102 protein-coding genes, 3 tRNA genes and 1 riboswitch (1 of these 106 cut by a window edge) are annotated in these 113,569 nt (G+C 60.0%); of the genes, 59 read left to right on the forward strand and 46 right to left on the reverse strand.

The features are described from left to right. Together fliP and KUA11_RS09620 are read right to left on the reverse strand one after the other, a co-directional pair. Window positions 1-645, reverse strand: partial view of a flagellar type III secretion system pore protein FliP gene (gene fliP / locus KUA11_RS09615; RefSeq protein ID WP_217410076.1) — the 5' portion only. 126 nt of this gene lie to the left of the window's left edge; 645 of the gene's 771 nt are visible here — the first part of the coding sequence; its start codon is at window positions 643-645; its stop codon lies off the left edge, out of view. Further along, window positions 642-926, reverse strand: coding sequence for a flagellar biosynthetic protein FliO (locus KUA11_RS09620; RefSeq protein ID WP_217410077.1), 285 nt, complete (start codon window positions 924-926; stop codon window positions 642-644). Before KUA11_RS09620 ends, fliP begins: the two co-directional genes overlap by 4 nt. A 211-nt stretch (window positions 927-1,137) precedes the next feature. Between KUA11_RS09620 and KUA11_RS09625 the strand changes: the two genes are divergently transcribed. The 11 genes from KUA11_RS09625 (at window position 1,138) to KUA11_RS09675 (ending at window position 10,960) form a co-directional block, all read left to right on the forward strand. Beyond that, a complete protein-coding gene (locus KUA11_RS09625; RefSeq protein ID WP_217410078.1) occupies window positions 1,138-1,533 on the forward strand; it encodes a flagellar basal body rod protein FlgB in 396 nt (131 codons plus the stop codon). A gap of 15 nt (window positions 1,534-1,548) precedes the next feature. After that, window positions 1,549-1,956: a flagellar basal body rod protein FlgC gene (gene flgC, locus KUA11_RS09630; protein ID WP_217410079.1), complete on the forward strand. Its 408-nt coding sequence runs from the start codon at window positions 1,549-1,551 to the stop codon at window positions 1,954-1,956. Beyond that, entirely contained in the window at window positions 1,953-2,270 is a 318-nt protein-coding gene (gene fliE / locus KUA11_RS09635; RefSeq protein WP_217410080.1) for a flagellar hook-basal body complex protein FliE, read from the forward strand. The genes flgC and fliE overlap by 4 nt, the downstream gene beginning before the upstream one ends. Before the next feature lie 40 nt (window positions 2,271-2,310). Then, a complete protein-coding gene (locus tag KUA11_RS09640; protein WP_217410081.1) occupies window positions 2,311-2,583 on the forward strand; it encodes a flagellar biosynthetic protein FliQ in 273 nt (90 codons plus the stop codon). After that, window positions 2,580-3,377 carry a flagellar biosynthetic protein FliR gene (locus tag KUA11_RS09645; RefSeq protein ID WP_254454827.1) on the forward strand — a complete coding sequence of 266 codons (798 nt, stop codon included), beginning with the start codon at window positions 2,580-2,582 and terminating at the stop codon, window positions 3,375-3,377. The genes KUA11_RS09640 and KUA11_RS09645 overlap by 4 nt, the downstream gene beginning before the upstream one ends. A 55-nt stretch (window positions 3,378-3,432) precedes the next feature. Then, complete coding sequence (locus KUA11_RS09650) at window positions 3,433-4,518, forward strand: EscU/YscU/HrcU family type III secretion system export apparatus switch protein (protein WP_217410082.1); 1,086 nt, start codon at window positions 3,433-3,435, stop codon at window positions 4,516-4,518. Window positions 4,519-4,581: 63 nt separating this feature from the next. Beyond that, window positions 4,582-5,817 (forward strand): TIGR03862 family flavoprotein, encoded by a 1,236-nt coding sequence (locus KUA11_RS09655; RefSeq protein ID WP_217410197.1) that lies wholly within the window; start codon window positions 4,582-4,584, stop codon window positions 5,815-5,817. Window positions 5,818-5,845: 28 nt separating this feature from the next. Then, the gene (locus tag KUA11_RS09660; RefSeq protein WP_217410083.1) at window positions 5,846-7,312 is read left to right on the forward strand and encodes a helicase HerA domain-containing protein; all 1,467 of its coding nucleotides are present in this window, start codon (window positions 5,846-5,848) and stop codon (window positions 7,310-7,312) included. A gap of 122 nt (window positions 7,313-7,434) precedes the next feature. After that, window positions 7,435-8,613 carry an HlyD family secretion protein gene (locus KUA11_RS09665; protein WP_217410084.1) on the forward strand — a complete coding sequence of 393 codons (1,179 nt, stop codon included), beginning with the start codon at window positions 7,435-7,437 and terminating at the stop codon, window positions 8,611-8,613. Beyond that, entirely contained in the window at window positions 8,610-10,196 is a 1,587-nt protein-coding gene (locus KUA11_RS09670; protein ID WP_217410085.1) for a DHA2 family efflux MFS transporter permease subunit, read from the forward strand. The genes KUA11_RS09665 and KUA11_RS09670 overlap by 4 nt, the downstream gene beginning before the upstream one ends. A 17-nt stretch (window positions 10,197-10,213) precedes the next feature. After that, entirely contained in the window at window positions 10,214-10,960 is a 747-nt protein-coding gene (locus KUA11_RS09675) for a JAB domain-containing protein (RefSeq protein WP_217410086.1), read from the forward strand. Window positions 10,961-10,967: 7 nt separating this feature from the next. On the opposite strand, the gene bluB is transcribed toward KUA11_RS09675, so the two are convergent. The 3 genes from bluB to KUA11_RS09690 are packed head-to-tail and all read right to left on the reverse strand — an operon-like array spanning window position 10,968 to window position 14,811. After that, complete coding sequence (bluB, locus tag KUA11_RS09680; protein WP_217410087.1) at window positions 10,968-11,576, reverse strand: 5,6-dimethylbenzimidazole synthase; 609 nt, start codon at window positions 11,574-11,576, stop codon at window positions 10,968-10,970. Window positions 11,577-11,584: 8 nt separating this feature from the next. Next, on the reverse strand, window positions 11,585-12,544 hold the full coding sequence (locus KUA11_RS09685) for a glycosyltransferase family 2 protein (protein ID WP_217410088.1): 960 nt from the start codon (window positions 12,542-12,544) through the stop codon (window positions 11,585-11,587). After that, window positions 12,541-14,811 (reverse strand): GumK N-terminal domain-containing glycosyltransferase, encoded by a 2,271-nt coding sequence (locus tag KUA11_RS09690; protein ID WP_217410089.1) that lies wholly within the window; start codon window positions 14,809-14,811, stop codon window positions 12,541-12,543. Before KUA11_RS09690 ends, KUA11_RS09685 begins: the two co-directional genes overlap by 4 nt. 190 nt (window positions 14,812-15,001) lie before the next feature. Between KUA11_RS09690 and KUA11_RS09695 the strand changes: the two genes are divergently transcribed. Next, window positions 15,002-16,036, forward strand: coding sequence for a glycoside hydrolase family 5 protein (locus KUA11_RS09695; RefSeq protein WP_217410090.1), 1,035 nt, complete (start codon window positions 15,002-15,004; stop codon window positions 16,034-16,036). A 107-nt stretch (window positions 16,037-16,143) separates the two neighbouring features. Next, the gene (locus tag KUA11_RS09700; RefSeq protein WP_254454828.1) at window positions 16,144-16,653 is read left to right on the forward strand and encodes an Hsp20 family protein; all 510 of its coding nucleotides are present in this window, start codon (window positions 16,144-16,146) and stop codon (window positions 16,651-16,653) included. Between the two features lie 57 nt (window positions 16,654-16,710). Here KUA11_RS09700 and KUA11_RS09705 read toward each other — a convergent pair whose 3' ends face one another. From KUA11_RS09705 to KUA11_RS09745, 9 genes are all read right to left on the reverse strand, one after another. Continuing rightward, window positions 16,711-17,430 carry a class I SAM-dependent methyltransferase gene (locus tag KUA11_RS09705; RefSeq protein WP_217410091.1) on the reverse strand — a complete coding sequence of 240 codons (720 nt, stop codon included), beginning with the start codon at window positions 17,428-17,430 and terminating at the stop codon, window positions 16,711-16,713. 167 nt (window positions 17,431-17,597) lie between these two features. Continuing rightward, the gene (gene hpf, locus KUA11_RS09710) at window positions 17,598-18,200 is read right to left on the reverse strand and encodes a ribosome hibernation-promoting factor, HPF/YfiA family (protein ID WP_217410092.1); all 603 of its coding nucleotides are present in this window, start codon (window positions 18,198-18,200) and stop codon (window positions 17,598-17,600) included. 65 nt (window positions 18,201-18,265) lie between these two features. Continuing rightward, the gene (gene rpoN, locus KUA11_RS09715; protein WP_217410093.1) at window positions 18,266-19,762 is read right to left on the reverse strand and encodes an RNA polymerase factor sigma-54; all 1,497 of its coding nucleotides are present in this window, start codon (window positions 19,760-19,762) and stop codon (window positions 18,266-18,268) included. Window positions 19,763-19,773: 11 nt separating this feature from the next. After that, window positions 19,774-20,547: an LPS export ABC transporter ATP-binding protein gene (gene lptB / locus KUA11_RS09720; protein WP_217410199.1), complete on the reverse strand. Its 774-nt coding sequence runs from the start codon at window positions 20,545-20,547 to the stop codon at window positions 19,774-19,776. A gap of 32 nt (window positions 20,548-20,579) precedes the next feature. Continuing rightward, window positions 20,580-21,620, reverse strand: a complete 1,041-nt coding sequence (locus KUA11_RS09725) for an LptA/OstA family protein (RefSeq protein WP_217410094.1) — start codon at window positions 21,618-21,620, stop codon at window positions 20,580-20,582. Beyond that, a complete protein-coding gene (lptC, locus tag KUA11_RS09730; protein ID WP_217410095.1) occupies window positions 21,621-22,370 on the reverse strand; it encodes an LPS export ABC transporter periplasmic protein LptC in 750 nt (249 codons plus the stop codon). Beyond that, window positions 22,370-23,386 (reverse strand): KpsF/GutQ family sugar-phosphate isomerase, encoded by a 1,017-nt coding sequence (locus tag KUA11_RS09735; protein ID WP_217410096.1) that lies wholly within the window; start codon window positions 23,384-23,386, stop codon window positions 22,370-22,372. Before KUA11_RS09735 ends, lptC begins: the two co-directional genes overlap by 1 nt. A gap of 63 nt (window positions 23,387-23,449) precedes the next feature. Further along, window positions 23,450-24,109 carry a ribonuclease D gene (locus KUA11_RS09740; RefSeq protein ID WP_217410097.1) on the reverse strand — a complete coding sequence of 220 codons (660 nt, stop codon included), beginning with the start codon at window positions 24,107-24,109 and terminating at the stop codon, window positions 23,450-23,452. A gap of 25 nt (window positions 24,110-24,134) precedes the next feature. Continuing rightward, a tRNA-Leu gene (locus KUA11_RS09745) sits at window positions 24,135-24,221 on the reverse strand. 227 nt (window positions 24,222-24,448) lie between these two features. Here KUA11_RS09745 and KUA11_RS09750 point away from each other — a divergent pair. The 4 genes from KUA11_RS09750 to KUA11_RS09765 all read left to right on the forward strand — a co-directional run bounded on the left by KUA11_RS09750 (window position 24,449) and on the right by KUA11_RS09765 (window position 33,041). Next, on the forward strand, window positions 24,449-25,414 hold the full coding sequence (locus tag KUA11_RS09750; RefSeq protein ID WP_217410200.1) for a complex I NDUFA9 subunit family protein: 966 nt from the start codon (window positions 24,449-24,451) through the stop codon (window positions 25,412-25,414). A 206-nt stretch (window positions 25,415-25,620) separates the two neighbouring features. Continuing rightward, complete coding sequence (locus KUA11_RS09755) at window positions 25,621-27,063, forward strand: NAD(P)-dependent oxidoreductase (RefSeq protein ID WP_217410098.1); 1,443 nt, start codon at window positions 25,621-25,623, stop codon at window positions 27,061-27,063. Then, window positions 27,063-31,619: a glutamate synthase large subunit gene (gene gltB, locus KUA11_RS09760; RefSeq protein WP_217410099.1), complete on the forward strand. Its 4,557-nt coding sequence runs from the start codon at window positions 27,063-27,065 to the stop codon at window positions 31,617-31,619. The genes KUA11_RS09755 and gltB overlap by 1 nt, the downstream gene beginning before the upstream one ends. Window positions 31,620-31,832: 213 nt before the next feature. Further along, complete coding sequence (locus KUA11_RS09765) at window positions 31,833-33,041, forward strand: cation:proton antiporter (protein WP_217410100.1); 1,209 nt, start codon at window positions 31,833-31,835, stop codon at window positions 33,039-33,041. 43 nt (window positions 33,042-33,084) lie between these two features. On the opposite strand, the gene KUA11_RS09770 is transcribed toward KUA11_RS09765, so the two are convergent. From KUA11_RS09770 to KUA11_RS09790, 5 genes are all read right to left on the reverse strand, one after another. Further along, entirely contained in the window at window positions 33,085-34,131 is a 1,047-nt protein-coding gene (locus tag KUA11_RS09770; RefSeq protein ID WP_217410101.1) for an aldo/keto reductase, read from the reverse strand. Between the two features lie 237 nt (window positions 34,132-34,368). After that, window positions 34,369-35,529: a pyridoxal phosphate-dependent aminotransferase gene (locus KUA11_RS09775; RefSeq protein WP_217410102.1), complete on the reverse strand. Its 1,161-nt coding sequence runs from the start codon at window positions 35,527-35,529 to the stop codon at window positions 34,369-34,371. A 111-nt stretch (window positions 35,530-35,640) separates the two neighbouring features. Further along, window positions 35,641-37,086, reverse strand: a complete 1,446-nt coding sequence (gene fumC / locus KUA11_RS09780) for a class II fumarate hydratase (protein WP_217410103.1) — start codon at window positions 37,084-37,086, stop codon at window positions 35,641-35,643. 114 nt (window positions 37,087-37,200) lie between these two features. Next, a complete protein-coding gene (locus KUA11_RS09785) occupies window positions 37,201-37,755 on the reverse strand; it encodes an HdeD family acid-resistance protein (RefSeq protein WP_217410104.1) in 555 nt (184 codons plus the stop codon). Between the two features lie 164 nt (window positions 37,756-37,919). Further along, complete coding sequence (locus tag KUA11_RS09790) at window positions 37,920-38,189, reverse strand: putative hemolysin (RefSeq protein WP_217410105.1); 270 nt, start codon at window positions 38,187-38,189, stop codon at window positions 37,920-37,922. 363 nt (window positions 38,190-38,552) lie between these two features. On the opposite strand from KUA11_RS09790, the gene KUA11_RS09795 reads away from it, so the two are divergent. After that, complete coding sequence (locus tag KUA11_RS09795) at window positions 38,553-38,861, forward strand: hypothetical protein (protein WP_217410106.1); 309 nt, start codon at window positions 38,553-38,555, stop codon at window positions 38,859-38,861. A gap of 92 nt (window positions 38,862-38,953) precedes the next feature. Here the strand turns inward: KUA11_RS09795 and KUA11_RS09800 are convergent, their stop codons facing one another. Beyond that, entirely contained in the window at window positions 38,954-39,505 is a 552-nt protein-coding gene (locus KUA11_RS09800; RefSeq protein ID WP_217410107.1) for a phosphate-starvation-inducible PsiE family protein, read from the reverse strand. A 124-nt stretch (window positions 39,506-39,629) separates the two neighbouring features. Between KUA11_RS09800 and KUA11_RS09805 the strand changes: the two genes are divergently transcribed. Beyond that, window positions 39,630-39,842: a hypothetical protein gene (locus KUA11_RS09805; protein WP_217410108.1), complete on the forward strand. Its 213-nt coding sequence runs from the start codon at window positions 39,630-39,632 to the stop codon at window positions 39,840-39,842. Between the two features lie 74 nt (window positions 39,843-39,916). Here KUA11_RS09805 and KUA11_RS09810 read toward each other — a convergent pair whose 3' ends face one another. Next, a complete protein-coding gene (locus KUA11_RS09810) occupies window positions 39,917-40,078 on the reverse strand; it encodes a hypothetical protein (RefSeq protein WP_166312999.1) in 162 nt (53 codons plus the stop codon). Between the two features lie 70 nt (window positions 40,079-40,148). Next, a complete protein-coding gene (locus KUA11_RS09815; protein ID WP_217410109.1) occupies window positions 40,149-40,466 on the reverse strand; it encodes a hypothetical protein in 318 nt (105 codons plus the stop codon). 505 nt (window positions 40,467-40,971) lie between these two features. Here KUA11_RS09815 and KUA11_RS09820 point away from each other — a divergent pair. Next, window positions 40,972-41,331, forward strand: coding sequence for a hypothetical protein (locus KUA11_RS09820; RefSeq protein ID WP_217410110.1), 360 nt, complete (start codon window positions 40,972-40,974; stop codon window positions 41,329-41,331). 165 nt (window positions 41,332-41,496) lie between these two features. On the opposite strand, the gene KUA11_RS09825 is transcribed toward KUA11_RS09820, so the two are convergent. Beyond that, window positions 41,497-41,572 (reverse strand) — tRNA-Asn (locus KUA11_RS09825). 176 nt (window positions 41,573-41,748) lie between these two features. Here KUA11_RS09825 and KUA11_RS09830 point away from each other — a divergent pair. Further along, a complete protein-coding gene (locus KUA11_RS09830; RefSeq protein ID WP_217410111.1) occupies window positions 41,749-42,792 on the forward strand; it encodes an ABC transporter substrate-binding protein in 1,044 nt (347 codons plus the stop codon). A gap of 3 nt (window positions 42,793-42,795) precedes the next feature. Here the strand turns inward: KUA11_RS09830 and KUA11_RS09835 are convergent, their stop codons facing one another. Further along, window positions 42,796-44,013 (reverse strand): DUF2075 domain-containing protein, encoded by a 1,218-nt coding sequence (locus tag KUA11_RS09835; RefSeq protein WP_217410112.1) that lies wholly within the window; start codon window positions 44,011-44,013, stop codon window positions 42,796-42,798. Then, complete coding sequence (locus tag KUA11_RS09840; RefSeq protein WP_217410113.1) at window positions 44,010-44,807, reverse strand: YdcF family protein; 798 nt, start codon at window positions 44,805-44,807, stop codon at window positions 44,010-44,012. Before KUA11_RS09840 ends, KUA11_RS09835 begins: the two co-directional genes overlap by 4 nt. A gap of 70 nt (window positions 44,808-44,877) precedes the next feature. On the opposite strand from KUA11_RS09840, the gene KUA11_RS09845 reads away from it, so the two are divergent. The 5 genes from KUA11_RS09845 to KUA11_RS09865 are packed head-to-tail and all read left to right on the forward strand — an operon-like array spanning window position 44,878 to window position 50,197. After that, a complete protein-coding gene (locus KUA11_RS09845) occupies window positions 44,878-45,513 on the forward strand; it encodes a nicotinamidase (RefSeq protein WP_368040991.1) in 636 nt (211 codons plus the stop codon). Then, window positions 45,510-46,616, forward strand: a complete 1,107-nt coding sequence (locus tag KUA11_RS09850) for a BMP family ABC transporter substrate-binding protein (protein WP_217410114.1) — start codon at window positions 45,510-45,512, stop codon at window positions 46,614-46,616. The genes KUA11_RS09845 and KUA11_RS09850 overlap by 4 nt, the downstream gene beginning before the upstream one ends. 34 nt (window positions 46,617-46,650) lie before the next feature. Further along, the gene (locus KUA11_RS09855; RefSeq protein WP_217410202.1) at window positions 46,651-48,195 is read left to right on the forward strand and encodes an ABC transporter ATP-binding protein; all 1,545 of its coding nucleotides are present in this window, start codon (window positions 46,651-46,653) and stop codon (window positions 48,193-48,195) included. Further along, window positions 48,192-49,262: an ABC transporter permease gene (locus KUA11_RS09860; RefSeq protein WP_217410115.1), complete on the forward strand. Its 1,071-nt coding sequence runs from the start codon at window positions 48,192-48,194 to the stop codon at window positions 49,260-49,262. The genes KUA11_RS09855 and KUA11_RS09860 overlap by 4 nt, the downstream gene beginning before the upstream one ends. Further along, window positions 49,259-50,197, forward strand: coding sequence for an ABC transporter permease (locus KUA11_RS09865; RefSeq protein WP_217410116.1), 939 nt, complete (start codon window positions 49,259-49,261; stop codon window positions 50,195-50,197). Before KUA11_RS09860 ends, KUA11_RS09865 begins: the two co-directional genes overlap by 4 nt. A 13-nt stretch (window positions 50,198-50,210) precedes the next feature. Here the strand turns inward: KUA11_RS09865 and KUA11_RS09870 are convergent, their stop codons facing one another. The 5 genes from KUA11_RS09870 to KUA11_RS09890 all read right to left on the reverse strand — a co-directional run bounded on the left by KUA11_RS09870 (window position 50,211) and on the right by KUA11_RS09890 (window position 53,101). Further along, window positions 50,211-50,819, reverse strand: a complete 609-nt coding sequence (locus KUA11_RS09870) for an IMPACT family protein (protein ID WP_217410203.1) — start codon at window positions 50,817-50,819, stop codon at window positions 50,211-50,213. Beyond that, a complete protein-coding gene (rsmD, locus tag KUA11_RS09875; protein ID WP_217410117.1) occupies window positions 50,819-51,373 on the reverse strand; it encodes a 16S rRNA (guanine(966)-N(2))-methyltransferase RsmD in 555 nt (184 codons plus the stop codon). Before rsmD ends, KUA11_RS09870 begins: the two co-directional genes overlap by 1 nt. Beyond that, on the reverse strand, window positions 51,373-52,140 hold the full coding sequence (locus KUA11_RS09880) for a pseudouridine synthase (RefSeq protein ID WP_217410118.1): 768 nt from the start codon (window positions 52,138-52,140) through the stop codon (window positions 51,373-51,375). The genes rsmD and KUA11_RS09880 overlap by 1 nt, the downstream gene beginning before the upstream one ends. Continuing rightward, a complete protein-coding gene (locus KUA11_RS09885) occupies window positions 52,137-52,895 on the reverse strand; it encodes a gamma-glutamyl-gamma-aminobutyrate hydrolase family protein (protein ID WP_254454830.1) in 759 nt (252 codons plus the stop codon). The genes KUA11_RS09880 and KUA11_RS09885 overlap by 4 nt, the downstream gene beginning before the upstream one ends. A 62-nt stretch (window positions 52,896-52,957) precedes the next feature. Beyond that, on the reverse strand, window positions 52,958-53,101 hold the full coding sequence (locus KUA11_RS09890; protein ID WP_217410120.1) for a hypothetical protein: 144 nt from the start codon (window positions 53,099-53,101) through the stop codon (window positions 52,958-52,960). 288 nt (window positions 53,102-53,389) lie between these two features. Here KUA11_RS09890 and KUA11_RS09895 point away from each other — a divergent pair, with 288 nt between their 5' ends. The 5 genes from KUA11_RS09895 to KUA11_RS09915 all read left to right on the forward strand — a co-directional run bounded on the left by KUA11_RS09895 (window position 53,390) and on the right by KUA11_RS09915 (window position 59,032). Continuing rightward, complete coding sequence (locus KUA11_RS09895) at window positions 53,390-53,839, forward strand: nucleoside deaminase (RefSeq protein WP_217410204.1); 450 nt, start codon at window positions 53,390-53,392, stop codon at window positions 53,837-53,839. Between the two features lie 180 nt (window positions 53,840-54,019). Next, entirely contained in the window at window positions 54,020-55,570 is a 1,551-nt protein-coding gene (locus KUA11_RS09900) for a trypsin-like peptidase domain-containing protein (RefSeq protein WP_217410121.1), read from the forward strand. A 146-nt stretch (window positions 55,571-55,716) separates the two neighbouring features. Then, the gene (locus tag KUA11_RS09905) at window positions 55,717-56,310 is read left to right on the forward strand and encodes a TetR/AcrR family transcriptional regulator (RefSeq protein ID WP_217410122.1); all 594 of its coding nucleotides are present in this window, start codon (window positions 55,717-55,719) and stop codon (window positions 56,308-56,310) included. A gap of 96 nt (window positions 56,311-56,406) precedes the next feature. Further along, entirely contained in the window at window positions 56,407-57,564 is a 1,158-nt protein-coding gene (locus KUA11_RS09910; protein ID WP_217410123.1) for an iron-containing alcohol dehydrogenase, read from the forward strand. A 76-nt stretch (window positions 57,565-57,640) separates the two neighbouring features. Next, the gene (locus tag KUA11_RS09915; protein ID WP_217410124.1) at window positions 57,641-59,032 is read left to right on the forward strand and encodes an NAD-dependent succinate-semialdehyde dehydrogenase; all 1,392 of its coding nucleotides are present in this window, start codon (window positions 57,641-57,643) and stop codon (window positions 59,030-59,032) included. A 103-nt stretch (window positions 59,033-59,135) separates the two neighbouring features. Here KUA11_RS09915 and KUA11_RS09920 read toward each other — a convergent pair whose 3' ends face one another. Together KUA11_RS09920 and KUA11_RS09925 are read right to left on the reverse strand one after the other, a co-directional pair. Next, window positions 59,136-59,594, reverse strand: a complete 459-nt coding sequence (locus KUA11_RS09920; protein WP_217410125.1) for a hypothetical protein — start codon at window positions 59,592-59,594, stop codon at window positions 59,136-59,138. A 177-nt stretch (window positions 59,595-59,771) separates the two neighbouring features. Then, window positions 59,772-60,647, reverse strand: a complete 876-nt coding sequence (locus tag KUA11_RS09925) for a 4-(cytidine 5'-diphospho)-2-C-methyl-D-erythritol kinase (protein WP_368040993.1) — start codon at window positions 60,645-60,647, stop codon at window positions 59,772-59,774. Window positions 60,648-60,816: 169 nt separating this feature from the next. Between KUA11_RS09925 and KUA11_RS09930 the strand changes: the two genes are divergently transcribed. Beyond that, on the forward strand, window positions 60,817-62,160 hold the full coding sequence (locus KUA11_RS09930) for an NAD(P)/FAD-dependent oxidoreductase (protein ID WP_368040994.1): 1,344 nt from the start codon (window positions 60,817-60,819) through the stop codon (window positions 62,158-62,160). A 102-nt stretch (window positions 62,161-62,262) separates the two neighbouring features. On the opposite strand, the gene KUA11_RS09935 is transcribed toward KUA11_RS09930, so the two are convergent. The 7 genes from KUA11_RS09935 to KUA11_RS09965 form a co-directional block, all read right to left on the reverse strand. After that, on the reverse strand, window positions 62,263-63,567 hold the full coding sequence (locus KUA11_RS09935) for an ammonium transporter (protein ID WP_217410127.1): 1,305 nt from the start codon (window positions 63,565-63,567) through the stop codon (window positions 62,263-62,265). Window positions 63,568-63,850: 283 nt separating this feature from the next. After that, entirely contained in the window at window positions 63,851-65,170 is a 1,320-nt protein-coding gene (gene glnT / locus KUA11_RS09940; protein ID WP_217410128.1) for a type III glutamate--ammonia ligase, read from the reverse strand. A 65-nt stretch (window positions 65,171-65,235) separates the two neighbouring features. After that, the gene (locus KUA11_RS09945) at window positions 65,236-66,573 is read right to left on the reverse strand and encodes an FMN-binding glutamate synthase family protein (protein ID WP_217410129.1); all 1,338 of its coding nucleotides are present in this window, start codon (window positions 66,571-66,573) and stop codon (window positions 65,236-65,238) included. 7 nt (window positions 66,574-66,580) lie between these two features. Beyond that, entirely contained in the window at window positions 66,581-67,276 is a 696-nt protein-coding gene (locus KUA11_RS09950; protein WP_217410130.1) for a GltB/FmdC/FwdC-like GXGXG domain-containing protein, read from the reverse strand. Further along, window positions 67,273-68,172, reverse strand: coding sequence for a class II glutamine amidotransferase (locus KUA11_RS09955; protein ID WP_217410131.1), 900 nt, complete (start codon window positions 68,170-68,172; stop codon window positions 67,273-67,275). Before KUA11_RS09955 ends, KUA11_RS09950 begins: the two co-directional genes overlap by 4 nt. A gap of 107 nt (window positions 68,173-68,279) precedes the next feature. After that, on the reverse strand, window positions 68,280-68,945 hold the full coding sequence (locus KUA11_RS09960) for a helix-turn-helix domain-containing protein (protein WP_217410132.1): 666 nt from the start codon (window positions 68,943-68,945) through the stop codon (window positions 68,280-68,282). Window positions 68,946-68,982: 37 nt separating this feature from the next. Then, the gene (locus tag KUA11_RS09965) at window positions 68,983-69,951 is read right to left on the reverse strand and encodes a LysR family transcriptional regulator (RefSeq protein ID WP_217410133.1); all 969 of its coding nucleotides are present in this window, start codon (window positions 69,949-69,951) and stop codon (window positions 68,983-68,985) included. A gap of 79 nt (window positions 69,952-70,030) precedes the next feature. On the opposite strand from KUA11_RS09965, the gene KUA11_RS09970 reads away from it, so the two are divergent. The 7 genes from KUA11_RS09970 to KUA11_RS10000 all read left to right on the forward strand — a co-directional run bounded on the left by KUA11_RS09970 (window position 70,031) and on the right by KUA11_RS10000 (window position 80,337). Beyond that, the gene (locus KUA11_RS09970) at window positions 70,031-71,290 is read left to right on the forward strand and encodes a sarcosine oxidase subunit beta family protein (protein ID WP_217410134.1); all 1,260 of its coding nucleotides are present in this window, start codon (window positions 70,031-70,033) and stop codon (window positions 71,288-71,290) included. A 7-nt stretch (window positions 71,291-71,297) separates the two neighbouring features. Continuing rightward, the gene (locus KUA11_RS09975) at window positions 71,298-71,597 is read left to right on the forward strand and encodes a sarcosine oxidase subunit delta (RefSeq protein WP_217410135.1); all 300 of its coding nucleotides are present in this window, start codon (window positions 71,298-71,300) and stop codon (window positions 71,595-71,597) included. Further along, complete coding sequence (locus tag KUA11_RS09980) at window positions 71,594-74,599, forward strand: sarcosine oxidase subunit alpha family protein (protein WP_217410136.1); 3,006 nt, start codon at window positions 71,594-71,596, stop codon at window positions 74,597-74,599. Before KUA11_RS09975 ends, KUA11_RS09980 begins: the two co-directional genes overlap by 4 nt. Further along, window positions 74,592-75,185: a sarcosine oxidase subunit gamma gene (locus tag KUA11_RS09985; RefSeq protein WP_217410137.1), complete on the forward strand. Its 594-nt coding sequence runs from the start codon at window positions 74,592-74,594 to the stop codon at window positions 75,183-75,185. Before KUA11_RS09980 ends, KUA11_RS09985 begins: the two co-directional genes overlap by 8 nt. Beyond that, window positions 75,182-76,060, forward strand: a complete 879-nt coding sequence (gene purU, locus KUA11_RS09990) for a formyltetrahydrofolate deformylase (protein WP_217410138.1) — start codon at window positions 75,182-75,184, stop codon at window positions 76,058-76,060. The genes KUA11_RS09985 and purU overlap by 4 nt, the downstream gene beginning before the upstream one ends. A gap of 1,318 nt (window positions 76,061-77,378) precedes the next feature. After that, window positions 77,379-78,908: an alginate export family protein gene (locus KUA11_RS09995; protein WP_217410139.1), complete on the forward strand. Its 1,530-nt coding sequence runs from the start codon at window positions 77,379-77,381 to the stop codon at window positions 78,906-78,908. Window positions 78,909-78,969: 61 nt separating this feature from the next. Further along, window positions 78,970-80,337, forward strand: coding sequence for an amino acid permease (locus KUA11_RS10000; protein WP_217410140.1), 1,368 nt, complete (start codon window positions 78,970-78,972; stop codon window positions 80,335-80,337). A gap of 55 nt (window positions 80,338-80,392) precedes the next feature. Here KUA11_RS10000 and KUA11_RS10005 read toward each other — a convergent pair whose 3' ends face one another. From KUA11_RS10005 to KUA11_RS10015, 3 genes are read right to left on the reverse strand one after another with little or no spacing between them, the layout of a single operon-like run. Beyond that, window positions 80,393-81,175: a class I SAM-dependent methyltransferase gene (locus KUA11_RS10005; protein ID WP_217410141.1), complete on the reverse strand. Its 783-nt coding sequence runs from the start codon at window positions 81,173-81,175 to the stop codon at window positions 80,393-80,395. Then, window positions 81,165-82,523, reverse strand: a complete 1,359-nt coding sequence (locus tag KUA11_RS10010) for an FAD-dependent oxidoreductase (protein WP_217410142.1) — start codon at window positions 82,521-82,523, stop codon at window positions 81,165-81,167. Before KUA11_RS10010 ends, KUA11_RS10005 begins: the two co-directional genes overlap by 11 nt. 14 nt (window positions 82,524-82,537) lie before the next feature. Further along, entirely contained in the window at window positions 82,538-83,695 is a 1,158-nt protein-coding gene (locus KUA11_RS10015; RefSeq protein ID WP_217410143.1) for a DegT/DnrJ/EryC1/StrS family aminotransferase, read from the reverse strand. A gap of 291 nt (window positions 83,696-83,986) precedes the next feature. Between KUA11_RS10015 and KUA11_RS10020 the strand changes: the two genes are divergently transcribed. From KUA11_RS10020 to KUA11_RS10040, 5 genes are all read left to right on the forward strand, one after another. Then, window positions 83,987-85,402 carry a hypothetical protein gene (locus KUA11_RS10020; RefSeq protein WP_217410144.1) on the forward strand — a complete coding sequence of 472 codons (1,416 nt, stop codon included), beginning with the start codon at window positions 83,987-83,989 and terminating at the stop codon, window positions 85,400-85,402. Window positions 85,403-85,445: 43 nt separating this feature from the next. After that, window positions 85,446-86,246 carry an MOSC domain-containing protein gene (locus KUA11_RS10025; RefSeq protein WP_217410145.1) on the forward strand — a complete coding sequence of 267 codons (801 nt, stop codon included), beginning with the start codon at window positions 85,446-85,448 and terminating at the stop codon, window positions 86,244-86,246. Between the two features lie 152 nt (window positions 86,247-86,398). Further along, window positions 86,399-86,941, forward strand: a complete 543-nt coding sequence (locus tag KUA11_RS10030; protein WP_217410146.1) for an RrF2 family transcriptional regulator — start codon at window positions 86,399-86,401, stop codon at window positions 86,939-86,941. A gap of 37 nt (window positions 86,942-86,978) precedes the next feature. Further along, entirely contained in the window at window positions 86,979-87,368 is a 390-nt protein-coding gene (locus KUA11_RS10035; protein ID WP_217410147.1) for a cupin domain-containing protein, read from the forward strand. Window positions 87,369-87,384: 16 nt separating this feature from the next. Continuing rightward, on the forward strand, window positions 87,385-88,299 hold the full coding sequence (locus tag KUA11_RS10040; RefSeq protein ID WP_217410148.1) for an NAD-dependent epimerase/dehydratase family protein: 915 nt from the start codon (window positions 87,385-87,387) through the stop codon (window positions 88,297-88,299). Between the two features lie 185 nt (window positions 88,300-88,484). On the opposite strand, the gene putA is transcribed toward KUA11_RS10040, so the two are convergent. Then, window positions 88,485-92,120, reverse strand: coding sequence for a bifunctional proline dehydrogenase/L-glutamate gamma-semialdehyde dehydrogenase PutA (putA, locus tag KUA11_RS10045; RefSeq protein WP_217410149.1), 3,636 nt, complete (start codon window positions 92,118-92,120; stop codon window positions 88,485-88,487). Window positions 92,121-92,423: 303 nt separating this feature from the next. On the opposite strand from putA, the gene KUA11_RS10050 reads away from it, so the two are divergent. Next, window positions 92,424-93,143, forward strand: coding sequence for a GntR family transcriptional regulator (locus KUA11_RS10050; protein ID WP_217410150.1), 720 nt, complete (start codon window positions 92,424-92,426; stop codon window positions 93,141-93,143). Here KUA11_RS10050 and KUA11_RS10055 read toward each other — a convergent pair. Further along, on the reverse strand, window positions 93,133-94,920 hold the full coding sequence (locus tag KUA11_RS10055; protein ID WP_217410151.1) for a tetratricopeptide repeat protein: 1,788 nt from the start codon (window positions 94,918-94,920) through the stop codon (window positions 93,133-93,135). The genes KUA11_RS10050 and KUA11_RS10055 overlap by 11 nt on opposite strands. A gap of 174 nt (window positions 94,921-95,094) precedes the next feature. Between KUA11_RS10055 and KUA11_RS10060 the strand changes: the two genes are divergently transcribed. From KUA11_RS10060 to KUA11_RS10075, 4 genes are all read left to right on the forward strand, one after another. Then, entirely contained in the window at window positions 95,095-95,946 is an 852-nt protein-coding gene (locus KUA11_RS10060; RefSeq protein WP_217410152.1) for a uracil-DNA glycosylase, read from the forward strand. Between the two features lie 163 nt (window positions 95,947-96,109). After that, on the forward strand, window positions 96,110-98,101 hold the full coding sequence (locus tag KUA11_RS10065) for a transglycosylase SLT domain-containing protein (RefSeq protein ID WP_217410153.1): 1,992 nt from the start codon (window positions 96,110-96,112) through the stop codon (window positions 98,099-98,101). Window positions 98,102-98,239: 138 nt separating this feature from the next. Further along, window positions 98,240-99,568: a cytochrome P450 gene (locus tag KUA11_RS10070; protein ID WP_217410154.1), complete on the forward strand. Its 1,329-nt coding sequence runs from the start codon at window positions 98,240-98,242 to the stop codon at window positions 99,566-99,568. A gap of 112 nt (window positions 99,569-99,680) precedes the next feature. Beyond that, window positions 99,681-100,541 (forward strand): glucose 1-dehydrogenase, encoded by an 861-nt coding sequence (locus tag KUA11_RS10075; protein ID WP_217410155.1) that lies wholly within the window; start codon window positions 99,681-99,683, stop codon window positions 100,539-100,541. Window positions 100,542-100,590: 49 nt separating this feature from the next. Here KUA11_RS10075 and KUA11_RS10080 read toward each other — a convergent pair whose 3' ends face one another. Next, window positions 100,591-101,958, reverse strand: a complete 1,368-nt coding sequence (locus KUA11_RS10080; protein WP_217410156.1) for an NAD-dependent succinate-semialdehyde dehydrogenase — start codon at window positions 101,956-101,958, stop codon at window positions 100,591-100,593. A gap of 304 nt (window positions 101,959-102,262) precedes the next feature. Between KUA11_RS10080 and KUA11_RS10085 the strand changes: the two genes are divergently transcribed. The 3 genes from KUA11_RS10085 to KUA11_RS10095 all read left to right on the forward strand — a co-directional run bounded on the left by KUA11_RS10085 (window position 102,263) and on the right by KUA11_RS10095 (window position 107,055). Next, entirely contained in the window at window positions 102,263-103,036 is a 774-nt protein-coding gene (locus KUA11_RS10085; RefSeq protein ID WP_217410157.1) for a glycosyltransferase family 25 protein, read from the forward strand. Between the two features lie 164 nt (window positions 103,037-103,200). Further along, window positions 103,201-105,351 carry a catalase gene (locus KUA11_RS10090; protein ID WP_217410158.1) on the forward strand — a complete coding sequence of 717 codons (2,151 nt, stop codon included), beginning with the start codon at window positions 103,201-103,203 and terminating at the stop codon, window positions 105,349-105,351. 186 nt (window positions 105,352-105,537) lie between these two features. Continuing rightward, the gene (locus tag KUA11_RS10095; protein WP_217410159.1) at window positions 105,538-107,055 is read left to right on the forward strand and encodes a CYTH and CHAD domain-containing protein; all 1,518 of its coding nucleotides are present in this window, start codon (window positions 105,538-105,540) and stop codon (window positions 107,053-107,055) included. A gap of 35 nt (window positions 107,056-107,090) precedes the next feature. On the opposite strand, the gene KUA11_RS10100 is transcribed toward KUA11_RS10095, so the two are convergent. Then, a complete protein-coding gene (locus KUA11_RS10100) occupies window positions 107,091-108,029 on the reverse strand; it encodes an alpha/beta fold hydrolase (protein WP_217410160.1) in 939 nt (312 codons plus the stop codon). A 181-nt stretch (window positions 108,030-108,210) separates the two neighbouring features. Between KUA11_RS10100 and KUA11_RS10105 the strand changes: the two genes are divergently transcribed. The 7 genes from KUA11_RS10105 (at window position 108,211) to KUA11_RS10135 (ending at window position 113,539) form a co-directional block, all read left to right on the forward strand. Continuing rightward, window positions 108,211-108,837, forward strand: coding sequence for a PadR family transcriptional regulator (locus KUA11_RS10105; protein ID WP_217410161.1), 627 nt, complete (start codon window positions 108,211-108,213; stop codon window positions 108,835-108,837). Between the two features lie 36 nt (window positions 108,838-108,873). Beyond that, entirely contained in the window at window positions 108,874-109,491 is a 618-nt protein-coding gene (locus tag KUA11_RS10110) for an O-methyltransferase (RefSeq protein WP_217410206.1), read from the forward strand. A 149-nt stretch (window positions 109,492-109,640) separates the two neighbouring features. After that, a riboswitch (FMN riboswitch) is annotated at window positions 109,641-109,802 on the forward strand. Between the two features lie 93 nt (window positions 109,803-109,895). Continuing rightward, a complete protein-coding gene (gene ribD, locus KUA11_RS10115) occupies window positions 109,896-110,942 on the forward strand; it encodes a bifunctional diaminohydroxyphosphoribosylaminopyrimidine deaminase/5-amino-6-(5-phosphoribosylamino)uracil reductase RibD (RefSeq protein WP_217410162.1) in 1,047 nt (348 codons plus the stop codon). A gap of 7 nt (window positions 110,943-110,949) precedes the next feature. Then, window positions 110,950-111,552, forward strand: coding sequence for a riboflavin synthase (locus KUA11_RS10120; RefSeq protein WP_217410163.1), 603 nt, complete (start codon window positions 110,950-110,952; stop codon window positions 111,550-111,552). A gap of 8 nt (window positions 111,553-111,560) precedes the next feature. Next, entirely contained in the window at window positions 111,561-112,865 is a 1,305-nt protein-coding gene (gene ribB, locus KUA11_RS10125; protein WP_217410207.1) for a 3,4-dihydroxy-2-butanone-4-phosphate synthase, read from the forward strand. After that, entirely contained in the window at window positions 112,862-113,344 is a 483-nt protein-coding gene (gene ribH, locus KUA11_RS10130) for a 6,7-dimethyl-8-ribityllumazine synthase (RefSeq protein WP_217410164.1), read from the forward strand. The genes ribB and ribH overlap by 4 nt, the downstream gene beginning before the upstream one ends. 103 nt (window positions 113,345-113,447) lie before the next feature. Then, a tRNA-Ser gene (locus KUA11_RS10135) sits at window positions 113,448-113,539 on the forward strand. Window positions 113,540-113,569 lie beyond the last annotated feature (30 nt).

Raw genomic sequence — 113,569 nt, forward strand, 5'->3', positions numbered from 1 at the left:
CATGAGCACAGTGGATACGACAATGTCGATCACGAGAAAGGGCAGATAGAGCAGGAAGCCCATCTCGAATCCGCGGCGCAGTTCACCGATCATGAAGGCGGGCATCAGGACGCGCCACGGCGTGTCGGCGGCATTGGTCGGGGGCGGCACGTTGGCCAGATGCGTGAAGGTCGAGAGATCGGCAGGTCGAGCATTGGCGAGCATGAAGTGATGAAAGGGTTCGGCGGCTGCGCGCAAACCGTCCATTTCGCTGATATGTCCCTCCATCAGCGGCTGGATTCCTGCCTGCCATGACTGCTCGAATGTAGGCTGCATGACGAAGAGCGTCAGGAACAGCGCCAGACCGATCAGCACGGTGTTCGGTGGCGTGCCCTGTGCGCCGATGGCGCTGCGCAGCAGCGAGAGCACGATGATGATTCGCGTGAAGGCCGTGACCATCACCAGCAGGCTGGGCGCCAGAGAAAGAACTGTAATGAGCGCGGAAAGTTGGATCAGGCGGCTGGTCGTGCCCGGTCCGCCGTTCTGCCCAAGATCGACGCTGAGCGACTGAGCATGAGCCGCAAAAGGAAAGAATAGAGCGGTAAGCAGAAGCGCTGAGCCGGCTGTTGCCAGAATCAGACGACGCGCCGAGGAAAGACGCTTCATGGCGCGTCTCCCGGGTGCGTTTGTTCGGGCAACCACCCCACCACGACATCGGAGGCACCGCCGGTCAGCAGGAGAAGGCGTCGTCCTTCACAGGACACCAGAGAGAGCCGACGGCGCGAATCGAGAGCCAGCGTCTCTTCCAGACCGAGTGCGCCCTTGCGACGGCGCGGCATGCCGATGCCCAGTCGAGCCGCCACCTGCCATCCGTAGCGGCTGAGCAGGATCATCGCGAGGACGGCGATGAGGGCGAGGGCGGCGGACATTACGTCGTGGGAAGCCATAAGCGGGCGCATTCCATGATGCGTTGCGGACGGCCTCACATTTGCGGCGGAAAAGTAAACAACGTCTTTATGAGATGTCTTTTCGACCTCGCCGTAAACGAATGTGCTGTTTCGGCGGTCGTCTTAACCATATTGCAGTCTTTGGGCGTTCATTTCTGCGGGAGCGCACTGGCATTGTCGTCGGTGCCGTTGGATGGTTCAGGACTGAGACATGATGGATCCCTCACGTCCCGCTACGGGCGGCGTCGATATCTTCGGGTTGTCGCAGCGGCGAATGCAGTGGCTGGAGCAGCGCGAGCAGGCGCTGGCATCCAACATCGCCAATGCGGATACGCCGGATTATGTGGCCTCCGACATGACACCTTTTGAAAGCGCGCTGGCGGAGTTCGATGTCGGACTGACCACAACGTCTTCGCGTCATATCCCCATGGCGGCAAAACGTCGTGCCCGTACCGAGAGTTCGGATGGTGAGCATTCTCCCGACGGCAATGGCGTTTCGCTGGAAACGCAGATGCAACTGGTGGCCGAGACCAGCGATCAGCAGCGTCTGGCAACGAGTGTCTATTCCACCTACCGCACCATGGTGAACAACGTGCTCGGGAAATAACGTCAGGACATCAGGATGGATATCAACTCAACCCTGTCCGTTTCCGCAGCCGGCATGCAGGCGCAATCCGATCGGCTGCGTGTTGTTGCGGAAAATCTGGCCAATCAGGACACGACGGGCTCGACACCCGGCGCCGATCCCTATCGCCGCAAGACCATCACGTTCGAGAATGTCATCGATCACGAAACGGGTGTTTCCAAAGTGCGCGTGAAAAAAATCGGCAAGGACATGTCGGATTTCGAACAGCGCTACGATCCGGCAAACCCGGCGGCGGACAAGCGTGGCTATGTGAAAACCCCGAACGTGAACACGATGGTGGAGGTTGTGGATTCCCATGAGGCACAGCGTTCCTATGAAGCCAATCTCAACACGTTCCAGACGACCCGTTCCATGATTACTCGGACGATTGATCTCCTGAAATGATGATTTCTTCTTCGAAAGCTGCCGCAGCCTATTCGCGGACCCAGTCGGCCCTCTCCACCTCCGGAGCCGATGCTTCCGTATCCGGAAGTACGGAGACGACCGGTTTTGGGGATGCTCTGCAAAGTGCCATCGATGGCGTCGTCAATACGGGCGAACAGGCGGAAGCAAAGGCCGCAGCCGGTCTGCACGGGCAGGGCAATCTGACGGACATCGTCACGTCGGTCTCGCAGGCCCAGATCGTCATGCAGACGGCATCTACCGTTCGTGATCGTGTCATTCAGTCGTATCAGGACATCATGCGCATGACGATCTGAGGAGTTTTTTTCTTCCTGCATTACAGGAAAAGGCATTTTTATGAATTCAATTGATGTGGCGCACATTCTGCGCGAAACGCTTTTCGTGGCTGTAAAGGTGGGCGCACCAAGCCTGATTGCAGCCATGGGAGCGGGTCTGCTGATCTCGATCCTGCAGGCTGTGACGCAGATCAATGAATCCACACTGGCGTTTCTGCCGAAATTTCTGGCGTCCATGGCCGCCCTCTTGTTCGGCGGCTCGTTTATGTATTCGACTCTTCTGGCCTACACACGCTACATTTTCGATCAGGTCATCGTGGCCGGGGCGTCTTGAACGCTGAAACCGCCACTCTGATTGCGCATCTTCCCACATGGATGGTGGTGTTCATGGTCATTTTGTGCCGGGTCGCGGCGCTGGTGATCACCATGCCGGGGCTGAATTCGCAGTCGGCGCCGACACGAGTGCGGGCGGCGTTTGCTATTGGCGTGAGTTTTCTGCTTTTCCCACTTCTGTTGCCCCGGTTTGAAGGAGCATCGTCGGACGATGTGCTCAATCCGGCGCGTCTTATCGTGTTCATCGCTTCGGAAGTTGTCTGTGGAGGACTGATCGGCTGGCTTGCGCAGTTAATGTTGCAGTCGTTTCCAGTGGCAGCCCAAATCATTTCAACTTTCATAGGTCTTTCAAACGTCCTCCAACCCGATCCGGAACTGGGGGCGCAGAGTACGCCGCTGAGTCATGTGGCCGAACTTCTAATGACGGTCACGGTGTTCGTGGCAGATCTCTATGTGTTGCCTTTGCATGCGTTGGTGGGAAGCTACGACGTGTTCCCTCCGGGGCATTTTCCGTTGATGGGAGATGCGGCCCATAGTGTGACGCAGGCAACGGGGGGCATGTTTCTTCTGGCGTTCCAGCTTGCGATGCCATTCGTGCTGATCGGTACCATCTGGCCGATCATGCTCGGTTTGCTGAGCCGTTTTACGCCCGGCTTGCAGGTGTACATGCTCGCCATGCCGGCTCAGATTCTGGGAGGGATTCTGCTTTTCGCGCTCCTGCTTAGCACAATGCTGGGAACCTGGAGCAATGGGGTGGACGCAGCTCTGCAAGGGTTGCCGGGTGGAGGAGGGTAAATGCCGAGCGTTTTCCCAACTCTGCACCGGGTGAAGCTGGGCTGGATGATCATCCGTGGCTGATTCCGATACCGGCGATACGACGGAAGCCCCGACCGGGCGGCGGCTGGAACGCGCCCGGGAACAGGGAAATATTGCGCAGTCACGGGAGTTGCATCTTTTCTCGGGGCTTGGACTGGCCACTCTCGTTCTGACCATGGCGATGCCGGCGGGTGTGCGTGAGTTCATTCATGAAATGAGCGCCCTGCTCGACAATGCGGGCGAAGTGCGTCTCGATCCGCCCACGGTCGGGCTTGTCCTTACGCACTGTCTTCATCTTCTCGTGGTGCTGGCCTTCCCTGTTGTCGCTGCGACGGCCGCCGGTGGTGTGGCGACCGCGCTTCTTCAATCGGGCTTTCTGGTGCGCATGGAAGCGTTGGTTCCCGATATTGGTCGTCTCAATCCATTGAAGGGCCTCAAGAAGCTATTCGGCGTCACGAATCTCGTGGAGGCCACGAAATCCATAGCCAAGATCATCATCTTCTCTGCCATTCTCTACGGGATCGTGCGCGATACGCTGGCTCTCGCGCCCGGAGCCATGGGATGGTCACCTGAGCGTCTGGCCCGTGAACTCTCGGCCCTGGTGGTGCGCACGCTCGGCGCGGTGCTGATCGTGCAGGTCATCATCGTGGTGCTCGATGAAGCCTGGACGCGGTACAAGCGGCTTCAGGATCTCAAGATGAGCCGCCATGACATCAAGGAGGAAATGAAGGAGAGCGAGGGCGATCCCCATATACGCGCCAAACTTAAGCAGATGCGCATGCAGCGGACACGCAAGCGCGTGCGCGAGGCTGTCCGTTCCGCGACGGTGGTGGTGACCAACCCAACCCATTACGCCGTGGCTCTGGCCTACGAACCCGGCTCAGCGGGCGCGCCGCGTATCGTGGCGAAAGGTGCGGATGAACTGGCCGCACGCATCAGGGAGTTTGCGTGGGAGGAAAAGGTGCCGATTGTCTCCAACCCACCGCTGGCCCGTTCGCTCTATCAACTGCCCGAAGACACCGAAATTCCGTATGATTATTTCCAGGCCGTAGCCGCCGTTATTGCGTATGTATGGCGCCTTAAAAAACCGGCCGGGGGCGGAAGCCCACCTGTCATGTAAGGCCCGCCCGCCTTGTCGGATGCGGCGTTCCGGGGTCATGAGCAGGGCGAGGCGATTACAGGAATGGGCGGATTGATGAATGTTGTGGTGATCGGCGGCGGTCCGTCTGGTCTGGCGGCGGCGGAAGTCCTGTCGAACGCAGGGTGCGACGTGACCGTGATCGATCGCATGCCCACCATGGGGCGCAAGCTACTGATGGCGGGCCGCAGCGGTCTCAATCTGACCAATGTGGAAACGGGTCCGTCTTTGCTCGGACGGTATGGCGCGGCGGCGGAATGGCTTGCGCCAACACTCGATGCATTCTCACCATCCGATATGGTGCGTTGGGCTGAAGGGTTGGGGCAGCGGTGTTTCACAGGCAGTTCCGGTCGGGTGTTTCCGGACGTCATGAAGGCATCCCCACTCTTGCGGGCATGGTTGAGGCGTCTGGCGGAGCAGGGCGTGCGGTTTCGTACTGGTTTGCGCTGGACAGGATGGAGTGTGCAGGGCGCGCTTCGGTTTGACGGGCCGACGGGAGAGGAGTGCGTGACACCGGATGTGACGGTGTTGGCGCTTGGAGGTGGAAGTTGGGCGCGCCTTGGGTCTGACGGACACTGGACACAGGTCCTCTTGGCGCGGGGTGTGAGTGTGGCGCCTCTGCGTCCGGCCAATTGTGGTTTCCGGGTGGAGTGGTCGTCTGCGTTTCGTGAGCGGTTTGCGGGGGCACCTCTCAAGCGCGTCACGCTGTCATTCGGTGGCGAAAAGAGCCGGGCGGAGGCCGTCATCACGGAACGCGGGCTGGAGGGCGGCGGCCTGTACGCGCTGGCGGCACCGTTGCGGGAGGCTATTGAGCGGGATGGAGAGGCCGTTCTGCGGATTGATCTGCGGCCCGACATGGATGTGGCGACAGTGGCGGAACGGCTTTCGCGTGTCCGTGCGCGTGAGAGTCTGAGCAATCGTCTTCGCAAGGCTTTGCGTCTGCCGCCGGTGGCTGTGGGACTTTTGCGGGAAGATGGAGATGTGCCGTCGGACACAGGCGCTCTTGCACACCGAATCAAGGCGTTGCCTGTGCGTCTTGTGGGCACCGATACACTGGATCGCGCCATTTCCACGGCTGGCGGTGTGAGACAGGAGGCGGTCGATCAGCAGTTCATGCTGCGGGCGTTGCCGGGTGTGTTTGTCTGTGGGGAAATGCTGGATTGGGAGGCTCCGACCGGGGGATATCTCCTGCAGACTGTGATGGCGACAGGACGTGCAGCGGGAAAAGGCGCTCTGGCTTGGGGAAGAGAGAAAAACAGGCGGCCCGAGCCTGTTGCCTGATCGGGAGTCGGGACTGTATCTCCCGCCCATGACCAGCAGAATCGAAATGGGAGAGATCGTCGGCGGTGGACCGGCGACCTTGAATCTTGCCGAATTGTTGGCGACGCGCCTGCTGGTGCAGGGCAATTCTGGTTCAGGCAAGTCCCACCTTCTGCGACGTTTGCTGGAGCAGACCGGCAATATGGTGCAGCAGGCCATCATCGACCCGGAGGGCGATTTCGTTAGTCTGGCGGATGCGTTCAGCCATCTGGTGATCGACGCCGCCGAGCATACGGAAGCGGCGCTTCAGGCAGCGGGAGAGCGGATGCGGGTGCATCGCGCTTCGGTCGTGCTCAATCTGGAAGGGCTGGACGCAGACCAGCAGATGAAGCGTGCGGCCGCCTTTCTTGGGGGCATGTTCGATGTGCCGCGCGCGCACTGGTATCCGGTGCTGGTCGTGGTGGACGAGGCGCAGCTCTTTGCCCCTGCCGCAGCCGGTGAGGTTTCCGATGAAGCGCGACGCGCGTCTCTGGGGGCCATGACGAATTTGATGTGCCGTGGCCGCAAACGCGGACTGGCGGGGGTGATCGCCACCCAGCGTCTGGCGAAACTGGCCAAGAACGTGGCGGCGGAAGCCTCTAATTTCCTCATGGGACGCACTTTTCTCGACATCGACATGGCCCGGGCGTCCGATCTTCTGGGCATGGAGCGGCGGCAGGCGGAGGCGTTCCGGGATCTGGAGCGTGGTACGTTCGTGGCTCTCGGTCCGGCTCTGTATCGTCGCCCCACGACCATTCGCATTGGTGAGGTGACGACGGAAAGCCGCTCGGCCGGGCCGGTACTGGCGCCGTTCTCGCCACCATCCGAACCGGTGGCGGAATTGATTCTGGCACCGTTGCCCGAGCCGGAGGTCATGGTGCGACCGCGCAGGCCCGTGGCTCCTCCTGCGCCCGATCTTATCACCCAGCTTGCCACCCATGGGGCGGCTCTGGCGGAATCGGAAGAGGTGGAGGAGTCTGTCGATCCGGCTGAGCGCAGACGGCAACTGGCCGACGTCCTGCGGCAGGTTCTGGTGGAAGATGATGGCGGATTTCGACCGCCCGCTTCGCTTTATCAGGATTTCCTCGTGCGCTGTCGGATTGCCGGCCTTGGGCGTGAGGCGATGGATATGCGCGCGTTCCGACGTGCGCTGGCCACGGCCCGCAGCGGGGTCAACACGGAAGACGCCGAATCGCCCGAATGGCAGGAGGCGGAAGCCATCGCCTCGGAACTGCCGGAAGATACGCAGGGCGTGTTTCTCTATCTCGCCCGCACAGCCCGCGATGGACTGGCCTGTCCATCGGATGCCGAAATTGCACGGATCTATGGCACGCATTCGACGGGACGGGCGCGGCGTATCCTTGGCTGGCTGGAGGAGCGCAATGCGGTCGTGCTCCGCATGGACGGCGCCGGGCGTCGCCGCGTGGCCATTATCGGGTTGGGCTGGGAGACGCAGCCGGGCGATCCGGGAGCCTGATTTCGAACAAAGCGGCATGGGTTGGGTCTCGCGGGTTGATCGAGGTCATGAACCCATGCGAGAAAAATGACCGAACCGGTCGGTCAGTGAGCGCAGGACCGGGTGAAGGCAGCGGAGAAGGCATGGCCGACGAACAGGATACGCAGGCGGGTGGCAGTGACGCCGGCAAGGGCGATACGGACACGCAGAAGAAAAAGCGCAATCCGCTAGTGCGGATCATCCTCATCGTTGGGCTGCTGCTCGTGGTGGTGGGAGCAGGCATCTACTGGTTTCTGCACCGCTTTGAGGTCGAGACGGACGACGCTTTCACGCAGGGACGCGCTGTGACCATCGCGCCGCATGTCGGTGGTTATGTGACGGAACTACTGGTGGACGACAATCAGTTCGTCCATGCGGGTCAGCTTCTGGCGCGTATCGATCCGCGCGACTGGACGGCGGAGCGTGATCGCGCCCGCGCCGCAGTAGAGGAGGCCGAAGCCACGATGGCGGCGCACCAGATGCTGCTGGCCGTGGCCGAGAAGAACTTCCCCGGTCGTCTGGAAGCGGCTCAGGCCGACCTTCTCGTAGCGAAGGCGCAGGAGTTCCGCGCCCGCACGGACTATAACCGCCAGCATTCGGTCATGCGGGCGGCGACGTCCCAGCAGGACATCGATTATTCCAAGGCCGGTCTGGATGAAGCGCGCGCCCGTGTCGCGCAGGCACAGGCGCAGGTGATGATCGCCATGCCGGTCAAACCCAACATCGCCAATGCGCAAGCGGCGGTGCAGGGCGATGCCGCAACGCTGGCGAGCGCCAAGGCGGCTCTTGTGCGCGCGGAACTGAATCTGGAATGGACCGAGATTCGTGCGCCGCAGGATGGCTGGATTTCACAGCGTAATGTCGAACGCGGTCGCTACGTCACCACCGGACAGTCCCTGTTCTCCATCGTGACGCCGGAAGTGTGGGTGATCGCGAACTACAAGGAGACGCAGATCACCAACATGCGGCCGGGCCAAAAGGTGGACATCAGTGTGGATGCCTATCCCTCGCATGAACTGCATGGACACATCGATTCGTTGCAGAAAGGTACAGGGGCGACGTTCAGCGCTTTCCCGCCTGAAAACGCCACGGGCAATTACGTGAAGATCGTCCAGCGCGTGCCGGTCAAGATCCGCATCGACAGCGGTCTCGACCCCGAGGTGCCGCTGGCGCTTGGGCTGTCGGTGGTGCCGGTGGTGCATACGGACACGGCGGCCACCAAAGGGCCGGACGGTCGTATCGTGGATCGCGCGCCGGGTGAAGAAACGGTGTCGCGTCCATGAGCGCGGCGGCCGGCGACGCCACGCAACACCACGAAAGCTGGAAGCCACGCCATAATCCGTGGCTCATCGCCTTCGTGGTGACGATGGCGGCCTTCATGGAGATTCTCGACACGACCATCGTGAATGTGTCGCTTCCCCATATCGCCGGCAGTCTTTCGAGCACCTATGACGACGCGACATGGACGCTCACGTCCTATCTCGTGGCCAATGGAATCGTGCTGACCATTTCGGGCTGGCTGGGCAAACTGTTCGGGCGCAAGCTCTATTTCATGGTGTGCATCGCGATGTTCACCGTGACGTCTTTTTTGTGCGGCATCTCCACCAGTCTGGGCGAACTGATCCTTTTCCGGCTGTTGCAGGGTTTCTTCGGTGGCGGCCTTCAGCCGAACCAGCAGTCCATCATTCTCGACGTCTTTCCGCCCGAGAAGCGGGCGGCGGCCTTCGGTCTGACGGCCATTGCCGCCGTGGTGGGGCCGGTGCTCGGCCCGACGCTCGGCGGGTGGATCACTGACAATTACTCGTGGCGTTGGATTTTTTTCATCAACGTGCCGTTCGGCATTCTCACCACACTGGCCGTGGGCTTTCTGGTGGACGATCCGCCATGGGCCAAGCGGCGCAGGGAGCCGATCGATGTAATCGGCATCAGCCTCATCACACTGGGTTTCGGCTGTCTGGAAGTCATGGTGGATCGTGGCGAGGACGATGACTGGTTCGGCTCCACCTTCATCTGCGTGATGGGCGTACTGGCGGCGATCGGAATCATCGGGGCGGTTTTCTGGCTCATCAAGGCCAAATCGCCAGCCGTGGATCTGCGGGTTTTCAAGGATCGCAATTTTGCTGTGGCCACATTCCTGATGGGGGCCATGGGCGCGCTGCTGTATTCCTCCGCCATCATCGTCCCGCAGTTCGCGCAGCAGGTCATCGGTTATACCGCAACATTGTCCGGTCTGGTGCTCTCACCGGGAGGTATCGCGGTCATTTTCCTGATTCCCATTGTGGGGCGGATGATGACGTTCATGAGCATTCGCTCCGTGATCGCGCTGGGGTTCGGACTGATGGGGATCGCCCTGTTCTGGTCGGCGCATCTGGTGCCGACGCTGGATTTCCGTCACCTTGTTTTCTTCCGCATGAGCCAGACGGCGTGCCTTGCGTTCCTGTTCGTGCCGCTCTCGACCATTGCCTATGCTACCCTGCCGCGTGAGATGAATGCGGATGGTTCGGCGCTGTTTGCCATGGTGCGCAACTTTTTCGGTTCCCTGAGCATTTCCGGGGCGACGGCGCTTATCATCGAGCGGCGTCAGGCGCATCAGTCGGACATGGTGCAGTGGATGACGCCGTATCATCAGCCCTACAACGATTACCTCGCACAGGGACGTCAGGCTGCTGTGGACCATGGGCTGGGACCGGCCACCGATGCGGTGGCCCAGCATCGGCTGTTTCTGGATTTCTCGCAGCAGGTGGCAATGCTGGCCTATAACGAAGCCTTCATGATCTTTGGTATTGCGGCTTTCTGTGTCGTACCGTTCTGCTTCCTGCTTTCGCCCATTCGTAGCGGAGGCGGGCCTGCCAAGGGCGCACATTGAGCGCGGGAGAAGACGACATGACGGTATCCGGACCAACGCCTTCCATCGGGAATGACACCTCTCCGGCGCTGCCGTTTTTCAGCACAGGGCCGACAGGGCACCGCAAGCGGATGCGCGAGCGTGTCGTGGCAAAAGGTGCGGGAGGACTGGCGGATTACGAGTTGCTGGAAATGCTGCTCTATTTCGGTTTTCCACGTGGAGACACAAAGCCGCGGGCCAAGGCGCTGATCAACCGGTTCACGACATTCGCCGGTGTGCTGGAGGCTTCGGATTCGGCATTGCGTGAAGAGGGACTGGAGACGGACGCTCTCGCGGCCTTGCGGCTGGTGACGCATGCGGCGCGCCGGATGGGGGAAGCGGACCGGCTGGAGCGCCCTTCTCTGGGAAACTGGGAAGAGCTTCTGGCTTATTTCGATACGGCGCTGGCTGGTGCCGTGCCCGGGCAGTTGCGGGCGCTGTTTCTCGACAATCGCAACCGTCTTTTGGGTGATGAGGCGATTGAGAGCGTGTCGGAGGTGCGCGATGCCGTGGCCGAGACGCGGCTGATTTTTACCCGTGCTTTGGAATTGCACGCCACGGCATTGATCCTGATCCGGCCCTGCCCGGACGGACAAAAGCCGGAAGCTGTGATCCATGGGGATGAGGCTCTGGCGAACGAATTGCAGCGAGCGGGGAAGCTTCTGGCCATCACCGTGCATGACGTGTTCGCTCTGCGTGGTGGCCAGTGGGCCAGTCTGAAACAGATGGGACGGCTGAAGGGGTAGGGAGAGTTTACCGCCAGATCCAGCGCCGCCGCGCCGGGTTGCGATGCTCCCACCCCAGACGTTCAAGTTCCGGCGTATCGGAAGGCTGTTTGGGATAACCCACGCAGAGATAGGCGATAAATTGCCAGTCCGGATCGACGCACAGGGTGCGCCGCACGTCCGTCGGGTCCAGAATGGACACCCAGCCCACGCCGATGCCACGTTCGGCTGCGGCCAGCCAGAAGGTGTGGACCGCCATGACAGCGGACCATGTCGTGGTCTCGGGCATGGTGGCGCGCCCCAGACCACGCCCCTGAGATGGGTCGGTTTCACAGAAAACAGCGATATGGTGTGGCGCTTCGTCCAGTCCCGCCAGTTTGAGAGTGGCGTAATGCCGCGCGTCCTCGCCTTCTCGACCGGCAAGATCCTGTGCATTGCTGGTGAGGAAATTGGCGCGGATGGCATTGCGGCGCGCCGGGGTGTCCACACGCACAAAACGCCACGGTTCACTCAGACCCACGGAAGGCGCGCGGTTGGCGGTTTCCAGAAGACGGTCCAGTTCCCACGCCGCGACGGGATCGGGGCGGAAATGCCGTACGTCCCGTCGCCATGCGAACAGACGCTCGGCCGGGGTCATGGTGCTGCTCAATGGCGTGCCAGCCTGCGCTTTACGGCACGGCTAACCTGACTGGCCACTTGCGGCAGAAAGGAGGGGCGCTTGAGCGCGCGACGTCCCAGCCCGATGACGTCGCCCTTGCGCACGGCGACTGAGAAGAAATGCGCGTCATCCAGCCGCATCAGCCCTTCGGCCCGGTGTTGCAGAAGCCGCACGAGTTCGGGTTGGCTGGCGATTTTGGGTTGTTGAGCCAGTTCAAGAGCGGAACGTGCCAGAGCGCCATAGGCAATGGAGGTGCGTGAGAGGGCGGACAGGCGACCGCTCACCGCGCCTGAGCGTTGGGTGTAGAGGTAGAGCGCTTCGTCGAGCAGCACGAACATGGCGCCTGCCAGCAGCAGGCTGACAACGAGAGCGAAGTCTTCGCCGTGACGCATGTCGGCGCGGTAGCGCAGGCCGGTCTTTTCCAGAAACGCGCGACGGAAGCAGGGTTTGAGCAATCCCCAATCCATACCGCTGCCATCCACCTGATTATGGCGCAGGAAGTCATCCAGCGTCACGACATGCCCGGAAAGCCCTGCGGTTGCATTGGCGCGTCCGCTGACGCAGTTGGCATCGGCATCGAAATACAGAAGATCATCGGCCAGCATGTCGATGTCGCCGCGTCGGCTGGCGATGGCGCCCAGCTTTTCCAGCCGCGTGGGGGCAAAGGCGTCATCGGCGTCGAGAATGGCGATCCACTCGCCCGTGGCGTTGGCGATCCCAAGATTGCGTGCCGCCGATGGGCCGCCGTTTTGGGGTGTCTGGAGCAGTCTGATACGGGGATCTTCGGCTGCGAGGCGTTTCACAACTTCGCGCGTGTTATCCGTGGAGCAGTCATCCACCATCAGGATTTCGAGGGGCGGCTGTGTCTGGGTCTGCACGGAGCGCACGGCGCGTTCCAGAAAAGCCTCGGCATTATAGACGGGGATGATGACGGAGAAGGTGCTCATGATGCCAGCGCCTGATCGTACACAGCTTCCAGACGTTGTGTGCAGGTGTGAATGTCGTGGTTCTGTTCGATATACACGCGGGCGTTTGCTCCGAAACGGGTGGCGAGTTCGTCATCCGTCAGCAGCGTGATGAGATGGCGGGTCAGGGCATCGATGTCATGCTCCGCAAAGGCGAATCCTGTTTCGCCATCGATCATGCCCTCCGTTGTGCCGCCACTGGCGGAAGTCACCACCGGCACGCCACTGGCCTGAGCTTCGAGCAACACCAGAGGCAGTCCCTCCATATCGCCGTTTTCGGCGGTAATGCTCGGTAGGCAGAACACGCGGGCTTCTTTCATGAACGCTTGTACCGCGTCGCGGCTGACGGCACCTGCGAAGGTTACGTCTGCCACATGGGCGGCTTTTCGTTCGAGTGCCGCTCGCTGCGGTCCATCGCCCGCAATGATGAGCCGCGCATCCGGAACGGCGTTGCGCACACGTGCGAACGCGTCCAGCAGGATGGACGCCCCTTTCTTTTCCACCAGACGGCCTACGAACAGGATCGTGCGGCTGCGTTTGCCCGGTGCGGGTTCGGAGGGCTGAAAACGACGGACGTCGATCCCGATATGGCAGATGGAAATCCGGTTGGCGGGCAGGCCGCAGCGGACGGCGGCGTCACGGATCGGTCCTGAAACGGCGACGAAGCTGACATGCTTCTGCCGTGCCAGTCGGGCAAGCCGGCGTGGATAGCTCTTCCACCGACGTCCCCCGTGTCCGGCCGCGAACCAGTCCATGTGGGTGGAAATATCCGATCCATGCAGAGTCACGACCAGCGGCACGCCAAGCCGTTTCGCGACAGGCCAGGCCTCTACGCCATCAAAGCCGAAATGGGCATGGATGAGTTGCGGGGCGAGCGAGCGGGCAATAGGCATCATGCTCGGATAGGGGCGTTCCAATGTGCGCGCTACGACGCCTTGCACGCGCTGGAGGAAGGTGGCTGGTCCTTGATGTACGGCCAAGGCAGGGAGACCTTCGAGCGGCAGTTTGCCGATTTCACGCTCACCGATCAGCACGGCTTTCCAGCGTTTGAGCATCTTTGCCTGATCGCGCACGAATGTTTCGGAAAGCGGCAGGATCTCCGTGCGGTAAATGGCGACGGTTTTGCCTTCGGTGCGTGCGGCGAGGCGATATTGCGGGAAGCGCTCCGGCATGAGCAGGCGGTCCACCACCTCTTTCCACGAAGGAATGTCGATGGTGATGGGTTCGTGGAAAGCCAGAGCGTCCCGAATGGCGGTGGTGATCGAGGCCTTGTCGCCCGGTACGTAGCCGAAGCGTCCCTTCACGGTGCCCACGGCAAATTCTGGGCAGACCGCGGGTTTGCCGAAGAAAGCGAACTGCTTGAGCTTGAGAGACGTATCGAGAAGATAACGCGGTGTGTCGGCATCGCGGTAGGGCGCGACGCCGAAGGCGGCGTGCTGCACGTAACCCAGCGTCTGTTCGAACGGCATTTCGTCATGAACGACGATGTTGGGATGCTTTTCCAGCGCTTCGGCTGCGCGTCCGGCGCCGATGACATGAAACTCCACGTCCGGGAAGGCTGGGGCGGCAAGGTTGAAAAACGACGCATCGAAAAGCATCGAGCCGACCGAGACGCAGGCGGTCTTGCCGTTATAGGGCGATGGGCGCGGGCGCTCCATCATGTCACGATCGATGCCATGCGGTGCGAAAATGGCGCTTTGCCCGTGGGGCATGCCTTCAAGCAGGAGGGGAGAGGGCAGGCGCACGAGGTCGATCTTGTCGAAATTGTGCGCAAAGTCGCGACGGATCGTCTCGGCGGATCCAATGACGGAGAGGTCATCGGAGGCAAGATAGACGATGCGAGCCGCGGGATTCAGTCGCTTCACATCCGCGATGTAGATCGGGGACATACCGGATTCGACGAACACCACGTCCGCTTCTTTTATCCATTCCTTGAGAATGGACGGCATTGTCAGTCTGTAAAACTTGAACATGGCGGCTTCAAGCGGCCACAGTTTGGAGTTTTTCAGACGGAAAGGGTGCCACAAACCGCGTTGGAGGTAACATTCCACGCCGTCCACCACTTCCATATGGTTGGCGTGTGCGGCCAGATCGGCGCGGGTATCGCCACGATGTTCGGACAGACGGCTCAGCCCGGTGGAATAGAAGCGTGTCGTGCCACGACGGGCCAGTTCGGCAGTGATGAAATGGACGCTTGCCTTGCGACGCGACCGGAAATCATGCACCGACAGAACAAGAAAGTTGGTCATCAGGGTGCGCGCCTCCGTGCTGCGTCAGGTTTGCGATCGGTGCGGGATGATCGCGTTTAACGGCTTGTTTATCAACGGGGCAATCTCACGGAAACGCGCAGGGCTGCTGTGGGGTTGAATAATGCATCCAAGCCGATGGAGGCAGCGGGTGAAGGACATGACCATGAAAAGTGGCAGAAGGATGCTGAACATGCGCCTCCATGACATTCTCGCGCTTGTGGCTCTGGGCGGTCTGACGTTGGGGACGACTGCCGCGGAGGCGGCGACACCTCGGGGCGGCGTTAATCTGGCCGGAGCGGGCTTCGCGTCGGGGAAAATTCCCGGTCGATTGAACTGGGACTACATGTTCCCCAAACAAGGAGAGATTGATTACTACACGCAGCAGGGCATGAGCCTGTTCCGCCTGCCCATCCTGTGGGAACGCATCCAGCCGCAGCTTTCGGGAAAGCTGGATGTCGCCTATCTCCGGGAGGTGAAGGATTTCATCGAAGCTTCACGCAAAGCGGGTGCTGAGGTCATTCTCGACGTCCACAATTACGGCAAGTTCCACGGGAAATTTATTGGCACCTCGGACGTGCCGACGGCGGCCTTTGTCGATCTTTGGGTGCGGCTGGGGCGTGAGTTCGGGCGCGACCGGCACGTTCTGTTCGATCTGATGAATGAGCCGCAGCAGAGCTCGGCGGACGAATGGGTGGACATCCAGCAGGCTGTCATTGATGGGCTGCGCAAGGCGGGAGTGAAAAACCGCATCATTGTCTCCGGCGTGAAATGGGATGGCGCCCATAATTTCGAGAAGGACAATGGCGCGGCGCTCGCGCGTTTGCATGATCCGGTGCAACCGTTGCTCTATCAGGCCCACCAGTATTTCGATGCGGATTCTTCGGGGCGTTCACCCAACTGCATTCCGCAGGATCAGGTGGTGGGCAAACTCTCGCCGTTTGTCGATTGGCTGAAGGCGCATCACGCGCAGGGGATTCTGGGTGAGTTCGGTGTCAGCCAGACGCCGGAATGTCTGGCTGACCTGAAGGCGGCCATGACGTATCTCTATGCTCAGCCGGACGTGATCTACGGTTGGACCTATTGGGCGGGAGGACCGCTGTGGGGGGCTTACATGTATTCCATCGAGCCTACCAAAGACGGTACGGAGAAGCCACAGATGGATGTGCTGCGGCCATTTCTTGCGACGAAAAGACATGCGGGTTCACGCCGCCATTCGGCTCCCTGACATGACGCTGCCTCTTGCAACCGGCTGATCGCGCGCCATATCCAGCACAATGGGCGGTTGCCGTTACGGGGCCGTCCCCACTGTCTCGCTCACAGGGAGGAGGCTGCATGTCAGGCAGAGTGTTTGGATCACCCATGTTTCTCGGGTTCGATCATCTTGAGACCATGCTCGAACGGGCGTCCAAAACGTCCGGGGATGGATATCCGCCCTACAACATCGAACAGATCGGGCCATCCACACTGCGGATCACGCTAGCGGTGGCGGGCTTTACGATGGACGATCTTCAGATCACTCAGGAAGACAATCAGCTTGTCATCCGTGGGCGTCAGACCGAGGATTTTCAGGGACGTGTGTTCCTGCATCGTGGCATCGCCTCGCGCCAGTTTCAGAAATCCTTTGTGCTGGCGGAAGGGATCGATATCGGTGGCGCGTGGCTGGATAACGGGCTTCTGAATATCGATCTTTACCGTCCGCAGCCGGAAGTGCGCGTGAGACGGATTGATATTCGCGCGGGAAGTGCGAACGGTCCGGCTGCGCGCGCCAGTGGGGCGAATGGCAGCGGGATCGCACCTGCGACGGCTGTTCCCAAGACGGTGCGGAGCATTGGAGACGAGTGAAAAGAATTCACGCTCATCTTTGTTGGGAAATAAAAGATGAGCGTGATTTTTTAAGGGTTACTCAAGGATTGCAATCCCAAGGCCCAAGAACTTCTTTCCTGTGCGTGTAATGACTTCATCATATTGTTCTGTGAAAGCCTCTGTTTTGCGGTCCGGCAATATAGAGGTTATTAAATTCCAGATATTTTTTACGCCGACGCAGGCATCGCTGATAACGTCGTGTAAAGCAAGATACTTTGCATGATTTTTGGTGGCGATATAATCGTGAAGACAGCCTTCTGTGCTATGGTCACCATCAATGAGGACAAGATCCCATTGACGGGATTGTAGTTCAGAAATGCTTTCCTCTGAACGACTCGACGAGATTAAGTATTTTGTATTTTTGTGAGAGTTGCAATAATTCTGCATGATATCGCTTCGTGCGATATCGATAGCGAGAGCGCTTTCAATAGGATTAAATCGTTTTAGGTATTCGAGTGTTATAATAAACGTCCCGCCATGACGACAGCCGACTTCCGCGTAAGATTTTATGTTTTTCTTTGATAGGGATACAAGGTATTTCGAGAATTGCTTGGGGTATTGCCATGATTTAATGCCATGTCCACACCATGGAAGAAGACTGACAGGAAATTCTTCCAAAATTTCGTTGTTGAAGCCAAGAGTGGGAAGCATAACATGTTCAATATAAGCGGCATCTTGTAATTTTTCGAAAGGAACTTCTTGAATAAAGCGAATTGCGCCTTCAATATCACCAGCAGGTAAAGGTGTAATATCCATTTGTATGCACCGTTCGTAGTAGATAAAGAAAATCGAAGAATGTTCGACGCTTTTTAAGGTATTTTGAATTGTATAATAATTATTTAAATATATTGAGATTCGCGTATAATTTGAAAGGAAACGAAAGGTATCCCGGATATTGTGGGGACTATATCCGGGAGAATCTCTTATTTTGAGCCCGGTTCCACCCAACCGATATTCCCGTCATCACGTCGGTAAACGATGTTGATCGCGCCACTGGCGCTATTGCGAAAGACCAGCAAATGGCGGTCCGCCAAATCTAACCGCATGACGGCTTCGCTCACCGTAAGATAGGCGATTTCCGTGGGTTGTTCTGCAATGACGGTTGCAAAGGCGGTTTCTGTTTCCTTGTCAGCCAGAAGTTCTGTGCCAGTGTTGGCGGCTGGAGACTCGCTTTGCTGTTGCAGTACGTAGGTCCGCCCTATTTCAGGCGTGTGACGCGGCGCAGATCCGCGTGCGTGGGAGGTGACCCGCTTCCGATAGCGGCGCAGACGTTTGGCGATGTGTTCGGCGGCATCATCGAAAGCGCTGTGGGCATCGGCCGCTTCGCCCTCTCCGCGCAGCGTGAGGCCGCGTCCGGCATGAACATTGATGTCACAGGTGAAAAAGGCGCGAGCCTTGCTGAATGTCACGCTGGCGTCGAATGCGTCATCGAAATACCGGTTCGCGATATTTCCAAGGTGGGACGTAACGCGCTCTTTAAGTGCAGCTGAGAGATCGATCTGTTTACCGGAAACGTGAATCTGCATTCTGACGGGCTCCTTGTCCTTGAGGAAACCGGTCGCCTGAAGCCTGTGACGACGCCCGTGCGCCGTCAGGCGGAGGCGGCTTTCTTCCGTTTGCGCTGCACGGAACTTTCGATGTGCAACGCTTCCCGGTATTTGGCCACGGTTCGACGGGCGATGTCCACGCCTTCCTTGCGAAGGTTTCGCACGATGTCGTCATCCGACAGGACCGCCTCCCTGTCCTCCGCATCGATCAGACGGCGTATACGGAAACGTATTGCTTCTGCACTGTGATTTTCTTTTCCACGCTGTCCTTTCAAAGCTGTCGTGAAAAAGTATTTCATCTCCAGAAGGCCGCGTGGAGTTGCAACATATTTGCCAGCCGTAGCGCGGCTTACAGTACTTTCATGCAATCCTGTCTCTTCCGCAATCTCGCGCATAGTGAGAGGTGTGAGAGCGATTGCGCCGTGTTCCAGAAAAGCAACCTGCCGTCTCATTATTTCTCTAGCCACCTTGAGCAGTGTGCGCTCTTTTTGCTCAAGTGCTTTAAGCAGCCACGAAGCGTGCGAAATCTTCTCCTTGAGAAAGCCCTTGTCGTTCGCACGTAAGCTGCGGAAAGCACGCCGCTGAAGGCCCGTATCGATCCGCAGGCGGGGAAGGGCCTCATCGTTCAGATCGACGCGCCACAAACCATCGGGCTGTTGACGCACAATGACGTCCGGTATGCGCACGATCATGCCCAGCCTGTCCGGCTCGAAGCCGGGCTTGGGGTCGAGATGCCGCAGTTCCATGAGCATGTCCGCCAGATCGGCTTCATCCACTCCGCACAGGGCGGGCAACTGAGTGGTTTTGTGGTGAGCGATCAGATCGAGATGATCGAGCAGAGTCTCCGTTGCGGGATCGAGGCGATTGCGGGCCGCCAGTTGTGCGGCAAGACACTCACGCAGGGAGGTGGCGAACAGCCCCGGCGGGTCGAATTGCGTCATCATCAAGTGACGCACGGCTTCCAGATCCTCGTGAGATACACCCAGCATACGAGCCAGTTCCGTAGGGGCGGTGCAAAGGCGTCCGGCGGGATCGAGATCGGCCAGAAGTGCCGCGCCGATCAACCTTTGTACAGGGGAGAAGGATGCGGTCAGGCGCAGTTGTTCCGCCAGACGGTCATGCAGGGAAAGCGCGGCGGGAGGATCGGGTAATGTGTCGCCGGAGAGAGAGGTAGTCGTACGCCAGTCACGTGGGGCGCTCTCGGTGGTCCATGTGTCGTCGAAGCCTGCTCCCTCTGCAACGGTAGCAGGCTCCATATCCAGCGCTGCTTCTCCGATGAGTGTATCGGCGGCGCAGGTGGTGCTGTCCGGCAGAACGGAGGTTTCCGGCGGAGAAAGTGTCTGGTCCGGGGCTGGACGCTCGGCCGGAAAAGGCGCGTCTTCCACGCGTATGAGCAAGGGATTGTCCAGAAGTTCCTGCTCGACCAGTTCGTTCACTTCCGCGCTGGTCATTTGCAGGATGCGGATCGCCAGACGCAACTGGGGCGTCATGACGAGGTTGTGCGTTTGCTGGAGCTGAAGTCCCGGTCGTGCTGCGGCCATAAGGCCAGAGATTAGAGGGTGAAACTTTCTCCAAGGTACACGCGGCGCACATCCTCGTGGGCCACGATCTCTTCGGGCAGGCCCTGCATCAGTACCTGACCACCGTGCATGATATAGGCGCGGTCGATCACTTCCAGCGTTTCGCGCACGTTGTGGTCGGTGATCAGCACGCCGATGCCACGATCCTTCAGATGTGAGACCAGATCGCGGATTTCGCCCACGGCAATGGGGTCGATGCCCGCCAGCGGTTCGTCCAGAAGGATGTAGTTCGGTTGGCTGGCCAGTGCGCGCGCAATTTCCAGTCGGCGGCGCTCACCGCCCGAAAGAGCGAGGGAAGGCGAGCGGCGCAGATGCGAGATGCCGAATTCCCCCAACAGACCGTCCAGCATGGCGTCGCGCTTGTCGGGGTCCGACTCGACCACCTCCAGCGCGGCCATGATGTTCTGCTCGACATTGAGGCCACGGAAGATGCTGGCTTCCTGCGGCAGATAGCCAATGCCCAGACGGGCGCGGCGATACATGGGCAGGCGCGTGATGTCTGCGCCATCGAGTGTGATGGAGCCGGTGTCGGGCTGAACAAGCCCCACGATCATGTAGAAGCTGGTGGTCTTGCCCGCACCGTTCGGTCCGAGCAGTCCTACCGCCTCGCCGCGATGGACCTCAATCGAGACGTTCCGGACAACCTCGCGTTTCTTGTAGGATTTGCCGATCCCGTCCGCGAACAGGCCGTGGGCGCGGTCCCGCAGGATGGGCGTGTCCACACCGGGACGGAGGGCGGTCTGCATGAAATCGGGGGCGAAGTCCTGCTCGTTCATCCTCAGTTCCCCTTTCCGCCCTTGTCGCCGCCACTGTTGGGCACGACCAGCCCGCTCACGCGGCTGCCGGGCCGTTCCGTCATGGTGGCCACGCCGGTCTTCATGTTGATGATGGCGGCCGAGCCCTGAAGCTGGTTCTGCCCGCGCGTGATGTGAACATTGTCCACGATGCGAGCGATGCCGGTGTCGGGCACATAGACGCCGCGCGCGCCAGTGATGATTTCGTTATTGATCGTGCGTACCCAGACATGTCCGAAGGCGTTGACCTTTTCCAGCTTGCCCGAACCGTTGCTGAGCGGATCGCCGCCTTCTTTCTTCGGTTCGCTCCCACCCGGATTGACGGCGGACGGCTCTTCTTTTTTGTCAGGTGGCGCGCTGTAGCCCACCAACACGTCCGCCCGGATCTGCTTGCCGTCATTGGTGGTGACGGTGGCGTTGCCACGTCCGATGGAAATGCGGGGCTGGGAATAATACTCCATTGAGTCGCGGGCGGTCAGCACATCCTGAGGGGTGGTCAGTTTGAGCGCGTGACCGGTCATGACCAGCGTGGCCTGATCGATGTCATAGACGGCCCGATCCCCCCACGCCTGATCGGTGTGGGTGAAAATATGGACATGGCCTTCCGCTTCAAGGCGGTAGATCTCATTGGAGCCGGAACTGTCCGCGCCTCCCGGCTGTGTGTCGCCGCCTTCCTGCGGGGGAGGGGACGCAGGAGCTGGGGCTGGCTGGTCCTTGGGAGTCGCGGTCGCCGGAGCCGCAGGTTTGTCACCGGCAGCGGTCGGCGCTGCGGCCTTCTTGCGGTAATAGGCAATCAGCGTATCGGCGGTGACGGTGACATCGCCACGGACCGCCTGTGCCTGATCGCGGGCGATGACCTTCTGCGCGTTCTGATCCCAGTCGAAACCGCCCACCGCTGTAACGGTGATCTGTCCGCCATGCGAGAGGTCGATGGCCTGCGCGTGGGCCTGCCCGCTTCCGCTCACCCACAGGGCGAGCAGGGCTGTGGCCATGACAGCGGGAGAAGTGGGACGAAACGATACCATTCAGTTGGCCTTGTCGTGCGATCCGTGGTGGTCATCATTGAGGATCAGGCGTCCTGGACCACGGAACTGGGCAATGCCCTCATGCTCGGACAGCCAATACCCCGCCGCGTCGAGGACGCCAAACGGTCCTTCCGCGTGGATCCACGAATCAGCGGTGACGATACCGTCATGCAGGGCCACGCCGGTGATCGGGCTGCGCATCATCAGACCGTCATCACGATAGAGCATGACTTCCCCGGTCAGGTCGAGAAGCTGCTCATGCTGCATATAGGTGCCGTTTTCGGATTGGAGATACAGCCACGCGCCGCCTTCTGTCAGCGTGTCGGCCGCCGGTCCCACAAGGTCGATACGGTCTTCGTCGATCTGGTGGGCGGTCTTTGCTGTGAGCATGTAGGGCCGATCATGGGAATCCACGCTCCGATAAACCGCCCCCTCCAGATTGCCGCTTTCCATCTTCAGTCGTGTCAGTTCGGTCAGCGCCGTGTGGTTGGCATTGATCAGACGGTCGATTTCCGGCCAGACCGCGATGGAGGCCAGCAGCAGCAGTGCGAGCGAGGGCAGGACATATTTCGCCCAGCGCAGCATCGTCTGACGGCGCGCCAGTTCCGCGCGTCCCGGCGCCTTGCGCTTGGCGACGACGGAGGCTTCCAGCACCGCGCGCTGGCGTTTGATCGTGTCGCTGGAGCGGCTGAAATCGGCGCGTTCGGCGCGGTTGTTATCGGGTAGGGGTGGGGGCGTTTCGTCGGCCATCAGGCCACTCCGGCCCGCAGCAGGTCATGCACATGCAGGACACCCACCGGTCGATGAGACTCGTCGAGAACGAAGGTGGACGTCACGGGGCGGGCGCGGTCGTTCATCAGGCGCAGAGCCTCGGCCGCAAGACGGTCAGGTGCCACGGTCATGGGAGTGCGATTCATCACGCTTTCCGCGGGCGTGGTTGTCAGATCGCGGTCCAGTGCGCCGCGCAGATCGCCATCGGTGATGATGCCAGCCAGTTCGCCTTCGGGTGTGAGGACGCCCACGCAGCCGACGGCCTTGCAGGTCATTTCCACGATCACGTCACGCAGGATGGTGCCGGGCGGAACGATGGGCAGAGCTTCGCCCGTGCGCATGAGATCGCGCACGCTGCGCAGTCGCGCACCAAGACTGCCGCCCGGATGGAACACGCCGAAATCACCGGCCGTAAACCCTCGCCGCTCCATCAGAGCCACGGCCAGCGCGTCTCCCAACGCCAGTTGGAGAAGGCTGCTGGTCGTGGGCGCCAGTCCCATCGGGCAGGCTTCGGGTGCCTGTGGGAGTTGCAGGACGATGGTGGCGGCGCGCGCGAGGGTGGAGGCGGGGCGGGCGGTCATGGCGAGGAGCGACAGTCCGAAGCGACGGCTGTGGGCCACGATGTCAGCCAGTTCCGAGGATTCGCCCGAGTTGGAGAGCACCAGCACCGCGTCTCCCGGTGCGATCATTCCGAGATCGCCGTGCGAGGCTTCGACAGGATGCACAAAGATGGCGGGTGTGCCGGTGGAACTGAGTGTGGCCTGAATCTTGCGCCCGATATGCCCGGATTTGCCAAGGCCGCTGACCACGACGCGTCCGGGAATGGTGGCAAACAGGTCGATGGTCCGGGCGAACGCCTGCGCCAGACCGTTTTCATCGCGCAGTCCGGCTTCGAGAGCGACCAGACCGGCCGCTTCTGTGTTCAGCACGCGCCGGGCAGCCTCCACGGCGCTGGAACGCGGAAAAGGCGGCCCGGAGGGATCGGGGTGATTCATGCCGTTCTCTATCGTCCGAGCGGGGGCGGCGGTCAATCGCCACGCCCGAATGGAGCGGACAAATCAGGCAGAACGATGGGAGAAGATGTCGGGGTCTTCGTAGCCCAGCAAATCGAGACGCGCGCGGGTGGGCAGGAAATCGTAGCACGCCTGTGCCAGTTCGCGGCGGTTTTCGCGCACCAGAAGCGCTTCGAGCTTGTCCCACAGCGCGTGCAGATACAGCACGTCGGAGGCGGCGTATGCCAATTGTTCCGGCGTGAGTTCCGGCGCGCCCCAGTCCGAACTCTGCTGCTGCTTGCTGATCTCCACGCCGAGCATTTCACGGCACAGGGCGGCAAGGCCATGACGGTCCGTGAAAGTGCGGACAAGGCGGGCTGCGATCTTGGTGCAGATCACGGGCGCCACCGTGATGCCGAAAGTGTGCTGGAGCACGGCTACGTCGAAGCGACCGAAATGCATCAGCTTTTCAACGGAGGGATCGCTCAGCAGCTTTTTCAGATTGGGGCAGTCGGCGGGTTTGCCGCCGGGCGCATCGGGGATGATCTGCACCAGATGCGCGGTGCCATCGCCTGAGGAGAGTTGCACGAGGCAAAGCCGGTCACGATGGGGGTTGAGACCCATGGTCTCGGTATCGACCGCCACGCGCTTGCCGAGGTCGAGACCATCGGGGAGATCGTTGCGATGAAGCGTGATTGGCCCACCGGCCGTAATCTTGCCGCTCATGGCCTGTCCATGCTGTCGAGAGTAATGGTGCCCAGAAGAAGACTCGAACTTCCACGACCTTTCGGCCACAGGTACCTGAAACCTGCGCGTCTACCAATTCCGCCATCTGGGCAAGATGACAACCCGGCGCACCGGGCTGGTGGAGCAGGCGTTTAAAGTGCTGGGAAGAGGCGGTCAAGAGGGCGTCGTTATCTTTTTGTCTGCGACGGAGCCGGACATGAATCAAGGCGGGTCCGTCCTCGCGCGGGCATGAATGGACGGATCGGACGGTCGTTGTATCGTCGGGCATGAAATGTGGGGCGGACGCGGGACGTCCGGCGGAACAGGGAGATGACAGTGATGGGTGGCTGGCGGATTGCAACGGTTTTCGGTGGCTCCGGCTTTGTGGGCAGGCAACTCGTCAGCCGTCTGGCGCAGGATGGCTATGCCGTGCGTGTGGGCTGCCGTCGCACGGATCTGGCCAATGCGCTGCGCCAGCTTGGTGATGTCGGGCAGGTCACACCGTTTTTCGCGCCGGTGGAGAGGGAGGACGATGTCAGGGCGGCGATTCGTGGGGCGTCCGTGGTGGTCAACCTTGCGGCCGTTCTCGGTGGCAGAGGGCTGAAGAGCGTGAACGTGGAGGGAGCGGAGCGCGTTGCCCGGATTGCCGCGGAAGAAAATGCTGAGGTGCTCGTGCAGATGTCCGCTCTGGGGGCCTCCGACTCGGCGGCCTCTCTTTATGGCCGCAGCCGTGCGGCGGGTGAGGCGGCTGTAGCGCGACATTTCCCGACCGCCACCATTGTGCGGGCCTCTGTCATTTTCGGAGCGGAAGACCATTTCCTCAATATGCTGGGCGGTCTGGCGCGGTACGTGCCGTTTGTCATGCCGGTCTATGGCGCGGGCACGAAACTTCAGCCCGTGCATGTGGGTGATGTAGCAGAGGCCATCCGGCGGATTGTGGCGGCCAGCGTGGCCATGCGTCCCGATCAGGGAAGTCTGTGCGAACTGGGTGGTCCGGACGTGCTCACCATGCGTGAGATCACGGAGCGCGTGTTGGCTATGACAGGGCGTCGCAAGCCGGTTTTTGTCGTGCCGTCGGGACTGGCGGCGTTGCAGGCGGCTGTGCTTGAGCGTCTGCCCGGTCAGTTTCTTACACGTGACCAGTTGAAGATGCTCTCGCAGGATAATGTCGTGAGTGGACAGGCGCCGGGTTTCCGCGAACTCGGGATGGCGCCTGTTTCTCTTGATCTCGTGGCGCCTGCGTATATGGCGCGGTATGCGCCGGGTGGTGGGCGAGATAGTGTTGTAGATCAGGTTGTTGCATAATTTATGTCAGTATTTATGCCCATATTTTGAGCCGTTGTGACATGGTTGCGGTGGGAATGAAAAATCGTTTCGGTTGATGGGTCATCAATACTGCCTTTTGTTGGCGTGAGACGTGCTGTATCGCTGAATGTGTCCTGCCGGAACTCCGGGCGAGTAGTCGCGCCCTGACGGCAGGCCCGGTTCGCGCCCAGAAGGAAGTGCCGCGCATGTCAGCCAAGATGCTCTCGTTCGTTTCCGTTCCGCAGGCGCAGCCGCCCAAGCGGCAGGCCGCTGAGAGGCGCGCGGACTTCAATGAGATTTATGAGGATTTCGCGCGTGAGCAGGCGGCGACGCAGGCCAGTCGTTGCTCGCAATGTGGCGTGCCGTTCTGTTCGGTGCACTGTCCTTTGGGCAACAACATTCCTGACTGGCTGATGCTGACAGCGGAAGGGCGTCTCGAAGAGGCTTATGCTGTCTCGCAGGCGACGAACACTTTCCCCGAGATTTGTGGCCGCATCTGCCCACAGGATCGCCTGTGCGAGGGCAACTGCGTCATCGAGAAAGGCTTCGAGAGCGTCACCATCGGCGCGGTGGAGCGCTACATCACCGACACGGCGTTTGAGAATGGCTGGGTGCAGCCCGCCATGCCCGTGGAAGAACTGGACAGTTCCGTGGGCATTATCGGGGCGGGTCCGGCCGGTCTGGCCGCCGCCGAGCGGCTGCGGGCTGCGGGCCACAGGGTGCATGTCTATGACCGTCATGACCGCGTGGGGGGGCTGCTGATTTACGGTATCCCCGGCTTCAAGCTGGAAAAGGATATCGTGGCCCGTCGTCAGGCGCTGCTGGAGGAGCAGGGTGTTCTGTTCCATCTCAAGCAGGGCATCGGCAGCGGAAAGGGCGAGATCACGCTGGACGAGTTGCGTCATCGCCATGACGCGGTGCTGATCGCAACGGGTGTGTACAAGGCGCGCGAAATCGGTGGGCCGGGTTCGGGGCTTGGCGGTATCGTGGCGGCTCTGGACTATCTCACGGCATCGAACCGCCGTTCGCTGGGTGATGTGGTGCCCGAAGGCGAACTGGACGCGAAAGATCGCGATGTGGTCGTCATCGGTGGTGGTGACACGGCCATGGACTGTGTGCGCACGGCCATCCGTCAGGGCGCGCGCTCGGTGAAGTGTCTCTACCGTCGTGACCGTGCGAACATGCCCGGCTCGGTGCGTGAAGTGAAGAACGCCGAGGAAGAGGGTGTCGAGTTCGTGTGGCTCGCGGCTCCTGAAGGCTTTCTGGGTGATGAGACGGTGACGGGCGTGCGGGCGCAGCGGATGCGTCTCGGTTTGCCGGATGCGAGCGGCCGCCAGTCGATCGAGCCGGAACCGGATGGCCTGTTCACGATCAAGGCCGATCTGGTCATCAAGGCGCTGGGTTTCGATCCCGAGCCGCTGCCGGAGATGTGGAAGGCGGACGATCTGAAAGTGTCCCGCTGGGGCACGGTGCAGGTGGAGCGCACCACGTTCGAGACCTCCATTCCCGGCGTGTTTGCGGCCGGTGACATTGTGCGGGGTGCGAGCCTCGTGGTGTGGGCCATTCGTGATGGCCGGGACGCGGCAGCGCAGATCGACCGTACGATCCGTGAGCGTGCGCTCTCCTCTTCTTGTGTGGCGGCGGAGTAATGACGATGGACCATCTTTCCAGCACCTCTTCCGCCATCGAGAGTGGCGAGGACTTTGTCCAGACCTGGCAGCGTAACAGCGAAGCGCTGACGCAGGGTCTGTATCGTCCCGAGGACGAACGGGATTCCTGCGGCGTGGGTCTGATCGCGGCACTCGACGGTCGCAAGCGCCGCGACGTGGTCGAGGCGGGGATCGAAGCGCTCAAGGCGATCTGGCATCGTGGCGCGGTCGATGCCGACGGCAAGACCGGTGACGGCGCGGGCATCCATGTCGAGATTCCGCAGGATTTCTTCGCGGACGCGATGGGTGTGGGCCACGAGCTTGCCGCCGGCGTGCCGCTGGCGGTGGGGCAGGTCTTCCTGCCCAAGACAGACCTCGCGGCGCAGGAGCGCTGCCGTCAGATCATCGAGACCGAGATTCTGGCGTTTGGTTACAGCATCTATGGCTGGCGTCAGGTGCCGATCGACACGGCCTGCATCGGTGAGAAGGCCAACGCCACACGCCCCGAGATCGAGCAGATTGTCATTCGTGGCAAGAAGGGCCGTAAGGAAGAGGATTTCGAGCGCGATCTGTTCGTGATCCGTCGTCGCATCGAGAAGGCGGCGATCGCCAATCAGGTGGATCTCTATATCTGCTCGCTGTCATGTCGCTCGCTGATCTACAAGGGTATGTTCCTTGCCGAGCATCTGACGAACTTCTACCCCGATCTGCTCGATCCGCGCTTCATCAGCCGTTTTGCGATCTATCACCAGCGCTATTCCACCAACACGTTTCCCACGTGGAAGCTGGCGCAGCCGTTCCGACGGGTGGCGCATAACGGTGAGATCAACACGATTTCGGGCAACGTGAACTGGATGCGCAGCCACGAGACGCGGCTCGCCGATCCGGAGCTTGATCCCTACATCAACGACATCAAGCCCATCGTGCAGGTGGGTGGGTCTGACACCGCGACACTCGATAACGTGTTCGAGCTTCTCACCCATGCCGGGCGTGATGCGCCTGCGGCCAAGGCGCTGATGATCCCGGCCAGTGTGGGCGCGCATTCTTCCATGAAGCCCGCGCATCGCGACATGTTCGCGTATTGCAACGCGGTGATGGAGCCATGGGATGGACCGGCGGCGCTGTGCGCAACCGATGGGCGCTGGCTGATCGCAGGGTTGGATCGTTCCGGTCTGCGTCCGCTGCGCTACACCCGCACGACGAGCGATCTGCTGATCGTGGGATCGGAAGCGGGGATGGTGAAGGTGCCGGAGGCCGAGGTTGTCAGCCGTGGGCGGCTTGGTCCGGGTGAAACCATCGGCATCGATCTGGACGCAGCCAAGCTCTACGACAACGATCAGCTTCTCGATCTCATGGCGAGCCGTCAGAATTTCAGCCAGTGGGTAAAGAAGATCCAGAAGATCGGATCGGTGGTGCGTAACGATGTGGTCGAGCCGGTGCTCTATTCGCCGGAAGAATTGCGTCGCCGCCAGCTTTCCGTCGGCACCACGCTTGAGGAGCTTGAGCAGATTCTCCAGCCCATGGTGGAGAAAGCGTTCGAGGCCGTGGGGTCCATGGGCGATGACACACCGCTGGCGGTGCTGTCCGAGCGTTATCGCGGGCTGGCGCATTATTTCCGTCAGGGTTTCAGTCAGGTCACGAATCCGCCCATCGATTCCTTGCGCGAGGCGCGGGTGATGAGCCTCGTCACCCGTCTGGGCAATCTGGGCAATATCCTTGAAGAGTCTGAAGAGCAGTGCGATCTGCTCCAGCTTCCCAGCCCTGTTCTGACAAACGGCGAGTTCGAGGCGCTGCGCAAGTTCTGTGGCGAGCGTGGCAGCACCATCGACACGACCTTCCCGGCCGAGGGCGGTGAAGCGGCCTTGCGTGAAGCCATTTCTCGCATCCGCCGTGAGGCGGAGGAGCGTGTGCGTGAGGGGTGCACGCATGTCTTCCTCACCGATGAAAAACAGTCTGCGGAGCGGGCGGGTGTCCCGACCATTCTGGCGGCGGCGGCGGTGCATACGCATCTGGTGCGTCATTCGCTTCGCACCTTCACCTCACTCAACGTGCGAGCCTCCGACGTGCTTGATGTTCACGCCATTGCGGTGACGCTGGGTGTGGGCGCAACGACTGTGAACCCGTATCTCGCGCAGGAAAGCATCGCGGATCGCATTCGTCGTGGCCTGTGCGGCACTATGACGCTGCGTGAGGCGGTCGAGCGGTATCGAAAGGCGATCGACAAGGGTCTGCTCAAGATCATGTCCAAGATGGGCATTTCGATCATGGCGTCCTATCGCGGTGGCTGTAATTTCGAGGCTGTCGGCCTGTCGCGTGCGCTGGTGGCGGAGTTCTTCCCCGGCATGGCGTCGCGCATCTCGGGCATCGGCATGGCGGGTATCGCCCGCAATGTTCTGAGCTACCACGAGCAGGCATGGGGCACGTCTACTGCCGTGCTGCCAGTGGGCGGTCTGTACAAGATGCGCCGGAGTGGGGAGACGCACGCCTTCGATGGCACGCTGATCCACATGCTCCAGACGGCGGTGGGCACGGACAGCTTCACCATCTACAAGCGGTACGCTGATGCTGTGCAGCGGCAGCCGCCGGTGGCGCTACGTGATCTGCTGGATTTCCGTAGCACCAATGAGCCGATTCCGGTGGAAGAGGTCGAAAGCATCACGCAGTTGCGTAAGCGATTGATCGCGCCAGCGATTTCGCTGGGGGCGCTCAGTCCGGAAGCGCATGAAACACTGTCCATCGCCATGAACCGGATCGGTGCGAAGTCGGATTCCGGTGAAGGCGGCGAAGATCCGGCACGGGCAAAGCCGCGTCCGAATGGCGACAATGCCTCGTCCGCCATCAAGCAGGTGGCGTCAGGTCGTTTCGGTGTGACCGCGCAGTATCTCAATGACTGCCGTGAGATTGAAATCAAGGTGGCACAGGGCGCAAAGCCCGGTGAAGGTGGCCAGCTTCCGGGCTTCAAGGTGACGGAACTGATCGCCAAGCTGCGTCATGCGACGCCGGGTGTGACGCTGATCTCGCCGCCGCCACATCACGACATCTACTCGATCGAGGATCTGGCGCAGCTCATCTACGATCTCAAGCAGATCAATCCGGATGCGCGGGTCACGGTGAAGCTGGTGGCGCGTTCAGGCATCGGCACGATTGCGGCTGGCGTGGCCAAGGCGAAAGCGGACGCGATCCTCATTTCCGGTCACTCGGGCGGCACGGGTGCAAGCCCGCTGTCCTCGGTGAAATATGCCGGTCTGCCGTGGGAACTGGGGCTTGCGGAGGCGCATCAGGTGCTGATGCTCAACCGCCTGCGTCACCGTGTCACGCTGCGCACCGATGGCGGCATCAAGACCGGGCGCGATGTGGTGATCGCGGCCATGTTGGGCGCGGAAGAGTTCGGCATCGGCACAGCCAGCCTTGTGGCCATGGGCTGCATCATGGTGCGCCAGTGCCACTCCAACACCTGTCCTGTGGGCGTGTGTTCTCAGGATCCGGCTATGCGCGCCAAGTTTGAGGGAACGCCGGAGAAGGTCATCAGCCTGTTCTCATTCATTGCCGAGGACGTGCGCAACATTCTGGCGTCGCTGGGCTTCCGCACGCTCAATGAGGTGATCGGCCGTACGGACCTGCTCTATCAGGTGTCGCGCGGTTCGGACTATCTGGACGATCTCGATCTGAACCCGCTTCTGGTGCAGGCGGACCCCGGTCCGCATGCGCGCTACAGCACGCTGGAAGGCCGCAACGAGGTGCCGGACACGCTGGACGCGCAGATGATTGCGGACGCGCGCCCGCTGTTCGATCACGGCGAGAAGATGCAGTTGCAGTACAATGTGCAGAACACGATGCGCGCCATTGGCACGCGCATCTCGTCTCTGATCGTACGGCAATACGGCATGAACACGTTGGCGCCGGGACATCTCACGGTGCGTCTGCGTGGCTCAGCCGGCCAATCGCTCGGTGCGTTCGCGGTGCAGGGTCTTAAGCTCGAAGTGCATGGCGATGCCAACGATTATGTGGGCAAGGGGCTGTCGGGTGCGACGATTGTGGTGCGTCCATCGGCGTCCAGCACTTTGGCGTCGAACACCAATGCGAGCGTGGGTAACACGGTGCTGTATGGCGCCACGGCAGGTTCTCTGTTTGCGGCGGGACTGGCGGGCGAGCGCTTCGCCGTTCGCAACTCGGGCGCTACGGCTGTGGTCGAGGGGTGCGGGTCCAACGCTTGCGAATACATGACCGGTGGCACGGTGGTGATTCTCGGTGAGTCCGGCGACAATTTCGGTGCCGGTTTCACGGGGGGGATGGCGTTCGTCTATGACGAAGACAATTCCTTCGAGCAGAAAGTGAACCCGGACAATGTGTTCTGGGTGCGGGTGACGCAGCCGGAATGGGAAGCGAAGCTGCGTGGGTTGGTGGAGGCTCATGTGGCCGAAACCCAGTCTTCTTATGCGGCGATGCTGTTGCACAAATGGGATGAGGTGTTGCCGCGTTTCTGGCAGGTAGTGCCGAAGGATTACGCGCGGATCATCGGTTTTGAGCAGCCGGAGACGCTGGCAGCGTCTGCCTGACCGCTCGTTTTATCGTCAGATTCGGAGAAAAGGTCGTCCGGCAACGGGCGGCCTTTTTTCTTGTGCGCGTTGTCCGAGCAATCTCTTGAGAGAAATGTGAAATACGTTTTCTGAATGACAGTTCGACAGATCGTGAACAAATGCGATATAAGCACCGGAAAATAGGGAGGAGTGTTTGCTGTATCGTCTCCTGATAAGCGAAAGGACATAATAATGGAAAATATACTGGCGCTTATCGCAGATTTTTCGGTATTTGTACTGTTTCCATGGCTGGTGTGGCGCCTGATCGGGCGCAGTATTCCAATTGTCATTCTGCCGATATTGTTGGGAATACTGTTCGCCGTATGGCATGTGCCCGTGCATGACGTGAGTATTCCCTCTGCGTATGGAGACGAGATCGGCTGGGTCGCGGTTCTGGTGCTGGCGTTCACGGCGGGGCTGGAGATGTGGCAACATCAGGACGATGTGAGAGAGGAACATGCCCTGCCGCCGACAACGTGGGTCCGGCTGCTGGCCGGGGCGGCAGTGGCGCTGGGCGGCCCGCTGCTGGTCGGTTCCTATCTCGCGTGGAAATTCTTCCTCCCGCTTGAAGGCTGGCACCCACCTCACGCCGCACCGTGGGTGGCGGCAGCCTCCATTGGCCTGTGCATTTCTGTCAGCGCTTTGCCTGTGCTGATCGGCGTGGTGCGCGAACTGGAACCGGCGCAGCGTCCTCTTGGGCAACTCGCTCTTCAGCTTGCGGTTGTCGATGACGCGGCGCTGTGGATCGGGCTTGCATTTTTGCAATTCGCGGAGCGTGGATCGGAAGCCCTGCACAGCTGGACGGAGCTTGAATTTCTGGCTGTCGCTCTTCTGGGTGGGTTGGCAGCGGGCGGCCTGTGGGCGGCAAAGCATTTCCGCCATCCGCCCACATGGGTCATCTGGGTGACGGTGCCGGTCTATATGGCAGTGGGGTCGTGGGCGAGCCACCAGTTGGGGCTGCATGAACTGATCGGTGCGTATTTCGCGGGCGCGATCATGCCGCCAAGCTGGGTGCGCAGGCTGCCGGTGGAACAGGTAGGCACGTTCGCGCTGATCTGGCTGGCGCCGATGTTCTTCGGGCATAGCGGACTGCGCATCAATGGCGATGCTCTGACATGGCCGTCCGTCGTGGCGTCGCTTGCTCTTGTGGCGGTGTCGATCATCGCCAAGATGGTGTCAGTGTATATCTTCCCGCCCGCGCCGAAACTGGCTCCTCGCCAGCGGCTAGGGCTGGGCGCGCTCCTTCAATGTAAGGGGCTGATGGAGATCGTGGCGGCGACCATCCTGCATGAGCAGGGCATGATTTCGGAATTTGCCTTCGCCTCGCTGATGGTGCTGGCGGTGATTTCCACCGTGCTGACGGGACCGATGTTCCGTCTGATGGCTCCACGTACCGCCTGATGGTGTCTGTCCCGGCCCATTATGCCGGGACACCTGCGATTGATCAGGGGGCCGGGTTGGAATGCACCTGATGGATAACGTTGATCCGTGTTTCCAGCTCCGGCGTGATCGCCACGTTCACTGAGTCGAGAATTTCCTCAAGCTGGGCGATGCTGGTCGCGCCGATGATGTTGGACGTAACGAACGGGCGTGATGTCACGAAGGCCACCGCCATCTGCACGGCGTTCAGGCCCGTGTCCTTGGCAAGAGCGAGATAGGCCCGGATGGCGTCGTCCACACCGGGTTTCTGGTAGCGCTGGCCACGGTTGAACAGCGTTGTGCGGGCACCGGCTGGTCGCGCGCCATCGAGATATTTTCCCGTCAGATAACCCTGTGCAAGTGGCGAATAGGCCAGCAGGCCGACCTGTTCGCGCTGCGCGAACTCAGCCAGACCCCACTCGAATGTGCGGTTGATGAGGTTATAGGCGTTCTGGATGGACGCCACACGCGGAGCACCCTGCCGCGCGGCTTCGAGGCTTTTCGCGACACCCCACGGTGTTTCGTTGGACAGGCCGACATGGCGGATCTTGCCCTCATTCACCAGATCGCCCAGCACGCCGAGCGTTTCTTCCAGCGGCACCTCGTCGCGGCTGTCGGTCCGGCTCCATGTCGTGCCGCCTTCTCCAAACAGGTTTACACGGCGATCGGGCCAGTGAAGCTGGTAGAGATCGACATACTCCGTGCCGAGGCGACGCAGGGAGCCTTCCAGCGCGTAGCGGATCTGGCGCGGCGTGAGGCGCGTTTCCTCTCCGTTCGGGCGGAACCAGTCCATGATGCTACGCCCCACCACCTTGGTGGCGAGGATGACCTTGTTACGGCTGCCGCGCTGCTTGAGCCAGCTTCCGACGATGCGCTCGGTTGCACCATAGGTCTCGGCCTTGGGGGGAATGGAATACAGCTCGGCCGTGTCAATGAAGTTGATGCCGCGATCCAGCGCCAGATCGAGCTGTGCGTGCCCTTCGGCCTCGGTGTTCTGCTGTCCGAATGTCATGGTGCCGAGGCAGATCTCGCTGACCATGATGCCCGTGCGTCCGAGTTCTCTCTGTTGCATGGGGTACGTGCTCCTGTGCGATGCTCAACGATAGGAAAAGGTCTGCGATGTGTAGCGGGCCAACACAAGAGACCCGGTGAATTGGCGAAGTCACTGGTCCGGTAAGAAAAAAATCACGATATGGCGGGTGGGTTTCAAAAAGATGCTGCACATAAGAGCATGAGAACAAAGACGGCCTTTGTCGTGAGCGTGGTGATTGCCCGCTCTCTGAAGAACGACCAATTCGTCTTTCAAGATTTACTCATTGCTCGTTTGCGCAACTTCATTCCCGCGCTCAGTAAACCACGGACGCATCCGCGCGATGGCCTCACGCACCAGATCGGTCGAGACCGCGAAGCTGAAGCGCATGAAACGGTGACCATCCACCGGATCGAAATCCACACCCGGCGCCGTGGCGACACCTGTATCGCGCAGAAGCCGTTCGCAGAAAGTGAGGCTGTCATCGGTCAGATGACCGATGTCGGCATAGATGTAGAACGCGCCATCGGGGGGAGCGATGCGGGCGAGCCCCATTTCCGGCAGGGCTTCGAGCATCAACTCGCGGTTGCGGCGATAGGTCGCCAGATGGGCTTCCAGTTCGTCAGTGCAGTCAAAGGCGGCCAGACCGGCGTGCTGGCTCAGGGAAGATGGGGTGAGGAACAGATTGCCCATCCGGGCGCGGGCTGTGTGGATCATGTTTTCAGGCACGACCAACCAGCCCAGTCGCCATGGGGCCATGCTGAAATATTTGGAGAAGCTGTTCACCACCAGCGCATCGGGTGTGTATTCCAGCGCGCTGTGTGTGGCCTCGGTGTAGGTCAGGCCGTGATAGATTTCGTCTGAAATGACACGGATGTTGCGGGCGCGACAGACGTCCATCAGCGCGCGAAATGCGCTGTCGGGCAGGATGGTGCCGGTGGGGTTGGCGGGGCTGGCCACGATCAGGCCGTCGGGCGCGGGATCGAGTGCGGCCACCATGTCGGCCGTCAGTTGAAAGCGTGTCTTTTCACCGCAGGGAAGTTCAATCGGCTCCATGTGCAGGGCACGTAGCGTGTTGCGATAGGCCACATAACCGGGGCGCGCGAGCGCCACGCGGGCGCCGGGTATGAAACAGGAAGTCAGGGCCAGCACGAGCGCGGTGGACGCCCCGTTGGTGAGGATCACCTGCTCCGGCGCAAGAGTGACGCCATACCACTCCAAATAATGCCGGGCGATGCGGGCCTTCAGCGGTTCGCTCTCCCAATAACCCATCGGGTCCGTGGCAAGAATGTGCTGGGCGCGGGCTATGGCTTGTGCTGGCGCTGGGGTGGATGGCTGACCGAATTCCATATGGATGATGCTGCGCCCTTCAGCCGCCAGTCGGTGCGCGAGACTGCTGATGGCGATGGCGTGAAACGGATCGATCTCTGGGACGGTCATGAACAAAACCTGCGAGCGGCGGGGACAAAAACGACGAAAGGCGCGTCCGGGTGACGCGCCTTGTCTTCCTACCGATGATGGCGGGGCGCGGCCAGAGATCGCGCCGTCCGTTCAGGCTCCCGCCAAGCCGTGTCCCACCATGTCCTTGGGGTTTACGTAACGGTTGAACGTCGCCTCATCCACGCCGGAGGCGAGTGCGGCTTCCCGCAGGGTTTCCCCCTTTTCCATGGCGCGGTGGGCGATGGCAGCCGCTTTGTCATAACCGATGGCGGGGGTGAGCGCCGTGACCAGCATGACCGATTCCTCGACATTGCGGGCGATCCGCTTGTGGTCGAGTTCCGTGCCTTCTACGGAGAACGTGCGGAAATTGCGGCATCCATCGGCCAGAATGCGGATGGCGTGCAGCACATTCGCCACGATGACAGGGCGCATCACGTTGAGTTCGAGATTGCCCTGTGCGCCGGCAAAGGCGACGGCCGTGTCATTGCCCATCACCTGTGTGGCGATCATCACCATTGCTTCGCACTGGGTGGGATTCACCTTGCCGGGCATGATGGAGGAACCGGGCTCGTTTTCGGGCAGATGCAACTCGCCCAGACCGCAGCGGGGACCAGAACCGAGCCAGCGCATGTCGTTGGCGATCTTCATCAGCGCGACGGCAAGCCCGCGCAGACCGGCGGAGGCGCGAACCATGGCGTCCAGCCCGCCAAGAGCTGCGAATTTATTGGGGGCTGTGACGAAGGGTTTGTCTGTCAGCTTTGCAATCTGCTCCGCAATGGCTTTACCGAAGCCTTGCGGGGCATTCAGCCCGGTTCCGACCGCCGTGCCGCCTGCGGCAAGCTGGGCGAGACCGCCGCGTGAAGCCTTGAGGGCATCCAACGCATCCTCAAGCTGCTGGGCCCAGCCGGACCACTCCTGCCCGACGGTGAGCGGCACGGCGTCCTGAAGATGGGTACGCCCGATCTTCACCACATCCATCCAGCCATCGGCTTTCTTGCGAATGGCGGCAATCAGTTCCTCCACGCGGGGAAGAAGGGTGTTCTCGATTTCCAGCAGGGTGACGACATGCATGGCGGTGGGAAAGGAGTCGTTGCTCGACTGCCCCATGTTCACGTCATCGTTCGGATGGACCGGTTTCTTGGACCCGATTTCGCCGCCCAGAAGCTGGATCGCCCGGTTGGCGATCACTTCATTGACGTTCATGTTCGTCTGGGTGCCTGAGCCGGTCTGCCAGACGAAAAGCGGAAACTCGCTGTCGAGCTTGCCTGCGTGCACTTCATCGGCTGCGCGAATGATGGCGTCCGCCTTCCATTTCGGCAGGCGCCCGTCGGCCAGATTCACGAGGGCGGCGGCTTTCTTGACGATGCCGTAGGCACGACAGACTTCGATCGGCATGACATCGCGGCCGATCGAGAAATGGATGAGGCTGCGCTGGGTCTGCGCACCCCAGTAATGATCGGCCGGCACCTCGACCTTGCCCATCGAGTCACTCTCGGTGCGGTTGCCGGTGGCGTCGATACCGATGGGGATGTCGCGCAGGGTGTGGGATTCGCTCATGTCTTCCTCCCGTATGGAATGGCGGGCGCACCCTGACATTTTTAGACGGGGTGTTGCGAACCTCTCGCGAAACCGTGACAGCGGAGGAGGTATGCCGCTGTCACGCGGGGCGGTTCAGAACGTACGTGTTTCGATGATGGCCGAACCACGACGCAGGGCGAGACCGAACTGGATCCAGCCCACACCGGCGAAGATCAGTTCGCAGGCGATCAGTGTGCCCACCAGCCACAGGCCGGACCATGGCAGCGTAGCGTAGAGCATGACGCCGATGGCAAGCGTGGCGAGACCGCCGAGCAGCATCAGCCACCAGCCCGGAAGGAAGCGGTTCTGGAAAGCGATGACGCAGCGGATTGCGCCACCGATAATCAGGCAGATGGAGATGAACACGGTGATGACGACGGAGCCTGTGGCGGGTTCCTCGATCAGCAGACCGCCGCCGACAATGTAGAGCACACCCAGAAGGAGCGTGAACAGGAAGCTGCCCCAGTCACGCAATGCGAAAGCGTGAACCAGTTGGAATGCACCTGCGATGATGAACAGGACGCCGAAGATGACGGTGCTGGCGAGTGTGACCGAAATGGCGTCGATCCACGCCACGGCTCCCAGAGCGATGCTGGCCAGGCCGAGCAGGACAAAGAGGAGCCACCGGTTTCCCGCGAGAGTATTCATGGAGAGGAATCCTGTTCGAAAGTGAAAGGGAGCGCACCCAGATAACGTCCTGTCGGGACATTCGTTCTGGGGCGCACGCAATACACTACGAATGGTATTTTCTGATGCGGGAAGCGGCAATGATGTGTCGCATTCCCGCAATTCAAATAAGCGCCTCACTTAGTTTAGCGCGGCGCGCCACCGCTCGGATGGGCTGCACGGAACAAGGTCCATTCTTCCACCACCTGTCCATCCGGCAGGTGGCAATAGCCCACCGAGCCACCGCTTTCCTTGCGGATTTCAAGATGGCCACCTTGTTTGATGCACCAGGTTGAGGCGGGGTTAGGCATGCCGATCCGATGTGGGGGATGAGAGGCGGATGCGCATCCGGCGAGAAGGAGGCTGCCACCCGTTATGAAGAGAATGTGGCGCAGGGAAATGGAGGGCAGAGACATGAAATTTCGTTCCTTGTGATTACGATAGAGGAGAGGATGACGCGATGTGGGGGGCGCATGTTCAAGCGTCAATGCTGCCATGTGTCCACTTGGCCCTGTCATGAAAAGGTCATACGCATTTTCTGCGGCTTTCGGCTGGGGCTGGAGGCTGTTTGTGCCGCAGGAGCCGGAGAATGCGGCAGGGATATGCCAGATAAGGGGGCGACAGGAGAGCCGATTTCGCTCATGACGTTCCCCATGGAGAGGACGGAGTAGGACATGTAACGGCAGCGCCGATGAATGTCTCACTCTGTTACACGGTGGTCATGTTTTGGGCATTTCTCTCCGGCATGTTGCCGCTCAACCACCAGATGGAGATGGTAAATGAAAAAGGCTTTTCTGCTCGTTGCGGCTCTTGGTTTCGCAGCTCCGCTCGCAGCACACGCTCAGGACGACAATCAGAACCGTCAGGGTCAGTTTGACGATCACGGCGGCCCGCAGGGTCAGGGTCCTCAGGGCGATCATGGCATGCAGGGTGGTGAGCACCGCGATGGCGAGCACCGTGAAGGTGATCGTCGCGACGGCGAGCACCGTGAAGGCGATCGTCGCGACGGTGATCGTGGTCAGAACGACCAGTCCGGTGACCATCACCACAAGCACCACAAGCACCACAAGGACGACAACAACAACTGATCTCGTATCAGGAGTGAGGCGTCTTCAGATGCCTCGACTTGTCTGTCAGGAAAGGGCGGCTCTTCGGAGCCGCCCTTTTTCGTTGGGGTTTCTTATCCGTGTCCGGCATCCTGATGAGGTGACGTGAAAGGAACGGTTGGCTCAGTGCGGCTCGCCACGCGGATATCCTGCTCACGGATCAGCCAGTACACCACGCCAAGCGCCAGAACGGCGGCGGAGAAGGCGAACATCTCGGCTGGATTGACTTCGTGCAGGTCGAGAATGATGAACTTCCGCGCTACGGCCAGCAGGGCGATGAGGACGATGGTGCGCACGCGCACGACATCCTTGTTGGGAGACAGGCTGATACGCAGCGAACTCTTGAATTCCAGCGCGATGATGACCGTGAAGATATTGCCGAAAACGGTCTGGAAAGTGGGCATGTCGCTGGGGTCGATCCGTTGCGCTAGAACGAGCTGCCAGACTTCCTTGGTCAGATTCCATGTCGCGAACAACGTAACGAGCATGATGAGGGCCGTCAGCACGAGCATGATGGCCAGCTCGAATCCCTCATAGAGGTTCATCTCAAGAAAATTTTTCCGAAGGCGCGTAGCTTCGCGCGTGAACGGATCGCCGGGGCCACGCGGTTCATCTTGCGCTGACATCGCTTTCCCTTTTTCATATTCAGGCAGAAGGTATCGGCATCCTTAACATGAAACAGATGCGCGAGGCGGTGAATGACGACAGCCGTTCCAGACTTTTCTGTTCGTGGATCGAAAGGGAAGAAACATGAAACAGCACAAGGTCATGCTTGGTGAGCGGGTGCTGTATCAGGCAGCACAGCTTTCTCATGCTGAAAGATTTGCGGCGGCCCGAAGGGCGGAAGGTCTGGCATGTCATGTCGTGCCCGATACGACGCAGGTGAATCGGCCTGCGCGGATCAATCCTTTGACGGGCAAGCCAAGGCGGATGCGTGCAAAAGGGGATCATCAGGATTCCTGACCCGTGCGGTGGGGATGCGGACATAAAAAAACCGCCTCAATGAGACGGTTTTTCGGCTCGAACCCGAAGTGATTTCAGGTGGACGGGAATTGTTCCTTGCTCCGCAAGTCGGCAAGGGTGCGTTCGGCTTCGGTCTGATCGGTGAAGGAGCGGATCAGTGTGTCTTCGTGGTAGATTTCCCACCGAACAGTTTTGCCGCCCGTGTCCTTGATTTCCTCAATGCGATATTCGCTCATCGTCATGTCCTTCGTGGATGGAAACGGTTTTTGCGGCTCTCAGAGCACAGAGCCGTGGCGCGTGTGAACGTCAGTTTCCCGTAAAGAAGTGCTTGGTGTCTTTTGTCGCGTTCGAGCCCCACTGTCCGATTTTGTGGCCCGTGCGTGAACCCCATTGCCCCACGTTATGGGTGGTATGGCTTCCCCATGTGCCGATCTTCTTTCCGGTCTTTTCGCTCCATTTCGTGGTGGAATGTGCGGCATCCACCGTTCCATTGCGAACGGTTTTCCATCCTTTTTCAGTGGTTTGGCAGACACCGGATGTGCAGGATTGTGTTTCCGCAGCGAGTATCGGCTGACTCGCAGTCAGAGCTGCTCCGGCAATCAGGAGGGCGAAGAGCTTGTTCATCGGGTCTTTCCTCGGCAGACGTGTGGGACACGGTGCTTGCGCGAGAGGGTTATAACCTTCTGGACCCGAGAGGGGATCAAGGTGGATGCAAGCCAACCTTGTCATTTTCGCTTATGAAGCGGGACGTTCTACCAAACGTGGGCGGAATACCTGTTTGAGCCGGAGTGAACGGCCGATTGCTACATCCGAGATCAGGCGAGGTCCGCAACGCTACATGGTTAGAGATCGACTTGAAGGCTCGCGTGTGGACCGTACTAGCTCACCGCATGAAGATGGGCCGGGAGTATCGCGTGCCATTATTGTCAGAGAAAGCCGCTGTCAGATGTGGCGCTTGCGCATGCCATCAGCAACAAAGTGAAGGCCGCTTTCAATAGGCGGTGCTCTATCTCATCAGATTTGAGGGCGTTGGGATCGGCCTTCTAACTCGGTAAATCGTGCGTGAAAGGCTGTTAATCTTAACCATTCGTTTACCACGTCGGCCGACGATTGGCGACGGAGGTGAACAATGATGGATTCAAAGGAAAAGGCAGATTCACCAGAGACCGAAGCGGGGCGGCTGGTCGGGCTTTACGGTCTGGCGGCGCGCACCGTTGCTGGAGATCGTTTGGAGCGTGCTCACCAGCTTGGACTGACCGATGCAGTAGATCACTGGTACCGTGTGTATCGGCTGCTCTCAGAGAGCATGGGCAGTCGTCCTAAAGCTCCGCCATCTGGCGTCGGTCGCAGAGGCAAAAAGCGGGTGTTGCCGCACCTGCATGTTGTCGAGGCTGAAACATCAGTCTGCCCGACGGACAAGGGCGGGGCGAGGGCGGGCGATACAACTGTTTCCCTCGGCCGCGGATCTCTGCAAACGGATGAAAGATAATGGCAGCGCGGAAGCGGTAATGATCGGCTGTTACGCTTTGTCTCAGATAGGTTTGGCTTGAAAACAGGCCGCCTGACCCGTGTCCGTAAGAGGGACAACATAGGGGATGGGGGTTTTATCTGAAACCCATAAAATACTGATTTTATTATGGGAAATAAGCGGCGGTGGTTCCCGAAGTAGGACTCGAACCTACGACCCAGCGATTAACAGTCGCTTGCTCTACCAACTGAGCTATTCGGGATCAGCCGTGGGCGACCGTATACTCAACCTTGGCAGCGTCGTAAAGCCTTTAGAGGAAGATTTTTCGCACGCGGTTTTGACATCGCATAAACCCAAGGGCAGCAAGGGTATAGCGATACGGCGCAGACTAGGCCGGCTTGTGCTTCAGTGCGGAAAACAGAGATGAAGGGGTGAGGAATGAAGGCAGAAGCGTACGTCCGGCAAGAGCGCAGTCGGAGACGTCTGCTTGTGGCTGCCGGAGGTACTTGTGGACTGGCATTTCTCGGTGGCGGACTGTGGTGGAAGGGGCATCGCCCGCATCGTGCGCATCTGCCACTCGACGGTCAGCCGCGCAGTCTTACCCTTGCATGGCCCGACCCGGAGGTCGATCCGGTTCTGATCGTGGCGCGTGAGAGTGGATTTTTCACCCGGTATAATCTCGACGTGACGATCCGTCCGATGGTGACGGGCGATCAGGCTATTTCCGCGCTTGCGCATGACGATTTCGCAGCGGCGGTTGCACCGGCCCTATCCTGGTTGCCAGGACTGCATGCGGGCGTTCCGGCTCGTCTTGTTGCTGGACTGAGTGCGGGGACATTTCGGTTGCTGGTGCGCAAACGCAGTGGGATGACGCGGCTGGAGCACCTGATCGGACGCACGGTCATTGTTCCGAACGATGATTCGTCCGACCGCTGTTTTCTCTCGGTCCTGATGCGTCGCAAGGGTCTCAATCCAGACGATGTGCACTGGCGTTCCGTGCCGGAAGCAGATCTCGATCGCGTAGTGGCCGCGCCGGACATGGATGCGATCATCACCCACGACACGTTGGGGTGGCAGTTGCGCATGGACAACACCGCCACACTTTTCGAATTGCTTGGTTCCACAACGGGACATTACGCCGAGCGTGTCAATCAGGTTCTGGGGCTGTCCGACCGCTTCATCGACACCGATCCACAGGGAGCGGCGGCGTTGACATTGGCATTGCGCGATGCGTGCCGGTGGATTGAAAAACACCGCAAGGATGTAGCGTCTCTGCTTGCGCCCCATCTTGTGGACATGGAACTGGCGGACGTGACCGACATGCTGGCGCACGAACCAGCCCCCGTGCATTTGCTGGGCCGCTGGTTGCGCGATCAGATGGCGCAATATGCCGATGAACTGAAGCTGATCGGTCGTTTGCCGGACACCATCTCGTCAGATCTGTTCGCCGCGTCCGTCTGCCGTGACGTGATCCATATCTGACATTCAACTGCGTGCGGCGGCCAGTTCGTGTAATCTGCGGGCCAGAGCGGGATCGGTCGCGTGCAGATACAGGCCGTGCACGCCGCGCGTGAGAATGACAAACAGCGCGTTGGCCATGACGTGGCGTTTTGCCGCCGTGACGTCGGCTACTCCTTCACGACCGATAAAAGCGGCGCTGTCCTCATAATGCTCAGGCAGAAAGATCACGCGATCGGACTTTGAATCATAGGTGACGGAGGGACCAAGAATCACCCCCGCCCAATTCAGGTCGAAACCCTGAACGGTGTAGACCGATCCCACTTCATCGATGGAATCCGCACGCTCAGCCCATGGCAGCGGATGATTGGGCTGGTTGCGGTCCCAGCGCAGGTGGAAGGAGCCGGCCTTCACCATGTGGTCTGCACCGTTGAGCGTGTAGGGGAAGTCATAGGTCGCGAGAATACGGCACAGGCCGTAGCGCGCGTCCAGAGCGCGGATGTCGTGATACATCGTTTCAGCGTCGTCATAGATGCGGAAGTCGAAATCCTGTTTCGCGGGGAGAGGAAGCAGTCGTCCGTCGCACAGGGCGCGTATCCAGCGCATGACATCGGGTTGGGCGCGAACCCGAAACTGCTCCGTCAGTCGCACGGTTTCATGCGGGATGTCGCCCAGATGTTTCTCCAGACGGTCCAGATCCCAGTATCCCTTGAACTTGAGTGTCTGGCGGGGGTCGAAGACCATCACGACAATACGGGCAAGCTTGAGGATTTCATCAAGCTGGTTGTTCTGTCGGAAATGATTGTAAGCATCGCTTCGGGTGAGCAGGAGATGGGCCTCATCTACGAACACGATGTCTGTGTGTGTGCCGTTCTTGTGGGCAGCGTTGATGAAGGTGGTCGGTCGTTCATAGTCGCGTTTGCGAAGGGCCGGGACATCGGCAGCTATGTTGCGATAGAGCTTGATCATCTCGGGATGATTGACGAGGAGAATGTTGTTCGTTCCGTGCAGGCAGCTTTTGGTGTCCCGATTGCGTGTTTCCTCCTGTATGCGCGTGAACGCCGTGTTCAGGACGAGACTTTTCCCTGTTCCCGCGTCGCCTTCAATCACGAGGACCGCGTGTTTGTCCGCTCGGTGCGTTTCGCAGAAGCGTATGATGGTGGTCACCAGTTCCTTCTGCTGAGATGTCAGATCGCGGATGGGGAAAAGACGCTGTATCGCGCTGTTTGTTTCGGGAATGGTCATCGTGCTTTTGGTGTGTCCAATGGAGCGGGGAAAAACGTGTCGGTCCAGCCCCGCATGCGGTAAGCGGTAAGGCCGATCCATTCATGAGCAGCCCAGTCGAGCACGGCCATGCGTGAGCCCAGCGACAGGGAGTAGGCGCGCAGATGCTCGCGTGAAAGATAGCCGACCGGGTAGGGGGTTACGTTCCATCCGATGCGGCGAAAGACACCCATCGAACGCGGCATGTGGCTGGCCGATGTCACGAGAAGCCACGTTTCATCTGGCTTGGGGTGGACAAGGGTGAAGCTGTCGGTGGCATTTTCCCGTGTGGTGCGGGAGCGGTCTTCCCACACAACTCGCTCAGACGGCAGGCCGATGCCTGCGAGCAGGATTTTTGCCCATTTCGCTTCATTCGTGACACCTTGCGTCACGTCACCGGAGCCTCCTGTAAAGACAAGCTTTGCGTCCGGGTAATGTCGTGCCAGCGTGGCGAAGGCCGTCAGACGGTCACCGGCCTGACCCGTTACGGGGGTCTGGCGGTCTTCGCTGAGAAGATCGTCGATCGAGCCTCCCAGCACGATGATGCCGTCCACATGGGGAGGTAGCGTGCGAACCTGTGGAAAACGGTCTTCCAGCGGGCGAATGGCCCATTGATCCACCGGACAGACGAGGCAGAGGGCAAGAAGGGCGGCCACACCCCCGACCAGCCTACGACCAGTGCGGTGACGGCGGAAAAGAAGGCCCAGCAACAAAAGCTCAATAAGCAGCGCTGTTGGCATCATAGTCATGGTCAGCAATTTGCCGATCAGAAACATGCTGCCGCCTCCTTTTTCATCGCGCACAAAGCCATAGTCCCCTCATGGGAGGGAGGCAACGTGGGCTCGGATGTCATTTCGTTATCGAAGTAAAGACAGCGCGCGCGTCACGCGCTATCGTGCTGCCATGATGAAGCTTTCTTCCCGTGACGCCCTGTTGGTGGTGGACGTGCAAAACGATTTCCTACCCGGTGGCGCGCTGCCGGTTGGGGGAGGGTATGCCGTCGTTCCTGTTATCAATCGTCTCTCGGCGTTGCCGTTTGGAACGGTTGTGGCGACGCAGGATTGGCATCCCCCCGCGCATTGCTCGTTCCGTGAACAGGGCGGCCAATGGCCAACGCATTGTGTCGCCGGGACGACTGGCGCGGAACTAGCAAGTGGGTTGGATCAACGTCACGTAGCCCTGATTCTTCGAAAGGGATTGTCTCCTTCTGTAGACAGCTACTCGGCGTTTCGTGACAACAGTGGTGCAGCCACAACAGGTCTTGAGGGATGGCTACGCGCCATGGGTATGACGCGTGTGTTTGTCACGGGGTTGGCGCTGGATGTGTGCGTTACGGAGACCGCTCGTGATGCTCAGAAGGCCGGTTTTGCAACATTCGTGGTGGAGGATGCGTGTCGGGGGATTGCTCCAGGCGCGGATGCGACGAAGGAACTGAGAAAAGCCGACATCCCACTTCTTCTGTCTGCTGAGCTAATCACATGAAGGGGCATGGTTTGCTCACCCGCCGTCATCTTCTGGCGGGCGTTGGGGGAGGGATGGGCTGCGGGCTTTTGCCTGCGCAGGCAGCCTCTGGACAGACCCGCTTCGCCCCATTGGCGGAAGAAGAGGCGCTGATCGCCTTTGGGCATGTTGGCCCCATCACGGATGGTGGATGGACCACTGCGCATGAACTTGGCATCCAGAAGATGAAGCGCGTCTTTCCAAAGTTGCGCACAATCTATGTCGAGACGGTGCCGTATTCCGCGGATGCGACCCGAATTTTTCGCCAGTTCGTGGCGGAAGGCGCACAGATGGTTATCGCCACCTCGAACTATGGCGATTTTATCAAGGATGTGGCGGACCGGGCGCCTGACGTGGCGTTTCTTGAGTGCGACGGTACGCGGGTGACGGACAATCTGGGCTGGTATTATATCACGCATTGGTATGCCAGCTACATCATCGGTGTGGCGGCCGGTCTGATGACGAAAACAAATCGTCTTGGTTATGTCGGGACGTTTCCCATCCCTTCTGTCATCGCGAGCGCCAATGCCACGTTGCTGGGCGCGCAGTCGGTCAATCCAGCCTGCACGATGAACGTGATTTCCATCAACTCATGGTTCGATCCGCAGGCGGCAACGCAGGCCGCGAGTGCGCTGGCGGACAGCGGATGCGATTTTCTATGTGGCATCACGGACGACCCGGCCTATCTGCGCGTGGCACAAGCGCGAGGGTTGAAGGCGGCGATGTGGAATCTCGATATGCGCCGTTTCGGTCCTGATTCTTATGTCAGTTCAGTCGTGCTCGATTTTTCACATTTTTATATCGAACAGGTGCGTGCGCGCCTGGCCGGACAATGGAAGGCGGCGGGCACATTTCTCACTCTCGGTCACGGGGTGGACCGCGATGCCTGGGGAGCCACAGTGCCGCCGGAAATCGCGGCAAAAGCGGATGCCGTGCGCGATCGGATTCTGGCGGGCGAGACACCATTTCGTGGACCTATTCGTGATGCGGGTGGGCGTGTCCGTGTGGCGGCCGGAGAGATCATGGACGATCAGGCGATCTATCAATGGGACTGGGCCGTGCAGGGGATGACGGGTCTTGTCTGAAAACGACGTCATGGCAGGCCAGCATCCGCCCGTGATGCGGTCAGGTACACCGCCTGTTCTGCAACTTGTCGGGATATGCAAGTATTTTCCAGGTGTTGTGGCCAATGAGGATGTGTCGCTGACCATCCGGTCAGGCGAGATCCACGCCCTTCTTGGCGAGAATGGCGCGGGTAAATCCACTCTCATGAACATTGTCACCGGAATCTATCAGCCGGACGGTGGCGAGATGATTCTTGACGGTTATGGCGTGGCGTTTTCCAGTCCTCAGGAAGCGATCCGCGCTGGGATCGGCATGGTGCATCAGCATTTCCGACTGGTCCCGGCCTTTACTGTTGCCGAAAACATTCATCTTGGCTGGAGCGACACGCCGCGTCATATCCCAGCGGGCGTTCTGGAGGCCCGCACCCGTGAACTGGGTGAGCGTTTTGGGATGCCTCTCGATCCTTCCGCCCGCGTGGAGGATCTTTCGGCGGGCGAACAGCAGCGCGTGGAGATCGTGCGGGTGCTGACGCGCAAGGCCCGATTGCTGATCCTTGACGAGCCGACGGCCGTGCTCACCCCGGCCGAGGCAAACGATCTCTTTCGCGTCTTGCGTGCCTTTCGGGCAGAGGGAAACGCCGTCATCATCATCACTCACAAGCTCGATGAGGTGATGGAAGTGTCCGATCGCGTCACCATACTTCGTGGCGGGCGCAATGTTGGAACATGGGTGACGAAGGACTGTTCGCCGCAGATGTTGGCGGCCACGATGGTGGGGCGTGAGATCGTGCGGCAGGATCTGCGCGTCCGGGCGCCCGATGCTGCGCCGCGCAGTACGGAGCCGGTGATGAGTCTGCGGCATGTCAGCGTGCGTGACGGACGCGGTGTGGAAATGCTCTCGGATGTGTCGCTCGACCTGATGGGCGGGGAGATTTTCGGCATTGCTGGCGTAGCGGGGAACGGCCAGCGGGAATTGACCGAACTGCTCACGGGATTGCGCGCTCCGGATCGTGGGGACGTGCTGCTGGAGGGCAAGGCGTTGCCCGCAGATGCCGCCGCCGTGGCGCGGGCAGGCGTGGGGCACATTCCACAAGACCGTTTGCACAGCGCGCTTGCCCCCTCGCTTGGTGTGACCGACAACATGGCGCTGCGCGAATACGATCACGCGCCCATCGGAGGAAATGGGCTTTATCACGCGGGCGCGGCGTTGCGGCTGGCGCAGGATATTGCGACCGTGGCCGGTGTGAAAATCCCTGATTATTCCATGCCTGTGCGTAATCTTTCCGGTGGCAACCAGCAGCGTCTGGTGGCGCGGCGTGAGATGCGGATCGCCTCGAAGGTGCTTGTGGCGGCCTATCCCAGTCGGGGGCTGGATATCGGCGCGATTGCCACGCTGCATCGTTATTTCGCGCAGTTGCGCGACGAAGGTCGTGCGCTTGTCATCATTTCCGAGGATCTCGAGGAACTTCTCAACCTGTCGGACCGGATTGGGGTTCTGTTTCATGGGCGGATCATGGGTGTGCTCGATGCGGCGCAGGCGGATGCGGAACGGCTGGGTCTTATGATAGGTGGCCGGACGGAAGAGAGGGGAGCGCAATGATGCGGTTCCAGCGTTTCCCCACGGCCACTGCCGGATATGTGTTGGTCTGGCGTGCGTTGGCCTTTGTGGTGGCGATGGGCATTGTCGCCCTGCTGCTTGCGCTGTCGGGGCGTAATGTAGGGGAACTGGCCGTGTTGGTGGCGCGCTCCACACTCGGTTCACGGTTCGGGCTGGAGGATCTCGCCCTGTTCATGGCTCCGCTGGTGCTCACGGGAAGTGCTGTGACAGTGACCAGCCGGATCGGTTTGTGGAACATCGGCGGTGAGGGACAGTTTTATCTTGGAGCCATTGGCGCTGCGGCGGTGGGACTGTTCGTTCATGGGCCTGCGGTGGTGATCCTGCCCTTGATGGCGGTTGTGGCCATGATGTGCGGCATGGCGTGGATTGCCGTGCCGACGCTGGCACGGGCCTTTGCGGGCGTGAACGAGATCATCACCACGCTGCTGCTCAACTTCGTGGCGGAGTTGCTGACATACTGGCTGACCACGGGGCCATGGCGCGACCGGGTGACGGGGGCGCTGGTTTCCACCGAGCGGCTGCCTGTGGCTGTTCCGGAAATCTGGGGCGTGGTGCACTGGGGTTTTCCTGTGGCGATCCTGGTGGCCTGTGGTCTCTCGCTGCTGATGAGCCGCACGAGTTGGGGATATGAGGTGCGTGTCAGTGGCGCCAATCCTGGTGCCGCGCGGTATGCGGGCATGCCCATGCGGGCGCGCATTATGGTCGTCATGCTGCTGTCGGGCGCGCTGGCGGCTCTGGCCGGCATGTTCGAAGTGGCGGGAACGGTGCACCGGCTTCAGGGCGGCATGTCGGACAATTTCGGTTATCTTGGCATTGTCGTGGCGGTGCTGGCGCGACGGTCCTGCTTTGCGGTGATTCCGGCGGCTTTTCTGATGGCGCTCATCCTTGATGCAGGCATCGTGTTGCAAACGCAGCAACTTGCGGCCACGGCAGTTCTGGCCATCACCGGTCTGGTTCTGCTTCTGGTCGCCATTGCCGATGAACTGGCGCATTACCGGCCTGTTGTGGCGGAACCTGTGCGGCGTTCTGCGGCCGGAGTGTCCTCATGATCGCGTTGCTGACGGGCCTGTTGTCCACGGCGGTTCTGGCCGGAGGCGTGCTGGCGCTGGCGGCGCAGGGTGAGGTGCTTGCCGAGCGTGTGGGTGTGGTCGATCTGGGTGTGGAAGGACTGATGGCGCTGGGCGCGGCCACGGCCGTGTTGGTGGACATGAAGACCGCCAGCCCATGGTTGGGGCTGCTTGCGGCGATGGCCGTGGGGAGCGCTGGTGGGGCTGTCTTTGCTCTGGCGACCGTCATCATGCGGGCCAGTCAGATTCTTTGCGGGCTGGCCATGACGTTTCTGGGACTGGGGCTTTCCGCGACCATCGGACATTCGGTGGCGGGCATGCCGGTGGCCGCGACCTTCGCGCCGGTGGCCGTTCCTGTGCTTCGGGATATTCCTGTGATTGGACCGGCTTTTTTCGGACAGAACCTTCTGGTCATTCCCATCTATGTGCTGTTGCCAGCGGTCTGCCAGTGGGTGCTGTTTCACACGCGCCATGGACTGAATCTGCGCGCGGTGGGTGAAAACCCTGCGGCAGCGGATGCGGTGGGCATTCCGGTGACGAAGTTTCGTTTCCTCTATGTCGTGATCGGCGCGGCGCTGGCGGGTGGAGCGGGGGCCTATCTCAGTCTGGCCGTGATACCGAGCTGGTCGGAAGGAATGGTCTCGGGGCGTGGCTGGATTGCCGTGGCGCTTGTCATCTTTGCCGGATGGCGGCCGCTCAATGCCGCGGGTGCCGGGCTTTTGTTCGGTCTTGTCAGCGCCATCGGCTATCTTGGACAGGCCCAGAACTGGCCGATCGCGGCTCCGGTGCTGAACATGCTGCCCTATCTCGGCACGTTGGCGTTCATCATTGTGCCTGTGGTGCTGTGGAAGAAGATGCGCCGTCTCATGGCCGCTCCCGCAGCGCTTGGTCTGCCGTATGATCGGAGCGAGAGATAAGCTGGCGGGGGGATCAGTCTTTCGACGGTTCCTCTCCCACCACCGCTTTTGCCACGCTGCGCCCGCTCGTCAGATCGGCCAGCGCCGTGATGACCGGATCGAGGGTGGCCACTGGCACGGCTACAATGAAGGTCGCGCCGGTGGCATCGAACTCTTCGTTTTCCACCAACGCACCCAAGCCCGGAAGGCGGGAGGTGACGAGCGCCAGATCGCTGAACGCGCAGTGGAAAGTCAGGCGCGCGCGTTCGATCAGTTCCGTGCGTTCGGCCAGACGCAGGCATTCTGCCGCCGTTCCGCCATAGGCCCGGACAAGCCCACCAGCGCCGAGTTTCACGCCACCGAACCAGCGTGTCACCACCACGGCCACCCGGTCCAGCCCCTGTGCCTCGATCACCTGCAGGATGGGGCGCCCGGCGGTGCCCCCCGGTTCGCCCGCGTCATCGCTGCGATAGCGCGGGCCGATTTTCCATGCCCAGCAGTTATGCGTGGCATCCGGTACGGAAACCTCCGCAATGAAGGCTTTCGCGGCCTCTTCCGTGTCCACCGGCATGGCGCGGGCGAGAAAGATGCTCTTGCGGATGTCTTTTTCGAATTCCGCTGGTCCTGTCAGCGTCTCGACCATCAGGGGGCGCGCCAGATCCACAACCGCGCGGCGCCGTGTGTGCGCTCGGCAAGGATGTCCACATCCGGCACGGGTTGCTCTTCATCACGCCCCGTTTCGGTGACGATCAGTGCCTGCGGTGCGATCCAGCCTGCCGGGGTCAAGGCCGCCAGTGCCTGAGCAGGGAGCGCGTGACCATAGGGCGGATCAAGAAAAACCAGCGAGCAGGGACGTGAGGCCTTGGGTGGACGGAGGACACTTGCGGGCAGAACGCGCGCGCGCTCCTTCATCCGACAGTCTGCGATGTTGGCGCGTAGGGCGGCAAGGGCGGTGCGGTCGGTCTCGAAGAAACTGCAAAAGACCGCCCCGCGCGAGAGGGCTTCCAGCCCCAGCGCGCCGGTGCCCGCGAAACCATCCAGCACATGCGCGTCTTCGAGCGCATCCCGTCCGCCCCATGGTGCGTGCAGCAGCATATCGAACAGGGCTTGACGCACGCGGTCGGAGGTGGGGCGCGTGGTGTTGCCTGGTGGCGCGATCAGTGTCCGACCGCGCCGCGCGCCCGCGATGATCCGCATCAGCGGGTCTTTCGGCCGCGCTCCCCCTCCGCATCACGCGGAATGTGGGAGCGGATGACGCGCGCCTGCACTTCTTCCAGTTCTCCGGGTTGCAGTTCCCCAAGCTGGAAGGGGCCGTAGGACGTTCGCAGAAGGCGGCTGACATGCAGGTTGAGGGCGGCCATGACACGGCGGACCTCGCGATTCTTGCCTTCACGCAGGGAGACGGTGAGCCACGCATTGTCGCCCTTGCGGGAGTCGAGCGAGGCCTCGATGGAACCGTAGCGCACGCCTTCGATCACGCAGCCTTTGGCCAGATCGGCCAGACGGCGCTCATCCACCACGCCGAACACGCGCACCCGGTAGCGGCGTAGCCAGCCATTGGTGGGCAGTTCGAGTCTGCGGGCAAGCGCACCGTCATTGGTGAGCAGCAGCAGTCCCTCGCTGTTGATGTCCAGACGCCCGACACTGATCACACGCGGCATGTCTTCGGGCAAGGAGTCGAACACCGTGGGGCGCCCTTCCGGATCACGATGCGTCGTCACCAGTCCATCGGGCTTGTGATAACGCCACAGACGGGTCCGTTCCGGGCCTTCCACGACCTTGCCGTTCACCATGACCACGTCCGTGTCCGTCACGAAGGTGGCGGGATGATCCACGGTCTTGCCGTTCAGCTTGATGCGATGCTCACCGATCATGCGTTCGATGTCGCGGCGGCTGGCAACACCGCTGCGGGCCAGCCATTTGGCGATGCGTTCGCCGCGCTCGCTGTGTTTTTCGTCTGTCATACACCGTCTCCCGACACTGTGGTTTTGTTGTGGATTGCCGCTGCCACGAAAGCGGCCAGCAGCGCCCGGTCACCCGGGTCGATAAGAAATTCCGGGTGCCACTGTACCCCCACGCAAAACCGGGCGTGGGGATCTTCTATGGCCTCGATGATGCCGTCTTCGGCCCGTGCCGATATAATGGCGCGGCCCGGATCGCGCACGGCCTGATGGTGTGAGGAATTGACCGCCATGGACGCTCTCTCCACAATCCGGCCCAGCAGCGTATCGGGTGTGAGGGTCACGATATGCCCCGCCTGATCGCGCGGGTTGGGCTGTTCGTGGGGCAAGGCGTCGGGGCGCTCGGTTGCGATGTCCTGAATGAGCGTGCCGCCGAGTGCTGCGGCCAGAAGCTGCATTCCGCCACATATTCCCAGCACAGGAAGATCGCGCACGCGTGCAGCATTCAAAAGTGCAAGTTCGGAATCCGTGCGACTGGGTTTGAGTGTGGTGGTCAAGGCCTCCCGTTGTGCGCCGTAGAGCGACGGGTCAATGTCGAACGCTCCACCGGTCACGATCAGGCCATCCAGCCGCGCGATCATCTCATCGGCAAGACAGGGAGCGTGTGGGAGCGCTACCGGCAGGCCTCCGGCCTTGATGACCGCTCCCATATAGTTGGCGCGCAAAGCATACCACGGAAAGGCAGAATATTGTTCCGGGCCGCCGGATTCATGGTCCGACGTCACGCCAATCAGGGGAAGGGAAGCGGGGTGCGACATTGCGCTTCCCATAGAACACACGGCTGTTCCGGCATAGGGCCGGAGCGGGTGTTAAACGGGTTTTACTGGGCCGCGGCCACTTTCCATTCGGCGGAATGATGATGACCATGCTGATGCGGAGAGGAATCCGTCATGCCGACGCGTTCAGACGCTGCGAAAGCCAGTCCGAGCGCTGCTGCGGCCAGTACCAGTGTCAGACTCTGCATGACGTCACCCTCCCTCGGTCGATGGACCCGAAAGCCTCACGCGGTGTGGAAGCGGCCCGGCTGGAACCTTTTCTCACGTTGCGTATCAACTCTGTAACGAGAGTGAGGGAGAGCGCTCGGCAATTCAAGGCAAAAATGGGGCAGACACGCTTTGTAGGCCGAAAAACCGCTCTTTTATGTCGATTGTCCTTCGTCTCTCGGCCTCCTATCACCTCGGATATGACGTTTTCTTCCCCTCGCAGCGTTTCCCCATTGAAGAATCCGGGCGGTCTGGTGGCCTGCACGGCCATGGACATCGCGCTTGCACAGGCGTGCAAAGCGGCCGAGCGGGGCGAGGTGCCGGTGGGAGCCGTGGTACTCGATGGTACGGGGCAGATTCTGGCGCAGGCGGGAAATGAGGTGGAGGGCGCTCATGATGCGTCGGCCCACGCGGAAATGCTTGCGTTGCGAGCGGCGGCGCGGCGGCTCGGTTCCCCCCGATTGATGGGCTGTACGTTGGTGGTCACGTTAGAGCCGTGTCCAATGTGCGCGGCGGCGGCGGTGCATTTCCGTGTGGGGCGGATTGTATTCGGGGCGTACGATCCGAAAGGCGGGGGCGTTGTCCATGGTCCCCGGGTTGTGGAGCAACCTGCTTGCCTGCATCGGCCCGAGATTGTCGGAGGCGTGCGTGAGCGGGAGAATGCGCGTGTGTTGCGGCAGTTTTTTCGGACGTTGCGTGAGCGGAAAACAGAGGCGTGAACCTCTGGAATGTCTTTTTCTGACAGAGGTTTAATATCGGCGTATGACATCCGTTCAACAAGGCCGTACACTGTAGTGTGTCACGGAGGAGCGGCGTCTTCTTGTCGTTGCCACCGTTTGTCCACATGTCCTTGACGGACCGCGTGGGCGGTCGCTGCAAGGAGGATCATCGGAATACACATGCCAGTAGAGAATCTGTCGATCCGCACATCCCGTATCTCCACCCGCCGGGCTCTCGCCACTCTGGGCATTTTTGCCGTGGCTTCATCCGGAATCGTTCCGGTCGTTTCGCAGGCGCACGCCGATGCACCGGGTGCCATTCAGCCCGTCACCCCAAACCGCACGATCCCCGACTTTGTGAGTCTGGTGAAGCAGGTCAAACCTGCGGTGGTGTCGATCACGGCCATGATCAAGGCGGACGCGATCGAGGGCGGGGATGGCATGCAGCAGCAATCGCCTTTCCCTTTTCCTTTCCCGTTTCAGATGATGCCCCAGCAGCGTCAGACGGTGGAGGCGCGTGGGTCGGGTTTCATCATCTCGGCCGATGGCTACACGGTGACGAACAACCACGTCGTCAAGGGCGCGACGAAAGTGACGGCGACGCTGGATGACGGCACGACGGTGCAGGCTCGTGTGGTCGGGCGCGATCCCAAGACCGATATTGCACTGCTTAAGCTCACCTCCAGTCACCCTCTGCCCTTCGTGCAGCTTGGGGAATCCGATGGCGTGCAGCCGGGCGAGTGGGTGATTGCGGTGGGCAATCCTTACGGTCTGGGTGGCACGGTCACGGCGGGCATCATCTCCGCTCTGGGGCGCGACATTGGCGATGGGCCGTATGACAATTTCTTTCAGGTCGATGCGCCCATCAACCGTGGCAACTCGGGCGGGCCGCTGATTACGCAGGACGGCAAGGTGATCGGCGTGAACACGGCCATCTTCTCGCCTTCGGGTGGCTCGATCGGCATTGGCTTCGCCATTCCCTCCGACATCGTTCAGACCGTCGTCACGCAGTTGCGCAAGACCGGTCATGTGACGCGCGGTTATCTGGGCGTGGAGGCGCAGGTTATCTCGCAGTCCATGGCCAGCGCGCTCGGGATCAAGCCCACCAGTCCCGGTGCGCCGCCAGCCGGTGCGCTTGTGGCCAGCGTCACGCCTGACAGCCCGGCGGACAAAGGTGGAATCAAGACGGGCGACGTGATCGTCAAGCTGGATGGCAAGCCGGTGGACACGCCCCATCATCTGGCGGTGAAGGTGGCGTCCATCGTGCCGGGAACGGATGTGGCCGTGACCGTGCTGCGTGGTGGTGTGTCGAAAGATCTGAAGGTGCATATCGTCAGCCAGTCCGGCGCCACGGGCGGCAGTGGAGCCAATGCCTCCATGAGCGGGCAGGGCCAGAAGCTTGGCATCTCGCTCTCGCCTCTGACGGGGGATGTGCGCCAGCAGCTCGGTCTCGATCGCTCTGTGCACGGTGTGGTCGTCTCCGACATCCAGCCCGGTTCTCCCGCCGATCAGGCCGGTTTGCGTCCGGGTGACGTGATTCAGGCGGTGGGCGATCAGGCGGTGGAAACACCGTCTGCCACGGTTTCGGCTGTCAGCGCGGCGCTCAAGGCTCGTCATGCCGTGCTGTTGCGCATTCTGCGTGATGGACAGTCGCTGTTCGTGGCGGTGTCGCTGGACGGCTCCAACGATGCCGGACCGGCTGCGCCGGGAGGCGATGACGACGATCAGTAAGCCCGGATTAAAAGGCCGCTGTGTGGAGCGGCGGCCTTGTCCGCAGTCGTCATGAATTATGGATGCGACCGGCGCTGGGAAGAAAATAGACGACTGGTCTAATTTTCCTCTGGACGTGGTCTCTGTCCGCTCATATACAGACACTCATGAAAGTCGCAGAGAAACATCGCGCTGCCCGGCAGCATATCCTGAAGGCGGCGTGGCCGCTTGTGGGACAGCGTGGTTTTTCGGCTGTCGGGATTTCACAGATTCTGGAAGTGGCCGGGATTCCGAAAGGCTCCTTCTATCACTACTTCGAATCCAAGGAGGCCTTCGGCGAAGAACTTCTCCGGATATATGTCGAAGAATATGTGGAGAAGCTCGATGACATTCTCTTCAAATCCGAAGGGAATGCGGCTGATCGGATTGCGCGCTATTACCGATTCTGGCGCGACACCCAACTGGACGGGCAGGTCGGGGATAAATGCCTGATTGTCAAACTGGCGGCTGAAGTCTCGGATCTTTCGGAGCGGATGCGGTCCATTCTTGAAATGGGCACAGCCACCGTCATCGAGCGGTTGGGCAAGTTGATCGGTGTGGGTCAGAAGGAAGGTTCGGTCGGCAGTCCGATGGAGCCCGATATTCTGGCGGCTTCGGTGTATCAGCTCTGGCTTGGCACCACGCTGATGATGAAGATCACCCACAGTTCCCTGCCTTTCGATCAGGCGTGGCTGGCCACAAAGCGCCTTCTGGAAATCTGAGTTCAACCGGAGTTCGGAGGACGCCTCCTCGGGCTTTTTGGTAAGTTTTAATAGTTGACCGGTCTAATCCATTAGACCGGTCTAATGGATGAAAAAATGCTGAATTTTGAATTCTACAATCCTACCCGGATCATTTTCGGAAAAGGGATGATTGCGAAACTGGACGAACAGTTGTCGCCGCAGGCCCGCGTACTGGTACTTTATGGTGGTGCCAGCGCCGAGCGCAGCGGCACTCTCAATGAGGTGCGTGCGGCACTGGGCAGCCGCACCTTTCGGGAGTTCGGCGGTATCGAGGCGAACCCGACTTACGAGACTCTCATGAAAGCGGTTGCGATGGTGCGCGAAGAGAAGCTCGACTTCCTTCTGGCCGTCGGCGGTGGCTCGGTCATGGACGGCACCAAGTTTGTCGCGGCCGCCGTGCCGTTCGAAGGGGAGCCGTGGGATATTCTCACCAGCAAAGGTGAGGCGGCAAAGAAAGCGCTCCCGCTTGGCACGGTTGTCACGTTGCCCGCTACCGGCTCCGAGATGAACTGTCTGAGCGTGATTTCGCGTCAGTCCACGGGCGACAAGCTGCTGTTCTCAAATCCGCTGGTTTATCCTCGCTTTTCCGTTCTCGATCCGATGCGGACCATGAGCCTGCCGATGAAGCAGGTCATCAACGGTGTGGTGGACTCCTTCGTGCATGTCATGGAGCAGTACATGACGCATCCAGTGGACGGCATGGCGCAGGACCGGTTCTCGGAAGGACTTCTGTCGAGCCTGCTTGAGATCGGACCGCGGATTATCGCCGCACCTGAGGATTATGACCTGCGCTCCAACCTCATGTGGGTTGCCACCCTTGCGCTGAATGGACTGATTGGCGCGGGCGTGCCGCACGATTGGACCACCCACATGATCGGTCATGAGATCACGGCGAAGTATCACATCGATCATGCCCGTACGCTGGCCATCGTGTTCCCCGCGCTCCTGAAGGTCTGCCGCGAGGCAAAGCGCGCCAAGCTGCTCCAGTATGCCGAGCGCGTATGGGGCCTGACGGAAGGCTCCGAAGACGAGCGTATCGATGCGGTCATTCGCAAGACCGAGGGCTTTTTCGAAGGTCTCGGCGTGCCGACGCGCCTGTCGGCCTACGACATCGGACCCGATGGCATCACGGATATTCTCAAGCTTCTGGAAGCGCACGACATGACCGCGCTGGGCGAACACGGCGAAGTCACACTGGAAGTGAGCCGCCAGATTCTGGAAACCGCTGCCTGATTTTCAACCGCTCTTTTGGGGGCACAGTCAGATCTGTGTCCCGCGAGTGCCGATATAAAATACGAACGAGGATTCAATGGCTTACGCTACGACAAATCCCTATACCAATGAAGTGGTCGCCACTTTTGCCGATGCGACCGACGCTGAGGTTCAGACCGCGCTGAATGAAGCGCACGCGGCCTTTGAGGTCTGGCGCGACACGTCCTTTGCCGAGCGTGCGAAGGTCATGAATGCGGCGGCCGCCATCCTGCGCCGTGACATCGACAAATATGCCCGTCTCGGCACGCTGGAGATGGGCAAGCTGTACGAGGAGTCGCGCAAGGAAGTCATCCTTTCCGCCGAGATCTTCGAATATTACGCCAAGAATGCCGAAGAGCTGCTCAAGCCCGAGCCGCTTGAAGTGGCCGATCCAGCAGAGGGGCGCGCTGTTCTTGTGCATGAACCTCTTGGCATCGTTCTGGCGATCGAGCCTTGGAACTTCCCATTTTATCAGGTGGTACGCATCCTCGCGCCGCAGCTTTCGGCCGGTAATGCCGTGCTTCTCAAGCACGCATCGAACCTGCCCCAGTGCGCGGCCGCTTTTGACGGCCTGATGGAAGAGGCCGGTCTGCCGAAAGGGCTGTTCCGCAACCTGTATGCGGCGCGTCCTCACACGGCCATGATCCTGAACGATCCCCGCGTTTGCGGTATCGCGCTGACGGGTTCGGAAGGTGCGGGCACGGTCATCGCCGGCATCGCGGGCAAGGCGCTCAAGAAGGCGACCATGGAACTCGGTGGCGCGGACGCTTTCATCGTGCTGGACGATGCCGATGTGGAGAAGGCCGCACGCTGGGCGGTCATCGGGCGTCACTGGAACGCGGGACAGGTGTGTGTGTCGGCCAAGCGTCTGATTGTCGCCGATGCTGTCTATGACCGTTTTCTTGCGCTCTACAAGGAAGGTGTTGCCGCGCTGAAGGCAGGCGATCCGATGGACCCGGCCACGACGCTGGCGCCGCTGTCCTCGCAGGCGGCTGTAGACGATCTGCGCGATCAGGTGACACGCGCCATGGATCTTGGCGCGAAGGTCGAAGTTATCGGGGCACCGGTTCCCGAGACGGGCGCCTTTTTCCAGCCTCTGCTGATGTCGAATCTGGATGCGAACAACCCGGCCCGTCATTGGGAGTTCTTCGGTCCTGTCACACAGATCTACCGTGCGAAGGACGAGGCCGATGCGATCCGCATCGCCAATGATTCGCCTTATGGTCTCGGTGGGTCTGTGTTTACGAAAGACGAGGCGCGTGGCACCCGTGTGGCCAACGCAATCCGCACGGGCATGGTGTTCATCAACCACCCGCTGTCCCCCAAGGCAGATCTGCCGTTCGGTGGCATTGCCCGCTCTGGTTATGGCCGCGAGTTGATCGGTCTGGGGATTAAGGAGTTCGTCAACCACAAGCTCATCAACATCGTCGATATCGACGCGCCGTTCTGAGCCTGCGCATTCCTGAGGGAGGACGTTCTGCGTCCTCCAATCTGAAGATGGCCGCATCCTCCTGCCTGTCTCTGAGCAGGAGGGTGCGGTCGTTTTGCGTGGATCAGTTGAGAGGGCCGGAGGCCTTCATGGTCGTGGCATTGAGCGTGCGGTGGAGTTCTAACCCCTTGCTCAGACGCGCTGCGTCAGCGTCGGTCAGGGCAAGACCGATGGGACCGAAGGCCGGGTGCTGGAAGGCGAGGATCGATCCCTGCGCTTCGGGGTCGAGCTGAAGCGCCCAGCTTGTGCGCCGCACGGGCGTGAAGCTCGCGCCTTCGATGGAAGAGGTGGTGTTGCCGCCCATCATCTGCCGCATGGCGCCGAGTGCTACGATCAGGTCGGTGATCTTCCCCTGATCGAGTTCCACTTCCATTTTCTTGCGACCGATCTCAAGCGTGAGCATGGCATGCGAGCCATCTCCACAGGGAGCGAGATGGATGTGAGGATCGGCCTGAGTGCTGGGCTTCTTGGTGGTCTCGGCCGTCTGTGCGGTCGTGTCCTTGGCCTCCGGCGTCCTGGTCATGCGATATGTTCTCCTGAGACAGCCTGTGACGGAAGGATCTGGCGAACAGGAACGGTGCGCTTGAGCCCTTCTTTCGCAAGTATAGGCACGCGCGCCATCCAAGGGGAGGGGTGGCGTGTGACGATGTGTGCTAGCCGGATACCTGCTCCGTCACGTTCGCGTGTCGAGGAAAGCCTCTCAGAGTGCGGTTTGCAGCAGGGAGCCTGCGTGAATCCACCACTGACCAGAGTGCTTGTTCAGGGTTGCCGCTGCTTTCTGTGCGGCCTGCGCTGTGTCGAACAGTCCAAAGCAGGTCGCCCCCGAGCCGCTCATACGGGCCAGACGGCATCCGGAAAGGGCGGCAATCGTGTCGAGCACAAGGCTGATATTCGGGCACAGCGCGCGCGCCGGAGGTTCAAGGTCGTTGCTCAGCCGCGCGAGGTCGTGCGCCATGGTGGCGACATCGGGCCATGAGCCGGGCAGCGTGGCGTCGGACGAAAACGCCGCATTCCGGGTCTTGAATACGGCAGGCGTGGAGACGGCGTCACCACTGTTGACCAGCAGCAGGCCGCAGGGAGGAAGATCGGGTGCCGGGTCGAGCTGTTCACCGATACCGCGCATACGGGTGGCGTGTTGCACGAGGCAGACGGGGACATCGGCACCGAGTTTTTCCGCGAGATCGAGAAGGCGCGCGCGGGGCGTGTTCAGGTTCCACGCCCGGTCCAGAAGCCGCAATGTGGCGGCAGCGTCCGCTGAGCCGCCGCCAATGCCAGAGGCCACGGGAAGGTTTTTCTCCAGAACCAGTCGTCCCCGCAGGCGGGCGTCCGTTCCATCGGCCAGGAGCCGTGCGGCACGCATCACAAGATTGTCGTCGGAAGCCTCCGAGGCCAGTTTGCCTCCGAAGGGACCGGTCAGGGTCAGGCTGAGAGGAGCGTCGGACGTTTCATAAGTCAGGCGATCGGCGGCATCCGAGAAGACGGCGAGACTGTCGAGCAGATGATACCCGTCCGGGCGCTTCCCCGTGACATGCAGGTAGAGGTTGATCTTGGCGTGCGCGGTTTCGGTGAGGCTCACGGGGACTGTCCGGTGGTTGGTGGTGCGAAGGCTGGGAAGGGTGTAGCGCAGCTTGATCCGTGGGGCGAGGTGAGCGGGCCATCTTGCATACGGGAGGGACGGATTCAGGCGAGACATAGTTGGAAACTTATTTTACTGTGAAGAAAATAAGCATTCAGGAGAAACTAGGGTGCCGGATGTATCGCAATCCCTGACCACATTGGCGGATCTGGCGCGGGGCGACGTCTCCACGCTCACCATGACACCTTACTGGTGGCGGGCGCTGCCACCCGATGCCGGCTTTCAGGAGCCTTTGCCCGAAAGGGTGGATGTGGCCATTGTCGGCTCGGGTTTCACCGGTCTCTCGGCGGCCTTGACGCTGGCGCGCGCAGGGCGGTCCGTGGTTGTGCTGGAGGCGGAGCGTCCGGGTTTCGGGGCGTCCACGCGCAATGGCGGTCAGGTGGGATCGGGCAACCAGAAATTCCGGGTGCAGACTCTCATCGACATGATGGGAGTGAAAAAGGCCGAGGCCATGTTGCGTGAGGGCGTGGCGATGCTCGATCATATTGATGCGCTTGTGCGCGATGAGAAGATCGACTGTTGTTTTGCCCGTTGCGGTCGTTTTCGCGGCGCGGTGCGGCCGGAGCACTACGAAGCCATGGCACGTGACATGGAGGATCTGCACCGTCACGCGGGCGTGGAGTCGTTCATGGTGCCCAAGGCTGAGCAGCATACGGAGATCGCTACCGATTTCTTCTTTGGTGGGTCCGTGCTTCCGCAGGACGCCGCCCTTCATCCGGGGCGCTACCACGCCGGGTTGTCTGCTCGTGTCACACAGGCTGGCGCGTGTATTGCCGCGCATGCGCCTGTGACGGACATTGTGGTCGAACCGATTGGTTTTCTTGTGCAGACCGGACGTGGCAATCTGTGGGCGCGCGATGTCATCATCGCCACCAACGGATATCGACAGGGATTCGATGCTTTTTGCCGCAAGCGCATCGTGCCTGTGACATCGGCGCTTATTGCGACGGCGCCGATGGAAGCGGAGCGATTGAAGGCGCTTTTTCCGTCAGGGCGTGTTTGTGGTAATTCGGCGCGCGTGTTTTCCTATTTTCGCACAGCGCCCGATGAACCGCGCATTGTCTGGGGAGGGCGTGTGGGCCGCAATGCGGGGCAGGAGGAGCCTCGGGCCTATGCACACTTGGCGCGCGATCTGCTTAAGGTTTTTCCTCATATTGCCGATGTGGCGGTGAGCCACGCATGGTCTGGGCGGATCGGTTACACATTCGATGAGTTTCCGCATCTGGGACGTACACCGGATGGGTTGCATTATGCGATGGGGTATTGCGGTACGGGCGTGTCCCGCTCGACGTGGTTCGGACGCAAGATAGCGTTGCAGGTCATGGGAAAAGCGGAAGGGTTCTCAGAGTTCACCGGATTGCGGTTTCCGTCACATCCTTTTCAGGCAGTGGCTCCCATGACGGTACCGTTTTTCGAACAGTGGTATCGTGTGCGCGATGCTCTGAATGTGTGAGTGTTGTTTCAGGTATGAGATAAAAAAACCGGCCATGAAAAGCCGGTTTTTTTATGGATGACAGAAATGACCGCGCGGTGTTACGCGGCCATTGCGTCGGGGTCAGGTGTGGATGGTCTCTCCGTGTTCGGCAAGGTCGAGACCTTCGAGTTCGACGGCGGGATCGACACGCAGGCCCATGGTCTTGTCGAGAATGAAAAGCAGAAGGGCTGTCATTGCCATAGTGTAGATGGCCACAAGAATGGTGTCCTGACTTTGCACGAGCACCTGCTTCCAGTTGCCGTACAAAAGACCATCCTTGCCTTCACCGCCAATGGAGGAGGAGGCAAACACGCCTGTTAGCACGGCACCGAGGCCGCCACCGATGCCGTGGATGCCCCACACGTCCAGCGCGTCGTCATAACCGAAGCGGTGTTTGGGCCAGTTGACGGCCCACAGGCAGACCAGGCCGCCGAGGATACCCATGATCATCGCTCCCATGGGGGTGACGAAACCGCAGCCCGGCGTGATGACGACCAGCCCGGCCAGAGCGCCTGAAATCGCGCCCAGCATGCTGGGTTTGCCGTGCAGTTTCCACTCGGCCAGAACCCACGCCACAAGAGCGGCACTTGCTGCGATCTGGCTGTTGAGAAGAGCCATGGCCGCTGTGGCATTCGCGCCGAGGGCGGAACCGCCGTTGAAGCCGAACCAGCCGCCCCAGAGCAGGCAGCCGCCAAGAACGGTGAGCACCATGTTGTGCGGGGCCAGACTGTTCACGCCGTCGGCTTTGCGGCGTCCCAGCATGATGGCGGCGATCAGGGCGGAAGAGCCGCTGGTGACGTGCACGACCAGACCGCCGGCAAAATCCAGCGCGCCGGTGGAGGCGAGAAAACCGTCCGGTCCCCATGCCATGTGACCGACCGGGCAGTAGATCAGGATGGCCCACAACGCCATGAAGACCATGGCTGTGGAGAATTTGAAGCGCTCCACGGTGCCACCCAGAACGATGACGGGTGTGATGGCGATGAAGGTCAGTTCGAACATGGCGAACGTCACTTCAGGCAGGTTTGGAATGGCGGGAAGAAAGGATGTCAGGGTGACGCCGTTCATGAAGGCCTTGTCGAGACCGCCGATGAACGGTGTGTTGCCTGTAAAGATCAGGCTGTAGCCGCAGATGAACCAGATGAGACTGATGATTGAGCCTGCGGTGATTCCCTGCATGCACATGCTCAGCACGTTCTTCTTGCGGATCATGCCGCCGTAGAACAGGCAGATTCCCGGAAAAAGCATGAAGAAAACGAAGACGGTGGAGGCGAGAATCCACGCCATGTCACCAGTGTTGAAGGCTGGCTCCGCATCGGCGGCAAAAGCGGGTGGGACGAGAAGAAAAGAGCAGGACAGGAAGAGCAGGAGGTATCGTAAGGGCATGATTCGTCTGTGATCCTGTATCTGGGAGGGGTGAGACGTGGTGCCCGTAGGTGGCTCAGCCCCTCCGGGCGCAGTTTCTCCTCGTGGGGGCCTGCGCCTGAAGAGGCGCAGGAAAACGGAAAGAACGAACCGCAGAGTGGATGCGGCAGGAGTCCCGCCGGAAAGCGGGATACTGTTTCATCATGCCTAGAATGTTCCGACATCGCAATAAAATGCGCGCAAGAATATGTAAAAAGAGGTTCTAGGCACTGATGATGTGAGTCCAATGAAGTAATTTTCGGAACTAGCAGTCGAGAGTGGCGGTGCGTTCCCACTCGGACAGATGGCCGCAATGCGCGTTCCATTCACTCTGCTTGAGCTTGATGTAAGGATCCACCAGACCGTCATCGAGCATGCCACGAAGAGCCGTGGATTTGTCGAGGGCGCGCATGGCGTCGAGAAGGTTCAACGGCAGACGCTTTGCTTCTGTGACCTTGTGCCCTTCGGTGTACATGTTGATGTCGAGCGGCTTGCCCGGATCGCGCTTTTGCTCGATGCCATCAAGACCGGCTGCCAGTAGAGAGGCCTGGAGCAGATAGGGGTTGGCGGCGCCATCGGGGAGGCGCATCTCGAAACGGCCACCACCTGGCACGCGGATCATGTGGGTACGGTTATCGCCGGAATAGGTGACGGTGTTGGGAGACCATGTGGCACCCGAGACCGTGCGCGGCGCGTTGATGCGCTTGTAAGAGTTCACGACGGGGTTGAGAATGGCGCACAGTGCATCGGCATTGTGGATCAGCCCGCCGACGAAGTTATAGCCCGTTGCCGAGATCTCGAGCGGATCCTTCGGATCGTAGCAGACATTTTCGCTCCCTTTCCAAAGGGAGATATGCGCATGGCAACCGCTGCCTGTCAGGTGCATGAAGGGCTTGGGCATGAACGTGGCGCGCAGGCCATGCTTTTCCGCGATCGAGCGGGCCATGAACTTGAAGAAGACGTGCCGATCAGCGGTCACGAGTGCATCAGCATACTTCCAGTTCATTTCGAACTGGCCGTTCGCGTCTTCGTGGTCGTTCTGGTATGGCTCCCAGCCAAGCTGCTGCATGGCGTCACACAGTTCGGCAATGACGTCGTAGCGCCGCATCAGAGCCGAAGCATCGTAGCACGGCTTGGCAGCGGCGTCATATTCGTCGGCCACCAGCTTGCCATCAGGCGTGATGAGAAAGAACTCGCACTCAACACCTGTTTTCACGTCGATGCCGTGCTGCTTTGCGCGGGCCACCAGACGCTTGAGCGTATTGCGCGGACCTTGTGTCACGAGTTTGCCGTGCATTACGAGGTCGGACGCCATCCAGGCCACCTCGGGCTTCCAGGGAAGCTGGATGAGGGACGACGGGTCTGCCATGGCGAGCAGATCGGGGTCAGCAGGAGACATGTCGAAGGCGGCTGCAAAGCCTGCGAAGCCCGCGCCGTTCTTGAGAGCGCCACCGATTGCGGAGGCTGGCACGAGTTTGGCGCGCTGGGCGCCGGAGAGATCTACAAACGAGATCAGGAAGTAACGGATGTTTTTCTCACGGGCAATTTCGGCAAGATTGCTTGCATTTTGCTGACTGTCGGCCATTGATACGGTCCATTTCCAGTAGCGCGCCCCGTCTTTTAGGGCGGGGCGCAGATTGGGGAAACTCCTCAGAAACCGGTTTTGCCCGGATACCAGTTGGTGCCGGCAAGCGGCAGCTGCGTCATGGCAGCAGCTTCCATATTGAGGGCCACGAGATCCTCGGGTTCGAGGTTGTGGAGATGGCTTTTGCCGCAGGCGCGGGCGATGGTCTGCGCCTCCATGGTCATGACGGAGAGGTAGTTGGCGATGCGACGTCCACCCAGGATCGGATCGAGACGCTTGGCCAGCTCCGGATCCTGCGTGGTGATGCCCGCCGGGTCGCGGCCATCCTGCCAGTCGTCATAAGTGCCCGGTTTGGCGCCAAGCTTCGCATATTCAGCTGCGAGGTCCGGATTCTGATCGCCCAGTGCGATCAGGGCTGCGGTGCCGATGGCGACGGCATCCGCACCCAGCGCCAGGGCCTTGGCGACATCAGCACCTGTCCGGATACCGCCTGAGACAATGAGCTGGACCTTGCGGTGCATGCCCAGATCTTGAAGCGCCTGCACAGCGGGACGGATGGCTGCGAGAATGGGCAGACCGACATGCTCGATAAACACTTCCTGCGTGGCGGCAGTGCCGCCCTGCATGCCGTCGAGCACGACGACATCCGCACCGGATTTCACAGCGAGGGAAATGTCATAGTACGGTCGGCTGGCACCGACTTTCACATAGATCGGTTTTTCCCAGTTGGTGATCTCGCGCAGTTCCTCGATCTTGATTTCGAGGTCGTCAGGGCCAGTCCAATCAGGATGACGACAGGCCGAGCGCTGGTCGATTCCTTCGGGAAGATCGCGCATTTTCGCGACGCGGGCCGAGATCTTCTGTCCGAGCAGCATGCCGCCGCCGCCGGGCTTGGCGCCCTGTCCGACCACAATCTCGATGGCATCCGCCTTGCGCAGATCATCGGGATTCATGCCATAGCGCGAGGGAAGATACTGATAAACCAGCGTGGAGGAGTGTCCACGCTCTTCCGGCGTCATGCCGCCATCACCCGTGGTGGTGGACGTGCCGACAGCGCTTGCGCCACGGCCTAATGCTTCCTTGGCCTGCGCGGACAGTGCGCCAAAGGACATGCCGGCGATGGTTACAGGTGTTTTGAGATGTATGGGTTTCTTCGCAAACCGCGTGCCCAGCACAACATCTGTTCCGCAGCGCTCACGATAGCCCTCAAGTGGGTAACGTGACATGGACGCGCCGAGGAAAAGCAGATCGTCAAAATGTGGCAGCTTGCGCTTGGTGCCACCGCCACGGATGTCATAGATGCCGGTCGCGGCGGCACGCTGGATCTGCGAGATGGTGAATTCGTCGAACGTGGCCGAATACCTTGGGAAAGTCTTCGTCACGTCGTGATGATTTTCGGTCATGACTGCCTCAGTATGCGGATGCGTTATCGACGCGGAAATGGTACAGCTTGCGAGCCGAGCCAAAGAGGCGGAACTCACTGGGTGGAATGTCTGTGACACCCGCTTTGGAGAGAAGCGACGTGAGGATAGCGAGATCCTCGGGTGTCATCTCTTTTTCCTCACAGTCCGCGCCAAGCCCTTTCACGTTTCCACGAACGAAGATTCGTGTCTCATAAAGGGAATCTCCCAATGCGTCTCCCGCATCACCGCACACGACGAGGTTGCCGCTCTGCGCCATGAAGGCGCTCATGTGGCCGACGGAGCCGCGCACGACGATATCCGCGCCCTTCATGGAAATACCGCAGCGCGCGCCAGCATCCCCATCGATGACCAGCAGTCCGCCATGAGCCGTGGCACCGGCACTGGAACTGGCATTGCCCTTTACATGGACGCTGCCGCTCATCATGTTTTCACCCACGCCCTGTCCGGCATTGCCGGTGATGACGACATTGGCGCGCTGGTTCATGCCGGCGGCGTAGTAGCCCGCATGGCCGTCAATGGTGACGGAGATTGGCTGTGTCAGGCCGACCGCCAATGCATGGCGACCGGCGGGATTCTGAATCTCCCACGCTGCATCAGGGCCTTCGTTCTGAAGCCTGCCGTTGAGTTCGCGCAGGTTTGACGTGCTCAGGTCAAACACCTGTGTGTTGCGCGTGCCGCTCATGCCGCGTGCTCCCAGTGATAGACGCGCTGTGGTTCGGGCTCGAAAACCTTTGCATTTTCAATGCCCGGCAGATCGGCGAAGGCACGGTATTCGGAAGCGAAGGCGACGTAGTCGTCGGTTTCGGCCATGACAGCGGGTTTGCAGGCCACCGGATCGCGCAGCACGGCGAAACCTTCACGTGTTCCGACGACGAAGGTGTAGAAACCATCAAGCGCACCAATGGAAGATTCAAGAGCCTGATCGAGTTTGTCGCCTTGTGCCAGACGCCATGAGAGGTAACCGGCGGCGACTTCGGAGTCATTTTCCGTCTCGAAGGTCAGACCTTCATTGATGAGGCGCCGACGCAGCGTATTGTGGTTGGACAGGGAACCGTTATGCACGAGGCATTGGTCCGGACCGGTTGAAAAGGGGTGCGCGCCGGCCGTGGTGACAGCGGACTCGGTGGCCATGCGGGTGTGACCGATGGCGTGCGTGCCTTGCATTTTCTCAAGTTCGAAACGGGCCGCTACGTCTTCAGGCAGACCAACGCCCTTGTACAGTTCGATGCTTTCACCGCTGGCAGCGAAATGAACGCCATGCCCGAAGCTGTTCACGAACGCCCGGATGGCTGGTTCAAGTTCGGACGCATATGTCAGGACGACATGATCTTTGTGTTTGGCGACATCGGCCGTGCCATCGGCTGTTTTGAGGAAACTAGCTTCAAATTCACCGATGTTTTCATCCGTAATGCCGCGGACAGTCATCTTGCGCTGACCTGAAGCGGGGGAGCCATAGACCGCGAAACCGGCGCTATCCGGTCCGCGCTCGGTCATGGTCTTGAGCATGAGGGACGTAAGGCGTCCCAGTTCCGGCTGGAGAGCCGGATTTTTAATGAAGAGACCGACGATGCCGCACATCGCGTAAACCTCCGAAGAGTGTCTGTGATGTGCGATCCTAAACAGACCGGCTCCGTAACTGTCAACGCAAAAGAATAAAACTTTCCTATGGAGAAAGTTGTCTTTGGTCAGTCAACGTGGCGTGGATAGGTGATGATGGAAAGATAGCTGATTGATCCGGTGAGGAATTTTTCCGGTCCATGCGGGGCCTGACTGTCGAACATCAATGTATCGCCCGGTCCCATTTCATAGGTCTGGTCTCCATGGCGATAGATCAGGTGGCCGGTGAGCATGTAGATCACCTCGATTCCGTCATGCCGGAAACTGACATAGGGTTCGGCCCCTTCATGCAGGGTAATGAGATAGGGCTCCACCACGACCGGACCGCTCAGGAGGTGGCCGAGAAGGTTGTACTGATGGCCGGCTTTAGTTCCGCGCCGCTCGATGGACACGCCTTGTCCAGCACGCACGAAAGAGCAATCGCGCTGTTCTTCCGCTGTTGCGAAAAGATGGCTGAGCGAGATGTTCAGGGCGTGGGAGACCGATTGCAGCGTGGCCAGTGAAGGCGAAATCTGACCGTTCTCGATTTTGGAGAGCATGCCGAGCGAGATGCCTGCTGCGTTCGCCAGTTCGGCGCCTGTCAGATTGGCTTTGCGTCGCTTACTTCTGATCTGGGCGCCAAGGGATTCTTCCAGTGTGAGTTCGCGCGTGGGGGTGGCGGAGGAGCCGGTGGCAAGATCTTCGCTTTTGCGCTCGGTCAGTTTTCGCTGGGTGCTGCGGCGAGGTGCGGGCATGGGGTGGGATCTCCAGAGTCAGGTCCTATGGGCGGGATCAGGAGAGAACCCGCATCTGATCGACAAAGTCGGGAAAGAGAGTGGCGAGTTCGGCCAGAACGCCGGTGTTCAGGCGCTCGCGCAGGTAGAGAGTGAGATCGAGCGGTAGACGTCCGAATTCGCGTCGTCGGACGACGAGCGTGAGATGGCGGTGGAAGGAACCCACGGGCAATGGGTGACAGACCATACCGCATTTGGGCGTGAAGCCGGCTTCATACAGGCAGAGGGGCGTGGTGATGGCGATGCCGCCAGCCTGACAGGCGGCAAACACGCCGAAGGGAAGATCGTATTCCTGTTGAAAGGGGACTTCCACTCTCAGGCGGCGCAGATACCGTTCGACTTCCGTGCCGGTGCGCGAGCGTTGGGAAAACCGCACGAAAGGATGACTGAGCACGAGCTTGCGCAGGTCTTCGGCGTTTTGCGGTGCGGGCGTGTCGTGGGGGCAGAGAAGAAGATAAGGCTCTTCGATCAGAGGCCAGCGCTCCAGACCGGCGACATCCTCCATTTCGTCCACACCGATGACGAGGTCGATCTGGCGTGTCAGCAGGGCGGCCGCGTGGGTTTCCGTCAGGCCGGCATGCACCACCAGTCGTCCCACGCGCTCGTACATGAAGGCCGAGAGGTGGGGGGAGAGGGCGCGAGAGAGGGAGTCCACCACGCCGAGGCGGAGTTGCGGCACGCGGCCCAGCTTCATCTCCTGAATGCCCACGGCGATGTGGCGCATCTCGGCCAGCAACCCGGCCGCATGCTGGCGCAGGACCGTGCCGGTGGCGGTCAGGGCAAGCGGGCGGACGCTGCGGTCGAACAGTTTTGTGCCAAGCCGTGTTTCAAGTTCAGAAATCGTCTGGGAAATGGCGGGTTGTGTCACCTGCAGAGCACGGGCGGCTCCCGCCATACTGCCATTCTCACAAACGGCCATGAACACGTTCAGGGAGGAGAGATCAAAGGGCAGGTCGGAGAGAGCCATGGCGCATTATAAGAAAAAATTATCATGTCTCAAGCAGGCATGTTTCCTACACGACATGAAGACAGAGCGTGGGAAGATCATGCAGACCAACCGTTACTCCCTGTTTTCCCTTCTTTGGGAGGCATGTCGTGGGAACACCGGCTGGAAGCCGGCGTGGCACAAGGCCGAACCGGCCAGTGCCTATGACTTCGTCATCGTGGGTGGTGGCGGTCATGGGCTGGCGACGGCGTATTATCTTGCCCGGCGTTATGGCGGAAAACGAATTGCCGTTGTGGAAAAAGGCTGGATTGGCGGCGGGAATGTCGGCCGCAACACGACGATCGTGCGCTCCAACTATCTGTTGCATGGCAATGAGCCGTTCTACGAATGCTCGATGAAGCTCTGGGAAGGGCTGGAGCAGGACATCAACTACAACGCGATGGTCAGCCAGCGTGGCGTGCTGAATCTGTTTCATAACGACGCGCAGAAGGCGGCCTATATCCGGCGCGGCAACTCCATGATCCTGCATGGGGCTGATGCCGTGCTGCTCGATCAGGATGCCGTGCGTGCGAAGGTTCCTTTTCTGAACTTCGATGATGCGCGTTTTCCCATCAAGGGCGGTCTGCTTCAGCCTAGAGGTGGCACGGTGCGCCACGACGCTGTGGCGTGGGGGTATGCGCGGGCGGCGGATCGTCTGGGCGTGGACATCATCGAAAACTGCGAGATGACGGGGCTTCGCGTCGAGCAGGGTCGGGCAGTTGGGATCGAGACGACGCGCGGATTTATCGGGGCGGAGAAGATCGGTCTTGCCTGTGCGGGTAACTCCTCGCGTGTGGCGGCAATGGCGGGACTACGCCTGCCGATCGAAAGCCATGTACTTCAGGCGTTTGTCAGTGAGGGGCTCAAGCCTTTTATCGACTGCGTGGTGACGTTTGGTGCCGGTCATTTCTACATCAGTCAGTCCGACAAGGGCGGTCTTGTCTTCGGCGGCGATATCGACGGCTACAATTCCTATGCCCAGCGCGGCAACATGCCCGTGATCGAAGATGTGTGCGAGGGCGGCATGGCGCTGATGCCGCGGATCGGTCGTGTGCGTCTTCTGCGCCATTGGGGCGGCATCATGGATATGTCGATGGATGGCAGTCCCATCATCGATCGTACGCCGGTGGACGGTCTCTATCTGAACGCGGGCTGGTGTTATGGCGGCTTCAAGGCGACGCCTGCTTCCGGCCTGTGTTTTGCCCATCTTCTGGCCCGCGACGAGCCGCATCCCGTGGCCGTGGCCTACCGTCTGGATCGCTTCGCACGCGGCGCGGTGATCGATGAAAAAGGTATGGGCGCGCAGCCCAATCTGCATTGAGGTTCTCATGCGTCTGACCTGCCCTTCCTGCGGTTCCCGTGGTCTTGAGGAGTTCACCTACAGAGGTGACGCCACGGTTCGCCGTCCTTCCGCTGATGCCTCTCAAGAAGCGTGGGTGGATTATGTCTATCTACGTGACAATCCTTGTGGCCCGCATCAGGAGCTTTGGTACCATGGTGCTGGCTGTCGCTCGTGGCTTGTGGTGACACGCGACACCCGTACGCATCAGATACTGGATGTCCGCAATGCCCGTGACGTGATGCTTGCCGAACGTATGAGCCCTGAAGGCAAGGGAGAAGGTTCATGAACGCTGCTTTCGGACAGGCCTTTCGCGTCAAAAGCGGCAATGGTATCGATGTCAGTCGAACACTGCATTTCTCTTTCGACGGCAAGGATTACACAGGTTATCCGGGGGACACGCTGGCGTCCGCCCTGTTGGCCAATGGCGTGCGTCTGTTCGGACGGTCTTTCAAATATCACCGTCCTCGCGGGCTGCTTTCGGCAGGACCGGAAGAACCCAACGCGCTTGTGGAATTGCGTGATGGTGCAAGGCAGGAGCCAAACACCCGCGCCACTGTGGCGGAACTGTTCGACGGGCTGATCGCTGCCAGTCAGAACCGTTGGCCGAGCCTGTCTTTTGACGCTTTGGGCATGAACGGAATGTTCTCTTCCGTTCTGGGGGCGGGCTTCTACTACAAGACCTTTATGTGGCCAGCATCTTTCTGGGAGAAGGTGTACGAGCCAATCATCCGCAAGGCCGCCGGTCTCGGGCGTGCGGCGGACGAGGGCGATCCGGACCTCTACGAAAAAGCCACGGCATTTTGTGACGTGTTGGTGGTGGGATCGGGTCCATCCGGTCTGGCGGCGGCTCTTGCCGCTGGCCGTGCGGGCGCGCGGGTCATCCTGTGTGAGCAGGACAGTCTTGTCGGTGGGCGTCTGCGTGATGAGCACATGACGCTGGACGGCAAGCCTGCATGGCAGTGGGCCGAGCAGGCCCGGCGCGAACTGGAGGCGATGCCGGATATGCGTGTGATGACGCGCACTTGTGTGTTCGGCACTTATGATGGTGGCACTTATGGTGCGGTGGAGCGCGTGGCAGACCATGTGGCGGTCCCGCGTGCCGGCCAGCCGCGTCAGCGTATGTGGCGCATTGTCGCCCGTGAATGTGTGATGGCGGCGGGCGCGATCGAACGTCCAGTGGTATTCCCCAACAACGACCGTCCGGGTGTCATGCTGGCGGGTGCCGTGCGGACCTACATCAACCGCTTTGGTGTGGCGCCGGGGCGAAGAGCGGTGATCTACACCTGCAACGATGACGGGCTGCGCACGGCGCTGGATCTGCATCGTGTGGGTGTGACAGTGGCAGCAATTGTTGATTCCCGCCCGGGCGGAGCGAGCATCGCGGCCGAGGTAGCAGCGAAATGTGGTGCGCGGTTTTTCCCCTCGGGCGCGATTGTTGACTGTTACGGACGGACAGGCGTGAAGGCCGTTCTGGTGCGTGATGCGGCGGGCAAGACGAAATCCGTGCCCTGCGATTTGGTCGCCATGTCGGGTGGCTGGTCGCCCAATGTTGCACTGACCACTCATCAGGGCGCGCGCCCGACATGGCATGACGATCTCTGCGCTTTCCTTCCGTCCACCTTGCCGCCGGGCATGGTGGCGGCCGGTGCGGCGGCCGGTGTGTTCGATACGGCGGAGGGGCTGCATGATGGCGCAGTGGCAGGCCAGCGTGCCGCCGTGACCTGCGGGTTCGAAGCAACGCCCTCCACATTGCCGGACGCAGAACCGACAAGCTACGCCATCCGTCCGTTGTTCCATGCGCTCAAGGACTTGGCGGCTTCGAAAAAAGCCAAGGCATTCGTCGATTTTCAGAACGATGTTACGGCCAAGGATGTGGGGCTGGCGGCGCGGGAAGGGTTCGTGTCCGTTGAACATCTCAAGCGTTACACGACGCTGGGAATGGCGACGGACCAAGGAAAGACCTCCAACGTGAACGCGCTGGCCCTGCTGGCGGAAATCACGGAACGCTCGATCCCGCAGACAGGCACGACGCTGATCCGACCGCCCACACAGCCGGTGGCGATCGGCGCGCTGGCCGGTGCGCATCGTGGCCGTCACTTCAAGCCCACACGCCTGCCGCCCACGCATCGGTGGACCGAGGAGCAGGGGGCTGTGTTTACGGCCAATGGCTTGTGGCTGCGCGCGCAGTGGTTCCCGCGTGCGGGCGAAAAGGACTGGCTTGAGACGGTGAGTCGCGAGGTGCGCACGGTGCGCGAGGCCGTGGGATTCTGCGATGTGACCACGCTCGGCAAGATCGACATTCAGGGGTCGGATGCGGCGGAGTTTCTCAATCGGGTGTACGTCAATGCCTGGCTGAAGCTGCCAGTAGGGCGGGTGCGCTATGGCTTGATGCTGCGCGAGGACGGATTTGCCTATGACGACGGTACGACGGCGCGTCTGGGTGAAAACCACTATGTGATGACCACCACTACGGCCAATGCGGGCGGCGTGATGGCGCATCTGGAGTTCTGTCATCAATGGCTGTGGCCGGAACTGGACGTGCAGTTCATCTCGGTGACGGATGAATGGGCACAGCTTGCGGTGGCAGGTCCGAAATCGCGTGATGTGCTGGCCAAGATCGTGGATGCGCCTTTCGATCTGTCCAACGAGGCGTTTCCCTATATGGCGGCGGCTGAACTGACGGTTTGTGGTGGTGTGAAGGCTCGTCTGTTCCGGCTCTCCTTCTCGGGAGAGATGGCCTATGAATTGGCGGTTCCTGCACGCTATGGCGATGCACTGGCCCGTAGGTTGATGGAGGTGGGCGCACCGTTCGGCATCGCACCTTACGGCACGGAAGCGCTGGGCGTTCTGCGTATCGAGAAGGGGCATCCGGCAGGGCCGGAACTGAACGGTCAAACCACGGCGCACGATCTAGGCATGGGACGCCTGCTGTCCACGAAAAAGGATTTCATCGGCTCCCGGATGGCCCGACGCTCGGCTCTGACGGACCCTCAACGGCCCACGCTGGTCGGTATCCGCCCGGTAAACCCGCTGGATACGCTTGTGGCGGGATCGCATTTTCTGCCGCAGGGTGCCGCACCCACGGCGGAGTCCGATCAGGGCTGGCTGTCGTCTGTGGCGTGGTCACCCTGCGTCGGGTCATGGATCGGGTTGGGCTTCCTTGCGGATGGACCGGCCCGTCAGGGTGAGATCATCTCGGTTCACAACCCACTGGCAGGGACGGTCATTGCGGCGCGTGTCGTTGAACCCGTGTTTGTCGATCCCAAAGGAGAACGTCTCCATGGCTGATCTGCTTTCTGCCGCTTTGCCGGTTGCGTCTGGTCCTGTGACGGTTGGGGGTGTCACACTTGAGCTGGCGCCACCGGCCAGCATTGTCAGCCTCGGTGTATTTGCGGGCGTACGTCGTGAAGAACTCGTTGGCCGCGTGCGCGCGGAGTTTGGCGTGGACCTGCCCGATGTGCCGCGTGCCGTGCGCTCCGGCGATGGCAGCGTCGTGTTTCTCTGGAACGGACCCAGTCAGTGGCTGGCGGTGGGTGAGGGCAGTGCCGAGCTTTTCTCCCGGCTGCAAAAATGTTGCGGCGATGTTTGCGCGCTGACATCGCAGGGTGATAGCCGGACAATCCTGCGGCTGTCCGGCGCGAGGGCGCGAGAAGTCGCAACCCGCTTGTTGCCAATCGACCTGCATAGACAGGTTTTCTCTACGGATTGCGTGGCATCCACTCTGGCGGGGCACATTCCCGTCATCGTATGGCAGACAGCGCAGACACCAGCCTATGACTTCCTTGTCTTCCGAAGCTTTGCCTCCAGCCTGTTTCATGATTTTTCTGTCGCCCTGAACGGCCATACTTTTTCAGAAACGGACCATTACGCATGACGACCTCTTCCCCTGACGCCAAGGGTTATTTCCTCACTTTGAGCTGCCCCAACCGTCCGGGCATCGTTGCCGCCATCAGTCAGACGCTGTTCGATGCCGGTGCGAATATCACCGAGGCGCAGCAGTTCGATGATACGGGTAGCGGCAGCTTCTTCATGCGGATCATGTTCGACATCGTGAAGGGCGGCCGCACGGAAGCGGATCTTCGCGGTATTGTAGATGGGGTGGCGCGTGAGTTCGGCATGGACTACCGGCTCCATTGCCAATCCTATCGCCCGAAGGTGATGATCCTCGTCTCGAAGTTCGATCATTGCCTTGTGGATCTGCTCTACCGCTGGCGTATCGGGGAACTGCCGATCGATCCTGTGGGCATTATTGCCAATCATCCTGAGGATACCTACAGGGATGTGGATTTTTATGGAATCCCGTTTCACTATCTGCCTGTCACGAAGGATACCAAGGCCCAGCAGGAAGCGCGAATTCTTGAACTGGTCGAGGAGAGTTGTGCGGATCTGGTCGTGCTGGCGCGCTACATGCAGATACTCTCCAACGAGATGGCTGCGGCTCTCTCTGGGCGTTGCATCAACATTCATCATTCCTTCCTGCCGGGCTTCAAGGGCGCGCGCCCCTATCATCAGGCGTGGAACCGGGGGGTGAAGCTGATCGGTGCGACCGCGCATTATGTGACGCGCGATCTTGATGAGGGGCCGATCATCGAGCAGGACGTGGAGCGTATTTCGCACGCCGACAGTCCGGAAGATCTCATCCGAAAAGGACGTGATATCGAGCGGCGAGTGCTCTCACGTGCGGTGCGGTATCACATCGAAATGCGCACGATCCTTAATGGCAATAAGACTATCGTTTTCACATCCTGACTGACGGGGAGAGACTTTTTATCGGGATGGGTCGTAAGACGATACGTCGTAGGTCAAATTTTTGGATCTGATAGTGCAGTTCGAAAAGGCTATGGCCAAGCTGTAAAGATTTGGAGATGGCATTGTGAACGGGGAGGGGCGTGTAGGCGTCTCTCCCTGTTTTTATTTTAAGCCGATCTTGAAGGTCATTCAATTTGAGACATGAGGGAATCTTAGGAAGGGTTCACCCCTGATACTTCAATATTTCTGATTGTGTTCAGTAACATCATTATATTTATCATGAACAGAATCTGAGCGTCAGTGCGTCGTGATTGCGCGTCATGATTTCCAATTCTCATATCCTTTTGATGGATGAAACGCTTTCGGCGCTTGACTTGAGACTGAGCGAAGAGATTCAGGTTGAGATCAAACGTGTGCATGAGGAAACTTGTCTCACGCTCAAGAGACAGTGTTCCGTCTATCGGGTCGGATATGCTTTTCAATAAGGGAAAGATCGGAGTGTGTCGGGAAGTGTATGAGACACATCAAACCCCGTTTTGGTGAACTTCTTTGGAAGCCTGCACTTTTCCTGTCGATTATTGCAGGGTCGAGACATACGGGAGCTTCTCCACGGAAGCCGACATGTGACGGGAAGAGCCGGCACACAATTTCACAGATTTTATGGCGAACTGTCTTCTCTGATAATCGGATCGGAGGGTGTGCGACTGGTGTCAGCAAATGGTGACCCAAACTGTTTTCTGGCGATTCTCTCGGGCAAGACGTTTCTGAACTTCCTCATAATCATGTGTGGTGACGTAGGAAAGGCAAGAGCCTTGCGGACGCATTTTCCGCGTGAGGTGGAGGATCCTTTGCCTGAGGGTGGACGTCGCGTGGTTGCTGAGATGGCCTCGGATAAAACGATTGTTTCTCGTTGAAGAATTAACGAAGAAAAATATTTCTGACAAGAATAATATATTCTATAATATTAATATCAAATAATCAGGTTTTGATTTTATATTATCGTATTTTTGTCGGATTTTCATTCTGTATTTACAGATAATATCTTGGTTTTGAACTCGCCTCTTGGTGTTGAGAAATGTTTTGTCGTGATTAATATGGTAGGTGGAGGGTTGATATTCATGGTGGGCATGTGGAAATAATAACGAAACAGAAACGATACCTGCCTTGTGGCGCAACTGTTGACGGATGAATGCGAATGGGTCGGCTTGGTCTGCATGCGGACAGGAACGGGGCAAAGCTGCGTCGTCACGGGCATAATGCTTCTGTCGTCCGGGAGATTCGCACTCGGAAAGAAGGTGGAAAAACAGCAAAAAGCCGTATGCTACGCCAAGGCACATGTTTTCTGGTGGCCGCTCTGGCTGCGACGAAAGTGACGCCCGCGCGTGCGGATCACACCATCGTGTCCGTCAAAGGACTGACGATTTCAGGCGGGTTGGATATCGGTGGGGACGCCTTTTATCTCCCGAATACCAATTTTGGTGGTGGTTCCTACGCCCTGCATAAATCGGGACGCTATACGCGCAATAGCAACACCACTTATGGCGAACTATATGGCAAGCCCATGCTGTCAGCGCAGTGGGACACGAACTGGGGATTCAGTGTCTTTGGTCTGATCTCGGCTATTGGGTCGACTACGCTGGGCGATGGCGATGCCGAAAGTCTCTCCCAGACATCCGGCACGCCGCGACAGGTCACACTGGAAGATGCCAATGGCGGCATTGAAATTCCTCTTCGTATTGCAGGTGGCCATCAGAAGCTCATCATTGAGGGAGGGCGGCAGCGCTTCCAGGTCGATGATGGCTTCCTGATCGGTAAGGGCACTTACAGTTCGGGTGATCGTGGCGCGTGGTGGTATGCGCCGCGTTACGCTTTTGCGGGACCGGGTGTCATCAAGTTCGAGGCGGATTCCTTCCGCGCCGATGTTTTCATGCTGGAGAACAACACCAACAACGAACAGGATCGTGGCTACGATCGCCCTGAGACCAAGTTCGAGGGGTTCGATGTAACGTGGTTCAGGAACAAGCCGGGTGGAAAAGGCAGCTCCGTATATGAGGATCGCGAGGCTTATGTCACGCTGACTTACTTTCACGTGCGCGATGCCAATATCTCGTCCACATACGATTATTCGTCCCGTGCGGATCGTAATGGCATGAACGTGGCAGCCCTGAGTTGGGGTGGTAAACCCATACCGATCAAGCAGCTTGGCATCTCCAAGAACTTTACTTTCTACGGTGACTTCGTAGCGGAGGAAAACCGCCATTCGGGTAATGGTTATAAATCTGTAGAAGCCTACGGAATGTTTTTCGAACCGGGTTACACGTTCTCGATGTTGCCGTGGAAACCGCATATTTTCTATCGCTATACTCGTTTCAGTGGAAATAAAAATCCTACCGGCACGGTTAAGCGGGGCTACGACACGTTCTTTCTCTATGACGGACGTCGCTACACGTATGGCGGTTATTGGCCAGGTGAAATTGTCGGCATGTATCTCGCACCGTTGTCGGATCTTGAAATCCATCAGATCGATCTGACAGGCATTCCTCCGGTGCATTTGTTCAAGAAGGACGATGAACTCAAGGTGGGTGTGCATTTTTATGATCTGTCATTGATTCACACCACAGGGATGGGGCTGAAGGCGTCCACCAATCGCCATATTTCGGACGAAGTCGATTTCACGGCTGAGTATATGTTCGATGCCAACACCTCCGGTGCACTGGCCGGTGGCGTGGCCTTCGCAGGGCCGTCAGGGCGGGCTTTAGCCAAATCCGGCGTGCCGGGAAGCGAGCCAATGCCTCCGATTCATGGCACGGCAGGGGTCATGGAGGCGTATTTCTACAAACATTTCTGATGGATTTGTGGGGATATTCATTGCACAAGCAGCACATGATGCAGCAACAGAGGATGTTTTGATGCCAGAACAGAATTCCACGTCGGCGGTCCCGTCACCCAGCGGCTTGCGTAATCGGCACATCGCCATGATCGCTCTGGGCGGCACGATCGGGGCGGGTCTTTTTGTGGGAAGCAGTGCTGCCATCGCTGCCACAGGGCCTGCCATCCTGCTGGGTTTTCTGCTCGTTGGTCTGCTGATCATCATGATCATGCGTATGCTGGGCGAGATGGTGGTGGCGGATCCGGGACGTGGATCGTTCGTTGAATATATCCGCGCGGCGCATGGTGACCGGATCGGGTTTACCTCGGGTTGGCTCTATTGGTTCTTCTGGGTTGTGGTGCTGGGAAGCGAGGCGATCGCCGGTGCACTACTTCTTCAGGACTGGATCAACGCCCCGGCCTGGGTGCTGGCGGTCGGTCTCGTGGTGGCGATGAAGATCGTCAATTTCTTTGCCCCGCGCATTTTCGGTGAGTGCGAGTTCTGGCTCTCCAGCATCAAGGTGTTCACCATTGTCGCCTTTGTGGTTCTGGGCATTCTTTATGTGCTGCATGTTTTCGGGCCAGGGGTGCCGGTGGCTCAGAACGTCCTGCATCATGGCGGGATTTTCCCACATGGCGTCATCGCGCTGCTGTCGATCATTCCCACCATTCTCTTCACGATGATGGGCTCGGAGATTGCCACTGTGGCAGCCGCCGAATCTTCGGAACCGGGTAAGAACGTGGCGCGTGTGACACGCAGCCTCGGCGTGCGTATCACGTTGTTCTACGTGGCGGCCGTGGGCTTGATCCTGATGATCCTGCCATGGACAGCCATCGTACCGGGCAAATCCCCCTTCGTGGCGGCCATGGTGGCGATGGGGATTCCGGGAGCGGCGTTCATCATGCGTATTGCGGTGCTGAGTGCTGTGCTTTCCTGCCTCAACTCCAGCATGTACATCACGTCACGCATCCTGACGGAACTGGCCGATCAGGGAGATGCTCCGGCTTTTCTGACACGGGCGTCCGTCAATGAAGCGCCCCGCATGGCCATCACGGTCAGTTCCGTGGCCGGCATGCTGGTGGCCTTCTCCTCCATTCTTGCGCCGCAGACGATCTTTGCGTTTCTTCTGAGCTGTAGCGGCGGGCTGATCCTGCTCATCTACTGCCTGATCGCCACGTCCTACATCGTCGTGCGTAATGCCGCGCGTCGGATAGGGACGGAAAAGGCGGATTTCTCTCTGCCGTTCTTTCCGCTGTGCAACTACATCACGATTGGCGGAGTGGTGCTGGTCTTTCTGGCAATGCTGGCCAATCCGTCCGAACGCATGACAGCGCTTGCCTCTCTGGGCACGGCGGTCGTGTGCTATGGATTGGCCACGATATTCTCACGCAAGTCAGTCACAGCCTGACCTTATTGAAAAAGCCCTCCCTGATTTCTGGAAGGGCTTTTTTGTTGCCCTGTTCTCAGGGGCGGCGCGCGGTGAGCAACAGATGCAGGCCGCAATCGGCCATGACTTCATGGTCCGCTAGCGCCGCGTCGCGGGAGAGAAAAGCGTCTTCATCCGCTCGCATGGCGGTCGCGCAGCCATCACGACCGAGTGCTGCGCCCTGCACAACCAGCCCACGACACGCGATGTCCACGAAACCGGCATTCGCGAAGGCTGCCTTCAGACTCTCTCGGTCATAGAGATGAAGGCGTGTTGTCACGCCGTCGGACGTGAACGATCCCTCGCGTGTGTCGAGAACGTGCTGAGCCTTTTCAGGCTGCTCTGTCTGTAGGCATCCGCAGACAAGAGAGATAAGGGAATCCACCATCACAGCAACCCGTCCGCCGGGTGTGAGCCACTCGAACAGGCGTGCGATGATGCGGGATTGATCGGTGCAGTACTGGATCGATCCAATGGCGACGGCGAGATCGGCGCTTCCGGGCGGCACGATGACCTCCTCCATGTTGCCCGCAAGAAGGGTAAAGCGTGGACCGAGTTCCTTGGCATGCAGGGTGGCGATCATGCCGGGGGCATTCTCGATGCCTGTGACGGTATGTCCCTGATCCAGAAAACGCTCGCACCAGCGTCCTGTCCCGCATCCCACATCGAGAATGCGGGCGTGCGCGGGCAGAGTGAGAGCATTGACCGCCTGCCATCCCAGAAGGTCATAGGCGCGACGGCAGGGATTGGTGAGGAAGCTTTCGTCAAAAGCCCGGGCTTCCTTCGAATAGCTTTCCTTCTGGAGAGCGTCAGGCTGCATGGGCAGCTTCCTCTGGTGGCAGGTTGCCGGAATACGCCAGCAGGCGCCGGATCAGCATCAGCCCGACGTCATTCTGCCAAAGCCACAGACCATTCACCTGACCGGAAAAACTGCGCTCACCTCCCATTTCGATCGGTGGGCGATAACCGCAGGCCAGCCCGATACCGAACAGGCCGGGGATCGGTGTGGCATCGGCGGCGATAACCTCACAGGCATCATTCACCAGCGGACGGCCTTCTTCTTGGGCCGCAAGCGGGAGAGGGATGCCGGTCCGATCACGAATGATCATGGCAGCGGGGCGATAGCCCAGGCAGGCAATGACGAGATCGGCGTCGTCCAGAATGCGCCGGGCTTCGGCATCGTTTCCCTCCCGAAGCTGGTGGAGGCTCATGCGCGGTTCCGGTGGCGCGTCGCCCACACCGAGAAGTTGACGGGCGAGAATGCGGGATTCGAACCGGAAACCGCCAAAGCGGTGCACGAAACCGCTGAGAGCGCAGATATCGCGCTCGTCGAAACTGGTATAGCCATCCGCGTGCGCCGCGTCTCGGCCGGGATAGAAGATGGTCATGGGTTGCCGGTGCAGCAGGGTGACGTGCACGGGCGGAGTGTGTCCTTCAAGTGCGATAAGGATTTGTCGTGCACAGGACATGGCGCTTGTCGAGCCCCCCACAATGGCGACCTTGGGGCTATCCATGGCGGTCAGTGTAGCAATCGTGCGGGCGAAACCGTCATGACTGAGAAATTCGTCCGATTGAATAAGCTTGTTCTCGTATTGTGGGAGAAGCGGAGCGCCCCCGACAGGGAGATGTCGCAATCGCGCAGGTTCTTGCGTCGCGCCTGTGGCGACGAGAACGCTGGCGGCCTTTACCGTTTCCGTGCGGCCTGTCTGGACATTGCGTAACTGCGCCGTCCATGACCCGTCTTCATTCTCATCGAGACGATCCACTTCCGTTCCCATAGCCACCCGGCCATGAGGAGAACGGGCGATCAGATTGGCCATGACCTTGCCCACTTCAGCCATCAAGCGTCCGGCAAGCTCAAGAGGCACACAGTCCGCCCCATAAGCTGCGACTTCTTTCGCCAAAGACGTTTCAGCCAGAACTGCCAGTTCAGGCACTGGGGAGTTTCGCACACAGGAGAGAAAGGTGTCGGCGGAACTGTCCGAGGTAATGACATAGTTTCCCAGTCGCCCCGCCCCCGGTTCGTGCGCCCGCTCGACCAGCAGGACACCGGTGGAGAGCACGTGTGGGAAAAGATCGTTGCGGGCCGCAGCCAGAAGCGGAGCAAGTCCAGCGGGTCCAGCGCCTATGATAAGAAGACCAAAGGTATTGTCGGAATGTTTTGGCATAGAGCTTGTTCCGGTCATGCGGCCACCTGTGTCGTTGCCGCTCCAGGAAGAGTCACAAGCGGCTGCAAGGCCTCGCACACTCTGCGCGGCATCTCGGGTGTCATATCGGTCCACAGAGGAAGTGAAAGGATACGGTCGGCCACATTATTGGTTGTGCTCAGGTCGTCGGCTGTACAGATCTGTGCGAAATAGGGTTGTTGCATCAGATGGGGCGAGAAATATGCTCCGGTGCCGATATTCAGGGCGTCTAGTGCTGCACGGACTTCGTCACGTGAGCAGCCCTCGGGCAGAAGCACGGGCATGAACTGATAGGAACGGCGGCGTCCCCATGGTTGCTGTGTCTCCAATCCGGGAGGAAGATAGCAGCAATAGATCTCGGCCAGAGCGGCCCGTTGGTTGGCGACTTCTTCCATCGTGGTCAGGCAGGCGAGAGCGATGGCCGCCGCGAATTCGGTCATTTTCGAGTTTATGCCATGGTTTGTCGCGCTGCGTGGGGAACCGAAACCGAAATTTCCCATTGTGCGAAGAGCGGCAATGGTGTCCGGATTTGCACAATATATGACGCCCCCTTCTCCAATGCCGAAAGTCTTGGTGGCGTGCATGGAAAAGACAACAGGATGGGCGAACCCGGTGCCAAATCCATGCCCATTTTCGTCCAGAGTGCCCAGAGAGGCAGCGGCATCAATGACGATACCCGCTCCGGTTTCCTTGTGCAGTTTCTCATAATGATTTAGGTCGATGCCATTCCCGAAGGTGGCGTAAGGGACAATCAGATCGATTGAGTCTCCGTAACGCTCGATCAACCGACATTCGGAAACCGGGCAGGCAGCCCATGTCTCGGGGTCGATATCACAAAAGAGCGGGGTATAGCCGGCCCAAAGAGCCGCATGCGCTGCGGCGGCGAAGGTGAAGGAAGGCATGAGTGCATAGCGAGGAGTCGATGAAGATTGTCTTTGTCGGGCCACATGCTTCATGGCGATCATCAAACCAATGGTCGCGTTGCAGACCGTCAGGCAATTTCCGGTACCATTGAAGTAGAGATCGCGGAGTCGGGTCTCGAATAGAGTGTTTTTGGGTCCATAATTACTATGGATTCCGGATTGCTCTATTTCGAGGAGACTGTCGATGAGAGATGCAAACGCAGGAGTCTTGACGGAAATAAAAGGTATCATGGTCACGACATCCTTCGCTGTCGTTGGCGGCAGTTTCTAGGAGTTTTTAAACGTAAATTTTCGTTTAAGGTTCCTTACGACAAAAAATATCAGGCGTCATAGAAGTAACGGAATTGTGAGTCCGCACGGGACATCTGGCTGAGGTGTGATCGTTTGGTGTGTGAATTGGGTCTGAGAAAACCAGAAATGGCTTGCGAGAATTTTAAAAAATGTCCTTGATGGCCATCACGGAAGACGATCATCTGTCCATGCATGTTGGACGGATTTCCAATGTAGAGTGATGATCTGTTCATGACATATGCTGTGGTATTCAAAGTTTATCGATGGGATGACGCGGTTGATCATAATTTCCGTCGATGCCGTGCTTTGGCCGTAGGAGCCGATTTCTTCATTCTCTATGATCGCACCTATGGTGACGATCTGCCAGAAGACATTCGCACGCATGATCGGATGTTTTTTGTGACCAATCAGGATGCTCTTGATCTGGGATTATCTGGAACGCATGACGGGGGGGTCAATCTGTTCTGGTATAATGCGGACTACCAGCACAGTCTGTTTGTCCTGAAGTATCCGGATTACGATTTTTTCTGTTTTGTCGAAAGCGACGTGGCGGTAAACATGCCTCTGGCGCCGATCATGCGAAAAATGAGGGAGCAGGGTCTGGAGCTTATTTTCCAGCCGCAGTTATACGCTCCGGAACAGTGGAGTCATTTCAGTACCTGTGCCGGATATTATGATGACGATACCTATATCAATAAAGGGCTATTCTGTATTTCATTTTTTTCCCGCAGGGCGCTCCTCCATACCTTGCAGCGGCGTCTGAATATGACGGCGCTTCAGCAGCGTCGGAAACTGTCGACATGGCCTATTTCGGAAGCTGTCATGGCGCATGAACCTATCCGGGCGGGAATGAAGTGGGCGCGGCTCGATACGGTCTGTCGCGGGCTCGATCATTACGACTGGTCACCACCTTATGCTGTCGCCGAACTGGATGGCATGATCGGAATGGATATCGTCCATCCGGTCACGTCCATGAATCGCAGTTTTATGATTCGTAATTTCCAGCAGGATTACCATTCGTTGTGGTCGGAAAAGGAGGTGAGGGAGGGCAGATCACGTACTCGTGCCCGCACTATTCGGGATTTCGAGGTTTTTGCGCGCCTGTATAATTCTCCGCATATTCAGTCTTCCCGTGATCGTGCGCAGGCAATACTGGAAGATGCTCGTTCATTGCTGGAGAGTGAAACGCTCTCTCTTCTTCATGGAACGAACCGATTGGCCGAAGAAAAATGGCGTGTGCGAGGAAGTCGTGAGCATGGTTTTCCAGCCGCTTGTCTTTCCGATCTGCCAAACTGGGACGAGCATCAGGCGCATGACATGCAGTCCGGCGAATGGGTCGAGGTGACGTTGCCTCCACTTCGGAAGGGAAGTCGTCTTCTGGTGGGGGCGCAGGACGCGCGATTCATTCACGTCCTGCGTGTGGAAAACGGGAATGGAGATGGAAGGCTCGTTCCTTTGCTTTTTCAGCGTGTTTTTCGTGACATGATCTTTGGGGTTTTTGACATTCCTGCTGAATGCGAAAGCCTGCGTTTGACCGCACAGATGCCGGGAAAAATGTTCAGTCTGCGGCTGGGAGATGGCAAATGGGTAGAAAGCGTTGCCGTTGAAAAAGCCGAAATGCCGCTTTTGAGCAGCAGCGCAGCATAAAGGTGATTTTGCATACTCTTTGTTGTCAGAGGAAAGAGTCTTCATGCTGCATATCGCGTCGCTTCATATTTATCCCGTCAAGGGCTTGCACGCCTTGTCGCTGGAGCAACTGGAACTGGAGACATGGGGGCCGCTCAACGATCGCCGATGGTTGGTGGTGACGCCGGAAGGTGAGTTCCTCACGCAGCGCACGATGTCGGCCATGGCACGGATCGCCGCTCATCCCAGCCAGACGGGAGTGACGCTCAAACATGCGGATGGAACCGAACACGTCGTGCCATATCCTGTCGGCAAAGAGCGGGATGTACGGGTGTGGGTCGACACCGTGCGGGGATGCGATGCGGGCGACGAGGTGGCGGAGTGGCTCAGTGCTCATCTAGGGCGCGCATGTCGGCTGGTTTTTATGGCCGAACCGAGGACCGCGCGTCAGCGCAACTGGCAGGGACAGGACTATCCGGTCTCCTTTGCGGACGAGTTTCCGGTGCTTCTTTGCACGGAAGCGTCTCTGGCTGATCTGAATACGCGCCTTGCCATGCCGGTACCTATGGCGCGATTTCGTCCCAATCTTGTCGTCACCGGCGCCTCCGCGTGGGAGGAGGATGCATGGGTGCGTCTTAGCGTAGGCGATGTGGAATTGCGTCTGGTGAAGCCGTGCTCGCGCTGTGTGGTCACTACCATTGATCAGGATACGGGTGGAATGCCTGAGCCGGGGCAGCCGCTGAAAGCTCTTGCTGGGTTTCGCCGTGCGTCGGGGGGCGTGATGTTCGGACAAAACGCATTGGTGGAAAAGCCGGGCATGATCCGGGTTGGCGATGAGGTAAGGGTAATTGAGCGCTCAGTGTGAGTGATGGTGTGTGAGGGGGAGCGGTACAATCTTGGAAAATATAATGATGCAGGAAGATAAAATAATGATCTGTCCTTGAGTAGCAGGATGTCCTTTCGGTCATCTTCAATCAAAGAGTTGCGAATATAAACGCGGACCTATAAGGTCTGCGTATGTCACTTTATGGCGCAAGCACTGAATATGTTCTCCACAGCCTGCTCTGGCTTGTGAACAATCCACAGCCTGTCAGCAGTCTCGATTTGTCGGAGTTGCAAAACATCCCTGCGGCTTTTGTCGCCAAATTACTGCCGAAGCTTGAAAAGGCCGGTATCCTCGAAGCCTCAGAAGGTTTGCGAGGTGGTTACAGGCTTGCGCGTGCGCCCGACCAGATCAGTGTTTTGGAGGCTATCGACGCTGTGGAAGGCAGAAAAAGTCTCTTCAATTGTCAGGAAATTCGGGAACGATGTGTTCTGTTCAATGATAGCCCGCCAGCATGGACAAAACGTGGTGTGTGCAGCATTCACGCGGTGATGCTGCGAGCGGAACAGGTCATGCGACAGGAACTGGCCCAAACGTCTCTCTCCGATCTGGCGCAGGCCATGCAGGCAAAAGTGCCTCCTCCGTTTCCAAAGGAAGTGCTGTCTTGGCTCGACGAACGTGCTCAGACACGTCGGGTCAGAAAAGTCAGACAACGAAGACGATCGGACGTTCTTTAGTCGCGAGGTCTGTCTCCGCATCAGGAAAGACGAAAAAATGCATAAATTTATCGCACTTGGCGTAATGGCCATGTGTTTTTGTACGTCCACTGTTCATGCCGCGACAAAGGTTACTCCTCTGCTTGTTCATGACCTGAAAGGCATTCCGGGAAAGGAGGGGGCTATGTTGAGGGTCGATTACGCCCCTGGAGAGTCTGATCCGATCCATCGGCATAATGCTTCGGTATTCGTTTATGTGCTGAAAGGCGCCATCACCATGCAGGTTAAAGGTCAGGCGCCTGTCACTCTGCATGAAGGACAGACCTTTTTTGAGGGACCGGACGACGTCCATCTCCTGGGGCAAAATGCCAGCAAGACAGAGCCTGCCGAGTTCCTTGCATTTTTCGTGAAAGACAAATTGGTCCCTTTTATCTTTCCTGTTCACTGAACTAGGAGCTGCGGTTATGAAAGTTTTTGTTGCGGGAGCAAGTGGAGCGCTGGGGCGTCCCCTGATCACTCGCCTGCTGGATGCAGGTCATGAGGTGTGGGGCATGGCGCATCGCCCCGAAAGTCTGGCTGTTATCCAAAGCCTTGGAGCACATTCTGTCGCAGGGGACGCTCTTGCTCGAGACGCGATGTTCACTATCCTTGGGGCTATCAGACCGGATGCTGTGATCGACCAACTGACATCGCTTCCACGCAGTCCATTCGATCTACCGCAAAGATTACCAGCAGACCGAAAACTGCGTTTGCAGGGCGGCGAGAACTTATTGGATGCTGCTCATGCCTGTGACGTACAACGCTATATCCAGCAATCCTGTGGTTTCTATCTGGATGGAGGGCATGTGCTGGTGACGGAAGCATCGCCACTTAAACTCTTGGCTCCCGGCCATATCGGTGAGAGTGCTCGCATGTATGCAGAATTGGAAAGACGGGTTTTAGGGACGTCTTCTTTGCAAGGCATCGCCCTTCGATATGGATTTTTTTATGGCCCCGGCACCTGGTATTGGCCAGACGGTGCTTTCAGCGATCATCTTCATAAAGGTAAAGTTTCTATTGTCGGTGCTGGAAGCAGCACATTTTCTTTCATTCATGTGGATGATGCAGCGGACGCCACAGTGACGGCTCTAACGGCTCCTGCCGGTATCTATAATGTTGTCGATGACCAGCCGACAAAGCTATCTGAGTGGTTACCTGCCTATGCAAAGTGGATTGGAGCCACCGCTCCCCATTACCTTGATGAGAAAGAGGCTTTCTCCTTGATGGGCGAAGAAAGTATTTATTATCAGAACAACCTTGATGGTGCATGCAATCAAAAAGCCAAAGAGGTTCTGGGGTTTGAGCCGCAGCGGCTGCCTTGGATGAGCGACAGCCGATAGGTCGAAGGTGTCAGTCTATAATAATCAGACGGAAACGTCTGTGTCTTCTATTGAATGATAGTTGGTTTTTAGCTCATTGTAGACTTCTGAGATAAAATCTACCGTATTTGTGGAAGATAGAACGCCTTAAAACAGTCCCGGTGCGCAAACACCGGGACTGTTCCTTGTAATCAATGGAAGAGGAGTTACCCCAGCGTCATCAGGCTCGCATTGCCACCGGCCGCTGTTGTGTTGATGCTGCGAGACTGTTCTTCCAGAACACTCTCAATGGATGGTAACACCTTGCCCGTGAGCCATGCCGGGACAATAGGACCGTTTCCATTCGAGAGCGCCTTGCGGGCGGCGCGGAAGGCCTCATTATCTTCCTCACCAAGCAGGATGGCGCAGGGCAGAGTGGTGGCGTCCACGACTGGGCGGATCGCGCTCCGCAGGCTGTCGGGCAGGGAGACCATCCAGTCCGTCAGTGTGCGTTCAGCCAGCACGAGCGCAGTGTTGCCACCCGCGAGTGCCAGCGAAATCTGCGCGAACAGTCCGGCGCGTGTCGTGGCCACGCACAGAACATTGCCGCGTGGCGTCAGACGGTAGAGGTTCTGTTCACCCACCGGACCGGGGAGGATGCGCTCTTCTCCCAGTGGGGATGAGTTCGCACAAGCGGAGGCACTATCAGCGGCGTTTGCTTCCCCTTTGCCGCGTAGCCAGTCGGTCCACGTCGTCATGGCGGTCGTCGGGGTGTGTTGACCCGCCACGTTCAGGACTGGCGTTTCGCTGAGCAAGCGGCGAAGAATGAGCGGTCCACCGGCCTTCGGTCCGGTGCCGGACAGGCCCCGACCACCGAAGGGCTGCACGCCCACCACCGCGCCAATGGTATTGCGATTGACGTAGAGATTACCAGCATCGATGCGTGCCAACACGGTGTTCACCGTGGAATCGAGGCGTGTGTGCAGGCCGAATGTCAGGCCGTAACCCGTGGCGTTGATGTCATGCAGCAGGTCGTCCAGCTTTTCGCTGCGGTAGCGCAGCACATGCAGGACCGGACCGAATACTTCGGGACCGATCTCGGCAATGCTGTTCACCTCGATCAGCGTCGGGGCGACAAAGCTGCCATGGGCGCAGTCTTCGGGCAGGTCGAGAGACAGAATAGACGCGCCGCGGTGACGGAATGCCTCGACATGCGCCGTGATGCCACTTGCGGCTTCTTCTGTGATGACAGGACCGACATCGCAGGAGAGTACGGCAGGATTGCCGATGTGCAGTTCCTGCATCGCGCCGCGCAGCATGGTCAGAACACGATCGGCGCAGTCGTCCTGCACGCACAGGATGCGCAGCGCGGAACAGCGCTGGCCCGCGCTGTCGAACGCGGAAGCGAGAACATCCGCCACGACCTGTTCCGCCAGTGCGGAGGAATCCACAATCATGGCGTTCTGGCCACCCGTCTCGGCCACGAACGGCACCGGCTGTCCGGACGCCGTGCGGCGGTCTTCAAGCTGGCGGTTGATGATCTGTGCCACCGTCGTAGAGCCGGTGAACATTACGCCCATGACACGTGCATCTACCACTGCGGCGGCTCCGATCTCGCCCGCACCCGGAAGCAGGTGCAGCGCGGAGACGGGAACGCCCGCTTCGTGCAGGATGCCGACGGCAACTGCGGCGATCAGTGGTGTTTCTTCGGCAGGTTTGGCCAGCACGACATTGCCGGCCGCCAGCGCTGCTGCAATCTGGCCGATGAAGATCGCCAGTGGAAAGTTCCATGGGCTGATACAGGTCACGATGCCCAGTGGCTTGTGAGTCGCATTGTCGAACTCGCGGGCGACGGTCGCGCCGTAATAACGGAGGAAATCCACGGCTTCGCGCACTTCAGCCACCGAGTTCGGCAGGGATTTGCCTGCCTCACGTCCCAGAAGCGCCATGAGCAGCGGGTGGCGTTTCTCCAGAAGATCGGCGGCTTTGGCGAGGCTCTCGGCGCGGCGTGCGGGTGGCGTAGCTGCCCAGTCGGCGGCGCCTTTCTCGGCAGCATCTGCGGCTTTGGTGACGATCTCGGGCGTGGCCCATGTCACGCTGCCCACCACGTCACGGCGGTCGGTTGGGTTGGTGATGGGGATGCCCGCGCCGGTGGTGGTCTCACCATTGACGATGGGGCCACCTGTCCAGATCTGCGGTGCGGCTGCGATGTGTGTGGCGAGTTCTTCCAGCACGCGGTCATCGGCCAGATCGAGACCGGCTGAATTGGTGCGTTCGGGGGCGAACAGGTCGGCGGGCTTGCGGATTTCGGTGTGCGGCGCGCCATAGGGTGTGTAGCGACGGGCGACATCAATCGGGTTTTCGATCAGAGAGGTCAGCAGAATGCTGCCGTCACCGATCTGGTTCACGAAGGAGGAGTTTGCCCCGTTTTCCAGCAGACGGCGCACCAGATAGGCCAGCAGCGTCTCATGCGTGCCGACAGGGGCATAGATGCGTGCCGGACGGTTGAGCTTTTCGGGCCCGACCACCTGTTTGTAGAGGGTCTCGCCCATGCCGTGCAGACACTGAAACTCGTAGGAACCAACTTCGAAGTTCGGCCCGGCCAGCGTGTAGATGGTGGCCAGCGTGCGGGCGTTGTGGGTGGCGAACTGCGGGAAGATCACGTCGCGCGCGGCCAGCAACTTGCGGGCGCAGGCGATGTAGCTGATGTCGGTGTGACATTTGCGGGTATAGACGGGGAAATCCGTCATGCCCTCAACCTGTGACTTCTTGATTTCGCTGTCCCAGTAAGCTCCTTTCACCAGACGCACCATAATGCGGCGTTCGGTGCGGCGCGCAAGGTCGCTGATGAAATCCAACGCATACGGCGCGCGCTTGCCATAAGCCTGCACCACGAAACCAATGCCGTTCCAGCCTTCCAACCCCGGCGTGTGGCACAGGGCTTCAAGCAGATCGAGTGAGAGGTCGAGGCGCTCGGTTTCCTCGGCATCGATGTTGATGCCGATGTCATAGGAGCGGGCGAGCAGCGTCAGATCCTGCACGACAGACAGCAGTTCCGTCATCACGCGGTCGCGCTGGGCGCGGACATAACGGGGGTGCAGGGCGGACAGCTTGATGGAGATGCCGGGGCGCTCATAGACATTGGCGCCCTTGGCGGTGCTGCCGATGGCGTGAATGGCGTTGATGTAGTCCTGCCGATAGCGGGCCGCGTCCTGCGCGGTGAAGGCGGCCTCTCCCAGCATGTCATAAGAATAGGAGAAGCCGAGGGCTTCGAGTTTTGCGCTGTTCTTGCGGGCCTGTTCGATGGTCTGGCCAAGGACGAACTGCTCGCCCATCAGGCGCATGGCGGCGTCCACGGCTTTGCGCACGACCGGCATGGAACTGCGCTCGACGAAATTCATCAGTGCGCCGGTCAGTTTCTTTTCATCGTGATCGCCGATGATGCGGCCCGTCAGCGCTAGTCCCCAGGCAGCGGCGTTGGCGAACATGGGCTTGCCGCGTCCGACATGGGCCAGCCAGTCGCTCTCACCGATCTTGTCGTGGATCAGCGCGTCACGGGTGGCCACATCGGGGATACGCAGCAGGGCTTCGGCCATGCACATCAGGGCCACGCCTTCGGCAGAGGAGAGCGAGAACTCCTGCACCAGTGTTTCCACCAGCCCCGGATTGCGGCGCGCACGCAGGGCTTCGGCCAGCCGGGTGGCCACAGTGGCGGTGGCGCGCTCTTCCTCGTTCGAGAGAGTGGCCGCGGGTGTCAGCTTTTCCACGCACTCGGCTTCGGGTGTGCGGAAAGCCTCGACAATCGCTTGGCGCAGGGGCGAGCGGGAGGAGAAATCAGGCGAAGACGTGACGGTGGAGAGCATGGGCGTGCGTTCCGAAAAGCCGGTCCGGTCCTCGCGCCGAGGGGACGGGCAACTGGTTCCGATATCACAATGACTTTCGTCTCATGTCATGGAAATATATTATCTGCAAGATGTTATATTATAGATGATGTGAATGAGCCTCATACTGGAAACCATAAGATGGGGCAGGCAGGTTTGTCGGCAGGCTCATGAGTATATTCCAATGGGAGTATGCCCCCGATTGTGAGGGCTGCTTGCTCCTTGAGGCGGGAGGCTTACTATCGGGCTTCCCTCTTTTGCCCGAACAACGACTGGAACGCGGTCATGTTGCCCTCCACCCTCTTTTCCCGTGCTGCGGCAATCGGTCATGGCACGGCGGCGGAGACGATCTGTAACGCTCTGCGTAGCGCTATTAGTGAGAACATGTTGCCAGCAGGGCAGGCCTTGCCGCAGGCCGAACTGGCCAATGGATTCGGTGTGAGCATCATTCCCGTGCGTGAAGCGCTCAAGCGTCTGGAGGCTGAAGGGTTTGTTATCAGTCCACCCAATCGCGGTGCGATGGTGCTGGGAATGAACGAGGCCGATATCGAGGAATACTCGCGCATCCGCGCGCTACTGGAAGAGCAGGCGGCGGCCGATGGCGTGCGCAACATGACACGCGTGCAACTGGCTCAGGTGGAAGACGCCTATGAGGCGTTTGTCGAGGGCGTGGCGGCCGCCGACGGACAGAGGCGTTCCGGCGCGCTGAACCGGGCGTTTCACAATGCGATCTATGTGGCGGCGGGGCGACCGCGTCTGTTCGAGATGATCGATGACCTGCACACCCGGCTCGACCGTTACATTCGCGGCCATCTGGTGATCGAAGGGCGCAAGGAGGTCACGGATCGGGAACACAAGGCCATTCTGGACGCCTGCCGTGCCCGCGATGCGGATCTGTGCGCCCGCCTGACACGCGAGCACATCCTTGAAGCGGCGGCAGTCTCCATAGAGGTGATGCGCCGCCCCAAGAAGAAAGCAGATCGCACCCGTTCGATCAGGGGGTAGCTGGCACGTCCTGAATGGAGAGCTTCGCTTCCGAACCAGCCGTTTTGGCGAAATCCAAGGCCGTATTGATACGGGCCAGATCATCCGGCTCGGGCTTAAGGCCGAGTGCTACGTTCCACTGGTCGATGGCTTCGGTGTGGCGGCCAAGATTCCAGTAAGCGACGCCAAGGTGATAGTTCACCTCCGGATCGAGCGGCGTTTCCTCGGCGGCATGTTCCAGAAGGTCGGTGCCGCGCTTGAGATCGCCCGAGCGGATGAAGGCCCAGCCGAGACTGTCGCGGATGGCGGCATCTTCGGGGTCCAGTTCAAGGGCGTGTTCGAGAAGTTGCGTGGCGTCTTTCAGGTGCTGGCCGCGCTGGACCCAGCCATAGCCAAGAAAATTGAGGACGATCGGCTCGTCGGGCACCATCTTGCGGGCTTCCTGAATGTCGGCTTCGGCCTTGGGCCAGTTGCCGGTGCGCTCATAGGCGGCAGCACGCTCGAACAGGAGGCTCCAGTCGAGGGCATGACTGGTACGGGCATTGGCGATGGCCTTGTCGAACGCCGTGATCGCGCCCCTGTAATCCTTGGTCTCGAACAGCAATGTGCCAAGCGCGCGAATGGGCAGCACGAGATCCGGCGCATCGTGTGCGAGGCCTTCCAAAATCGTCCGGGCGTCGTTGCGATCTCCTGCGCGATCTTCGAGCAGGGCGAGGCGGAAGCGGGCGACGCGGGCCAGGGGGTCGGTGGGGGACACGACCCGCAATGTGGCGATGGCGACATCGGGATGGTCCATCGAGTCTTCGATCTCGGACAGCATCAGCCGGGCCACGGCCAGCGATGGATCGAGTGTGAGCGCCATGCGCAGCATCATGGCGGAGGCGATGTTCATCTGCTGCATGCCGTTGGTGTCGGAAGCGTGTAGCGCCTGCTGACGCAGGATATAGGCCACAAGAATATAGGCATGCGCGACGCCATCCTTGGCGGATGCGACAGGCGCCGTGTCCAGCGTGGCCTGCATTTCCGGTTCCGCGAGGGAAAGAACGGGATCGCGGCGGATGGCGTTGCGCATCAGATCCCGGGCTTCGGTCTGGTGCCCGCTCTGCCAGAGCCAGTTGGCGCGCGCGCGGACTAGCAGCAGATCGCCACCCTGAAGCAATGTGTTCGCCCGCTCATAGAACTGTCCGGCCAGTTGGTTTTTGCCCGCCAGTGAGGCGATGAGACCGGCATGGCCGAGATAGAAGGGAGAGGCGGGGGAGCTTGTGCTGGGCGGAGACGTCAGCAGGCGCAGCGCGTCATCGTATTTTTTTTCGCCAGTGAGACACCACGCCTGAAGAAGCGGAGCCAGAATGCGGGTGAGGGCATCGGCAGGGACGGAGCGATAGGCTTCCGCCGCGTCCTGCCAGCGCTCATGAAGCACGGCGTCATTGCCCAACACGAAAGCCGTGATGATGGTTCGGCCACCGGGAAGGCGTGCGGTACGTCGTGCGAGTTCAACAGCTTCGGGACTGCCGGCGAGCGCGGCCTGCGAGAAAGCCTGGCGCAGCAGTTCGGTGTTGTTCGGATCTGTTTTCAGCGCGTCGGTGTAAGCGCGTGCAGCCGTGGCATAATCATCAGCGCGGGCGGCGAGGAGACCGGTCAGAAAAGCAGGTGCGTCCACCGGAAAGGGCACTTCGGGAAGGTTTGTCGTGGTGGCGGTCTTGCCCGTGGTGGTCGGGGCAGCGTGTCCGGCGGCGAGTGCGGTGCTGGACAGGAGGGAGGCCAGCAACAGGACAGGCAGGACCGGACGGCTTGGCATGATGATACGGTACCCTATGAATAAGCGGCTCGACGATGGCGCGTGACCCTGCGGGCGGAGCGTCGGGCAGGTGTAACCCGTGTGGCGTGATCGGCCAAACGCCGTCTGTGGATCGTTGGAGATGGCGGTGGGGCTGGGCGGAAGGTGGCCGGGAGTGAGCAGGCAGAGAGGCGGATGCGCGTGGATGTGACGGAAAGTGGCGCGATGGCGGCCCTGCTGCGACTCCAGATGGAGTGGGGCGTGGATGTCCTTGTGGACGAGCAGCCGCAGGACCGGTTCGCCCAGTCACGCGAGGAGCGAGAACGTTCGCTCCCTGTCGATGCGCAGCCGCAGGGCGAACAGGTGCCCGCGCGTCCCGCTGCACGTCCGCCGCAGGCGCCCCTTCCTGTAGCGCAGTCCGTGCCCGATCTTGGATTCCTGCGCGGGTTGGAGACGGTGGACGCGTTGGCGGCGGCCATTGACGGTTTTTCCGGGTGCAGTCTGCGCAGCACGGCGACGACGACTGTTCTGCCGCGTGGTCCGGTGGGCGCGCGGGTGATGGTGATCGGAGACACGCCCGATGAGGATGAGGACCGCAGTGGAATCCCGTTCTCAGGCGTAGGGGGGCAGTATCTCGACCGGATGCTGGCGTCGATCGGGCTGACGCGGAAGGAACTGGTCGTGGCGTCCGCGATTCCGTGGCGTCCACCAGGAGGCCGACCGCCTTCTCCCGCGGAGGTTGCGGTCTGTCTGCCTCTGCTTCTTGCGAGCATCTCCCTCTTCCGCCCGCAACGCCTGTTATTATGCGGAGGGCTCGCGGTGCGGATGATGTTCGGGAGTCAGGCCAATCCGCTCAGGTTGCGGGGGAAGTGGCGTGACACGCAGTGGGACACGACATGGGGGCCTCAGAGGCCCGCTCTGGCCATGCGGCACCCTCTCCAGTTGCGCGCGGGCGCGCGGGCTCGCCGGGAGATATGGCACGATTTGTTGTTGTTGTCTGTCACACTTGATGATGAAGCGGGGATAACAAGCGTAATGGCAGAATAATGGCAGCGAGAGCACTGGAATAGACTGTAATGTTACAGGCGGTTTCGGGGGATGAGATGAGTGTAAATTCAAGGCTCTGTACCGCGATTTCCCATGGCTTCGTTTCTGGTGATTTGCATAAAGCTTGCCTTTTGGAATGGGAACTTATAGACCGCCGTCCACCATGCGAGCCATCGGACAAATATCCAATTCCATTGCCGCCCGGTTTATGCTGGCTGGCGCTGCGCTTCTGACAGGCGCTTCCTTTACGGGGGCGCGACCGGCGAGCGCTGCGGCCCCGGCAGGCGAAGACGATGCGTCGCGTCCCTTCAGTGGGGAACAGCGTGGCTACAGCGAAGAGCAGGACACCGGTCGTGGCGGTGAAGAAGTGGCCATGGCCGTGGCGCGTCCTTCCGTCGATGGGACGGGAGAAGACAGCGGCGTGGCTTTGCCGCGTCCGCTCACTTCTGAAATGGCGACGCTCGTGCGGTCGATCTTCCGCCTTCAGAGACAAGGTGCTTTTGCCGAGGCCTTGACCAGCACGACCCGTCTGACGGACACGACGCTGCTGGCCGATGTGCTGGCCGAGCGTTATCTTAATCCTTCCTATCACCCCACGGGTGCCGAACTGCGTCGCTGGCTGCATGCCCATGCAGACATGGCTGACGCCCCGGCGATCTTCAGCCGTCTGTCCATTTTGACGGACAAGGCGTCCCTGCCACCCGCGCCCGCACTGGCGATGCTAGGAGGCGCGCGTGCTGGAATCGGAGGAAATTCCGCCCGTAGTTTTGTACGCAACGCGCTTCTGGACCGTACGGTGCAGGAACGGGCCGCCCTTGGTGTGAAGGGCGCGCAGAGCGCTCTGCATCTGATTGCTGTGACACCGGGCATGACGCCGTCTTACGCCGCGCAGCTTGGTGGGGAGATTGCACAGCTTCTTCTCAGTCAGGGTGAGGCGCAGGAGGCGCTTCACATTGGGCGGGATGCTTTTGCACGCGGCCACCGCGATGTGGCTCTGCCGGCTTACGTGGCTGGGCTTGCGGCGTGGACGCTCGACCGCAAAGCGGAGGCTGTGGCGCTGTTCGAGGATGTTTCGCGCGCCGCGCAGGCTACGCCGGAACTGATTTCGGCCGCCAGTTTCTGGGCTGCGCGCGGTCATCGGGAACTTGGGGAAGGCGGCGCGATCCGTCCCTGGCTGCAACGCGCTCTTGCCGCGCCCGGGAGTTTTTACGGCCTTCTGGCGCGTCGTCTGCTCGATCGTCATCCCCGTCATGTGGCGCGTCAGCCTGAGGTGGAAGAGGCGGTACTGGAAGTGGCGACGGAAGCGGCGCCATCCGAACCGGTGCTGACGGAAATCGATGTCGAAGCCGTGGGCGCTACCGATGTCGGACCGCGTGTGTTCGCTCTTCTTCAGGTGGGAGAACAGGAGCGCGCTGAGCGGGCTCTGCGGCGTTACTGGCCGCGTATCACCGGGGATGTCGCGCTGGCGCGCTCGTTCCAGCTTGTGGCTCAGGCGGCGGGACTGAACGATCTGGCGCTGGAGATGGCGGATTCCATTCATTCGATGGAGCAGGCTTCCGGGCGTCATGGCGAGAACCTGCCGCTTCCCGCCCTGCATCCGCGCCATGGCTTCACCATGGATCCGGCGCTCGTTTATGCGCTCACGCGGCTGGAATCGAACTTCGACGCAGGCGCTGTCTCGGGTGCCGGGGCTCATGGTCTGATGCAGCTTCGTCCGCTGACAGCGGATTTCGTGACCGGTCAGGCTCAGCGTTTCGTGGCGATGCCTCAGGCGTTGCACGATCCGGCGCTCAATCTTGAGATCGGTCAGCGCTATGTGCGGTATCTGGCGCATGCCACCACGGTAGCTACTGCCGCTCCCGCAGGCGGTGATCTGATCCGTTTGCTGGCCAGCTACAACGCTGGCCCCAATGCGATTGCGCATTGGGAAGCCAGCACGGGCGTGGCCGAGGACCCGCTGCTCTATATCGAGCGTCTGCCCAACACCGAAACCCGCGCCTATGTCACGCAGGCATTTTCCTATCTCTGGACCTACGCGGACCGACTGGACCTGCCTACGCCTTCGCTGGAGGCGCTGGCGGAAGGTGACTGGCCGGCTTTCGGTCCCGAACTTGAACTGGCCAGCTCCCGCAGGACGCCCCGCGTCATCCACTGACGCCGCCACCTGGTGTCGGCCGGGATTCACCGTTCTGTCATGTGACAAAGAGAGAGCTGCCAGCCCGTGCGTGCGATTCTCGTGCGTGTCTAGGCGCAGTATCCTCTTGTCATTGTGCCTCTTTCATTCACCCCTTTCATGCCCGCGCCCGCACCGGACAATGTGTCTGGGTTGGGCGTGCTGACACGTCTCAGGCGTAATGGCTTTGCGGCTTTTCCGTCACGCTGCTTTCAGGAGCAGGTGGTCAGTCTGCGCGCGCTGGGACGTTCGCTGATTCTGGCCAGTGGGCCGGACGCCGTGCAGGCCGTGCTGGCCACGGATGCGGCCAGCTTCCAGCGCCTACGCATGGGGCGGCGGGTGCTCGGTCCCATCGTGGGGGAGGGGATTCTCGTCAGCGAAGGCGAGACGTGGCGCCGGCAGCGCAAGGCAATGGCGCCCGCTTTCACGCCACGCGTGGTGCCGACGCTGGCGCGTCATATCGCCTCATGCGCAGATGCGAGCCTGCCCGCTGTGGAAGTGTGTCGCCCTGTCGATGTGTTCGCTCTGACACAAACACTCGCGCTCGATATCGCTGCCGTGACGATGTTTTCCATGACAAGTGCCTCTTTTGGCGCGGCCCTGCGGCAAATGGTCACGGGGTTTATGAACGGCATCGGCCAGCCACGCCCTTCCGATTTCCTGCTGTCGTCCGCCGTGCCGAGCGTGGCGGACTGGCGGCGTGCCCGCTTTCGCAAGCGGTGGGTGAAATTGATTGAGGCAATTGTCGCCGAGCGGCCCGTCATCGAGGATGGCGAAAGCCCGCGCGATCTGTTCGATCTGTTGACGCAGGCATTCGGAGAGAAAGACGGTGTCCCCGGACAGGCGGTTCTGGACGAGGTCGCCACCATGATCGTGGCGGGACACGAAACCACGGCGACGGCGCTGTTCTGGGCGGTGTGGCTGCTGGCCCATGCGCCGGACTGGCAGGACGCCGTGACACGAGAAGTGCGTGAGGTCGATCTGTCTCCCTCGGGGGCAGCGGAAGCACTGGAGCACCTGCCGGTTACGACAGCTGTGGTGAAAGAGGCGCTCAGGCTGTTCCCGCCCGCTTTCATGACGGGACGGGAAGCCACCACGGACACGGAACTGTGCGGACAGCGTGTGGCCAAGGGTGCGATGATCCTTCTGCCGCTGTGGATGTTGCACCGCAATCCGGCGTTGTGGACCGTGCCCGAACGGTTCGATCCGAGCCGCTTTCTCGGTGGCGTCGAACTCCCACGTTTCACATTTCTTCCCTTTGGGGCGGGGCCGCATGTGTGTATTGGCGCGCAACTCGCAATGACGGAAGCGGTGTTGGTGCTGGCGCGTATGGTGCAGCTCTTTGCCATTTCGGTGGTGGATGGGGAGGCCGTTCTGCCGGTGGGCGTGCTCTCCACGCGGCCCGAACGCAGCGTGCTGTTCCGTTTCCTACGGCGCGCGCAGGCCTGACCGCAGCCGGAACGATCCGGAACCTCTGGTGACGTGCTCTCGTTGGATGGGGTGTGCCCCGGGCGTCATGCTGGCGTGAGGGGACGTTCCCCCACTGACAGGGAGCCCAACCATGGCACTCGAAATCCCGCCCCAAAAACAGGATCATCAGCCCGGCGTCGAGAAGCTGATGAAGCCTCTTGCGGTTCATATTCGTTCCGAATATCGCGGCAGCGGCAAGCTGGAAGGACGCAAGGCGCTCATTACCGGCGGTGACAGCGGGATCGGACGGGCAGCGGCCCTGCATTTCGCGCGGGAGGGCGCGGATGTGGCGATCGTCTATCTGGACGAGACGGAAGACGCGGATGAGACGGTGCGCCTTATCGAAGCCGAGGGGCGCAAGGGCTTGGCGATTGCAGGCGATGTGTCGTCCAGCAACTTCTGCCGCAAGGCGGTCGAGCAGGTTGTGCAGGCGTTCGGTGGACTGGACATCGTCGTGAACAATGCGTCTGTCCAATATGTCAGCATGGATCTCACGGATATTTCCGATGAGATGTGGCAGCGCCATATGGACGTGAACATCAACGGATATTTCTACATTACCCGCGCGGCCCTACCTCATCTGAAGAAAGGCGCGTCCATCATTGCCACGTCATCCATCAATGCTTTTGCGGGCAACGATGCGCTGGTGGCCTATTCCACGACCAAGGCGGCCGAGATGGGACTCACACGCTCGTTGGCGCTTCAGCTTGTGGATAAGGGTATTCGGGTGAACGCCGTGGCTCCCGGGCCTGTCTGGACACCGCTTCAGCCGGCGAGCTGGGGATTGATCGATCCGCAGAAAGTGGCGGATCTGGGTAAGAGTGTCCCGATGGGACGTGCCGGCGAGCCGTGGGAACTTGGTCCCGCCTATGTGTATCTGGCGAGCGAGGATTCCACCTTCGTTACGGGCCAGACCCTGCATGTGAACGGTGGCATGATCGTCAACGGGTAGAGGCAATGTGGGAAGGCGGCGTTTCACCGTCTTCCCACAAATCCGATGCTTAGTCCGCCTGATAGATCAGCTTGCGGTTGATGAACTCTTCGATCCCGAATTCACCCAACTCGCGGCCATAGCCGGAGTTCTTGATGCCGCCGAAGGGAAGCTGCGCACCGGGGCCGCCGAGAGCATTAATGCCGATCATGCCGGTTTCGACCTTTTCCGCGATGGCGCGGCCACGCTTGACGTCGCGCGTATAGACGGAACCGCCCAAACCATAGAGCGAGTCATTGGCAAGGGCGATGGCCTCTTCATCGCTCTTCACCCGATGGATGATCGCAACCGGACCGAAGATTTCCTGATAATAGACCGGGTTGTCCTTGGTCACGTTGGTCAGGATGCCTGCGCGGAGGAAGAAACCCTCCCGGTTGAGACGCTCGATGCCTGTGACGACAGTGGCTCCGCCTTTTACAGCCTGATCCACCTGCTCGATCGTGCGGTTCATGGCGGCTTCGCTGCTCATGGGGCCGTGGGTGACGCCTTCCTCATCCGGCGCGCCATAGCGGAATTCGCTGATGGCGTTCTTCAGCCGGATGGTGAACTCGTCCGCAATGGCTTCATGCACGATCATGCGCTTGGCGGACGTGCACACCTGACCGTTGTTTTCATAGCGCCCGTACACGGCATTGGGGATGACGGCGTCGAGATCGGCGTCATCCAGCACGATGAAGGCGTCCGCGCCACCCAGTTCCATGGTGCTTTTCTTGAGCGCCTTGCCGGCCTGAGAGGCAACCGCACTGCCCGCCCGCTCACTGCCGGTCAGCGCCACGCCGCGCACTTCCATGCGACCGATGAGCGCCTCGGACTGTTCATTGGTCAGGAACAGGTTGGTGTAGGCTCCTTCCGGCGCGCCAGCATCCCGGAACAGCTTCTCGAATGCCACAGCGCATTGCGGCACGCCCGGTGCGTGCTTGATCATGACGGTGTTGCCACACATCAGGTTCGGCGCAGCCACGCGGGCGAGCTGATAATAGGGGTAGTTCCATGGCTCAACAGCGTAGATCACGCCGAGAGACTGGCTGACGACGGTCGCTTTGCCGCTGTCGACCGCGATGTCCTTCGGGGCAAGGATGCGTTCGGCGTTCTCGGCGTAATAGGTGAAGATGGAGACGGTGAAGTCGATTTCACCCAGCGCTTCCTCGAACACCTTGCCCATTTCGCGCCCGATCAGATGCGCGTGGGCTTCGCGGTCATTCTTGAGAAGTTCGGCGACCTTGAGGAGAAGCGCCTTGCGCTCGGCAAGGGGACGGTGCCGCCAGTCATCGCGCCACAGCGTATGGGCCGTCTCAAGTTTGGCCAGCATCTGGGCGTCGGTGTGCAGCTCAAAGGTTTTCTCGACCTTGCCGGTTGAGGGATTGATCGTCTGATACATGCTGTTCGGACCTTATCTGATCTGCGGAAAGGAGAGGGCTGCTCGCAGTGTCGAGGCGATGATTTTATCCATCGATGTGAGCGCTTTCCTGTTTCCTATCGAACACGCGGGCATCCCGCCAGTTCGTTACGGTTGCAGAGTGAAGCATGGCGGAGAGAGCCTGTGAATGCCTGTCCGTGCGAAATTTCCATGTCGTCACCACAGGCAAGGAGAAAGGGAGTGTCAACCTTATTAAGGCATGGGTGGGTCTCATTCGAGGGTTCCCACTGCGCGTGGCGCCGAACTTTCCCACGGGCCTGCCGTCATGACGCTTTCTCACAAACACGTTATCAGTCTGGCGCGACATGGTCGGCGGCGCGATGCTTTTTTTCGCAACAACCCGCATCTGTCGGATGTGAATGTCTTTTCGGCCGTGGATGGCTGGGCTCTCTCACGTCCTGAACTGGTGGCGCAGGGCGTAATTGCTCCTGAGAACACCTATGTGGAACCGGCGCTGGGTGTTCTGATGTCTCACGTCACACTCTGGCGGGAAGCGGTGGCGCGAAACGTCCCCTTCACCATCATGGAAGACGATGTGATCGTGCGCGAGGACTTCGATGTGCGGGCCTGCGCTCTGATGGCGGAATATGATGAGTGCGACGCCGTGTTCTGGGGAGCGAACACGGACTGGCCGCTGAGTGTGCGGCTGGGCGGGGGGCTGCCGGATGCCACCCTGTTGTTTGACGAAACCGCGGACGGAAAAAGTGCTCTGTCGGCGCAGTCTGAGTCGTCTCCTACGCTCATACGGGTGCTCGGACTGGCCGGCATATGCTGTTACACGGTTTCTCCGCAGGGAGCGCAGCGGCTGTTGGACCGCATTCTGCCGGTTGGAAATATCCCAGCCCGGGCCCGTTATTTCGAGGCGGGGATCGGCGTTCGGTCCCATCCGATCAACTGGCAGAATACGGGACTGGACGTGGAGATCAGCCGGCAGGCGGAGACCCTCGACATGTGGGTGTGTCTTCCATTTCTCGCTACGTCGCCCAATGACTGGGCCGATTCTTCCTTTGAGCGTAAAGGACATGTCGTGCAGGCATAGGGGATACATAACGGTGTGACCGCAACCTGGCACTGTCCGTGGCGTTTGGTGAAGACTGCAGCATGGCGTTCTGACGCTCATGCATGAACTGGCGGGTCTCCGAGGCAATGTTCTCGTGCGTGGTGCCGCCGGTCGTCGCCCTATTTTATTTTCCGGAGAACGTCATGTCACACGAAAAATCATCTCCCAGCACCGACAACGCACTGCACGATCACGCTCCGGGCGCCGGAAAGACCAAAGTGGTGGAGGCCGTTGGTGCGGGCGGTGAGCCACAACAACATATCGCACATGACGCAGATCATTCGGATGGCGTTGCGCATCTGACGGACAATTTCGGTCATCGCATTTCAGACAACGAAAACTCTCTCAAGGCCGGCGCGCGTGGACCGACGCTTCTGGAAGATTTCATTCTCCGCGAGAAGATCTTTCACTTCGATCATGAGCGCATTCCCGAGCGTATCGTCCATGCCCGTGGGTCAGGGGCTCATGGCGTGTTCGAGTGTACCAAGGCGATACCGGAACTGACCAAGGCTTCCATTTTTCAGCATGTCGGTGCGACCTGTCCGGTGTTTGCCCGGCTTTCCACCGTGGCGGGTGGCGCGGGATCGATTGATACGCCGCGTGACGTGCGCGGCTTTGCCGTCAAGTTCTATACGGACAGTGGCAACTGGGATCTGGTGGGCAACGACATTCCGGTGTTCTTCATTCAGGACGCCATCAAGTTCCCGGACTTTGTTCACAGTGTGAAGATGGAAGCCGATCGCGGGTTTCCGCAGGCAGCCTCGGCGCATGATACGTTCTGGGATTTCGTGAGCCTCGTGCCCGAGAGTATGCATATGGTTCTGTGGGCCATGTCGGATCGCGGGATTCCACGGTCCCTGCGCATGATGGAGGGGTTTGGTGTCCACACTTTCCGCTTCGTCAATGAAAAGGGAGAGGGGCACTTCATCAAGTTCCACTGGAAGCCGGTTCTGGGCATAGAGTCCACGACATGGGATGAGGCGGTGAAAATTGCCGGTGCCAATCCGGATTTCCATCGCTGCGATCTGTTCGAGGCCATTCGTGAGGGCAATTTCCCTCAGTGGGATCTGGGCGTGCAGGTGTTCGATGAAGAATGGGCCGAAAAACAGCCCTATGACGTTCTAGATGCGACGAAGTTGATCCCCGAAGAGGAAATCCCTGTCCAGATCATCGGTCGCATGACGCTGAATCGCAACGTGGACAATTTCTTTGCCGAGACCGAACAGGTGGCGTTCATGCCCACCAATGTCATTCCCGGCATCGACTTTACAAACGATCCGCTGTTGCAGGGGCGACTCTTCTCCTATCTCGACACGCAGAAGTCGCGGCTGGGGACCACCAATTTTCACCAGATTCCCATCAACGCGCCCAAATGCCCGTTCCACAATTTCCAGCGTGACGGGATGATGCAGACATTGGTGCCGGTGGGACGGGCAAATTACGAGCCGAACAGTCTGGCAGAAGCGGGTGAAGAAGGCGGCCCACGTGCCTGTCCCGAGACAGGGTATGTGACCTTCCCCGAGAATGGGGAGCGCAACGATCCGACGCAGAAACTGCGCATCCGGCCCGAGAGTTTTGCGGATCACTATAGTCAGGCGCGGATGTTCTACCGCTCCCAGACCGAGAGCGAACAGGCACATATTGCTTCGGCCATGGTGTTCGAACTGTCCAAGGTGCAGCTTGAGCATGTGCGCAAACGCTTCCTCGCCAACCTGCGCAATGTGGATGAAAGCCTTGCCAAGCGCGTGGCCGACGGTCTGGCCATGGATCTGCCGGCAAAAGCGAAGGCTGCGCGGGAGCCGCAGGATTGGGGCACGTCCGATGCCCTTTCCATCCAGAAGCAGGCAAAGAACACCATGCAGGGTCGCTCCATCGCCATCCTGTTTGCCGAAGGGTCCGATCTTCAGGAGATCAATCGTTTCAAGCGGCTGATCGAGAGTGAGGGCGGCATGCCGGTTCTGGTGGCGCCCAAGGTTGGGGGTATTGCGGTCAACGGCGGCACGCTCAAGGCTGACGGACTGCTTGCCGGATCACCCTCGGTCCTGTTTGACGCGGTGATTTCCATTCTGATGCCCGATCAGGCAGCCAAACTGACTCATGATTCTGCGGCAGTGCAGTGGTTCATGGATGCTTATTCCCACTGCAAGACCATTGCGCACTGCAAAGGCACGCAGGTGATTCTGGATCGGGCTGGGGTTAAGAAGGATGACGGTGTGGTGCCGCTCGATCAGTTCGAGAAGGTCGGCGTGAAGCGGCATTGGGCACGTGAGCCAAAGGTACGCGATCTTGCGTGAGACGTGACCGAAAAGAACTACATTAGAAGAGGGCAGCCGGTTATTGGCTGCCCTTTTTCGTTGGGAGACCAGTGAAAACTGCAAGTCATTGACACGATATGTAGGGGCGGATGCGAGAGGATTGTGAGATAGGATGATCTGAAACACAGGGAGGGCGGTCCGATTACTGGGCCGTGCGCGAAAGTCATGCCGGACAGCCACGCCGTACCGTCGGAAATCGAGATCAAACTGCTTTTTGGAGCAGAGGCGCGTTCCCTGATCGAGGCATCTTCTGTGCTGCGGGAACACGCAACAGTTTCTGTGACCAAGCGGCAGATTACGACCTATTACGATACGGCTGCGTTATTTCTGAGTGGAAAAGGCTTCGCGCTGCGGGTGCGGGAAGTGGATGGACGGTTCGTTCAGACGCTGAAAACCCAGTCTTCGGAAGATGGATCTCTTTTTGAACGGGGCGAATGGGAATGGCCCATTTCCACCGACACGCCAGAGCTTGCACGACTCAAGGGCACCCCCGCGGAAAGCCTGATGTCGCATCTTGTGGGGCAGTTGGAACCGGTGTGGCTCTCGGATGTGGAGCGCACACAGCATCTTGTCACACATAGCGGTGCGACGGTGGAAGTGGCCCTCGACGAAGGGATGGTGCGGGCGGGACAGGCAGAGGAGCCGATCCGCGAACTGGAATTGGAAATCAAGAGCGGTTCAGCAGCGGCGTTGCATGAACTGGCGCTGGAACTGGTCATGTCCCTGCCTTTGCGGCTGGGTGTCGAGACCAAGGCTGAGCGTGGGTATCGCCTGCGAACCGATACATTGCCGGCTTCCGTACATGGGAAGACGCCGGTCCTGGAGCGGAAAGTGTCGGCCGCGGAGGGCCTGCAACGCATTCTTGGTTCTGGATTATGCACGCTTGTCGGCAATGAACCGGCTGCGCGACTGGGAGACGTGGAGGGCGTGCATCAGATGCGTGTGGCGGTCCGGCGACTGCGCTCCGCTCTCCAGCTTTTTACGCCACGTCTTGAGCCACACAGCAGCGAGCGATTTACGCTGGAACTGCAACGGCTGGGCCGGATTCTCGGTGCTGCGCGAGACTGGGATGTGTTCGTGAGCGAGACACTTCCGGCGGCTTTTCCCGCAGGGGAGGGGCACGAATGGCACGGTCTTTTGGCGCAGGCGGCCGAAGTCCGGCGCAGGAAGGCGCATGAAACGCTAAAGGTCGAGCTGGAAAGCTCCGCTCTGACGGAACTGGTATTGTCTCTTATGGTCTGGTCCGAAAAGCAGCCTTTTGTGAAAGAGGATATCGCAAAGAAGCGCCTGTCGGACATTGCGCCGGATCTGCTGGACAGGATATGGCGCAAGGTTTACCGCAGGGGACATGGCATTGAAGAACTTGCAGAGGAAGACCTGCATTCTCTGCGTAAAAGTCTGAAGAAGTTCCGTTACGCCGTGGACTATCTCGCTGGTCTTTATCCGTCCCGGCAGGTCAAGGCCTGTCTGCAACAGTGCAAGCGGTTGCAGCAGGCGCTGGGTGAGATCAACGACATGACAGTGGCAGCACAGCTTGCGGACGAATTGGATGTGGAAAATGTTGCGCTTGCGCCAGCGGCGGGACAGTTGGTGGCGTGGAGCGAACAACGACGGCGTAAAGCGTTGAAATCTTTGCCGGCCGCGTGGAAAGAACTGCGGGATGCGCCTCTGTTCTGGAGATAAAGGCGCATCCCGTTTTGTCACGATGCCTTGGAGTGTCAGGGCGTCGGTAGGGCAAGGAAGTTCAGGACCGTCTCGGAAAATAGCGTCGGGTTCTGAAGAAATGCGAAGTGGCTCACATTCGGCAGAAGTAGAAGTCCGGCATTCGGCACGGTCTGGGCAATATGTTCGATATGGGGACGGTGGATCATTTCGTCATGATCGCCATCGACGATCCACATGGGCGTGGTGATGGCGGCCACCTGTGCATCGGACCAGTTGGGCTGGCTCGCCCACATGCCTTCAACCGTCTTGAGGAAGCGCTTGTAGCCGTGGGGCGTGCGGGAAAGGTGTGCGTATTCCTTTGCGGCGCGCTCAATGAATGTATGCACAGTTGGCGTGCGATCGGCTGACGTGTCCACGCCATCGATGGTGATGTTGGGGGCGAAAGAGAATACGCGGGTGATGCGGTCCGGATGGCGCAGCGCGAGGTCGATGCCCTGAATGCCGCCATCGCTCCAGCCCACAACGGCGGCGCGGTCGATGTTCAGATGCGTCAGCACCGCCACCGCATCGTCGGACATGCGATCATAGCCCAGCGGCGTCTTGCCCAGTGTGCTGCGGCCGTGCCCCCGCGAGTCCACCACAATCACGCGATAACCGGCCGCAAGCAGGCTGCGCGCCAGACCGCTCATGTAGTCCGAGTTGGCTAATCCTCCGTGCAGAAGAAGGACGGGTGTGCCTGTTCCGGCTTCGGCGTAATAGATGCGCGCACCGTCTTCGATCCTGAGACGACCGGCATGCACAGGAAGACCATTGGCGTCCTGCTCCAGTCCGACGGGAGTGGGCGGAAGGGTCTGCCATAGGGGGAGGTTCTGTTGGACAGGCGTGGACGTCTCGGCCTGAGCCGGGACGACAGTATGGGTAACGGCGAAACCGATCAGTGCGGCTGTGACGGCACGCCGGGCGAAGCGAGGAGACAGAAAACACAGAGTCATAATCGTGCAGGCATCCATCTGTGAGGTGTGGACCGAGAGTGACGGAGGCAGCGCATCATATCTGTTTCTGTTTTGCAACATTTGCAGTTGGGAGGGGTGAGCGTGGAGCTGTTACATATCCTTACGATATAATTTCAGATATATCTTGATATGCGATATATCGTGATCTATATCGGTGGTCATGAAACACACAAACAGACACGCAGACGGTCGTCACCGTCACTCTTTCTTCTCTCCTGAAACCGGTGAAGCCGGTGGTCGCCCAAGGGAGGGGCGCCCCGAGGGTGGTCTCGGCGGACGTCCTGAGGGACGGGGCCGTGGTCCGCATCATGGACGTGGCGGTCATCGCGGAAAGCGTCTCTTCGATTATGGCGAACTCCGCCTTCTCATCCTGACCATGATCGCTCAGGAGCCTCGTCATGGGTACGAACTGATCCGCGCCATCGAGGAAAAATTCGGCGGCAGCTACACCCCCAGCCCCGGTGTCATCTACCCCACGCTCTCTTGGCTCGATGACGCTGGTTATGTCGCCAAAAGTGAGGAAGGCAGCCGCAAGAGCTACCGCATCACGCCGGAAGGCGAGGCTTTCCTCGTCGCCAACAAGGCTGCTGCGGATGAGGTGCTCTCACGCAGTGTGGGCCGGCAGGGCAAAGGACGGGAGAACGCACCGGCTCCTGTGATCCGGGCGATGGAAAACCTCAAGCTAGCTATGCGTTTGCGTCTGAGAGAGGGCGATCTGGCGGCTGAGACAGCTGAAAAGATCGCAGCCGCGCTGGACGCGGCGGCGCAGGCTATCGAGCGTAGCTGAAGCCGGAACGGTTTTATGGAAGCAGGGAGTTGAATGATGGACGAAGCGCTTTCCGCGGTTCTTGATATCTACCACGAACGGATGATGCGTGCGGAGCGGGAAGGACCGCGCGTAGAGCCGCCGGGCGGACGGGACGGTGGGCAGGATCAACGCATGCGCTCCATCGGACCAGATACGGGGCAGTTGCTCAACATTCTGGCCCGCAGTCTTGCGCATCCCACGATCCTCGAACTTGGAACATCCTTTGGGTATTCCGCCATGTGGTTGGGGGATGCTGCCCGAGCGAGCGGTGGTCGTCTCATCACGATGGAAGTGCACGATTACAAGTCACGTCATGCGCAGGAGATGGCGGCGCGCGCCGGTCTTTCGGAACACATCGAGTTCCGTGTCGGTGACGCTGTGCAGCTTATCAACGACGTGGCGGGAAAAGTGGATCTCGTCTTCGTGGATCTGTGGAAGGATCTCTACGTTCCCTGTCTGGAAGCGTTTTATCCCAAGCTGGCTCCCGGCGCGATTGTGGTGGCGGACAACATGATCCGTCCCGGCACGGAAGATGTCCGGCGCTATGGCCGGGCCATCCGGGAGAAGGCAGGGATTACGAGCGTCCTGCTTCCGGTGGGAACCGGTATTGAGGTCAGCCGCTTCGAAGGCTGAAGCGCATAAAACAGCCCGGAAGGTTGGCGGAAATGCCGATCTTCCGGATTTTTCGTTTCTATTGGATTCGCAACGATTAAGCGGTTGTGAAGTGACTCATCAGCAAAAGTGGGTTGCTTTTTCGCAAAGACGCCCTTCATAGTGTTGAAAGACGTTCTCAGGGCGGGGTGCAATTCCCCACCGGCGGTAACCGGTTTTTCTCTTGTGAGATGGATCGGAAGCCCGCGAGCGCCTTCCTCGTCTGGGGAGGGGTCAGCAGATCCGGTGTGATTCCGGAGCCGACGGTATAGTCCGGATGAGAGAGAGCGGCGGTGAACAATGCAGGCGCACATGGTGTGTCCTGTGTGAGCAACCGTATGTCTGCCCTGAGTCGACGTGTGCGTGTCGTATGGCGGACGAGGTTGATGGCCGGTCGTTCAGAGTATCAGCAGATAAGTGAAGCCTTCCACGCAGCGGTTGGAGAGGCGTGTCGCTTCGTCGGCGCGACAGCTCCCAATCCGCCCGTTGGTTGCGCCCTGCTCGATGCGGACGGCCAGATCCTCGCTGTTGCGGCGCATCATCGCGCTGGCACGTTCCATGCCGAGGCGCGCGCGCTTCATGAGTGCGCGCAGCGTGGTCTGACGGATCGGATCGTCACGGCGATTGTCACCCTCGAGCCCTGCAATCACACCGGCCGCACGCCTCCTTGTGCGGAAGCGCTGCTCGCAACGCCTGTGAAAACGGTCTGGATTGCCTGCGCCGATCCCAACCCGCAGGTGACGGGCGGCGGAGCGGCGCGGCTTGAAGCGGCTGGCCGCGCGGTGCGCTGGCTGGCGCGCGAACACACGCATCTGCCCGATGGCGAACACTTGTTGGCGCAGTGCCGCGGGCTGATCGCCCCCTTTATCCGGTGGAGCACGCAGGGGCGCACATGGCTCACCGTCAAGCAGGCGGTGGATGAGCGTGGCGGCATGATTCCTCCTGTCGGGCGCACAACCTTTACTTCTCCAGTGGCTCTCGATCTGGCGCATCGACTGCGTCGCGCCACGGATGCCGTGGTGACGGCAGGCGGCACGGTCCGTGCCGATCTGCCCGGTCTGAATGTGCGGCGTGTGAGCGATCATGCCGAGCGCAGAAAGAGGGTGCTGGCCGTGTGTTCGCGCACGCAGAAAGTGCCTTCTGCGTGGCTGGAGCAGGCGGAAAAGACCTTCGATGTGATCTTCCTCAATGATGTCAGGGATATTCCGCAGCGTCTGGCCGAAGTCGGTGCGCTGTGGGCGCTTGTGGAGGCCGGGCCTGAACTGCTTGCGACCCTGCGGGAGCAGGACGTGTGGGACGACTGGCTGACGATTGGCGTGCAGCCAGACGGAAGCGAGAGATTTTCAGTCGAACAGCGTCATGCGGACACGCCGCTGACCCTGTTCGGGGAACTGGCCGGGGCGCATGCGCCTGTCGCGCCGGTCTTGGTGTGAGGAACAGATGTTTTCAGGAATTATCGAGCATCTTGGAAAGGTCGCGGCGGTGCGAGAGGGCGAGGCATCTCGTGTTCTCGACATCGACACAGGCCTGACCGATGTGGCTCTGGGTGAGAGCATTGCCGTGAATGGCGTCTGCCTCACCGCGACCGAGTTCGACGCACATGGACGTGTCCAGTTTTTCGTCAGCGCTGAGACGCTGGACCGAACGGCGCTTGGTCGTCTGAAAGAAGGCGACCGCGTCAATCTGGAGCGGGCCGTCACGCCGACCACACGACTGTCCGGGCACATTGTGCAGGGTCATGTGGACGGTCTGGCGACATTCCGCTCCACCGAAATGGTGGGAGACGCACGGCGGCTAGTCATGAGTGTGCCGAGCGCGTTGCGCCGCTATCTGGTCGAGAAGGGATCGATCACGCTCGACGGTATCAGCCTGACGCTGAACGCCGTGGGTGAGCCGGAGGGTGAAGATTTCACCATCGAGCTGATGATCATTCCGCACACCTGGGAATACACCACGTTGGGCTCGCTCTTGCCGGGTGATCCGGTAAATGTCGAGGTGGACGTAATTGCGAAATATGTGGAGAGCGTATGTCGGTATCGGTGATGAACGAAATGCCTCTCCCGCTGAAGCGGGCGGTTGAGGCCATTCGGGACGGTCGCATGGTCATCATGGTGGATGACGAGGACCGTGAGAACGAGGGCGATCTGGTCATGGCGGCCGAGTTCATGACGCCCGAGGCGATGAACTTCATGGTCACGCATGGGCGCGGTCTGGTGTGCCTGCCGCTCACAGCTGAGCGCGTGGAGCGGCTCGGCCTGCCGATGATGGTGAAGAACAACACCGCGCCCCGTGGCACGGCCTTCACGGTATCCATTGAGGCGCGCGACGGCGTGACCACCGGCATCTCGGCGCATGATCGTGCGCGTACCGTGCAGGCGGCCGTCGCCCCGGACGCCACGGCGGCCGATCTGGTCTCGCCCGGCCATATCTTTCCGCTACGGGCGGCACCCGGTGGTGTGGTGGAACGCAACGGTCATACCGAAGGCTCCATCGACATTGCGCGTCTGGCCGGATGCGCGCCATCGGCGGTGATCTGTGAGATTATGAGCAAAGATGGCACGATGGCGCGTCGCCCGGAGCTGGAAATGTTCGCGCGAGAACATGATCTGCCCATCGTGTCGATTGCTGAACTGGTGGAGTGGGTGCGCACACACGGCCTCGACCCTGTGGTGGGCAAGACTGTTCAGGCCGCTGTTGCTCAAACCGTACCCGCGGCAGGCGCGGTTGTGGCGGAACTGGCGGAAGCGTCCCTACCAAGCGTCTATGGCGGCGAGGATCTGGTAGTGCATGCCTTCCGTGACGAAAAAGGCGTGGAGCATGTGGCGCTTGTAAAAGGTAATCCGACGGCGAAGGAGGCTGTGCCACTGGTGCGGATGCATTCCGAATGTGTGACGGGTGATGCCCTTGGCTCCATGCGCTGCGATTGCGGCGATCAGCTTCACACGGCGCTGCGTCGGATTGGCGAAGCCGAGAGTGGTGTGCTGCTCTATGTGCGCGGCCACGAAGGACGCGGCATCGGGTTGGGCAACAAGATCCGGGCCTATGCTCTTCAGGATCAGGGGTTGGATACGATCGACGCCAACCATCATCTCGGGTTTGCCACCGATGAGCGTGACTGGGCGGCTGCGGGCGCGATCCTGCGCGATCTTGGCATCACCACGCTTGATCTGATGACGAACAATCCCGCCAAGGTGCAGGCGCTGCAAAAGCAAGGTTTTACCGTGCGTGAGCGCGTTGGCGTGGAAATTACTCCCAACCGGTTCAACCGCGCCTATCTGGAGGCCAAGCGTCAGCGCATGGGCCATGCCTTGCGGGCGGATTCGGTCACTCCTTCTTCAAATAAGGTCACATCATGAGCACACGTTCTCCGGACTCTATTCCTTCGCAGCACCTCTCGCCCGCGCCGCGTCTGGCGTTGGTGGTCAGCCGTTTCAATGAAGACGTGACGGGCGGGTTGCGTCGCGGGTCCATCGAGTGGCTGGGCGAGCACGGAATCGAGGTGGCTTCGGGTGATGTGTTCCTCGCGCCGGGCGCATTCGAACTTCCGTTGCTGGCGCAGGCGCTGGCCAAGACCGGCAAGTATGAAGGCGTGGTCTGCCTTGGGTGTGTCATCAAGGGTGACACGGCGCATTTCGAGTTCATCAGCCTTGGCGCGACGGTGGGCATCCAGCAGGCGTCGCTGGCCACAGAGACGCCGATCGCCTTCGGTATTCTTACGACCTACACCGAGGAGCAGGCGGTTTCGCGCTCACGCGAAGATGTGCACAACAAGGGGCGTGAGGCAGCGGCGGCCTGCGTCGAATCCATTGCGCTTCTACGGCAGATTCGCGGCTGAAATACGGGCGAATAAGGCGTGCGGGAGGGTTTGACGCCGCGTGCGGGATACCTTATGTTCCCGCCCGCACTGCCTCGTCAGGGTTTGTATGTCGGGGATTTGCGGAGGGGTGGCCGAGAGGCTGAAGGCGGCGGTTTGCTAAACCGTTATACCGGGAAACTGGTATCGTGGGTTCGAATCCCATCCCCTCCGCCATTTTCAAAACATCCAATATAAATACAGGCA

It is taken from the genome of Acetobacter estunensis, from assembly GCF_019083805.1.
Classification (GTDB): domain Bacteria; phylum Pseudomonadota; class Alphaproteobacteria; order Acetobacterales; family Acetobacteraceae; genus Acetobacter; species Acetobacter estunensis_A.

Excerpts from the sequence above, each read along its gene's own strand:
- KUA11_RS09920 (WP_217410125.1), bottom strand. The coding sequence starts at position 59,594 with ATGACCAGGACGCCGGAGGCCAAGGACACGACCGCACAGACGGCCGAG.
- KUA11_RS09820 (WP_217410110.1), top strand. The coding sequence starts at position 40,972 with ATGATGGATTCAAAGGAAAAGGCAGATTCACCAGAGACCGAAGCGGGG.
- KUA11_RS10050 (WP_217410150.1), top strand. The coding sequence starts at position 92,424 with ATGTTGCCCTCCACCCTCTTTTCCCGTGCTGCGGCAATCGGTCATGGC.
- KUA11_RS10075 (WP_217410155.1), top strand. The coding sequence starts at position 99,681 with ATGGCACTCGAAATCCCGCCCCAAAAACAGGATCATCAGCCCGGCGTC.
- KUA11_RS10100 (WP_217410160.1), bottom strand. The coding sequence starts at position 108,029 with ATGACTCTGTGTTTTCTGTCTCCTCGCTTCGCCCGGCGTGCCGTCACA.
- KUA11_RS09735 (WP_217410096.1), bottom strand. The coding sequence starts at position 23,386 with ATGAATCACCCCGATCCCTCCGGGCCGCCTTTTCCGCGTTCCAGCGCC.
- KUA11_RS09865 (WP_217410116.1), top strand. The coding sequence starts at position 49,259 with ATGATCGCGTTGCTGACGGGCCTGTTGTCCACGGCGGTTCTGGCCGGA.
- KUA11_RS09860 (WP_217410115.1), top strand. The coding sequence starts at position 48,192 with ATGATGCGGTTCCAGCGTTTCCCCACGGCCACTGCCGGATATGTGTTG.
- KUA11_RS09870 (WP_217410203.1), bottom strand. The coding sequence starts at position 50,819 with ATGGTCGAGACGCTGACAGGACCAGCGGAATTCGAAAAAGACATCCGC.
- KUA11_RS09985 (WP_217410137.1), top strand. The coding sequence starts at position 74,592 with ATGGCTGATCTGCTTTCTGCCGCTTTGCCGGTTGCGTCTGGTCCTGTG.
- KUA11_RS09755 (WP_217410098.1), top strand. The coding sequence starts at position 25,621 with ATGTCAGCCAAGATGCTCTCGTTCGTTTCCGTTCCGCAGGCGCAGCCG.
- fliE (WP_217410080.1), top strand. The coding sequence starts at position 1,953 with ATGATGATTTCTTCTTCGAAAGCTGCCGCAGCCTATTCGCGGACCCAG.
- fumC (WP_217410103.1), bottom strand. The coding sequence starts at position 37,086 with ATGAGCGAATCCCACACCCTGCGCGACATCCCCATCGGTATCGACGCC.
- KUA11_RS10030 (WP_217410146.1), top strand. The coding sequence starts at position 86,399 with ATGTCACTTTATGGCGCAAGCACTGAATATGTTCTCCACAGCCTGCTC.
- KUA11_RS10065 (WP_217410153.1), top strand. The coding sequence starts at position 96,110 with ATGCGAGCCATCGGACAAATATCCAATTCCATTGCCGCCCGGTTTATG.
- KUA11_RS09790 (WP_217410105.1), bottom strand. The coding sequence starts at position 38,189 with ATGTCTCTGCCCTCCATTTCCCTGCGCCACATTCTCTTCATAACGGGT.
- KUA11_RS09695 (WP_217410090.1), top strand. The coding sequence starts at position 15,002 with ATGCGCCTCCATGACATTCTCGCGCTTGTGGCTCTGGGCGGTCTGACG.
- KUA11_RS09840 (WP_217410113.1), bottom strand. The coding sequence starts at position 44,807 with ATGTTTCTGATCGGCAAATTGCTGACCATGACTATGATGCCAACAGCG.
- lptC (WP_217410095.1), bottom strand. The coding sequence starts at position 22,370 with ATGGCCGACGAAACGCCCCCACCCCTACCCGATAACAACCGCGCCGAA.
- ribD (WP_217410162.1), top strand. The coding sequence starts at position 109,896 with ATGGCCGGTCGTTCAGAGTATCAGCAGATAAGTGAAGCCTTCCACGCA.
- KUA11_RS10015 (WP_217410143.1), bottom strand. The coding sequence starts at position 83,695 with ATGATACCTTTTATTTCCGTCAAGACTCCTGCGTTTGCATCTCTCATC.
- KUA11_RS10020 (WP_217410144.1), top strand. The coding sequence starts at position 83,987 with ATGACATATGCTGTGGTATTCAAAGTTTATCGATGGGATGACGCGGTT.
- KUA11_RS09965 (WP_217410133.1), bottom strand. The coding sequence starts at position 69,951 with ATGGCTCTCTCCGACCTGCCCTTTGATCTCTCCTCCCTGAACGTGTTC.
- KUA11_RS09665 (WP_217410084.1), top strand. The coding sequence starts at position 7,435 with ATGGCCGACGAACAGGATACGCAGGCGGGTGGCAGTGACGCCGGCAAG.
- KUA11_RS09795 (WP_217410106.1), top strand. The coding sequence starts at position 38,553 with ATGAAAAAGGCTTTTCTGCTCGTTGCGGCTCTTGGTTTCGCAGCTCCG.
- KUA11_RS09850 (WP_217410114.1), top strand. The coding sequence starts at position 45,510 with ATGAAGGGGCATGGTTTGCTCACCCGCCGTCATCTTCTGGCGGGCGTT.
- lptB (WP_217410199.1), bottom strand. The coding sequence starts at position 20,547 with ATGCAGACCGCCCTCCGTCCCGGTGTGGACACGCCCATCCTGCGGGAC.
- KUA11_RS10060 (WP_217410152.1), top strand. The coding sequence starts at position 95,095 with ATGCGCGTGGATGTGACGGAAAGTGGCGCGATGGCGGCCCTGCTGCGA.
- KUA11_RS09775 (WP_217410102.1), bottom strand. The coding sequence starts at position 35,529 with ATGACCGTCCCAGAGATCGATCCGTTTCACGCCATCGCCATCAGCAGT.
- KUA11_RS10025 (WP_217410145.1), top strand. The coding sequence starts at position 85,446 with ATGCTGCATATCGCGTCGCTTCATATTTATCCCGTCAAGGGCTTGCAC.
- KUA11_RS09950 (WP_217410130.1), bottom strand. The coding sequence starts at position 67,276 with ATGAGCGGCACGCGCAACACACAGGTGTTTGACCTGAGCACGTCAAAC.
- KUA11_RS09705 (WP_217410091.1), bottom strand. The coding sequence starts at position 17,430 with ATGGATATTACACCTTTACCTGCTGGTGATATTGAAGGCGCAATTCGC.
- KUA11_RS10105 (WP_217410161.1), top strand. The coding sequence starts at position 108,211 with ATGAAACACACAAACAGACACGCAGACGGTCGTCACCGTCACTCTTTC.
- KUA11_RS09935 (WP_217410127.1), bottom strand. The coding sequence starts at position 63,567 with ATGCCCTTACGATACCTCCTGCTCTTCCTGTCCTGCTCTTTTCTTCTC.
- KUA11_RS09800 (WP_217410107.1), bottom strand. The coding sequence starts at position 39,505 with ATGTCAGCGCAAGATGAACCGCGTGGCCCCGGCGATCCGTTCACGCGC.
- KUA11_RS10085 (WP_217410157.1), top strand. The coding sequence starts at position 102,263 with ATGACGCTTTCTCACAAACACGTTATCAGTCTGGCGCGACATGGTCGG.
- KUA11_RS09765 (WP_217410100.1), top strand. The coding sequence starts at position 31,833 with ATGGAAAATATACTGGCGCTTATCGCAGATTTTTCGGTATTTGTACTG.
- KUA11_RS09655 (WP_217410197.1), top strand. The coding sequence starts at position 4,582 with ATGGGCGGATTGATGAATGTTGTGGTGATCGGCGGCGGTCCGTCTGGT.
- glnT (WP_217410128.1), bottom strand. The coding sequence starts at position 65,170 with ATGGCCGACAGTCAGCAAAATGCAAGCAATCTTGCCGAAATTGCCCGT.
- KUA11_RS09945 (WP_217410129.1), bottom strand. The coding sequence starts at position 66,573 with ATGACCGAAAATCATCACGACGTGACGAAGACTTTCCCAAGGTATTCG.
- KUA11_RS09690 (WP_217410089.1), bottom strand. The coding sequence starts at position 14,811 with ATGACCAACTTTCTTGTTCTGTCGGTGCATGATTTCCGGTCGCGTCGC.
- KUA11_RS10110 (WP_217410206.1), top strand. The coding sequence starts at position 108,874 with ATGGACGAAGCGCTTTCCGCGGTTCTTGATATCTACCACGAACGGATG.
- bluB (WP_217410087.1), bottom strand. The coding sequence starts at position 11,576 with ATGACCCCGGCCGAGCGTCTGTTCGCATGGCGACGGGACGTACGGCAT.
- putA (WP_217410149.1), bottom strand. The coding sequence starts at position 92,120 with ATGCTCTCCACCGTCACGTCTTCGCCTGATTTCTCCTCCCGCTCGCCC.
- KUA11_RS09910 (WP_217410123.1), top strand. The coding sequence starts at position 56,407 with ATGCTGAATTTTGAATTCTACAATCCTACCCGGATCATTTTCGGAAAA.
- KUA11_RS09845 (WP_368040991.1), top strand. The coding sequence starts at position 44,878 with ATGTCATTTCGTTATCGAAGTAAAGACAGCGCGCGCGTCACGCGCTAT.
- KUA11_RS10035 (WP_217410147.1), top strand. The coding sequence starts at position 86,979 with ATGCATAAATTTATCGCACTTGGCGTAATGGCCATGTGTTTTTGTACG.
- KUA11_RS09770 (WP_217410101.1), bottom strand. The coding sequence starts at position 34,131 with ATGCAACAGAGAGAACTCGGACGCACGGGCATCATGGTCAGCGAGATC.
- KUA11_RS09640 (WP_217410081.1), top strand. The coding sequence starts at position 2,311 with ATGAATTCAATTGATGTGGCGCACATTCTGCGCGAAACGCTTTTCGTG.
- KUA11_RS09830 (WP_217410111.1), top strand. The coding sequence starts at position 41,749 with ATGAAGGCAGAAGCGTACGTCCGGCAAGAGCGCAGTCGGAGACGTCTG.
- KUA11_RS09685 (WP_217410088.1), bottom strand. The coding sequence starts at position 12,544 with ATGAGCACCTTCTCCGTCATCATCCCCGTCTATAATGCCGAGGCTTTT.
- KUA11_RS09815 (WP_217410109.1), bottom strand. The coding sequence starts at position 40,466 with ATGAACAAGCTCTTCGCCCTCCTGATTGCCGGAGCAGCTCTGACTGCG.
- KUA11_RS09855 (WP_217410202.1), top strand. The coding sequence starts at position 46,651 with ATGCGGTCAGGTACACCGCCTGTTCTGCAACTTGTCGGGATATGCAAG.
- KUA11_RS09885 (WP_254454830.1), bottom strand. The coding sequence starts at position 52,895 with ATGTCGCACCCCGCTTCCCTTCCCCTGATTGGCGTGACGTCGGACCAT.
- KUA11_RS09955 (WP_217410131.1), bottom strand. The coding sequence starts at position 68,172 with ATGTGCGGCATCGTCGGTCTCTTCATTAAAAATCCGGCTCTCCAGCCG.
- KUA11_RS09625 (WP_217410078.1), top strand. The coding sequence starts at position 1,138 with ATGATGGATCCCTCACGTCCCGCTACGGGCGGCGTCGATATCTTCGGG.
- KUA11_RS10070 (WP_217410154.1), top strand. The coding sequence starts at position 98,240 with ATGCCCGCGCCCGCACCGGACAATGTGTCTGGGTTGGGCGTGCTGACA.
- KUA11_RS10040 (WP_217410148.1), top strand. The coding sequence starts at position 87,385 with ATGAAAGTTTTTGTTGCGGGAGCAAGTGGAGCGCTGGGGCGTCCCCTG.
- KUA11_RS09805 (WP_217410108.1), top strand. The coding sequence starts at position 39,630 with ATGAAACAGCACAAGGTCATGCTTGGTGAGCGGGTGCTGTATCAGGCA.
- KUA11_RS09620 (WP_217410077.1), bottom strand. The coding sequence starts at position 926 with ATGGCTTCCCACGACGTAATGTCCGCCGCCCTCGCCCTCATCGCCGTC.
- KUA11_RS09835 (WP_217410112.1), bottom strand. The coding sequence starts at position 44,013 with ATGACCATTCCCGAAACAAACAGCGCGATACAGCGTCTTTTCCCCATC.
- KUA11_RS09980 (WP_217410136.1), top strand. The coding sequence starts at position 71,594 with ATGAACGCTGCTTTCGGACAGGCCTTTCGCGTCAAAAGCGGCAATGGT.
- KUA11_RS10055 (WP_217410151.1), bottom strand. The coding sequence starts at position 94,920 with ATGCCAAGCCGTCCGGTCCTGCCTGTCCTGTTGCTGGCCTCCCTCCTG.
- KUA11_RS09785 (WP_217410104.1), bottom strand. The coding sequence starts at position 37,755 with ATGAATACTCTCGCGGGAAACCGGTGGCTCCTCTTTGTCCTGCTCGGC.
- KUA11_RS09750 (WP_217410200.1), top strand. The coding sequence starts at position 24,449 with ATGGGTGGCTGGCGGATTGCAACGGTTTTCGGTGGCTCCGGCTTTGTG.
- KUA11_RS09660 (WP_217410083.1), top strand. The coding sequence starts at position 5,846 with ATGACCAGCAGAATCGAAATGGGAGAGATCGTCGGCGGTGGACCGGCG.
- KUA11_RS09905 (WP_217410122.1), top strand. The coding sequence starts at position 55,717 with ATGAAAGTCGCAGAGAAACATCGCGCTGCCCGGCAGCATATCCTGAAG.
- KUA11_RS10080 (WP_217410156.1), bottom strand. The coding sequence starts at position 101,958 with ATGTATCAGACGATCAATCCCTCAACCGGCAAGGTCGAGAAAACCTTT.
- KUA11_RS09895 (WP_217410204.1), top strand. The coding sequence starts at position 53,390 with ATGGACATCGCGCTTGCACAGGCGTGCAAAGCGGCCGAGCGGGGCGAG.
- gltB (WP_217410099.1), top strand. The coding sequence starts at position 27,063 with ATGACGATGGACCATCTTTCCAGCACCTCTTCCGCCATCGAGAGTGGC.
- KUA11_RS10090 (WP_217410158.1), top strand. The coding sequence starts at position 103,201 with ATGTCACACGAAAAATCATCTCCCAGCACCGACAACGCACTGCACGAT.
- KUA11_RS09970 (WP_217410134.1), top strand. The coding sequence starts at position 70,031 with ATGCAGACCAACCGTTACTCCCTGTTTTCCCTTCTTTGGGAGGCATGT.
- KUA11_RS09740 (WP_217410097.1), bottom strand. The coding sequence starts at position 24,109 with ATGAGCGGCAAGATTACGGCCGGTGGGCCAATCACGCTTCATCGCAAC.
- KUA11_RS09880 (WP_217410118.1), bottom strand. The coding sequence starts at position 52,140 with ATGACAGACGAAAAACACAGCGAGCGCGGCGAACGCATCGCCAAATGG.
- KUA11_RS10005 (WP_217410141.1), bottom strand. The coding sequence starts at position 81,175 with ATGCAGCCTGACGCTCTCCAGAAGGAAAGCTATTCGAAGGAAGCCCGG.
- KUA11_RS09725 (WP_217410094.1), bottom strand. The coding sequence starts at position 21,620 with ATGGTATCGTTTCGTCCCACTTCTCCCGCTGTCATGGCCACAGCCCTG.
- hpf (WP_217410092.1), bottom strand. The coding sequence starts at position 18,200 with ATGCAGATTCACGTTTCCGGTAAACAGATCGATCTCTCAGCTGCACTT.
- KUA11_RS09700 (WP_254454828.1), top strand. The coding sequence starts at position 16,144 with ATGTCAGGCAGAGTGTTTGGATCACCCATGTTTCTCGGGTTCGATCAT.
- KUA11_RS09900 (WP_217410121.1), top strand. The coding sequence starts at position 54,020 with ATGCCAGTAGAGAATCTGTCGATCCGCACATCCCGTATCTCCACCCGC.
- KUA11_RS09890 (WP_217410120.1), bottom strand. The coding sequence starts at position 53,101 with ATGCAGAGTCTGACACTGGTACTGGCCGCAGCAGCGCTCGGACTGGCT.
- ribB (WP_217410207.1), top strand. The coding sequence starts at position 111,561 with ATGCCTCTCCCGCTGAAGCGGGCGGTTGAGGCCATTCGGGACGGTCGC.
- flgC (WP_217410079.1), top strand. The coding sequence starts at position 1,549 with ATGGATATCAACTCAACCCTGTCCGTTTCCGCAGCCGGCATGCAGGCG.
- KUA11_RS09670 (WP_217410085.1), top strand. The coding sequence starts at position 8,610 with ATGAGCGCGGCGGCCGGCGACGCCACGCAACACCACGAAAGCTGGAAG.
- KUA11_RS09810 (WP_166312999.1), bottom strand. The coding sequence starts at position 40,078 with ATGAGCGAATATCGCATTGAGGAAATCAAGGACACGGGCGGCAAAACT.
- KUA11_RS10000 (WP_217410140.1), top strand. The coding sequence starts at position 78,970 with ATGCCAGAACAGAATTCCACGTCGGCGGTCCCGTCACCCAGCGGCTTG.
- KUA11_RS10120 (WP_217410163.1), top strand. The coding sequence starts at position 110,950 with ATGTTTTCAGGAATTATCGAGCATCTTGGAAAGGTCGCGGCGGTGCGA.
- purU (WP_217410138.1), top strand. The coding sequence starts at position 75,182 with ATGACGACCTCTTCCCCTGACGCCAAGGGTTATTTCCTCACTTTGAGC.
- KUA11_RS10010 (WP_217410142.1), bottom strand. The coding sequence starts at position 82,523 with ATGCCAAAACATTCCGACAATACCTTTGGTCTTCTTATCATAGGCGCT.
- KUA11_RS09975 (WP_217410135.1), top strand. The coding sequence starts at position 71,298 with ATGCGTCTGACCTGCCCTTCCTGCGGTTCCCGTGGTCTTGAGGAGTTC.
- ribH (WP_217410164.1), top strand. The coding sequence starts at position 112,862 with ATGAGCACACGTTCTCCGGACTCTATTCCTTCGCAGCACCTCTCGCCC.
- KUA11_RS09915 (WP_217410124.1), top strand. The coding sequence starts at position 57,641 with ATGGCTTACGCTACGACAAATCCCTATACCAATGAAGTGGTCGCCACT.
- KUA11_RS09675 (WP_217410086.1), top strand. The coding sequence starts at position 10,214 with ATGACGGTATCCGGACCAACGCCTTCCATCGGGAATGACACCTCTCCG.
- KUA11_RS09995 (WP_217410139.1), top strand. The coding sequence starts at position 77,379 with ATGCTACGCCAAGGCACATGTTTTCTGGTGGCCGCTCTGGCTGCGACG.
- rpoN (WP_217410093.1), bottom strand. The coding sequence starts at position 19,762 with ATGGCCGCAGCACGACCGGGACTTCAGCTCCAGCAAACGCACAACCTC.
- rsmD (WP_217410117.1), bottom strand. The coding sequence starts at position 51,373 with ATGCGGATCATCGCGGGCGCGCGGCGCGGTCGGACACTGATCGCGCCA.
- KUA11_RS09960 (WP_217410132.1), bottom strand. The coding sequence starts at position 68,945 with ATGCCCGCACCTCGCCGCAGCACCCAGCGAAAACTGACCGAGCGCAAA.
- KUA11_RS10095 (WP_217410159.1), top strand. The coding sequence starts at position 105,538 with ATGCCGGACAGCCACGCCGTACCGTCGGAAATCGAGATCAAACTGCTT.